This window comes from Pseudomonas sp. LBUM920 (assembly GCF_003852315.1).
Lineage (GTDB): Bacteria > Pseudomonadota > Gammaproteobacteria > Pseudomonadales > Pseudomonadaceae > Aquipseudomonas.
In genome coordinates this window covers 6,314,493-6,429,098 of record NZ_CP027762.1, presented here as the reverse complement: position 1 = coordinate 6,429,098, position 114,606 = coordinate 6,314,493, and the positions used below count along the sequence as shown (strand labels likewise).

At 61.1% G+C, this 114,606-nt stretch carries 97 protein-coding genes and 3 pseudogenes (2 of these 100 running past the window's edge); 49 read left to right on the top strand and 51 right to left on the bottom strand.

Going from position 1 to position 114,606, the window contains the following annotated elements; translation table 11 throughout:
• The 5 genes from C4J83_RS29950 to C4J83_RS29930 form a co-directional block, all read left to right on the top strand.
• Positions 1–493 carry the 3' portion of a LysR substrate-binding domain-containing protein gene (locus C4J83_RS29950; protein WP_106575908.1) on the top strand. It extends 431 nt beyond the left edge of the window, so only the last 493 of its 924 coding nucleotides appear in the window; its start codon lies off the left edge, out of view; its stop codon occupies positions 491–493.
• Between the two features lie 346 nt (positions 494–839).
• Positions 840–1,331 (top strand): 5-(carboxyamino)imidazole ribonucleotide mutase, encoded by a 492-nt coding sequence (gene purE, locus C4J83_RS29945; protein ID WP_003195648.1) that lies wholly within the window; start codon positions 840–842, stop codon positions 1,329–1,331.
• Positions 1,332–1,343: 12 nt separating this feature from the next.
• Complete coding sequence (locus C4J83_RS29940) at positions 1,344–2,429, top strand: 5-(carboxyamino)imidazole ribonucleotide synthase (RefSeq protein ID WP_106575907.1); 1,086 nt, start codon at positions 1,344–1,346, stop codon at positions 2,427–2,429.
• A gap of 106 nt (positions 2,430–2,535) precedes the next feature.
• Positions 2,536–2,781 carry a GlsB/YeaQ/YmgE family stress response membrane protein gene (locus C4J83_RS29935; RefSeq protein WP_010168336.1) on the top strand — a complete coding sequence of 82 codons (246 nt, stop codon included), beginning with the start codon at positions 2,536–2,538 and terminating at the stop codon, positions 2,779–2,781.
• Between the two features lie 77 nt (positions 2,782–2,858).
• Positions 2,859–3,395, top strand: coding sequence for a DUF3299 domain-containing protein (locus C4J83_RS29930; RefSeq protein ID WP_058415749.1), 537 nt, complete (start codon positions 2,859–2,861; stop codon positions 3,393–3,395).
• A 119-nt stretch (positions 3,396–3,514) separates the two neighbouring features.
• On the opposite strand, the gene C4J83_RS29925 is transcribed toward C4J83_RS29930, so the two are convergent.
• Together C4J83_RS29925 and C4J83_RS29920 are read right to left on the bottom strand one after the other, a co-directional pair.
• On the bottom strand, positions 3,515–4,414 hold the full coding sequence (locus tag C4J83_RS29925) for a D-hexose-6-phosphate mutarotase (protein ID WP_124418778.1): 900 nt from the start codon (positions 4,412–4,414) through the stop codon (positions 3,515–3,517).
• A 57-nt stretch (positions 4,415–4,471) separates the two neighbouring features.
• The gene (locus C4J83_RS29920; protein WP_003176975.1) at positions 4,472–4,876 is read right to left on the bottom strand and encodes an acyl-CoA thioesterase; all 405 of its coding nucleotides are present in this window, start codon (positions 4,874–4,876) and stop codon (positions 4,472–4,474) included.
• A gap of 454 nt (positions 4,877–5,330) precedes the next feature.
• Between C4J83_RS29920 and C4J83_RS29915 the strand changes: the two genes are divergently transcribed.
• The 7 genes from C4J83_RS29915 to C4J83_RS29885 all read left to right on the top strand — a co-directional run bounded on the left by C4J83_RS29915 (position 5,331) and on the right by C4J83_RS29885 (position 15,052).
• Positions 5,331–6,620 carry an MFS transporter gene (locus C4J83_RS29915; protein WP_106575904.1) on the top strand — a complete coding sequence of 430 codons (1,290 nt, stop codon included), beginning with the start codon at positions 5,331–5,333 and terminating at the stop codon, positions 6,618–6,620.
• A 263-nt stretch (positions 6,621–6,883) separates the two neighbouring features.
• Positions 6,884–7,870, top strand: a complete 987-nt coding sequence (locus tag C4J83_RS29910; protein ID WP_106575903.1) for a phosphate ABC transporter substrate-binding protein PstS — start codon at positions 6,884–6,886, stop codon at positions 7,868–7,870.
• Between the two features lie 484 nt (positions 7,871–8,354).
• Positions 8,355–10,388, top strand: coding sequence for an ABC transporter permease subunit (locus C4J83_RS29905; RefSeq protein ID WP_177416181.1), 2,034 nt, complete (start codon positions 8,355–8,357; stop codon positions 10,386–10,388).
• Between the two features lie 15 nt (positions 10,389–10,403).
• Positions 10,404–12,074 carry a phosphate ABC transporter permease PstA gene (gene pstA, locus C4J83_RS29900; RefSeq protein WP_106575901.1) on the top strand — a complete coding sequence of 557 codons (1,671 nt, stop codon included), beginning with the start codon at positions 10,404–10,406 and terminating at the stop codon, positions 12,072–12,074.
• Between the two features lie 206 nt (positions 12,075–12,280).
• Positions 12,281–13,114 (top strand): phosphate ABC transporter ATP-binding protein PstB, encoded by an 834-nt coding sequence (gene pstB / locus C4J83_RS29895; protein ID WP_056860879.1) that lies wholly within the window; start codon positions 12,281–12,283, stop codon positions 13,112–13,114.
• 111 nt (positions 13,115–13,225) lie between these two features.
• On the top strand, positions 13,226–13,987 hold the full coding sequence (gene phoU, locus C4J83_RS29890; RefSeq protein ID WP_053258703.1) for a phosphate signaling complex protein PhoU: 762 nt from the start codon (positions 13,226–13,228) through the stop codon (positions 13,985–13,987).
• Positions 13,988–14,155: 168 nt separating this feature from the next.
• Positions 14,156–15,052 (top strand): response regulator, encoded by an 897-nt coding sequence (locus tag C4J83_RS29885; RefSeq protein WP_106575900.1) that lies wholly within the window; start codon positions 14,156–14,158, stop codon positions 15,050–15,052.
• 179 nt (positions 15,053–15,231) lie between these two features.
• On the opposite strand, the gene C4J83_RS29880 is transcribed toward C4J83_RS29885, so the two are convergent.
• From C4J83_RS29880 to phoB, 3 genes are all read right to left on the bottom strand, one after another.
• A complete protein-coding gene (locus tag C4J83_RS29880; RefSeq protein ID WP_010207573.1) occupies positions 15,232–16,572 on the bottom strand; it encodes a hemolysin family protein in 1,341 nt (446 codons plus the stop codon).
• A gap of 269 nt (positions 16,573–16,841) precedes the next feature.
• Positions 16,842–18,128 (bottom strand): phosphate regulon sensor histidine kinase PhoR, encoded by a 1,287-nt coding sequence (phoR, locus tag C4J83_RS29875; RefSeq protein WP_218877075.1) that lies wholly within the window; start codon positions 18,126–18,128, stop codon positions 16,842–16,844.
• A gap of 134 nt (positions 18,129–18,262) precedes the next feature.
• Positions 18,263–18,952 carry a phosphate regulon transcriptional regulator PhoB gene (phoB, locus tag C4J83_RS29870; protein WP_003195617.1) on the bottom strand — a complete coding sequence of 230 codons (690 nt, stop codon included), beginning with the start codon at positions 18,950–18,952 and terminating at the stop codon, positions 18,263–18,265.
• 153 nt (positions 18,953–19,105) lie between these two features.
• Between phoB and C4J83_RS29865 the strand changes: the two genes are divergently transcribed.
• Positions 19,106–19,486: a COG4315 family predicted lipoprotein gene (locus C4J83_RS29865; protein WP_106575898.1), complete on the top strand. Its 381-nt coding sequence runs from the start codon at positions 19,106–19,108 to the stop codon at positions 19,484–19,486.
• A 233-nt stretch (positions 19,487–19,719) separates the two neighbouring features.
• Here the strand turns inward: C4J83_RS29865 and ubiA are convergent, their stop codons facing one another.
• Positions 19,720–20,610 (bottom strand): 4-hydroxybenzoate octaprenyltransferase, encoded by an 891-nt coding sequence (ubiA, locus tag C4J83_RS29860; RefSeq protein WP_119741106.1) that lies wholly within the window; start codon positions 20,608–20,610, stop codon positions 19,720–19,722.
• Complete coding sequence (locus tag C4J83_RS29855; protein ID WP_124418775.1) at positions 20,610–21,173, bottom strand: chorismate--pyruvate lyase family protein; 564 nt, start codon at positions 21,171–21,173, stop codon at positions 20,610–20,612. Before C4J83_RS29855 ends, ubiA begins: the two co-directional genes overlap by 1 nt.
• Before the next feature lie 195 nt (positions 21,174–21,368).
• Here C4J83_RS29855 and C4J83_RS29850 point away from each other — a divergent pair, with 195 nt between their 5' ends.
• The 3 genes from C4J83_RS29850 (at position 21,369) to C4J83_RS29840 (ending at position 23,188) form a co-directional block, all read left to right on the top strand.
• Complete coding sequence (locus C4J83_RS29850; RefSeq protein ID WP_003213373.1) at positions 21,369–21,536, top strand: rubredoxin; 168 nt, start codon at positions 21,369–21,371, stop codon at positions 21,534–21,536.
• 36 nt (positions 21,537–21,572) lie between these two features.
• A complete protein-coding gene (locus C4J83_RS29845) occupies positions 21,573–22,721 on the top strand; it encodes an NAD(P)/FAD-dependent oxidoreductase (RefSeq protein ID WP_106575895.1) in 1,149 nt (382 codons plus the stop codon).
• Positions 22,722–22,912: 191 nt separating this feature from the next.
• Positions 22,913–23,188 carry an HU family DNA-binding protein gene (locus C4J83_RS29840; RefSeq protein WP_003213368.1) on the top strand — a complete coding sequence of 92 codons (276 nt, stop codon included), beginning with the start codon at positions 22,913–22,915 and terminating at the stop codon, positions 23,186–23,188.
• Positions 23,189–23,269: 81 nt separating this feature from the next.
• Here C4J83_RS29840 and C4J83_RS29835 read toward each other — a convergent pair whose 3' ends face one another.
• From C4J83_RS29835 to tssA, 17 genes and pseudogenes are all read right to left on the bottom strand, one after another.
• Complete coding sequence (locus tag C4J83_RS29835) at positions 23,270–23,626, bottom strand: DUF7716 domain-containing protein (RefSeq protein WP_124418774.1); 357 nt, start codon at positions 23,624–23,626, stop codon at positions 23,270–23,272.
• A 394-nt stretch (positions 23,627–24,020) separates the two neighbouring features.
• Positions 24,021–25,066: pseudogene (locus tag C4J83_RS29830) on the bottom strand (RHS repeat domain-containing protein); the annotation flags it as partial.
• A gap of 55 nt (positions 25,067–25,121) precedes the next feature.
• On the bottom strand, positions 25,122–25,712 hold the full coding sequence (locus tag C4J83_RS29825; RefSeq protein WP_124418773.1) for a hypothetical protein: 591 nt from the start codon (positions 25,710–25,712) through the stop codon (positions 25,122–25,124).
• Positions 25,712–30,058 carry an RHS repeat-associated core domain-containing protein gene (locus C4J83_RS29820; protein ID WP_124418772.1) on the bottom strand — a complete coding sequence of 1,449 codons (4,347 nt, stop codon included), beginning with the start codon at positions 30,056–30,058 and terminating at the stop codon, positions 25,712–25,714. The genes C4J83_RS29825 and C4J83_RS29820 overlap by 1 nt, the downstream gene beginning before the upstream one ends.
• Positions 30,059–30,070: 12 nt before the next feature.
• Positions 30,071–30,211 (bottom strand): annotated as a pseudogene (locus tag C4J83_RS30885) (DUF1795 domain-containing protein); the annotation flags it as partial.
• Positions 30,212–30,250: 39 nt separating this feature from the next.
• Positions 30,251–30,850: a hypothetical protein gene (locus tag C4J83_RS29810; RefSeq protein WP_124418771.1), complete on the bottom strand. Its 600-nt coding sequence runs from the start codon at positions 30,848–30,850 to the stop codon at positions 30,251–30,253.
• Between the two features lie 18 nt (positions 30,851–30,868).
• A complete protein-coding gene (locus C4J83_RS29805) occupies positions 30,869–35,335 on the bottom strand; it encodes an RHS repeat-associated core domain-containing protein (RefSeq protein WP_124418770.1) in 4,467 nt (1,488 codons plus the stop codon).
• Between the two features lie 12 nt (positions 35,336–35,347).
• Positions 35,348–35,782 (bottom strand): DcrB-related protein, encoded by a 435-nt coding sequence (locus C4J83_RS29800; protein ID WP_124418769.1) that lies wholly within the window; start codon positions 35,780–35,782, stop codon positions 35,348–35,350.
• Positions 35,783–35,797: 15 nt separating this feature from the next.
• The gene (locus C4J83_RS29795) at positions 35,798–37,738 is read right to left on the bottom strand and encodes a type VI secretion system Vgr family protein (RefSeq protein ID WP_119737181.1); all 1,941 of its coding nucleotides are present in this window, start codon (positions 37,736–37,738) and stop codon (positions 35,798–35,800) included.
• A gap of 157 nt (positions 37,739–37,895) precedes the next feature.
• Positions 37,896–40,559 (bottom strand): type VI secretion system ATPase TssH, encoded by a 2,664-nt coding sequence (gene tssH / locus C4J83_RS29790; protein WP_124418768.1) that lies wholly within the window; start codon positions 40,557–40,559, stop codon positions 37,896–37,898.
• Positions 40,552–41,595: a type VI secretion system baseplate subunit TssG gene (gene tssG / locus C4J83_RS29785; RefSeq protein ID WP_124418767.1), complete on the bottom strand. Its 1,044-nt coding sequence runs from the start codon at positions 41,593–41,595 to the stop codon at positions 40,552–40,554. Before tssG ends, tssH begins: the two co-directional genes overlap by 8 nt.
• On the bottom strand, positions 41,559–43,418 hold the full coding sequence (tssF, locus tag C4J83_RS29780; RefSeq protein WP_124418766.1) for a type VI secretion system baseplate subunit TssF: 1,860 nt from the start codon (positions 43,416–43,418) through the stop codon (positions 41,559–41,561). The genes tssG and tssF overlap by 37 nt, the downstream gene beginning before the upstream one ends.
• Positions 43,415–43,930: a type VI secretion system baseplate subunit TssE gene (gene tssE / locus C4J83_RS29775; protein WP_005792513.1), complete on the bottom strand. Its 516-nt coding sequence runs from the start codon at positions 43,928–43,930 to the stop codon at positions 43,415–43,417. Before tssE ends, tssF begins: the two co-directional genes overlap by 4 nt.
• A 93-nt stretch (positions 43,931–44,023) precedes the next feature.
• Positions 44,024–44,512 carry an Hcp family type VI secretion system effector gene (locus C4J83_RS29770; protein ID WP_005792512.1) on the bottom strand — a complete coding sequence of 163 codons (489 nt, stop codon included), beginning with the start codon at positions 44,510–44,512 and terminating at the stop codon, positions 44,024–44,026.
• 169 nt (positions 44,513–44,681) lie between these two features.
• Positions 44,682–46,178, bottom strand: a complete 1,497-nt coding sequence (gene tssC, locus C4J83_RS29760) for a type VI secretion system contractile sheath large subunit (protein ID WP_119737190.1) — start codon at positions 46,176–46,178, stop codon at positions 44,682–44,684.
• A gap of 2 nt (positions 46,179–46,180) precedes the next feature.
• Positions 46,181–46,687, bottom strand: a complete 507-nt coding sequence (tssB, locus tag C4J83_RS29755; RefSeq protein ID WP_124418764.1) for a type VI secretion system contractile sheath small subunit — start codon at positions 46,685–46,687, stop codon at positions 46,181–46,183.
• 54 nt (positions 46,688–46,741) lie between these two features.
• Entirely contained in the window at positions 46,742–47,761 is a 1,020-nt protein-coding gene (gene tssA / locus C4J83_RS29750) for a type VI secretion system protein TssA (protein WP_106575883.1), read from the bottom strand.
• 404 nt (positions 47,762–48,165) lie between these two features.
• On the opposite strand from tssA, the gene tagH reads away from it, so the two are divergent.
• From tagH to C4J83_RS29685, 13 genes are all read left to right on the top strand, one after another.
• Positions 48,166–49,530 (top strand): type VI secretion system-associated FHA domain protein TagH, encoded by a 1,365-nt coding sequence (gene tagH / locus C4J83_RS29745; RefSeq protein ID WP_124418763.1) that lies wholly within the window; start codon positions 48,166–48,168, stop codon positions 49,528–49,530.
• Between the two features lie 56 nt (positions 49,531–49,586).
• Positions 49,587–50,096, top strand: coding sequence for a type VI secretion system lipoprotein TssJ (gene tssJ / locus C4J83_RS29740; RefSeq protein ID WP_106575881.1), 510 nt, complete (start codon positions 49,587–49,589; stop codon positions 50,094–50,096).
• A gap of 18 nt (positions 50,097–50,114) precedes the next feature.
• The gene (tssK, locus tag C4J83_RS29735) at positions 50,115–51,449 is read left to right on the top strand and encodes a type VI secretion system baseplate subunit TssK (protein ID WP_106575880.1); all 1,335 of its coding nucleotides are present in this window, start codon (positions 50,115–50,117) and stop codon (positions 51,447–51,449) included.
• Between the two features lie 6 nt (positions 51,450–51,455).
• Positions 51,456–52,745 carry a DotU family type VI secretion system protein gene (locus C4J83_RS29730; RefSeq protein ID WP_124418762.1) on the top strand — a complete coding sequence of 430 codons (1,290 nt, stop codon included), beginning with the start codon at positions 51,456–51,458 and terminating at the stop codon, positions 52,743–52,745.
• Entirely contained in the window at positions 52,742–56,242 is a 3,501-nt protein-coding gene (gene tssM, locus C4J83_RS29725) for a type VI secretion system membrane subunit TssM (RefSeq protein WP_124418761.1), read from the top strand. The genes C4J83_RS29730 and tssM overlap by 4 nt, the downstream gene beginning before the upstream one ends.
• Positions 56,239–56,892 (top strand): type VI secretion system-associated protein TagF, encoded by a 654-nt coding sequence (gene tagF, locus C4J83_RS29720; protein ID WP_106575877.1) that lies wholly within the window; start codon positions 56,239–56,241, stop codon positions 56,890–56,892. Before tssM ends, tagF begins: the two co-directional genes overlap by 4 nt.
• Positions 56,893–57,612, top strand: coding sequence for a PP2C family protein-serine/threonine phosphatase (locus tag C4J83_RS29715; RefSeq protein ID WP_106575876.1), 720 nt, complete (start codon positions 56,893–56,895; stop codon positions 57,610–57,612).
• Complete coding sequence (locus C4J83_RS29710) at positions 57,609–60,596, top strand: serine/threonine-protein kinase (RefSeq protein ID WP_124418760.1); 2,988 nt, start codon at positions 57,609–57,611, stop codon at positions 60,594–60,596. Before C4J83_RS29715 ends, C4J83_RS29710 begins: the two co-directional genes overlap by 4 nt.
• Positions 60,596–61,300: an ABC transporter ATP-binding protein gene (locus C4J83_RS29705; protein WP_106575874.1), complete on the top strand. Its 705-nt coding sequence runs from the start codon at positions 60,596–60,598 to the stop codon at positions 61,298–61,300. The genes C4J83_RS29710 and C4J83_RS29705 overlap by 1 nt, the downstream gene beginning before the upstream one ends.
• Positions 61,300–62,484 carry an ABC transporter permease family protein gene (locus tag C4J83_RS29700; RefSeq protein ID WP_119737202.1) on the top strand — a complete coding sequence of 395 codons (1,185 nt, stop codon included), beginning with the start codon at positions 61,300–61,302 and terminating at the stop codon, positions 62,482–62,484. Before C4J83_RS29705 ends, C4J83_RS29700 begins: the two co-directional genes overlap by 1 nt.
• Complete coding sequence (locus C4J83_RS29695) at positions 62,477–64,189, top strand: formylglycine-generating enzyme family protein (RefSeq protein ID WP_119737204.1); 1,713 nt, start codon at positions 62,477–62,479, stop codon at positions 64,187–64,189. The genes C4J83_RS29700 and C4J83_RS29695 overlap by 8 nt, the downstream gene beginning before the upstream one ends.
• An 84-nt stretch (positions 64,190–64,273) precedes the next feature.
• Positions 64,274–65,197 carry a type VI secretion system-associated lipoprotein TagQ gene (gene tagQ, locus C4J83_RS29690; protein ID WP_106575871.1) on the top strand — a complete coding sequence of 308 codons (924 nt, stop codon included), beginning with the start codon at positions 64,274–64,276 and terminating at the stop codon, positions 65,195–65,197.
• A gap of 124 nt (positions 65,198–65,321) precedes the next feature.
• Positions 65,322–65,702 (top strand): helicase, encoded by a 381-nt coding sequence (locus tag C4J83_RS29685; protein WP_119737206.1) that lies wholly within the window; start codon positions 65,322–65,324, stop codon positions 65,700–65,702.
• Between the two features lie 135 nt (positions 65,703–65,837).
• On the opposite strand, the gene C4J83_RS29680 is transcribed toward C4J83_RS29685, so the two are convergent.
• The 6 genes from C4J83_RS29680 to exbB all read right to left on the bottom strand — a co-directional run bounded on the left by C4J83_RS29680 (position 65,838) and on the right by exbB (position 72,725).
• Positions 65,838–67,238, bottom strand: a complete 1,401-nt coding sequence (locus tag C4J83_RS29680; protein WP_119737208.1) for an aminoacyl-tRNA deacylase and HDOD domain-containing protein — start codon at positions 67,236–67,238, stop codon at positions 65,838–65,840.
• 77 nt (positions 67,239–67,315) lie between these two features.
• Entirely contained in the window at positions 67,316–69,391 is a 2,076-nt protein-coding gene (gene recG / locus C4J83_RS29675) for an ATP-dependent DNA helicase RecG (RefSeq protein WP_119737210.1), read from the bottom strand.
• An 8-nt stretch (positions 69,392–69,399) separates the two neighbouring features.
• Entirely contained in the window at positions 69,400–70,320 is a 921-nt protein-coding gene (locus C4J83_RS29670) for a hydrogen peroxide-inducible genes activator (RefSeq protein WP_015886540.1), read from the bottom strand.
• Positions 70,321–70,566: 246 nt separating this feature from the next.
• A complete protein-coding gene (locus C4J83_RS29665) occupies positions 70,567–71,316 on the bottom strand; it encodes an energy transducer TonB family protein (protein ID WP_119737212.1) in 750 nt (249 codons plus the stop codon).
• The gene (exbD, locus tag C4J83_RS29660) at positions 71,313–71,738 is read right to left on the bottom strand and encodes a TonB system transport protein ExbD (protein WP_003195519.1); all 426 of its coding nucleotides are present in this window, start codon (positions 71,736–71,738) and stop codon (positions 71,313–71,315) included. The genes C4J83_RS29665 and exbD overlap by 4 nt, the downstream gene beginning before the upstream one ends.
• A 6-nt stretch (positions 71,739–71,744) precedes the next feature.
• Positions 71,745–72,725 (bottom strand): tonB-system energizer ExbB, encoded by a 981-nt coding sequence (exbB, locus tag C4J83_RS29655; protein ID WP_119737214.1) that lies wholly within the window; start codon positions 72,723–72,725, stop codon positions 71,745–71,747.
• Between the two features lie 189 nt (positions 72,726–72,914).
• Between exbB and C4J83_RS29650 the strand changes: the two genes are divergently transcribed.
• Positions 72,915–73,772 (top strand): SDR family oxidoreductase, encoded by an 858-nt coding sequence (locus C4J83_RS29650; RefSeq protein ID WP_124418759.1) that lies wholly within the window; start codon positions 72,915–72,917, stop codon positions 73,770–73,772.
• Between the two features lie 33 nt (positions 73,773–73,805).
• Here the strand turns inward: C4J83_RS29650 and C4J83_RS29645 are convergent, their stop codons facing one another.
• From C4J83_RS29645 to C4J83_RS29615, 7 genes are all read right to left on the bottom strand, one after another.
• A complete protein-coding gene (locus C4J83_RS29645; protein ID WP_124418758.1) occupies positions 73,806–74,543 on the bottom strand; it encodes a hypothetical protein in 738 nt (245 codons plus the stop codon).
• A 77-nt stretch (positions 74,544–74,620) separates the two neighbouring features.
• On the bottom strand, positions 74,621–75,364 hold the full coding sequence (locus C4J83_RS29640) for a hypothetical protein (protein ID WP_124418757.1): 744 nt from the start codon (positions 75,362–75,364) through the stop codon (positions 74,621–74,623).
• 56 nt (positions 75,365–75,420) lie between these two features.
• Positions 75,421–75,801 carry a RidA family protein gene (locus C4J83_RS29635; protein ID WP_003176922.1) on the bottom strand — a complete coding sequence of 127 codons (381 nt, stop codon included), beginning with the start codon at positions 75,799–75,801 and terminating at the stop codon, positions 75,421–75,423.
• A gap of 24 nt (positions 75,802–75,825) precedes the next feature.
• Positions 75,826–77,931, bottom strand: coding sequence for a bifunctional GTP diphosphokinase/guanosine-3',5'-bis pyrophosphate 3'-pyrophosphohydrolase (gene spoT / locus C4J83_RS29630; RefSeq protein ID WP_083356111.1), 2,106 nt, complete (start codon positions 77,929–77,931; stop codon positions 75,826–75,828).
• 60 nt (positions 77,932–77,991) lie between these two features.
• Complete coding sequence (gene rpoZ, locus C4J83_RS29625; RefSeq protein WP_003176920.1) at positions 77,992–78,255, bottom strand: DNA-directed RNA polymerase subunit omega; 264 nt, start codon at positions 78,253–78,255, stop codon at positions 77,992–77,994.
• Positions 78,256–78,422: 167 nt separating this feature from the next.
• Positions 78,423–79,043 carry a guanylate kinase gene (gene gmk / locus C4J83_RS29620; RefSeq protein ID WP_106575862.1) on the bottom strand — a complete coding sequence of 207 codons (621 nt, stop codon included), beginning with the start codon at positions 79,041–79,043 and terminating at the stop codon, positions 78,423–78,425.
• Between the two features lie 10 nt (positions 79,044–79,053).
• Complete coding sequence (locus C4J83_RS29615) at positions 79,054–79,917, bottom strand: YicC/YloC family endoribonuclease (RefSeq protein WP_124418756.1); 864 nt, start codon at positions 79,915–79,917, stop codon at positions 79,054–79,056.
• A gap of 217 nt (positions 79,918–80,134) precedes the next feature.
• Between C4J83_RS29615 and rph the strand changes: the two genes are divergently transcribed.
• Together rph and C4J83_RS29605 are read left to right on the top strand one after the other, a co-directional pair.
• Positions 80,135–80,857: a ribonuclease PH gene (gene rph, locus C4J83_RS29610; RefSeq protein ID WP_106575860.1), complete on the top strand. Its 723-nt coding sequence runs from the start codon at positions 80,135–80,137 to the stop codon at positions 80,855–80,857.
• Positions 80,858–80,879: 22 nt separating this feature from the next.
• Positions 80,880–81,248, top strand: a complete 369-nt coding sequence (locus C4J83_RS29605; RefSeq protein WP_124418755.1) for a DUF4870 domain-containing protein — start codon at positions 80,880–80,882, stop codon at positions 81,246–81,248.
• Positions 81,249–81,307: 59 nt separating this feature from the next.
• On the opposite strand, the gene crc is transcribed toward C4J83_RS29605, so the two are convergent.
• Entirely contained in the window at positions 81,308–82,087 is a 780-nt protein-coding gene (crc, locus tag C4J83_RS29600; protein WP_003195493.1) for a catabolite repression control protein Crc, read from the bottom strand.
• Between the two features lie 82 nt (positions 82,088–82,169).
• Here crc and pyrE point away from each other — a divergent pair, with 82 nt between their 5' ends.
• Complete coding sequence (pyrE, locus tag C4J83_RS29595; RefSeq protein ID WP_106575858.1) at positions 82,170–82,814, top strand: orotate phosphoribosyltransferase; 645 nt, start codon at positions 82,170–82,172, stop codon at positions 82,812–82,814.
• Positions 82,815–83,012: 198 nt separating this feature from the next.
• Here pyrE and argB read toward each other — a convergent pair whose 3' ends face one another.
• The 4 genes and pseudogenes from argB to coaBC all read right to left on the bottom strand — a co-directional run bounded on the left by argB (position 83,013) and on the right by coaBC (position 87,269).
• Positions 83,013–83,918 carry an acetylglutamate kinase gene (gene argB, locus C4J83_RS29590; protein WP_015886532.1) on the bottom strand — a complete coding sequence of 302 codons (906 nt, stop codon included), beginning with the start codon at positions 83,916–83,918 and terminating at the stop codon, positions 83,013–83,015.
• Between the two features lie 19 nt (positions 83,919–83,937).
• Positions 83,938–85,359 (bottom strand): annotated as a pseudogene (locus C4J83_RS29585) (phosphomannomutase/phosphoglucomutase); the annotation flags it as partial.
• A gap of 240 nt (positions 85,360–85,599) precedes the next feature.
• Positions 85,600–86,055: a dUTP diphosphatase gene (dut, locus tag C4J83_RS29575; protein ID WP_124418752.1), complete on the bottom strand. Its 456-nt coding sequence runs from the start codon at positions 86,053–86,055 to the stop codon at positions 85,600–85,602.
• A gap of 5 nt (positions 86,056–86,060) precedes the next feature.
• Entirely contained in the window at positions 86,061–87,269 is a 1,209-nt protein-coding gene (gene coaBC / locus C4J83_RS29570) for a bifunctional phosphopantothenoylcysteine decarboxylase/phosphopantothenate--cysteine ligase CoaBC (protein WP_010207499.1), read from the bottom strand.
• 143 nt (positions 87,270–87,412) lie between these two features.
• On the opposite strand from coaBC, the gene radC reads away from it, so the two are divergent.
• Positions 87,413–88,087: a RadC family protein gene (gene radC, locus C4J83_RS29565; RefSeq protein WP_119737230.1), complete on the top strand. Its 675-nt coding sequence runs from the start codon at positions 87,413–87,415 to the stop codon at positions 88,085–88,087.
• 27 nt (positions 88,088–88,114) lie between these two features.
• On the opposite strand, the gene C4J83_RS29560 is transcribed toward radC, so the two are convergent.
• Entirely contained in the window at positions 88,115–89,707 is a 1,593-nt protein-coding gene (locus C4J83_RS29560; protein ID WP_124418751.1) for an ABC transporter substrate-binding protein, read from the bottom strand.
• A gap of 458 nt (positions 89,708–90,165) precedes the next feature.
• Between C4J83_RS29560 and rpmB the strand changes: the two genes are divergently transcribed.
• Positions 90,166–90,399, top strand: coding sequence for a 50S ribosomal protein L28 (rpmB, locus tag C4J83_RS29555; RefSeq protein WP_003176907.1), 234 nt, complete (start codon positions 90,166–90,168; stop codon positions 90,397–90,399).
• 11 nt (positions 90,400–90,410) lie between these two features.
• Positions 90,411–90,566 (top strand): 50S ribosomal protein L33, encoded by a 156-nt coding sequence (gene rpmG, locus C4J83_RS29550; RefSeq protein WP_003176906.1) that lies wholly within the window; start codon positions 90,411–90,413, stop codon positions 90,564–90,566.
• Between the two features lie 71 nt (positions 90,567–90,637).
• Here the strand turns inward: rpmG and C4J83_RS29545 are convergent, their stop codons facing one another.
• Positions 90,638–91,000: a cupin domain-containing protein gene (locus C4J83_RS29545; protein ID WP_124418750.1), complete on the bottom strand. Its 363-nt coding sequence runs from the start codon at positions 90,998–91,000 to the stop codon at positions 90,638–90,640.
• Positions 91,001–91,230: 230 nt separating this feature from the next.
• Between C4J83_RS29545 and C4J83_RS29540 the strand changes: the two genes are divergently transcribed.
• Both C4J83_RS29540 and C4J83_RS29535 read left to right on the top strand, forming a co-directional pair.
• On the top strand, positions 91,231–92,724 hold the full coding sequence (locus C4J83_RS29540; protein ID WP_106575851.1) for an aldehyde dehydrogenase: 1,494 nt from the start codon (positions 91,231–91,233) through the stop codon (positions 92,722–92,724).
• A gap of 187 nt (positions 92,725–92,911) precedes the next feature.
• Positions 92,912–94,054 carry an MFS transporter gene (locus C4J83_RS29535; RefSeq protein ID WP_106575850.1) on the top strand — a complete coding sequence of 381 codons (1,143 nt, stop codon included), beginning with the start codon at positions 92,912–92,914 and terminating at the stop codon, positions 94,052–94,054.
• 112 nt (positions 94,055–94,166) lie between these two features.
• Here the strand turns inward: C4J83_RS29535 and C4J83_RS29525 are convergent, their stop codons facing one another.
• The gene (locus C4J83_RS29525; RefSeq protein ID WP_119737236.1) at positions 94,167–95,735 is read right to left on the bottom strand and encodes a phospholipase D family protein; all 1,569 of its coding nucleotides are present in this window, start codon (positions 95,733–95,735) and stop codon (positions 94,167–94,169) included.
• Positions 95,736–95,797: 62 nt separating this feature from the next.
• Positions 95,798–97,222, bottom strand: a complete 1,425-nt coding sequence (locus C4J83_RS29520) for an aminotransferase-like domain-containing protein (protein WP_124418749.1) — start codon at positions 97,220–97,222, stop codon at positions 95,798–95,800.
• A gap of 165 nt (positions 97,223–97,387) precedes the next feature.
• Between C4J83_RS29520 and C4J83_RS29515 the strand changes: the two genes are divergently transcribed.
• Positions 97,388–97,612: a DUF1127 domain-containing protein gene (locus C4J83_RS29515; RefSeq protein ID WP_124418748.1), complete on the top strand. Its 225-nt coding sequence runs from the start codon at positions 97,388–97,390 to the stop codon at positions 97,610–97,612.
• On the opposite strand, the gene C4J83_RS29510 is transcribed toward C4J83_RS29515, so the two are convergent.
• Complete coding sequence (locus C4J83_RS29510) at positions 97,613–98,905, bottom strand: NAD(P)/FAD-dependent oxidoreductase (RefSeq protein WP_124418747.1); 1,293 nt, start codon at positions 98,903–98,905, stop codon at positions 97,613–97,615.
• 115 nt (positions 98,906–99,020) lie between these two features.
• Here C4J83_RS29510 and C4J83_RS29505 point away from each other — a divergent pair, with 115 nt between their 5' ends.
• On the top strand, positions 99,021–99,374 hold the full coding sequence (locus tag C4J83_RS29505; RefSeq protein ID WP_003176897.1) for a YkgJ family cysteine cluster protein: 354 nt from the start codon (positions 99,021–99,023) through the stop codon (positions 99,372–99,374).
• 128 nt (positions 99,375–99,502) lie between these two features.
• Here C4J83_RS29505 and C4J83_RS29500 read toward each other — a convergent pair whose 3' ends face one another.
• Positions 99,503–99,991 carry an Lrp/AsnC ligand binding domain-containing protein gene (locus C4J83_RS29500; protein WP_003176896.1) on the bottom strand — a complete coding sequence of 163 codons (489 nt, stop codon included), beginning with the start codon at positions 99,989–99,991 and terminating at the stop codon, positions 99,503–99,505.
• Positions 99,992–100,147: 156 nt separating this feature from the next.
• Here C4J83_RS29500 and dadA point away from each other — a divergent pair, with 156 nt between their 5' ends.
• The 6 genes from dadA to C4J83_RS29470 all read left to right on the top strand — a co-directional run bounded on the left by dadA (position 100,148) and on the right by C4J83_RS29470 (position 106,248).
• The gene (gene dadA / locus C4J83_RS29495) at positions 100,148–101,449 is read left to right on the top strand and encodes a D-amino acid dehydrogenase (RefSeq protein ID WP_124418746.1); all 1,302 of its coding nucleotides are present in this window, start codon (positions 100,148–100,150) and stop codon (positions 101,447–101,449) included.
• Entirely contained in the window at positions 101,421–101,774 is a 354-nt protein-coding gene (locus C4J83_RS29490) for a RidA family protein (RefSeq protein WP_016970573.1), read from the top strand. The genes dadA and C4J83_RS29490 overlap by 29 nt, the downstream gene beginning before the upstream one ends.
• Before the next feature lie 80 nt (positions 101,775–101,854).
• Positions 101,855–102,928 (top strand): alanine racemase, encoded by a 1,074-nt coding sequence (alr, locus tag C4J83_RS29485; protein ID WP_119737240.1) that lies wholly within the window; start codon positions 101,855–101,857, stop codon positions 102,926–102,928.
• A 116-nt stretch (positions 102,929–103,044) separates the two neighbouring features.
• A complete protein-coding gene (locus C4J83_RS29480) occupies positions 103,045–103,593 on the top strand; it encodes a cupin domain-containing protein (protein WP_106575843.1) in 549 nt (182 codons plus the stop codon).
• Between the two features lie 182 nt (positions 103,594–103,775).
• Positions 103,776–104,192, top strand: a complete 417-nt coding sequence (locus tag C4J83_RS29475) for a c-type cytochrome (protein WP_099488297.1) — start codon at positions 103,776–103,778, stop codon at positions 104,190–104,192.
• A 133-nt stretch (positions 104,193–104,325) separates the two neighbouring features.
• Positions 104,326–106,248, top strand: coding sequence for an acetyl-CoA hydrolase/transferase C-terminal domain-containing protein (locus C4J83_RS29470; protein WP_124418745.1), 1,923 nt, complete (start codon positions 104,326–104,328; stop codon positions 106,246–106,248).
• 150 nt (positions 106,249–106,398) lie between these two features.
• Here the strand turns inward: C4J83_RS29470 and C4J83_RS29465 are convergent, their stop codons facing one another.
• Positions 106,399–106,971, bottom strand: a complete 573-nt coding sequence (locus C4J83_RS29465; RefSeq protein WP_094948722.1) for a xanthine phosphoribosyltransferase — start codon at positions 106,969–106,971, stop codon at positions 106,399–106,401.
• Between the two features lie 58 nt (positions 106,972–107,029).
• Positions 107,030–109,039, bottom strand: coding sequence for a DNA helicase Rep (rep, locus tag C4J83_RS29460; RefSeq protein ID WP_053258644.1), 2,010 nt, complete (start codon positions 109,037–109,039; stop codon positions 107,030–107,032).
• A 269-nt stretch (positions 109,040–109,308) separates the two neighbouring features.
• Between rep and C4J83_RS29455 the strand changes: the two genes are divergently transcribed.
• A complete protein-coding gene (locus C4J83_RS29455; RefSeq protein ID WP_106575841.1) occupies positions 109,309–110,973 on the top strand; it encodes a putative bifunctional diguanylate cyclase/phosphodiesterase in 1,665 nt (554 codons plus the stop codon).
• Positions 110,974–111,111: 138 nt separating this feature from the next.
• On the opposite strand, the gene C4J83_RS29450 is transcribed toward C4J83_RS29455, so the two are convergent.
• The gene (locus tag C4J83_RS29450; protein ID WP_124418744.1) at positions 111,112–112,515 is read right to left on the bottom strand and encodes a NorM family multidrug efflux MATE transporter; all 1,404 of its coding nucleotides are present in this window, start codon (positions 112,513–112,515) and stop codon (positions 111,112–111,114) included.
• A 137-nt stretch (positions 112,516–112,652) separates the two neighbouring features.
• Here C4J83_RS29450 and C4J83_RS29445 point away from each other — a divergent pair, with 137 nt between their 5' ends.
• Positions 112,653–113,573 carry a LysR substrate-binding domain-containing protein gene (locus tag C4J83_RS29445; RefSeq protein ID WP_124418743.1) on the top strand — a complete coding sequence of 307 codons (921 nt, stop codon included), beginning with the start codon at positions 112,653–112,655 and terminating at the stop codon, positions 113,571–113,573.
• A gap of 177 nt (positions 113,574–113,750) precedes the next feature.
• Positions 113,751–114,606: the 5' portion of a methyl-accepting chemotaxis protein gene (locus C4J83_RS29440; RefSeq protein WP_106575838.1), read on the top strand. Its footprint extends 1,121 nt past the window's final position; the window shows 856 of its 1,977 coding nt (coding positions 1–856); it begins with the start codon at positions 113,751–113,753; its stop codon lies off the right edge, out of view.

Sequence of the window (114,606 nt, the reverse complement as noted above, 5' to 3'; positions counted from 1 at the left end):
TTTGATGCTGGCGTTCTACGACCCGGACGCGGCCATGCAGATGGACCCGGAAATCTTCCCGTCGCTGCACCTGGGCAACACCGAAATGCTCCCGGTGTGTGCCGCCGATGCCGACGGCAAGCCGCTGTTCGACCTGGAAGGCGAGGGCAGTGTGCCGTTACTGGCCTACAGCGCCGGAGCGTTTCTGGGGCGCTCGGTAAACCTGCTGCTGCGCCAGCGCTCCCTGCGCTTTACCACCATCTACGAAACCGCCATGGCCGATAGCCTCAAAAGCATGGCGCTGGAAGGGCTGGGCATTGCCTGGGTGCCGCAACTGAGTGTGCGTGCCGAATTGGCGCGGGGCGAACTGGTGGTGTGTGGCGGGCCGCAATGGCATGTGCCGTTGGAGATCCGTTTGTATCGCTGCGCGTTGGTGCGCAAGGCCAACGTACGGTTGTTGTGGCGCAAGTTGGAAGGCGGGGCGGCGCAGTCCCCTCCAGTTGAACGCGGTTAGTGTGGGAGCTGGCTTGTCGGATCGCCGCACCGCTGCGATGCAGACGCCTCGGTACATCAGGCATATTCAGGTGATGCTATCGCAGGCAAGCCAGCTCCCACATTGATCCAGTTTCCATGGTTTATCGGCAGTGTTTTCGCTGACCTGAAAGTCAATAAAACCGCTGGTTTGCGCCACTGGACAGATGGTCATTCCAGGGGCTGTTTATCTGGATTATTACGGTATACTGCGCGGCCTTCGGCCGGTCCAACCGGCCAAATTTCGTACAACAAGCCACGCCGGATTTCCCGCGTGGCTTGTTGTTTTTTGACGCGCCTGCGGGCGCCCAGAGAGAAGAGGCACGACGATGAGTGCATTGGTTGGCGTGATCATGGGCTCCAAGTCCGATTGGTCCACCCTTAGCCACACCGCCGATATGCTGGAAAAACTCGGCATTCCGTATGAAGTGAAAGTGGTCTCTGCCCACCGCACGCCGGATTTGCTGTTCCAGTATGCCGATGAAGCAGAATCCCGTGGCATCGAGGTGATCATCGCCGGTGCCGGCGGTGCGGCGCACCTGCCAGGCATGTGTGCGGCCAAGACCCACCTGCCGGTGCTCGGTGTGCCGGTGCAGTCGTCGATGCTCTCGGGCGTGGATTCGCTGTTGTCCATCGTGCAGATGCCGGCCGGTATCCCGGTGGCCACCCTGGCGATCGGCAAGGCCGGCGCGATCAACGCCGCTTTGCTGTCTGCCAGCATCCTGGGCGCCAAGCACCCGCAGTTCCACGCGGTGCTGAAAAAATTCCGTGCTGAGCAGACAGACAGCGTGCTGGACAATCCAGACCCACGCATCGCCTGAGGTTATTGATTGATGAAAATCGGTGTAATCGGTGGCGGCCAATTGGGTCGCATGCTGGCCCTGGCGGGAACACCGCTGGGGATGAACTTCGCTTTCCTGGACCCGGCGCCGGACGCCTGCGCGGCGGCCCTCGGTGAACACCTGCGGGCTGACTACAGCGACGCGGATCACCTGCGCCAATTGGCCGATGAAGTCGACCTGGTGACCTTCGAATTCGAAAGCGTCCCAGCCGAAACCGTGGCCTTCCTGTCGCAGTTCGTACCGGTTTACCCGAGCGCCGAAGCCTTGCGCATCGCGCGTGATCGCTGGTTCGAAAAGAGCATGTTCAAGGACCTGGGCATTCCGACGCCGGCCTTCGCCGACATCCAGTCCCAGGCGGATCTGGACGCTGCCGTTGCCAGCATCGGCCTGCCGGCTGTGTTGAAAACCCGCACCCTGGGTTATGACGGCAAGGGCCAGAAAGTGCTGCGCACCGCCGCCGATGTGGTCGGCACCTTTGCCGAGCTGGGCAGCGTCGCCTGTCTGCTGGAAGGCTTCGTGCCCTTCACCGGTGAAGTCTCGCTGATCGCCGTGCGTGCCCGCGATGGCGAAACCCGCTTCTACCCGTTGGTGCACAACACCCACGACAGCGGCATCCTCAAGCTGTCCGTGGCCAGCACCGATCACCCGCTGCAGGCCCTGGCCGAAGACTATTCCAGCCGCGTGCTCAAGCAGCTGGATTATGTCGGTGTGATGGCGTTCGAGTTCTTTGAAGTCGACGGTGGCCTCAAGGCCAACGAAATCGCGCCGCGTGTGCACAACTCCGGGCACTGGACCACCGAAGGCGCCGAGTGCAGCCAGTTCGAAAACCACCTGCGCGCGGTGGCGGGCTTGCCGTTGGGCTCCACGGCCAAGGTCGGCGAAAGCGCCATGCTCAACTTCATCGGCGTTGTGCCGCCGGTTGAGCGCGTGATCGCGATCGATGATTGCCATCTGCATCACTACGGCAAGGCCTTCAAGGCCGGACGCAAGGTCGGCCACGCCAACCTGCGCTGCAAAGACCGTGCGACGCTGCAAGCCCAGATCCTCAAGGTCGAAGCGCTGATCGCCGAGCAATAACCCGAGGATCGGCGGGAACCATTGGTCACCGCCGTCTCTCTGATTGCAGGATGGCAAAGCCTGACTAGGCTTTGGCATGACTCACATTCAATCAGAGGGAAATGCCATGGGTATCATCGGAACCATCTTTATCGGCTTGATCGTCGGCCTGCTGGCGCGTTTCCTCAAGCCTGGCGACGACAGCATGGGCTGGATCATGACCATCCTGCTGGGTATCGCAGGTTCTCTGGTCGCCACCTACGGTGGTCAGGCCCTGGGCATCTACCAGGCAGGTCAAGGCGCAGGCTTTATCGGTGCGCTGATCGGCGCCATCGTGCTGCTGGTGATCTACGGCCTGCTGCGTAAAAAGTAATTAAGCGACAAAGCCCTCTGCGCTGCGCAGGCGCAGAGGGCTAGAATGCTCGCCACCTGTACTTGCCGAGCCTCACCATGCGCCGTCTTCTGTTGACTCTCCTCTTGCTGGGCTCTGGCCTGGCGCACGCTGGCGAACTGCCGGAAACCGACTGGCTCGACCTGATGCCGCTGTCGGACCAGAAAGCCCTCGAAGCCATGCCCGAGATCGACCACAACTCCCCCGAAGCCCAAGGCACGTTCACCGACAAAGGTGGCCTCAAGCAAAGCAAGGGCTTGCCGGCGGTGATGTATTCGACCAAGACCGTGGCCGCCATGAATGGCAAGAGTATCCGCATCGGCGGTTACCCGGTGCCGCTGGAAACCGACGCCAAGGGCCGCAGCACGCTGTTCTTCCTGGTGCCGTACCCAGGCGCCTGCATCCACGTGCCGCCGCCGCCGCCCAACCAGTTGGTGCTGGTGCGCTATCCCAAGGGGTTGAAGCTGGATGACATCTACACGCCGTTGTGGGTTACCGGCACGTTGAAAGTCGAGAAGGTTAATAACGATTTGGCGGATGCGGCGTACGCGCTGGACGCGGGCAAGGTGCGGGCGGTCAAAGAGTCCGATCTTTAATTTGCCGCAGAACCCAATGTGGGAGCGGGCTTGCTCGCGAATGCAGGGTGTCAGTCAGCGCATATGTGGCTGACACGCCGTATTCGCGAGCAAGCCTGCTCCCACATTTTTGATTGGGTTTACACGGCGAGAGGGGTGATGCTTACGCCAAGCGTATGGCTTTCACCGGGCGCCAATGCCACCACATCATCCAGCACATTCGCCGTCTCGATGCACAGCATGCCCTGCCAGCCATCATCGGCCATGTCGTCGAACGCCTTGGCGCGTTCGGTCCATGGGTTCCAGATCACGGTCGAGTTCGAGCCTTGGCTGGTGAGCTGGAGACGACGCTGCCAGTCTTTATCGACAATGCTCAACTGCGCCGGAGTATCCAGGTAGATGCGATCGGTCTCGGCGGTGAAGTGCAGCAGGCCGGATTGCTGTTTGTGGCTCCAGCCGTCGGCGGTGTCGATATAACCCAGCCCGTCCAGGCCTTCGACCTGCACATTGCGCACGTCGCTCACGGCGAAATAGGTGTGCAGCGCCTGGCTGAGGGTCACGGTGTCGGTGCCACGGTTGTGGCTGGTCAGGCGGATATGCAGTTGATCGTCCAGCAGCAGGCTCAGCTTCAGATCGACCTGATGCGGCCAGCCGGGGAAGCCGCCCGCGGGCACCGGCAATACCAGATCGACGCGCAATGCATCGCCTTCGAGTTCGGTTGCGGCCAATTCCCACAGTGCCGTGCGCACAAAGCCATGGGCCCCCGCGGGTTGGTCACTTTGGCGCATCGCCTTCACGCTTTGCGGGTTACGGTCGAATACGCCAAACCACGGCCAGCACACCGGCACGCCGGTACGAATGCCTTTGCCCTGTTTAAACACCGCCTCAGGGTTCGGCCAGATCACTGGCTGCTCGCCCTGGCGCTGGTAACTGAAGATGTGCGCGCCCTGTTGGGCCACCATCACTTCGGCGCCGTTGTGGCGGACGCGCCAGCAGTCCAGCTCGTCGATTTTCAAGGTTTCAACGTGGGGCGTAGGCATAGCAGTGCTCTCTCATGGCAGGCAATGGGGCAATTGACCGTCAAAACCCGGCGATGTTTAACGCGCGCGCGATGGCACCGAGCGGGTACGGCCGCTGCCGTCGATGGCGACAAACACAAATACCGCCTCGGTCACCTTGCGCCATTCGCTGGACAGCGGGTCGTCGCTCCACACCTCGACCATCATCTGGATCGAGCTGCGGCCGATTTCCAGAGCCTGGGTATAGAAGGACAATTGCGCGCCGACCGCCACCGGCACCAGGAACGCCATGCGATCGATCGCCACTGTGGCGACACGTCCGCCGGCCACTTTGCTGGCCATGGCGGTGCCGGCCAGGTCCATCTGCGCGACCAGCCAGCCGCCGAAGATGTCGCCAAAACCGTTGGTTTCACGCGGGAGTGCGGTGATTTGCAGGGCGAGATCGCCTTGCGGGATAGGATCTTCTTGTTCGAGTTCGATCATGCCGAGGGTGCCTCTGACCCGTGACGCTTCATGGGTATTTCAAGTGGATAGCCGTCTCTGGAAAAACGTTTCAGCACCAACATACACCGCTCGATGCGTTTCTCGTAAGGCGTACTAAAGGGAAACTCTGCCAAATCGGCTGGATGGCACCCAACGACGTTTTGGCACAGCAGCCCCTCAAGACAGCGGGTTTGGCGCTTGCACGGGCCGAGTATATCGAGACGCTGGCGCCGCGACGACCTCCCAGCGCTCATTTGGTCGGCAAATCCCGGCTGTAACGCGGCTTTTTCCTGCAACTGTGCTTCTGATGGCTAATAAAGGGAAGAAACGGGGAATAACGCGCGCCTGCGAAGTGTTATTCGGTGGACGCTGTGCTTTTTCAAACGATTTGCTATCTTGCCAGACCCGCCGCAAGTCCCGGGCTTGCCGTCATTACTATAAGAGAACCCTCCCCATGTCCTCCGTGCCCGCAAGCAGCGCGCAACCGTCGCGCCCGCTGACCCGCAACGACTACAAAACCCTGTCGCTGTCTGCCTTGGGCGGGGCGCTGGAATTTTACGACTTCATCATTTTCGTGTTTTTCGCCACCGTGGTCGGAAAACTGTTTTTCCCCCTTGATATGCCGGAATGGCTGCGCATGATGCAGACCTTCGGCATCTTCGCCGCCGGCTACCTGGCTCGTCCATTGGGCGGCATCATCATGGCGCACTTCGGTGACCTGTTGGGCCGCAAGAAGATGTTCACCTTGAGCATCTTCATGATGGCCGTGCCGACCTTGATCATGGGCCTGCTGCCGACCTACGCGCAGATCGGCCTGTGGGCGCCGCTTCTGCTGCTGTTGATGCGCGTCATCCAGGGCGCGGCCATCGGCGGCGAAGTACCGGGCGCCTGGGTGTTCGTCTCTGAACACGTACCGCCGCGCCACATCGGCTATGCCTGCGGCACCCTGACCAGCGGCCTCACCGCCGGCATCCTGTTGGGGTCGCTGGTGGCCACCGCCATCAACTCGCTCTACAGCCCGGAACAAGTGTCCGACTACGCCTGGCGTATCCCGTTCCTGCTGGGCGGCGTGTTTGGCCTGCTCTCGGTGTACCTGCGCCGGTGGCTGCATGAGACGCCGATCTTCGCCGAGATGCAGCAACGCAAAACCTTGGCCGCCGAGCTGCCATTGCGCGCGGTGTTGCGCGACCACCGTGGCGCCATCGTGCTGTCGATGCTGTTGACCTGGTTGCTGTCGGCCGGTGTTGTCGTGGTCATCCTGATGACCCCGACGGTGCTGCAAACCGTCTACCACTTCAGCCCGACCATCGCACTGCAAGCCAACAGCCTGGCCATCGTGACCCTGAGCCTGGGCTGCATCGCTTCCGGCGCCCTGGCTGATCGTTTTGGCGCTGGCCGTGTGCTGGTCATCGGTTGCCTGTTGTTGTTGGCAACATCGTGGACGCTGTACCACAGCCTGATCGATCACCCGAACTGGCTCTTTCCGCTGTACACCCTGACCGGCCTGTTTGTCGGGGTGATCGGCGTGGTGCCTTACGTGATGGTGAAAGCCTTCCCGCCAGTGGTGCGTTTCAGCGGGTTGTCGTTCTCCTACAACGTCGCCTACGCCGTGTTTGGTGGTTTGACGCCGCTGGCGGTGTCGCTGCTGATGAAGGAAAGCCCGATGGGCCCCGCCTACTATGTCGCCGTGCTGTGCGTAATGGGGATGCTGGTGGGTGGCTATCTGTGGAAGCGAGGGCGCTAGAACCTTGTGATGACGCTGTGGCGAGGGCACTCGCTCGCCACAGGGTTTACGGTTGGCCAACGATTACAGAGTATTTCTGAAACACCGCTTCATGCGCTTCAACCTCCTCGCAAGTCCCGGATTTACTGATCTTTCCCCTTCCTGTCAGGTTTTTCACAAATGCTGGCCTTTCATCTAATTGTCACATTGCGGACATAGAGTGTTCACACGGCCTACCGATACTTGGCCCCGATCCAACTATCCCTATCTGCTAGGAGCAAGGCATGAAACTGAAACGTTTGATGGCGGCAATGACTTTTGTCGCTGCTGGCGTTGCGACCGCTAACGCGGTAGCCGCTGGTGTTGACCCGGCAATTCCGGCTTACGCCAAGACCACCGGTGTATCGGGCAACCTGTCCAGCGTTGGTTCCGACACCCTGGCTAACCTGATGACCCTGTGGGCTGAGTCCTATAAAAAGGAATACCCGAACGTCAACATCCAGATTCAGGCTGCCGGCTCCGCCACTGCTCCTCCTGCGCTGACTGAAGGCACCTCCAACCTGGGCCCGATGAGCCGCAAGATGAAGGACACCGAACTGGCGGCCTTCGAGCAGAAGTACGGCTACAAGCCAACCGCGATCCCGGTGGCTGTGGATGCCCTGGCTGTGTTCGTGCACAAGGACAACCCGATCCAGCACCTGACCATGGAACAAGTCGACGCGATCTTCTCCTCGACGCGTCTGTGCGGTGCCAAAGCTGACGTTAAAACCTGGGGCGACCTGGGTGTGACCGGCGACCTGGCCAACAAGCCGGTGCAACTGTTCGGTCGTAACTCGGTATCCGGCACCTACGGCTACTTCAAAGAAGAAGCCCTGTGCAAAGGCGACTACAAGCCAAACGTGAACGAACAACCAGGTTCGGCGTCGGTTGTGCAGTCGATCAGCTCCTCGCTGAACGGCATCGGTTACTCGGGCATCGGTTACAAAACCGCCAGCGTGAAGACCGTGGCCCTGGCCAAGAAAGGCAGCACTGACTTCATCGAAGACAGCGAAGAAAACGCCCTGAACGGCAAATACCCGCTGTCACGCTTCCTCTACGTGTACGTCAACAAAGCCCCGAACAAGCCTCTGGCGCCGCTGGAAGCTGAGTTCGTGAAGCTGGTTCTGTCCAAACAGGGCCAGGAAGTTGTCGTCAAAGACGGCTACATCCCGCTGCCAGCCAAAGTGGCCGCCAAAGCCCTGGCTGACCTGGGTTTGAAAGAAGGCAACTAAGCCTGCGATACCTGGTGTAGATGCATGCTTTTTTGTGGAGCGGGCTTGCCCGCGATGCTGGCGACACGGTGTAGCGTTGAAACCGTATTGATGCCATCGCGGGCAAGCCCGCTCCCACATTAACCGTCTACACCCCTAATTTTTTAGTCCGCTGCCAGCTCTGCTCCGCGGCGGATTTCTTGCGTCACTGCATTGTCATCTTTCTGTCATGCAGGATCGCTAGGGTGTGCGCATGAATGATCTGGCCAATTCCACCATGACGACGACTTCTCCCCCCAAGCGCATTGATTTCAATACGCCTGAGCTGCAACGCAAGCGCCGCATTCGCGCGCTCAAAGATCGCCTGACCCGTTGGTACGTGTTGATCGGCGGCCTCGCCGTCCTCGGCGCCATCACCCTGATTTTCTTCTTTCTTGCCTACGTCGTCGCGCCACTGTTCCAGGGCGCCTCGCTGACCAAGGAAGATGCGCTGACGCCCGCCTGGATGCAGGACGCCGGCAAGCCGTTGATGATCTCCCTCGAAGAGCAGAACCAGGTCGCCATGCGGGTTTCCGACAAGGGCCAGGCGCTGTTCTTTGATGTGGACACCGGCGCCGAGCTCAAGCGTGTTGATTTACCGCTGCCCGCCGGTGCCAGTGTTGCGTCCATTGGTGAAGACCAGCCGGGCAGCCCGCTGGTGATCCTGGGTTTGTCGAATGGCCAGTCCCTGGTGTTCCGCCACACCTATAAGGTGTCTTACCCGGATGGCAAGAAAACCATCACCCCGGCGATTGAATACCCTTACGGCGAAACGCCGATCGTGCTCGACGAGCAGGGTCGCCCGCTGGAGCACGTCGCACTTAATGCCACCGATTCCTCGCTGGTCGTTGCCGGTTCCGCAGGTTCCTACTTGAACGTGCTGAGCCTGAGCCGCGAAGAAAACATGATGACTGGCGAAGTCACCAGCGAGCAGAAGCGTATCGAGCTGCCGCAAATGACCGAGCCGGTAAAGGCGATCTTCATCGACCCACGCCAGCAGTGGCTGTACGTGATCAACGGTCGTGCCCTTGCCGACGTCTTCAGCCTGCGCGAAAAGAGCCTCAATGGTCGCTACAAACTGCTCGAAGACGGTAATGCCGAGATCACCGCCAGCACTCAGCTGGTGGGCGGTATCTCGCTGATCGTGGGTAACTCCAAAGGCGGTCTGGCCCAGTGGTTCATGGCCCGTGACCCGGACGGCGAGCAACGCCTGAAGCAGATCCGTACCTTCCAGATGGGCACCGCGCCCATCGTGGAAATCACCGCTGAAGAACGTCGCAAAGGCTTCACCGCCCTCGACGCGTCCGGCAAGTTCGGCGTGTTCCACAGCACCGCGCACCGCACGCTGCTGGTCGACCCGGTGGTCGATGGCCACGGCGTATTCGGCCTGTCGCCACGCGCCAACCGCGTCATCGTCGAAGCGGGCGGCAAGCTGCAACCGCTGCTGCTGGACAACCCGCACCCGGAAGTGTCCTGGAGCGCGTTGTGGAGCAAGGTCTGGTACGAAAACTACGACGAGCCTAAATACGTCTGGCAATCGACCGCCGCCAACACCGACTTCGAACCCAAGATGAGCCTGGCGCCGCTGACCTTCGGTACCTTGAAGGCCGCGTTCTACGCCATGCTGCTGGCTGCACCGCTGGCCGTTGCTGCGGCGATCTACACCGCCTACTTCATGGCCCCGAGCCTGCGCCGCAAGGTCAAGCCGGTGATCGAACTGATGGAAGCGATGCCGACGGTGATCCTCGGCTTCTTCGCCGGCCTGTTCCTGGCGCCGTATGTCGAAGGGCACTTGCCGGGGATTTTCAGCCTGCTGATGTTGTTGCCGATTGGCATTCTGGTCGCCGGCTTCGTGTTCAGCCGCTTGCCTGAGTCGATCCGCCTGCGCGTTCCGGATGGCTGGGAAAGCGCGATTCTGATCCCGGTGATCCTGTTTGTGGGCTGGCTCTCGCTGTACATGAGCCCGTACCTGGAAACCTGGTTCTTCGGCGGCGACATGCGCATGTGGATCTCTCACGACCTGGGCATCACCTACGACCAGCGCAACGCTCTGGTGGTCGGCCTGGCCATGGGTTTCGCGGTGATCCCGAACATCTACTCCATCGCCGAAGACGCCGTGTTCAGCGTGCCGCGCGGCCTGACCCTGGGCTCCCTGGCCCTGGGCGCCACGCCATGGCAGACCATGACCCGCGTCGTCATCCTGACCGCCAGCCCGGGGATTTTCTCGGCGCTGATGATCGGCATGGGCCGTGCGGTCGGTGAAACCATGATCGTGTTGATGGCCACCGGTAACACGCCGGTGATGGAGATGAACCTGTTCGAAGGCCTGCGCACCCTGGCGGCTAACGTCGCGGTGGAAATGCCCGAGTCGGAAGTCGGCGGCAGCCACTACCGCGTGCTGTTCCTCTCGGCGCTGGTGCTGCTGTTGTTCACCTTCATCATGAACACCCTCGCCGAGCTGATTCGTCAGCGTCTGCGCAAGAAATACTCGTCGCTTTAAGAAAGGTAGAAGTCTGTGAAACAGAACTCCCTGAATGGATGGTTCAAGAGCGGCGCCCCCGGCGTCTGGATCAGCGGTGGCGCGGTGTCCATCGCGGTCATCATGACCATTGGTTTGCTGGCCGTGATTGCCGTGCGTGGCTTGGGCCACTTCTGGCCGGCTGACCTTATCCAGGCCAACTACAACGTGCCGGGCCAGGAAAACCATATCGTCATCGGCGAAGTGGTGCAGAAAGAAGAAGTGCCACGCGAGCGCCTGAAAAGTGCTGGTCTGCCGGTGCCCGACCAAGGCCCGGAATTCATGACCCGCGAGCTGATCAAGGTCGGCAACCGCGACCTGAACGGCAACGACTTCACCTGGATCGTCGGCGAGTGGCTCAAGGACCAGACCAAGCCGGCCAACCTGATGGCCATCGAACGCCGTGAATGGGGCAACTTCTACGGCACCCTGGTCAACGTCAAACAGGACGGCAAGGTCATCGCCGAAGGCGAGGCCGCGTGGCCGGAGCTGCAGGCCCGCGTTGACCGCGTGAACAAGCTGGCGGCGCAACTCAAGAGTCTGGAAAAAACCGACATCGGCGCGATCAATGCCGGGCTGGAGCGTATCCGCCTGCACGGTCGAAAGCTGGAGCTGGAAGGCAAGCTCGACGCTACCGCCCAAGCTGATATGGACTCGGACCGCGCAGAACTGAACAACCGCTACAAGGACATCGAAGCGCGCCTGGCGGACCTGCACACGCAGTTCAACCGCGACAGCCTGACGGCGCGCGACGCTAACGGCAAAGAAGTGGAAATCGGCATCGGCAAGGTGGTGCACGCCTACCAGCCGAACGCCATGGGCACGATGACCAAAATCGGCTTCTACTTCAGCAAGGTCTGGGAATTCCTCAGCGATGACCCACGGGAAGCCAACACCGAAGGCGGGATCTTCCCGGCGATTTTCGGCACCGTGATGATGACCCTGATCATGGCGATGATCGTGACGCCGTTCGGCGTACTGGCGGCGGTGTACCTGCGCGAATATGCCAAGCAGAACACCCTGACGCGGATTATCCGCATTGCGGTGAACAACCTGGCGGGCGTACCGGCCATCGTCTACGGCGTGTTCGGCCTGGGCTTCTTCGTGTATGTGCTGGGTGGCTCGGTTGACCGTCTGTTCTTCGCCGAAGCCCTGCCGGCACCCACGTTCGGTACGCCGGGCCTGCTGTGGGCCTCGCTGACCCTGGCGCTGCTGGCGGTGCCGGTAGTGATCGTGGCCACCGAAGAAGGCCTGGCGCGGATTCCCCGCACCGTGCGCGAGGGTTCGTTGGCACTGGGCGCGACCAAGGCAGAAACGCTGTGGAAGATCGTGCTGCCGATGGCCAGCCCGGCGATGATGACCGGCATGATTCTCGCCGTGGCCCGCGCCGCCGGTGAAGTGGCGCCGCTGATGCTGGTGGGTGTGGTGAAACTGGCGCCGTCGCTGCCGGTGGACGGCAACTACCCGTACCTGCACCTGGACCAGAAGATCATGCACCTGGGCTTCCATATCTATGACGTCGGCTTCCAGAGCCCCAACGTCGAAGCTGCGCGGCCGTTGGTCTACGCCACCGCCTTGCTGCTGGTGCTGGTGATCGCCACGCTCAACTTGTCGGCGGTGTGGATCCGTAACCACCTGCGCGAAAAATACAAGGCGCTGGACAGCTAATTGAAGTGAACGCGTACTAAATGTGGGAGCGGGCTTGCTCGCGAATGCGGTGTATCAGAAACACTTGGGCTGGCTGACAGACCGCATTCGCGAGCAAGCCCGCTCCCACACTGAACCGCGCCGGACACAGATTTGAGATAAACCGCCAGGCCCAATCATGGGGCCATCGGTTCAACGAAACGAATTGGTAGCACAGGGAGCATCCCATGCAACACGAAACCCACACCCACGGCATTAACATGTCGGCCCTGGGTCGCGACAAGCAGAGCCTGAGCCTGGCCCAGGAAACCGTGGCCATCGAAGTGCCGGGCCTGAGCCTGTACTACGGTGAGAAGCAGGCGCTGTTCGACGTCAGCATGAACATCCCCAAGCAGCGCGTGACCGCCTTCATCGGCCCGTCCGGCTGCGGCAAGTCGACGTTGCTGCGCACCTTCAACCGCATGAACGACCTGGTCGACGGTTGCCGTGTAGAAGGCGCGATCAACCTCTACGGCACCAACATCTACCGCAAGGGCGAGGACGTGGCCGAGCTGCGCCGCCGGGTGGGCATGGTGTTTCAGAAGCCCAACCCGTTTCCCAAGACCATCTACGAAAACGTGGTCTACGGCCTGCGCATTCAGGGCATCAACAAAAAACGCATCCTCGACGAGGCCGTTGAATGGGCGCTCAAAGGCGCGGCACTGTGGGATGAGGTCAAGGACCGCCTGCACGAGTCGGCCCTCGGTTTGTCCGGCGGCCAGCAGCAACGTCTGGTGATCGCCCGCACCATCGCCGTGGAGCCGGAAGTGCTGCTGCTTGACGAACCCTGCTCGGCACTCGACCCGATCTCCACATTGAAAGTCGAAGAGCTGATCTACGAACTGAAATCCAAGTTCACCATCGTCATCGTGACCCACAACATGCAACAGGCGGCGCGGGTTTCCGACTACACCGCGTTCATGTACATGGGCAAGCTGGTGGAATTTGGCGACACCGATACCCTGTTCACCAACCCGGCGAAGAAGCAGACCGAAGACTACATCACCGGTCGCTATGGCTAGCCCCAGCTGCACGCCGCACGTTTCAAGCGGCAAGTAAAAGCAGTTTGATCAACGACACACATCAGCTTGCAGCTTGTAGCCTGCGGCTTACAGCTTTTGCGGAGCAAACCCATGATTAGCAAAGAAGGCCTTACCCATCACATCTCCGCGCAGTTCAACGCCGAGCTTGAGGAGGTGCGCAGCCACCTCCTGGCGATGGGCGGGCTGGTGGAGAAGCAAGTCAACGACGCCGTCACCGCGCTGATCGAGGCCGACTCGGGCCTGGCCCAGCAAGTGCGTGAAATCGATGACCAGATCAACCAGATGGAACGCAACATCGACGAAGAATGCCTGCGCATTCTGGCGCGGCGCCAGCCGGCGGCGTCTGACCTGCGTTTGATCATCAGCATCTCCAAGTCGGTGATCGACCTGGAGCGCATCGGTGACGAAGCCACCAAGATCGCCCGTCGCGCCATCCAGTTGTGCGAAGAAGGCGAAGCGCCGCGCGGTTACGTGGAAGTGCGCCACATCGGCGACCAGGTGCGCAACATGGTGCGCGACGCCCTCGACGCTTTTGCCCGCTTCGACGCCGAGCTGGCATTGTCGGTAGCGCAGTACGACAAGACCATCGACCGCGAATACAAGACCGCACTGCGCGAGCTGGCGACCTACATGATGGAAGACCCGCGCTCTATCTCGCGGGTCTTGAACATCATCTGGGTGCTGCGTTCGCTGGAGCGTATCGGCGACCACGCGCGCAATATCTCGGAACTGGTGATTTACCTGGTACGCGGTACCGACGTGCGGCACATGGGCCTCAAGCGCATGAAAGCCGAAGTTGAAGGCACAGCCGATCAAATCCCTAATGTTCCGGGCGAATCTGACGATAAGTAAGGTTGCCCGAGAAATTAACGCCCGGCCTTTGGTCGGGCGTTTTCGTTTGCGGCATCTGAATTTTTTGCGCGGCAGGAACAATAAAGTCCTTCTGTGACCCGCGAGTTTTGGCAAAATGCCATCAGTCAGGCGTTTTGCGTGCCGAAGTTTTTATAGGATGAAGGGTCGATGAGTAAAGTCAGTGTATTGGTGGTGGACGATGCCTCGTTTATCCGCGACCTGGTGAAGAAGTGCCTGCGCAACTACTTTCCGGGGATCAAGATCGAAGATGCGGTGAACGGTAAAAAGGCGCAATCCATCCTGATGCGCGAGACCTTCGACCTGGTGCTGTGCGACTGGGAAATGCCCGAGATGTCAGGCCTGGAGTTGCTGACCTGGTGCCGCGAGCAGGCCCATCTCAAAGCCATGCCGTTCGTGATGGTGACCAGCCGTGGCGACAAGGAAAACGTGGTGCAGGCCATTCAGGCCGGCGTCTCCGGCTACGTCAGCAAGCCGTTCACCAACGAGCAATTGCTGAACAAGGTCAAGCAGGCCCTGCACAAGATCGGTCGCCTCGACGCGCTGATCGCCAGTGCGCCGACCAAAATGAATTCGGCTTTTGGCAACGACTCCCTGAGCGCCCTGACCGGCGGCAAGCCTGAAGCCGTGAAACCGGCGCCGGTGGCTGCGCCAAGCAAAGGCCTGCTCAACAGCCCGCCGGTGCAAACGCCAGCGGCATCGCCGGCCGGCGGCCGTGGCCAAGGCCAGCTGCGCCTGTCCAGCGGCACCCAGCAATGCGTGATCAAAGCGCTGAGCATCAAGGAAGCGCTGCTGGTGGTGCGCCGTGGTGAAGTCCTGCCGCAGGTACTGGAAAGCGCGGTGCTCGACCTTGAGCAAGGCGACAACGCCGAAGTGGCCCGCCTCAACGGCTACCTGCACGCCGTCGTCGCCTACGAGCCCAAGCCCGACAGCGACTGGCTGCAGCTGACCTTCCGGTTTATCGACCAGGACGCGCAGAAACTCGACTACATCTCCCGCCTGATCGCACGCGGCACGGCGCAGAAGCACTTTGTGCCGGGTGCGTGATGACAGCGCAGACGCTGTCGATAAACATCACACACTAAAGGTGGGAGCGGGCTTGCTCGCGAATGCGGACTCTCAGTCATTGAATGCATCGACTGAACCAGCGCTTTCGCGAGCAAGCCCGCTCCCACAGGTTGATTTTCATTGTTTGGCCGAAGGTGCACGGCCATCACCTTTGCAGATCAATCCAGCAACAGCACCTTGGCCAGCACGATCTTCGGCCCTTTCATCTTCTTGATGATGATTCGCAAGCCTTCAACCTCCAGCACTTCTTCCTCTTCCGGCACGCGTTTGAGGGTGTCGTAGATCAGCCCGGCGAGGGTTTCGGCTTCGATGTGGTCCAGGTCGACGCCCAGCAGGCGTTCCACCTTGAACAGCGGCGTGTCGCCACGCACCAGCAGTTTGCCCGGTTGGTAGGCGAGAATGCCGCGTTCGGCCTTGCGGTGTTCGTCCTGGATATCGCCGACCAGCACTTCCAGCACGTCTTCCATGGTCAGGTAGCCGATGATCTTGCCGTCGGCTTCCTCTACCAGAGCAAAGTGCGCGCCGCCTTTGCGGAACTGCTCCAGCAACTGCGACAACGGCATATGGCGCGATACGCGCTCCAGCGGGCGGGTCAGCTCGGCCAGGTTGAACGACTCGGGGATGTGGTCCAGAGCCGCCAGTTCCAGCAGCAAGTCCTTGATGTGCAGCAGGCCGACAAACTCGTTGCGCACCGCGTCATACACCGGGTAGCGGCTGAATTTGTGGCGGCGGAACAGCGCGAGGATTTCCTTGAGCGGGGCGTTGAAGTCGAGGGTGACCAGGTCTTCGCGAGAGTTGGCCCAGTCCACCACTTCCAGTTCGCCCATTTCCACGGCGGAGGCGAGTACACGCATGCCTTGGTCGCTCGGGTCCTGGCCACGGCTGGAGTGCAGGATCAGCTTGAGTTCTTCACGGCTGTAATGGTGCTCATGGTGCGGGCCAGGCTCGCCTTGGCCGGCAATACGCAAGATGGCGTTTGCGCTGGCGTTGAGCAGGTAAATCGCCGGGTACATCGCCCAGTAGAACAGGTACAACGGCACCGCGGTCCACAGCGACAGCAACTCGGGTTTGCGGATGGCCCAGGATTTAGGCGCCAATTCACCCACCACGATGTGCAGGTAGGAGATCACAAAGAAGGCGGCAAAGAACGACACGCCTTTGATCACTTCCGGCGACTCTACGCCCACCGCGCCCAGCAACGGCTCGAGGATATGCGCAAAAGCTGGCTCACCGACCCAGCCCAGGCCCAGGGAGGCCAGGGTGATACCCAGCTGGCAGGCCGACAGGTAGGCGTCGAGCTGGCTGTGCACGGTGCGCAGGATCTGCCCGCGCCAGCCGTTCTTGTGGGCGATGGCCTCGACCCGGGTGGCGCGCAGTTTGACCATGGCGAATTCCGCCGCAACGAAGAAACCGTTGAGCAGTACCAGGATCAGTGCAAAAAGAATCATGCCGAAGTCGGCGAAGAGTGTGGCGAGGGTGATACCAGGGGAAGGGTCCATGATGGGGTTTTGCAGGTTCCGTGTGTTCAATAAGGAGTGACAGAAGGGCCTGTAAGGCAGGCGCAAGTCGGCCAATGTAGCGGCTGACGGGGCGCTTGCCTAGTGCTCGCTGCCGGGCGGGGCAAGGAATGCGTTCCTGGAAACGATGCAAGTCCAGTATGGGAGCTGGCTTGCCTGCGATAGCGGACTGTCAGTTGGCGTATTTTCAGCTGACCCACCGCCATCGCAGGCAAGCCAGCTCCCACACTTAACCCAGCGTCGCTTTCGGGTTATTCATCTGTGCCGATCACCCGCGAACGCGTCACCTGCGTCGGCGGAAAGTGGCAGGTAAACGTGCTGCCATGCCCCAGCACACTGCTGATTTCCAGCCGTGCGCGATGGCGCAACAGCACATGCTTGACGATGGCCAGGCCCAGCCCGGTGCCGCCGGTGTTGGAGTTGCGGCTGGAGTCGACGCGGTAGAAGCGCTCGGTCAGGCGCGGCAAGTGTTTGGCGTCGATGCCGATGCCGGAGTCCTGCACGCTCAGGTGTGCGCCGTGTTCATCGGCCCACCAGCGAATGCGGATATTGCCCTTGTCCTGGGTGTACTTCACGGCGTTGAACACCAGGTTGGAAAACGCGCTGCGCAACTCGCCCTCGCTGCCTTTGAGCAGCACCAGCGGGTCGGCGTCCAGGCTGATCTGCTGCCCGCGCTCGCCGGATAGCGCCTGGGCGTCATTCTTGATGGTCTGCAACAGGCTCTGCACGGCGACGGGATGGTTGTCCGACGGGTAATCGGTGGCCTCAAGCTTGGCCAGCAACAGCAGGTCGTTGAGCAGGGTCTGCATGCGCGAGCCCTGTTGCTGCATTTGCTGCAGGGCGCGGCTCCAGCGCGGGTTGATCTCGTCGACGTTGTCCAGCAGCGTCTCCAGGTAGCCGCAGATCACCGTCAACGGCGTGCGCAGTTCGTGGGAGACGTTGGCGACGAAGTCTTTGCGCATCTGTTCCAGCTGGTGGATGCGGGTCACGTCGCGCACCAGCATCAGGTGCTCGTTGTTGCCGTAGCGCGTCAGGTACAGCTGGATGCGCACGCGGTCATTGGTGGGCGAGGGGATTTCCAGGGCTTCTTCGTAATTGTCCTGCTCGAAGTATTCCTTGAAGCGCGGGTGGCGCACCAGGTTGGTCACCGGCTGGCCGCTGTCCTGGGGCGTCTTGAGGCCCAGCAGGGTTTCGGCGGCGCGGTTCCACCATTCCAGGTTGCCGTCGCTGTCGAGCATGATCACCGCGTCCTTGAGCGCGGCGGTGGACTCCTGCACCCGGTCGATCACCGCCTGCAGGCGCCCGCGAACCCGTTGGTCACGACGTTGCAAGTGGTAGATGCTGTCGAACACCTCGCCCCACAGGCCGTAGCCGTCAGGCGGTGCTTCGTCGGGTTTGTGCTGGCGCAGCCATTCATGCAGGCGCAGCAGCTGTTTGAGGGTCCAGCCCAGGTACAGACCGATGCCGACGGCCAGGCTCCAGCCGTATTGGCCGCTGACCAGGCCGACCACCAGGCAGCCGGTGATCAATAACAGCATGTGGCGGATCAGGGTGCCATGCCAGTTCTGGTTCACAATCGGTCCTTCGGACAGTGAAAATTTTCAGGCTGCAAGCTTCAAGTCAGAGCGGATGGGCTTCAACTCCGCTTGTAGCTAACTGCTTTTAGCTGCTTTCAACCTTTGGTTGAAAACCGATAGCCGGTGCCGCGCACGGTTTGTACCAGATTCTCGTAGGCGTCGCCCAAGGCTTTGCGCAGGCGGCGGATGTGCACGTCGACGGTGCGCTCTTCCACATACACATTGCCGCCCCACACCTGGTCCAACAGTTGGCCACGGGTGTAGGCGCGTTCCTGATGGGTCATGAAAAATTGCAGCAGACGGTATTCGGTCGGGCCCATCTCGGCTGGCTTGCCATCGATGGTCACGCGGTGGCTGATCGGGTCCAGGATCAGGCCGTCGACTTCGATCGGCGCTTCGCCATCGGTAGGGCCAGCACGGCGCAGCACGGCCTTCAGGCGGGCAACCAGCTCGCGTGGGGAAAATGGCTTGGTGATGTAGTCATCGGCGCCAACTTCCAGGCCCTGAATCTTGTTGTCCTCTTCGCCTTTGGCCGTGAGCATGATGATCGGGATGTCCCCGGTCAGCTCGTCACGCTTGAGGCGGCGTGCCAGCTCGATGCCGGAAGTGCCGGGCAGCATCCAGTCCAGCAGGATCAGGTCCGGCTTGCGGTCGACGATAATGGCATGGGCCTGCTGGGAGTTCTCCGCCTCCAGGCAGTCATAGCCGGCCATTTCCAACGCAACGGCGATCATCTCGCGAATGGGCGCTTCGTCGTCAACGATCAGAATGCTCCTGCCAACCATGCCTAAATCCTCTTGTCATTTAACTGTCTTGCGCCGCATTAGATAACGGAATTATTGCAGTCGTGTGACAGTAATTTAGTCGCTTGGGCAATTCTCGGCACTCTGGACTACCCTTTGGGTCCGAATCCTGACAACCACAAAAGGAAGGTTCCGATGACTCACAGTACTTTTTCCTGGAAAGCCCTGCTGGTAACGGCCGCGTTGACGCTGCCGACACTGGCGTTTGCGGCGGAGCCGGCGATGACCAAAGACGGCATGCTGGTGGACCACAAGGGCATGACGCTCTACACCTTTGCCAAGGACTCGGGTGACAAGTCCATGTGCAACGACAAGTGCGCCACCAACTGGCCGCCGTTGATGGCCGAATCCACCGACAAGCCGATGGGCAAGTGGACCGTCATCACCCGTGATGATCAAAAAAGCCAATGGGCCTACAGCGGCAAGCCGCTTTACACCTTCGTGATGGACAAGAAGGCCGGTGACATGACCGGTGACGGCAAAATGGACGGTGCCTGGAAGGTCGCCAAGCCCTGACCACCTGACGGCCAGCGAGCTGGTTGTGGCGAGCAGGCCGGTTAAAGCAACGGGCTTGTTGTGGGCTGAGGGCCTGTCGTGGCGAGCGGGCTTGCCCCGCGTTGGGCTGCGAAGCAGCCCTGAAACCTGACGCCTCGGTCTTTGTGACAAAACACAGTGGCCCTGAGAGGGGCCGCTACGCGGACCAACGCGGGGCAAGCCCGCTCGCCACAACAAGCCCGCTCTCCACAGGGTCAACGAAACGCGTAATCCGCAACGATCCCGACAAAAATTGCCAAGCCGGCCCAGTGGTTGTGCAAAAACGCCTTGAAGCATTTCAGCCGGTCCTTGTCGCGGGTGTACCAGAACTCCCAGGCAAAGCAGCCTGCCGCCGCCAGCAACCCCAGGTGGAACCAGCCGCCCAACTCGAACCGCATACCCGCCAGCACCAGGCAGACCAGCGACAAACCTTGCAACATAAGGATGATCACGCGGTCGGCATCGCCGAACAGAATGGCAGTGGATTTCACGCCGATCTTCAAGTCGTCGTCGCGGTCGGTCATCGCGTAATACGTGTCATAGCCCACCGTCCACAACAGGTTGGCGATGTACAGCAGCCACGCCGTGGCAGGCAGGTGACCGGTCTCAGCGGTGAACGCCATCGGCATGCCCCACGAAAATGCCGCGCCCAGTACCACTTGCGGGTAATAGGTGTAGCGCTTCATGAACGGGTAGCTCGCCGCCAACGCCAGGCCGCCGAGTGACAGCAGGATGGTGGTGGCGTTGGTCAGCAACACCAGCAGGAAGCTGATGCCCATCAGCACCGCAAAAAACACCAGCGCTTCTTTGGAACTGATCTTGCCGCTCACCAGTGGGCGTTGTTCGGTGCGTTTCACGTGGCCGTCGACCTTGCGATCGGCCCAGTCATTGATCACACAGCCACCGGCGCGGGTCAGCACCACGCCGAGCACGAAAATCACGATATTGAGCAGGGACGGCGAGCCCTTGCCGGCAATCCACAGCGCCCACAGCGTCGGCCACAACAGCAGGTAAATGCCGATGGGCTTGTCCATGCGGGTCAACTGAATGAAATCCCAGGCCCTGGGGTTCAGGTGGTTCAGGGACTTGAGCAGACGTTGATACATCAGTAGTTCTCCGCACGGTCATGCAACGCCTGCCAGAAGCCCGGCAGGAAAATTTCCGCCACCAGCACGCTCAGCGACCCGCGATCAAAGCGCGAGCGGCGTCCCCACAACCCGTCGGCCTGATCCGCAGTCGGCAGCCATTGCCGTGGGTAGTGGCACACCTCGATGGCCTGGCGGGTGAAGGCGTGGTCGCAAAACAGCAACTCGCCCAGCGAACGGCTGCCCAGTTCGTCCATGTGCAGCCCGTCGCCTTGCAAGGCACTGCGCGCCGCCACGCTGCGCGCGAACACCCACGGCTGACCATGGCCGCGCAGATACACCTCGCGCACCCAACCGACAGTGGCCGGGGCCAGGTTCAGCGCCGCGCATTCATCGTCGCGCAGCGCTTGCCAACCTTCGAACAGCGGCGTCACGCTGAAGCCATCGTCGGACAGCCCCGTCAGCCGGCGCGTCAGCGAGCCTTCGTCGAACAGCCAGTCAAGGGTCAAGGGCGCTGGCAGTGGGCTCAGAAGGCTCTGGGTCAGCCATTGGCAAGCATCGGGAGGGGCGATTGAGTGCGGCACGGTGAGTCAGTATTGGCAGCAAAAGAGGCGGCGAGCTTACCATGGCATCCTGAGCTTTTGCCGGGCTGAACCGGCCGTTTGCGCCGAACATGCTTGCATCTGCCGGCTCCGATCAGTACAAAACGCCCTGAGCCGCACGGCAACGTTGGTCTATCGACCGTCGGCCAAGATGCCTGGACCCTGAGGAAGCAAGTAATGAAGAAGTGGCAATGTGTAGTCTGCGGCCTGATCTATGACGAAAAAGACGGCTGGCCGGATGACGGTATCGCACCGGGCACCCTGTGGCAGGACGTTCCGGAAGACTGGCTGTGCCCGGACTGCGGCGTGGGCAAAATGGATTTCGAAATGATCGAAATCGGTTAATCGTCGATTTTTGAAACGTACTTCAAGGAGAAAGGAATGAACGCACCTGTCGTGATCATCGGCACAGGATTGGCCGGTTACAACGTGGCCCGGGAGTTTCGCAAGCTCGATAGCGAGACCCCGTTGCTGCTGATCACCGCAGATGACGGGCGCTCCTACTCCAAGCCCATGCTCTCCACCGGCTTTGGCAAGAACAAGGAAGCCGACGGCCTGAGCATGGCCGAACCGGGCGCCATGGCCGAGCAACTCAAGGCCGAAGTGCGCACCCACACCCGCATCAGCGGCATCGACCCGGGCCACAAACGCCTGTGGATCGGCGAGGAAGCGGTGATCTACCGCGACCTGATCCTGGCCTGGGGCGCAGAAACCGTGCGTGTCCCGGTCGAAGGCGACGCGGCTGAGCTGATTTTCCCCATCAACGACCTCGAAGATTACGCACGCTTTCGTGCCGCCGCCGCCGGCAAACGCCGGGTGCTGCTGCTCGGCGCCGGGCTGATCGGCTGTGAGTTCGCCAACGACCTGATCCTTGGCGGCTACGAAATCGACCTGGTGGCGCCGTGCGAGCAGGTCATGCCGACCCTGCTGCACCCGGCGGCAGCCGCTGCCGTGCAGGCCGGGCTGGAAGGCCTTGGCGCGCGTTTCCACCTGGGCCCTGTGCTCAACCGCCTGCAGCGCACGGCTGATGGCCTGGAAGCGCACCTGTCCGACGGTGAAGTGATTCACTGCGACCTGGTGGTTTCGGCCATCGGCCTGCGCCCAAGGGTGGACCTGGCCGCCGCCGCCGGCCTGCAAATCAACCGTGGAATCATGGTCGACCGCCACCTCAAGACTTCCCACGCCAACATCTACGCGTTGGGCGACTGCGCCGAGGTCGATGGCCTGAACCTGCTCTATGTGATGCCGCTGATGAGCTGCGCCCGCGCCCTGGCCCAGACCCTGGCCGGCAACGCCACGGCCGTGAGCTACGGGCCGATGCCGATCACCGTGAAAACCCCGATCTGCCCACTGGTGGTTTCGCCACCGCCACGCGGCACCGAAGGCGTGTGGAGCGTCGAAGGGCAGGGCGCCGACATCAAGGCCTTGTGCCGCGACGCCAGCGGCCGCCTGCTCGGCTACGCGCTGACCGGCAGCGCCGTGATGGAAAAACTGGCCTTGAACAAAGAACTTCCGCCGTTACTGGCGTAAATACCGGTCGTTCTGTCGGAATCAGCACGTTCTTACCTCTATAAAGGTCGCCACGAGACTGGCGGAGCGTGCGAGGGCATGCCATCCTCACTCCCGTCTGCCGCAGAGTAGAGCCTGCGGCGCCTTGGGCGCTGCTCCACAAGAGAGCAGCACGGACATAACAACAAAAAACCGTCAAAGAGGCTTCACTTATGCGTAAACCAGAACTCGCAGCCGCCATCGCTGAAAAAGCGGATCTCACCAAAGAACAGGCCAACCGCGTACTCAACGCCGTTCTCGAAGAAATCACCGGCGCCCTGCACCGCAAGGACAGCGTCACACTGGTTGGATTCGGCACCTTCCTGCAACGCCACCGCGGCGCCCGCACCGGCAAAAACCCGCAAACCGGTGAGCCGGTGAAGATCAAGGCCAGCAACACCGTTGCGTTCAAGCCGGGCAAGTCGCTCAAAGACAGCGTCAACCCGTAAGAGCGGTACCGTCTGAAGGGAGGCGGGTTGGAAAAAAATGGGCACGCCGACTGGGTCGGGTGCCCATTTTTTGGATAGGAATCAGGCTTCCATGAAGTCGTCGTATTCCCGATAGTGATTGATTGCTCGGATCAAAATATCACTATCTGGCGCCTTAACCTTCTTTTGAATAACTTCGAATATGGCTTGAAGCGTTTGCACATCCAGCCAGGTTTCGACGTTTTCTTTTTCCAAGGACTTGGGGATAAGCTCGCCGGCAGAATTCTCGACTGTTTTATCGTCTTCCTCGAGATCGTCAATTTCGTCCTCGGAAATGAGGTAGAAAATTGCTTTCTCTGGTTCTTCTTCCCATTTATCCAGGTTGGTATAGACCCAGTCGTTATCGGTATGGGAGTTGACGGTGCTGAACAGGTTGGTGATGCCTTGCATCTTTTTCATCAGTAACTCCTCATTTTCTACAAGATGACCCGCCACCCCAGGTTTTTCTGCCGCCTACTCGTTTTCCGTTACGGCCTTTCGGGTGGTAGTCGCCGTGACGGTTTTTGTGGTCTTCGTGACTGACCAGCTGCAAATTGCCACCTACTACAGGGTGGTGATGCCAGGTCGAGCCCTTCATTGCTGTTGTTCTGAACTTGCCATTTTTCTTCGGCGCAACCCATTTTGAGATGCCTGGGTGTTTTGCTTCGACACTTGCTTGCAATGCGGGATCGTTCTTCATCGCGTAATGCAGTTGTCTGTTGGATTCGGCGAAATGTACAGAGTCCTTTGAGCGCCAGATTTCTTTGTTGATGTGGGCTTCGTACGATACGTCATAGACCCCTGGATTTGAGCTGGCCCATCCCCAAGGGTCGATCCATGAGACCGGGTTCGGCCCATATTGATAGAAGTTATGACCCCCGGCTAGCCCGATGGGATCCGGCGTCGTAAACCGCCCCACATCCGGATCATAAAACCTGAACGTATTGAAATGCAGCCCCGTCTCCCGGTCCAGATACTGTCCCTGAAACCGTAGATTTTGTTCCTCGATGTAATAAGGTTCGCGCGCCTCTTCCAGCGTGTTGCCCCAGACCCGATAAGTCGCTTGCCAGACGCTGTGTCCGTCAGCTTCGGTCAGTTGCTCCGGCAACCCGTTCAGGTCGTTGTGGTAGTAACGAATTTTCTGCAGTGGGCCGTCACCGTCGACGCGGGCCAACGGTTGATAGCCGCCGTCGTCTTCATACACATAAAGACTGGTTTGACTGTGCTTGTGCTCCTGCAACAACCGCAGCCCATCCCACGTGAACCGGGTTTCCCCCAACGGATACCCATCGCTGCCATGCTCGGTTTTTTCAACCCGTCGCCCCAGCGGGTCGTAGACCATCCTGACCACGCTGCCGCTTTCATTACGCACTTCAACCAACCGGCTTTCTGCGTCATACACAAACCGCTGCACGCCGCGTTTGGCGCTGCGTTTTTCGATCATCCGTCCAAACGCATCGTAGCGATAACGCTTGTCCTGATAGGTCAGCAGCTTGTTATGCACCACTAACCCGGCGCCCGTCTGCGGGCCGTCGATCAGGTTGTCGGCGGGGTCGTATTCGAACTGCTTTTGCGTCGCCGCAGGCATCAGCGATGGCTGGCTGTTAAGGCGGCGTTGACGTGAGCGCAGGCGGCCGCTGCGGTCGCGTTCGAAATCGCTGATCACCTGGCCGTCGAGGTTGATCTGGTGCAGGTGGCCGCTGCCGTAGTACAGGCGCTTGAGCCAGCGCCCGTCCGGCAGTTGGGTCTGGATCAGGTTTTCGAGTTCGTCGTAGTGATGTTGCAGCTTGCCGCCGGCACTCGCTCGGCGAGCAACTGACCGTGGACGTCGTAGGCGAAGCGCAGGGCTTGGGAATTGCCAAAGGGTAGGGATTTATTTGATTGTAAATTTAAATGTTTCCCACTTAACTGCTCATCAGCAAGCTTGGGTGATGGTATGGAAGGTCTTTTTATCTTCATCAAAAAAAAGGTAAGCCTGTGCGCTGTCGTGGCTCAATTCGCTAATGTCGAGCTGCCCCACGAAAACCATCGGCTTTCCGCTTTCTATTGGCCATTCGGGGCTTTGAAGCCATTTTGGCTGTGTTTTCAAACACCGAAAATCAGTTTTTATTTTTTCCTTCAACCACGACTGCAAATCTTTCGGACTCAGATTTTTTTGCTCTTCGATTAGGTTCGATAGATAGTCGGATGATAGGGACAGCCACTTTGGTTGAACTTTTAGCGTCAGGTTAAATAGATTTTCGTACTTTTTTTCCACCGTGTGAGTAATGCCATGCTTGCTCAGAACACCTGACAGAAGCGTTTGAACATTGTAAATGCACTCAAAATTTCGAAAGTCCTGACTGATTGCATAGGTATAGAGATCAGGTTCACTGACGTACGCTGGCAAGTTTTTCTCATCTTTCAGCAACGCTTCGACAGTTGCATCTGCGTAGACTTTTTCTTCGAATTCCTTGGGTGAAATAGAGCCTTCGACGAATTTTTTAATGATGTCTATAGCGGTCATTACTTGCTTCCTAACTGTCTGAATTCATCCAGTGCTGCGTGCTGCTCGCGAGTGACCTCACGCAGGTTTCGAGGATTGTTCACATCCCTACCACCGTTTCTTTGAGGGTTGTGGTGATGCAATTCCATTGAGTTGCCGTTGGCGTCCAGGGGTGCCGAACCACGCTTCATACGGCTCATGTTAGACGGACTGAATTCGCCAGATGTTTTTGAAGCTTCATAGCGGTTTTTCCAATACCGATTTCTTACCACATCCCAAGCCGGAGCTTTGCCGTTAGGCAACGGTTTGTCTATGGCTTGGCCGCGTTTCCAGCGTTTGAACTGAACGCAACTCCAACCCCAAGGATCGATCCAGCCGACGGGATTTGGGCTGTATTGATAGAGGTTCAGTCCTCCCGCCAACCCAATCGGATCCGGCGTCGTAAACCGCCCCACATCCGGATCATAAAACCTGAACGTATTGAAATGCAGCCCCGTCTCCCGGTCCAGATACTGGCCCTGAAACCGTAGATTTTGTTCCTCAATGTAATAAGGCTCGCGCGCCTCTTCCAGCGTGTTGCCCCAGACCCGATAAGTCGCTTGCCAGACGCTGTGTCCGTCAGCTTCGGTCAGTTGCTCCGGCAACCCGTTCAGGTCGTTGTGGTAGTAACGAATCTTCTGCAACGGCCCGGCACCGTCGACGCGAGCCAACGGTTGATAGCCGCCGTCGTCTTCATACACATAAAGACTGGTTTGACTGTGCTTGTGCTCCTGCAACAACCGCAGCCCATCCCACGTGAACCGGGTTTCCCCCAACGGATACCCATCGCTGCCATGCTCGGTTTTTTCAACCCGTCGCCCCAGCGGGTCGTAGACCATCCTGACCACGCTGCCGCTTTCATTACGCACTTCAACCAACCGGCTTTCTGCGTCATACACAAACCGCTGCACGCCGCGTTTGGCGCTGCGTTTTTCGATCATCCGTCCAAACGCATCGTAGCGATAACGCTTGTCCTGATAGGTCAGCAGCTTGTTATGCACCACTAACCCGGCGCCCGTCTGCGGGCCGTCGAGCAGGTTGGCGGCGGCGTCGTAGGCGAAGGTTTCGCGCTGGCCGTGCAGGTTGTCCTGGCTGGCGATGATGCGGCCGGTGGCGTCGTAGTGAAGCAGTTGGCGGTGTTGTGCCGCGGGTTGCTGGTCGAGTTTGCCGATCAGGTTGTCGGCGGGGTCGTACTCGAACTGCTTTTGCACCGCTGCGGGCATCAGCGATGGCTGGCTGTTAAGGCGGCGTTGGCGTGAGCGCAGGCGGCCGCTGCGGTCGTATTCGCTGCGGGTGCTGAGCTGGCCTTGGGTGCGCAGCACTTCGCGGTGCAGGCGGTCGCGTTCGAAATCGCTGATCACCTGGCCGTCGAGGTTGATCTGGTGCAGGTGGCCGCTGCCGTAGTACAGGCGATTGAGCCAGCGCCCGTCCGGCAGTTGGGTCTGGATCAGGTTGCCGAGTTCGTCGTAGTGATGTTGCAGCTTGCCGCCGGCACTTTGTTCGGCAAGCAACTGGCCGACAGCATCGTAGGCGAAACCCAACGCCTGGGCATTGCCTTGCAGATCAGTGAAGGTGACCGCCGTGAGCTGATCCACCGCATCGTAGCTGTACTCAGTGCGGCCATCGTCGGTGGTCTTGGCGACCAGTCGGCCGACCGCATCACGCTCCAGCCGATGAACGATGGGCGCTGGCGGCGTTTCGGGGACCACCGCCAAGCCATTGCCATATGGCGCCGGAACGGCAGTCACCGCTGTGATGTTGTCCAGCCGGTCGTAGTCGTAGCGCTTGGCGCTGCCGTCGAGGTCTTGCTGTTCAGCCAGCCGATCGCCGGCATCCCACGCAAACCGATAGCTTTCACCGTTCTCATTGACCAACGCTTGCAGCCGCCCGTAGCTGTCGTAGCCGAACTGCACCTGGCGACCATGGGCGTCGGTGCGCTGGCGCACCTGGCCACGCCGGTTATGTTGATAGAGCGTGGTGTGCCCGGCGGGATCGGTATAGCCCACCAACTGCCCGCTGGCATCGCGCTGGAAATGTTCGGTGCGGCCGTCCGGCAGTTGGCTGCTGAGCAATCGGCCCTGGGCGTCGTAGCTGAATTGGGTACGTTCACCGAGGGCATCGGTGATGAACTGCAAATAACCGCGCTCGTCGTAGCTGAAGCGCGTTGGGTAGCCCGAGCAATCAATATGCTCGACCAGTTGCCCGAACGGGTTCCAGCGCAGTTGTTTGCTTTTGCCGGTGGCGTCGATGATTTCCACGACCTGGCCGTGGGCGTCATAACGATAGCGGGTGATGTAACCCAGCGGATCGGTCTCGGCGATGCAGTTGCCGCGCGGGTCATAGCGATACTGCCAACTGTTGTCGGCGGCGTCGGTCTCCACCAGCGGTAACGCCCAGTGCTCCAGCCATAAGGTGGAGTCGCTGCGCCCGAGCGGGTCGGTTTCGCCAATCAGGTTGCCACTCTCATCGTAGCTGTACTCATAGCGGCCGCCTTGCGGGTCGGTGGCGCTGAGTAACTGGCGTTCGTCGTTCCATTCGAACAGCCAGGTCTGGCCGAGTTTGTCGCTGTATTGAATGATCTGGTACTGAGTGTTCCAGTGCCGAGTGCTGACGCGTTGCAAACCGTCGGTGATGCGGGTCAGGCCCGCCTGCAAGTCGTAGTCGAACTGGTAGGCGTCGCCCTCATCGGTCCAGTGCCGGACCACACGCCATTCCAGGCCTTCAATCAACGCCCACTCATAGAAGCAGCGCAACCCGGTGGGCAATTGATGCTCAACCATGCGCCGCCCGGCATCGTAGGCGAAGCGTCGCTGCACCTGGCCGGTTGCGTCGCGCACCTGTGCCAGATTGCCCTCGGCGTCATAGCCGTAGCTCACGAGCACTTCGCGACGTTGATCCGGGTAGAGGCGCTCAATATGAGCCACATGACCCTGATCACGGATCAGCTCAACCTGAACCAGATCGAACGTATCGCGCAGTCGCAACAGGCGCCCGGCGGCGTCATAGTCGAGATAAATGCGGTTGTCGTTACGGTCACCCACCTGGCTCAGGCGCAGTCGCGACGGGTTTGCCGGTGTCGGCTCGAACAAGCGGTACACGCCGTCGTCGCTTTCGATCAGCAATTGCCCGTTGAGGTGTCGCCGCACCGCAAGCCCTTCACCGGCGCTGAACACCGCGCCGCCCAACGGAATCGAACCCATGTCGATGGGCCGGCCCTGCTCGTCGGTATACACGAGCGTTTCGCCGCCCTCGGGATGCGGCTGAATGTCGACGCACACCTCGAAGGCCACACTCCAACCGGCACCGAACAGGCTGCCTTGGCGTTCGTCGCGGCTGTTGTAAAAGCGCTGCCAGCCGATCGGCAAGATGCCAGGCAGCACGAAATCCAGTTCCTCGACATCGCCGAGTATCTTCGCGCCCGTCGCAGCATGCACCGGGTTCGACGAGCCCATCGCGGCGTTGGCCGCAGCTCCCATCGCACTGCTGATTGCCATCGAGGTCGCGCCGCTGACCAACATGCACGGCAACTTGCTGAAGAACTTGCCCTTGCTGCCCTTGAGCATCAACAACGCCGTGACCGCCAGGCCGACACCCGGGGTCTTGCCGCTGCGAATTTCACGCACCACCACCGAACCGCCGCCGATGGCCACGTTGGATGAGATCAAGCCGGACGACACCACCGTCGCATCGCAGGTGCTGCGATCACCACTGCGCACGGCGGGTTGGCCGTTGATCGTGACCTTTTCCGAACCTTCGGCAAGAAACTGCGGCGGCATTGGCGGGTGCTTCATGCACACGACCAGGTCCAGCGGCTTCGGCACAGCGCCCGGTGCGGGCGTCGCGACGGTGGGGCGCCACATCTGCGAGAAGAAACCTTCGGCCATGTCCAGGTAGCTGGGTTCTGGTTCAGGCTTGGACGCTTCCAGCTCGGTGCCGGCCGGTGTGACATGGGAGCTGATCGCCCCGGCCGCGCGGGCGGCAGGCAGGTTATTGGTGAGGGTATCGGTGGAACCGGTGAGAATGTTCGCCTGCACCGAGGGCGGAAACAGGGCGTTGCTAAAGGCATCGCATATCTTGGTCAGGCCTTTGTCCGCGCCACTCTTGCTCATGGCAAGGCCGACAATCGTGCCCACTACCGCGCCCAGCACGAAGCAGCCGAGGCCGCCGGTGGCCACAGTAATGCTGGTGGCTGCCACCACGGCAGCGGTCGCCACCGCAGTGATCGCGATATTGGCCGCCACTTCCAACACACCACCGAGGATGTCCGCCATCATCGAGGTGTGGGACAGCGCATCGCCCATTCGGGCCGCCCATAACGCGTCAGACATGCAGGCCGCTCATCAAGAAATAGCGTCGAACGACAGCGAATTTTTTATCAATGCCCAGTGCGCCGCCTCGGCATCCCCAAGCGTGTCAGCCTTCACATAACTCAAGGCGAGCATCTTGCGTGTGCCCGGCAGCACTGGAACACCCTGGTATTGCCCAGCTGGACTTATCAGCGCCATAGCCTTGGGCAACCCTTAGCCATAGAAGTAATCAAAAAAGCGTTCGAAATTTTCCGTTCCGAGCAAAGGGCTGACCTCCTCAATCAACCGCTCTCTAAAGGCCGTCGATAGCGTATCGTCATCGTTATAGATACCAAAAATATCGTACTCGCCATGGACGATCTCAATCAGTTTGGCAAACGCCAAAAAGAAATCGGCCAGTGTATCGGCGATCTTGAAAGGGTCGACCGCGTCGTAGCTCGCCCACACGGGTGTACCAATGGTGCTCGTGATTGCAATGATGGGTTTACCGCCACCCATATCATCCATAAGCACTAAGTAATCATCGAGCCAGTCCTCGTTGATTTCTGTTTTGTTCGAATCGCCCATCCATTTATAGCCAACCTGGGCATCTTCTATCTTGCTCAAATCGAAGAAGCAGATTGGCGTGGTACCGGTTTCAATCTCCACGTCGACCGGTTCGCAATTATCGTAGAAATAGTCAGTCTCGGCAGAGTGGGCCAGTGTCTTTGGCCATTTGGCGTTTGCCTGTCGGTTGGTTTCAAAGCTGCCCTCAAGATCAAATTTCTTGTGGACCCGGCGCAGTTCATTGAATGAATTATCTAGTGCGCTCATGTCTTCTCCAGCAGAAAATTATTTACCACAGCCCGGCTTTCCGGGAGTGTTAACACGGTCGATCAATCGTCCCTTGCTTGCCCTGGTATAGCTCTTACGGTGTCCTTGAGGGCTATTCATATGCTCGTCTACACCACTGGGGTGTTTGGCGTTCTGCAAGAATACGATGTTCCTCGGGTCACCTTTCCACGCCGGGCCCAATGCACCATTGCCCTTGACGCTATTGATATGGTGTCCGGTATACCCTGCTTTTGACATCTTAGAATTGAGTTGAGCATTGTTCGTGGTGTTCTTGATCATTTCGCGTTCGGGGGCTGTCCAATTTCTTGATCCGCCACCACGTGCTACCAACTCTCGTTCCTGCCCCCATGCCCGGTTGATCGCCGTTGCACGATCACCGGCTTCCGGTGTGATAGATGCCTTGGGTTTGTAACGCATCAAGTCTTCCGGACTTAATCCGTAAGGGTCGATCCAGGTCTGTGGATTGGTTGAGTACAGGTAAAGGTTTAGCCCCCCTGCGAGCCCGATGGGATCGGGAGTAGTGAAGCGGCCGATATCCGGGTCATAGAAGCGGAATATGTTGTGATGCAGGCCGGTTTCTCTGTCCAGGTACTGGCCTTGGAACCTCAGGTTTTGTTCTTCGATATAGTAGGGTTCACGTGTTTCCTGAACTGTATTTCCCCAAATCTGATAGCTGGCATGCCAGACGGTCTGACCTTCTGCTTCCGAGAGCAGCTCGGGCAGGCCATTGAGGTCATTGTGGTAATAGCGGACTTTCTGCTGGGCGCCGCTACCATCAACGCGTGCCAGCGGTTCGTGGCCTTCGTCCTTGTAGATGTAAAGGCTGGTCTGGGCATGCTTGTGTTCCTGGAGCAAGCGCAGTCCGTCCCAGGTGAAGCGGGTCTCGCTCAACAAATAGCCATTCCCATCGTGGGTGGCCTTGGCTGTTCGTCTTCCTAAGGGGTCATAGGTCATCCTGACGACTGACCGCTGCCCGCCGTGCTCGTTGTGCACTTCAATCAAGCGATGTTCGGCGTCATAGGTGAAGCGCTGGACACCACGATTGGCGCTGCGTTTTTCGATCATTCGACCGAAACCGTCGTAACGATAACGTTTGTCCTGAAACGTCAGGAGTTTGTTGTGCTGCACCAGCCCCGCCCCAGGTCGCGGGCCGTCGAGAAGGTTCGCGGCTGCATCGTAGGAACAGGTTTCGCGCTGGCCCACGAGATTGTCTTGGCTGGCGACTACCCGGTCGGTGGCGTCGTAGTGCAGCAGTTGTCTGCGCTGGCCGCTAGACTGTTGCTCAAGTTTGCCAATTAGATTATCGGCGGGGTCGTACTCGAACTGCTTCTGTACCGCTGCAGGAAGTACTGATCCCCGAGTGATCTGGCCTCGCTCACGAGCGCGCAAGCGCCCACAGCGGTCATAATAGTGACGAGTGCTGAGGTGGCCCTGGGTACGTAGTACTTCGCGGTGCAGGCGGTCGCGCTCGAAGTCGCTGATGACCTGCCCGTCGAGGTTGATCTGATGGAGGTGCCCACTGCCGTAGTGCAGCCGATTGAGCCAGCGTCCGTCAGGCAAGTGAGTTTGGCTCAGGTTTCCAAGTTCGTCGTAATGATGCTGAAGTACTCCTGCGGCGCTCCTCTCTTCGATCAGTTGACCAACCGTGTCGTAGCCGAAGTTGATCGTTTGGTGCTCACCGGCATTGTCGGTAAACGTGATGGCCTTGAGTTGGTCCAGCGAGTCGTAGGTGTATTCCGTTCGTCCATCATCGGTGACCTTTGCCACCAGACGCCCTGACGCGTCGCGCTCAAAGCAATGCACGATAGGTGCTTCGGGCGTTATTGAGACCAGTGCCATCCCGCTACCGTGAGGTGCTGGAATAGCTTCCATCCGTGTGATGTTGTTCAGTGCGTCATAGTGATAGCGGCGCACGCTACCATCCAAGTCTTGCTGTTCAGCTACGCGGTCGTTGGCATCCCAGGCGATGCGATATCGCTCACCGTTTTCGTTGGTCAGGGTTTGAAGGCGGCCATAGCTGTCGTAGGCAAAGTTAACTTGGCGCCCGTGCGCATCGAGGCGTTGGCAAACCTGCCCCTGGCGATTCCGTTGATAGTACGTAGAGTGCCCGGCGAAGTCGGTATGGGCGATCAATTGACCGCTGCCATCGCGTTGGAAATGTTCAACGCGGCCGTCAGGCAGCTCGGTACTCAGCACCAGGCCCCGCACATCGCAAACAAAGGTCGTTCGTTCACCCAGTGCATCGGTGATGGCTTGCAAATAGCCTCTTTCGTCGTAATTGAAACGAGTCGGGTAACCGGAGCAGTCAATATGCTCAATGAGCTGGCCGAAGGGGTTCCAACGCAGCTTTTTACTTTTTCCGGCCGCATCGATGATCTCCACCAATTGCCCGCAATTGTCATAACGATATTGCGTGACGTGGCCCTGAGGGTCCGTCTCAGCGATGCAGTTACCTCGTTGGTCGTAGCGCCACTGCCAGGAGTTTCCCTCACTGTCAGTGCCTGATACCGGCAACGCCCAATGTTCCAGCCAGGTTGTGGACTCGTTGCGCCCCAGTGGATCGAGGCTGCCAGTCAAGTTACCGGTATCGTCATAACTGAGTTCGTAGCGCCCACCTTGGGGATCCGTTGCACCGATGAACTGGCGTTCTTCGTTCCAATCGAAAAGCCAGGTCTGATCGAGCGCATCGGTGAACTGGATAATTTGAAACTGACGATTCCATTTGCGCGTACTGACCCGGCCAAGGCCGTCGGTGATACGGGTAGTTCCCGACTTCAGGTCATAGTCGAAGCGATAGAGGTCGCCATCCTCTGTCCAATGCTGGACAACCCGCCACTCCAAGTCGTCTATGCAGGCCCATTGGTAAAAACAGCGTAGGCCAGCGGGCAATTGATGCTCAATCATCCGTCGCCCGGTGTCGTAGGCAAAGCGGCGCTGGACCTGGCCGCTCGCATCACGGACTTCAGCCAAATCCGTGCTGGTAGTGTAGGAATAATTAACCAACACCTCGCGTCGTTGATCGCTATAGAGGCGTTCGACTTGGCTCAGGCGGCCCAGGTGATAGCTCAGCTCGATACGAACTTGGTCCAGCGTGTCACGAAGGTGTTTCAGTCGACCGCTATTGTCATAGTCCAGGTAAATACGGTTGTCGTTGCGGTCGCCCAGTTGCGCCAGCCGCAGCCGTGCAGGCGCCTGCGGGGTGGGTTCGAACAAGCGATACACACCATCGGCGCTTTCAATCAGCAATTGACCATTGCTATTCCTTCGTACGGCAAGCCCCTCACCTGTGCTGAATACTGCACTTCCAAGAGCAATTGAGCCCATGTCGATGCGGCGTCCCTGCTCATCAATGTAGAGCAATCGGTCGCCACCATCCGGATGCTCAAGAACCTGCACGCTGATTTCGTAGGCAACGCTCCAGCCTGCGCCAAACAAACCGTCTCGTCGCTCGTCGCGACTGTTGTAGACGCGCTGCCACTCAATGGGCAGTGTTCCCGGCAAGACAAAGTCCAGTTCATCTTCGGCGCCGAGAACTTTGGCGCCTGTTGCCGCATGAACAGGATTGGGTGAGCCAATGGCGGCATTGGCCACGGCGTTGACTGCCTGGCTGACTGCATAGGAACTCACGCCACCAAGCAACATGCAGGGTAGGTTGCTGAGAAACTTGCCTTTGCTACCTTTAAGCATCATTAGCGCGGTAACAGCCAGACCGACACCTGGCGTCTTACCACTGCGAATTTCACGCACAACGACTGAACCGCCGCCGATGGTCACGTCTGGCGATATAAGACCGGACGATACGACGGTCGCATCGCATGTACTGCGGTCGCCGCTACGTACGGCGGGTTGGCTATTGACCGTAACCTTTTCTGAGCCCTCGGCGAGGAGCTGCGGTGGCATCGGCGGATGCTTCATGCAGGTCACCAGGTCCAGCGGTTTTGGTACAGCACCGGGTGCAGGGGTTGCGACCGTGGGGCGCCACATCTGCGAGAAAAAACCCTTGGCCATATCCAGATAGCTCGGATCTTCGGGGTTCTCCTGAGCGGCTGGCGGTTGCTCACTTTCCGTGCCCGAGGGGGAGACATGGGACGGCACCGCTCCAGCCGCTCTGGCAGCGGGTGTCGAATTGATCAACGTATCGGTAGAACCGCTAAGTATCGTGGCCATGACCATGGGGGGAAACAGCGCGTTAGCGATGCCCTCACACATGTTACTCAGACCTTTGTCAGCCCCTGTCTTGCTCATGGCAAGGCCAACCACCACACCAACCACTGCGCCAAGTAGGCAGGCACCCAGGCCTCCCGTCGCGACGGTGATACCGGTAGCGGCCACCACGGCAGCGGTCGCCACCGCAGTGATCGCGATATTGGCCGCCACTTCCAACACACCACCGAGGATGTCCGCCATCATCGAGGTGTGGGAAAGCGCATCGCCCATTCGGGCCGCCCATAACGCGTCAGACATGCAGGCCGCTCATCAAGAAATAGCGTCGAACGACAGCGAATTTTTTATCAATGCCCAATGCGCCGCTTCCGCATCACCAAGCGTGTCAGCCTTCACATAACTCAAGGCGAGCATCTTGCGCGTACCCGGCAGCACCAGCGCCAACTGGTACTGGAACACCTTGTCATTGCCCTTGTTGAACTGGCTGCGCAGCTCAATGCCTTCCACCTCTTGGGCTGCACCCAAACGCACGGAAACGCTCGGCTGGCAGCGCAGGTCCTGAACCTGTTTTTCAAGGCGCTTGAGCTGGTCATCGAAGTTGCTGTGCAGGGTCTCGCCTTCGGCGAGAAAGCTGCGGCTGATGATCAATGAAGTGCCCAGTTCGGGAAACTTGAGGATATTGATCGACGCGTCCTGCAGCTCGCCGGCAGGCAGTTGGAACTGGAATTCGTTGATTCGGTACGTCATGGCAAACGGGTCTCGTCAGGAGCTTTTAGGCGCGGGGAAGACGGCTTCAATATTGGCGTCGATGCTTTTTTTGATGCCCTGGCCATCGGGCGTGGCGCCGGGGCCGTGGTCGTTATTCAGATGCAGTACGCCGCCGGTGTTGAACTCGGCATCGCCGCTGGCATAAAAGCTGATATTCACGCCGGTGAGGTTGATCTGCCCACTGGCGTTCAGCTCCAGGATGCTTTTGCCGCAGACCAGGCGCAGGTTTTCACCCACTTCGATGATGTAGCTCTGGCTGATGCTGTCGGTCTTCCTCTGACCGACCAAGAGGACGTCCTGCTGCTTGACGATGCGCGTACGGTTATTCCCGATGGTCACCGTCTCGTTATGCCCGATGCTCTTGTTGCGGTCATGCCCCACCGAGTGGCTTTCATCCACCTCCACCACGATGTCCTGATTGCGCTCGGCATGGATATACAACTGCTCCAGACCCTTCTTGTCCTCCATGCGGATTTCATTGAAGTTGGCCGGCGTGCCGCCCTTGCTCGAACGGCTTTTCATGCCGCTCTGTGTGGCGTTTTCCGGCAGGTCGTAAGGCACCGTCTGCTCGGCGTTGTACACCCGGCCGGTGATGATCGGCCGGTCCGGGTCTCCTTCCAGAAAGCTCACGATCACTTCCTGGCCGATCCGCGGGATCTGCATCGAGCCCCAGTTTTTACCGGCCCAGGATTGCGATACACGAATCCAGCACGAGCTGTTTTCGTTGGATTGGTCGTGGCGGTCCCAGTAGAAGTGCACCTTTACGCGGCCGTATTGGTCGGTCCAGATTTCTTCGCCTTTGGGGCCGACCACCAAGGCGGTCTGCGGGCCTTTGACGATGGGTCTGTGGGTGTTTGCCAGCGGTCGGAAGCTTTGCTGGGCGTCGATGCACGTCAGGCTGCTTTCGAATTGCGCCGAACCCGAGCCGCCGCCGCTTTCCAGGCTTTCCTGAACGATGTAATAGCGACAGCCGACAATCAGGTATTCGCGGTTCTGGTCCTGGCGGCTGAAACCGGTGAGGCTGAACAAATGGCCTGAACCGAGGCCACGCGCATTGCCGCTGAACTCGATCTGTTCATGCAGGGTTTGCAAGGCTTCGATGCGAGTGCGCGCATAGTGCTCGCCGTCTTCGCTTTGCACATAGGTGCCGGGGTAGTCGTACAGCGGATAGTCGCCGGCAGTGTGCGGGCGCGGCATCGCCGAGCGCACGTCGATGCTGGCGCTGGGGCGCTGGAAGTCATAGTCGTTAAGCTCCAGTGAGCCCGGTTGCACTTCGTGCGCCAGGTGCCAGTTGTGCATGTGGTCGCGTTCGCGCTGCTGCTCGTCCTTGGGGTAATACGGAATCGACGCGTAGCCCGGCACCGTGGTGTGGGCGCCATAGGCGTCGGCCAGCACCAGCACATGGCGGTCCGGCTCATGGCGGAAGAAGTAGTAGATGCCTTCCTGTTCCATCAAGCGGCTGACGAAATCGAAGCTGGTCTCGCGGTACTGCACGCAGTATTCCCACTCGCGGTACGGGCGGCTCAGGGCGTCTTCGAAGTCGGAAAAACCCAAGTCGCGAAACACCTGCTTGATGATCTGCGGGATGCTCTGGTTCTGGAAAATCCGGCAATCCGAGGTGCGGCTCAGCAGCCAGAACCACGGGCGCAGCGTCACCTGATAACTGGCGAACTGGCCTTGGTCGATGTTCTGACTGCACCGTGCGACGATGCCGTGGAAGTGCCGCTCGCCACCGTCTGCCAGTTGCAGGCCGACGCTCATCGGCTTGCCCAGCAACTGGTTGAGGTCGATATTGGCGTCCAGCGAGGTCAGTTGCAGCTCATAGTTGAACAGCCGCCCCAGCTCTTCGCCGCCGCCCATTTCATTGAGCAGCAGCACATCCGGCCCGAGAGGGCTGGTGACTTTGGCCAGGCGTGAGGCTTGGTTGAATAGCATCGGTTAACCCGTAAATTGCCTAGTAACTGAAGAAATCAGCTCTAAATGTGGGAGGGGGCTTGCCCCCGATAGCAGTGTGTCAGTTGATGCATGCAGTGACTGATTCACCGCCATCGGGGGCAAGCCCCCTCCCACATTTGGACTGCATCTCGTCAGATCAATCGGCGTCGCTGAAGTCGTAGTGCAATTCATTATCCCGGGTGCTGATACGCACACCCGCCAGCGCCTTGCCTTCGAGCATGCGCGTGAGGAATTCTCGGCTCATGTCCGGCAGCAGGCTGTTGGTCAGGAGGGTGTCGATCATGCGCCCGCCGCTTTCGGTTTCGGTGCAGCGCGAGACGATCAAATCGACCACCGCGTCGTCGTAGTCGAAGGCTACTTTGTGCGTCGTCTCCACACGCTTTTTGATGCGGTTGAGTTGCAGGCGGGTAATAGCCTTTAGCATCTCGTCGCTCAGCGGGTAGTAAGGAATCGTCACCAAACGGCCGAGCAGCGCCGGCGGGAAAATTTCCAGCAATGGCTGGCGCAACGCCTTGGCGATTTCTTCCGGCTCGGGAATATTCGCCGGGTCTTTGCACACCTGAGAAATCAACTCGGTGCCGGCGTTGGTCGTCAGCAGGATCAGGGTGTTCTTGAAGTCGATCACGCGGCCTTCGCCATCTTCCATCACGCCCTTGTCGAACACCTGGAAGAAGATCTCGTGCACGTCCGGGTGGGCTTTTTCCACCTCGTCCAGCAGCACCACACTGTAGGGTTTGCGCCGCACCGCTTCGGTCAGCACGCCGCCTTCGCCGTAGCCGATATAGCCCGGTGGCGCGCCCTTGAGGGTCGACACGGTGTGGGCTTCCTGGAACTCGCTCATGTTGATGGTGATGACGTTCTGCTCACCGCCGTACATGGCTTCAGCCAGCGCCAGCGCGGTTTCGGTCTTGCCCACACCCGAGGTGCCGGCGAGCATGAACACGCCAATCGGCTTGCTCGGGTTGTCGAGACCGGCGCGAGAGGTCTGGATGCGCTTGGCGATCATCTGCAGGGCGTGGTCCTGGCCGATGATGCGTTTTTTCAGGTGCTGGTCGAGGTTAAGCACCGTCTCCAGTTCGTTGCGCGCCATGCGGCCCACCGGGATGCCGGTCCAGTCGGCGACCACCGAGGCCACCGCCTGGTAATCCACGGTCGGCAGGATCAGCGGGGTTTCGCCTTGCAGGACGGTGAGGCGTTGTTGCAGGTCCACCAGCTGTGCGCGCAACTCATCGTTGCCGCTGTCCACAACACCGGCTTTCTCGCGCAGGGTTGCACGGGTGGCGAGCAGCTCATCGACCAGGGTTTTCTCTTCGGCCCAGCGGCTTTCCAACGTCGCGAGGCGTTCACGTTCAGCGCTCAGCAAGGCTTCGCTGTTGCTCTGGCGTGCCCCGATGGCGATGCCGATGGCATGCTCGCGGGCGATGATTTGCAGCTCGGTTTCCAGCGCTTCGATGCGACGGCGGCTGTCGTCGACTTCGGCCGGCACGGCATGCAGGCTGATGGCGACGCGAGCGCAGGCGGTGTCCAGCAGGCTCACGGATTTATCCGGCAGCTGGCGCGCCGGAATGTAGCGGTGCGACAGCTTCACCGAAGCTTCCAGGGCTTCATCGAGGATCTGCACCTGGTGGTGTTTTTCCATGGTCGAGGCCACGCCGCGCATCATCAGCAGCGCCTTGTCTTCCGACGGCTCGGCCACTTGCACGACCTGGAAGCGGCGAGTCAGCGCCGGGTCCTTCTCGATGTGTTTTTTGTACTCAGCCCACGTCGTCGCGGCCACGGTACGCAAGGTGCCGCGGGCGAGGGCGGGCTTGAGCAGGTTGGCGGCGTCACCGGTCCCGGCAGCGCCACCGGCACCCACCAGCGTGTGGGCTTCGTCAATGAACAGGATGATCGGCTTGGGCGAGGCCTGGACGTCTTCGATGACCTGGCGCAGGCGCTGTTCGAACTCGCCTTTCATGCTGGCGCCGGCTTGCAGCAGGCCCACGTCGAGGCTGCGCAGCTCCACGTCCTTGAGCGCGGGCGGCACGTCACCGGCGACGATGCGCAGGGCGAAGCCTTCGACCACGGCGGTCTTGCCCACACCGGCCTCGCCAGTGAGGATCGGGTTGTTCTGGCGCCGACGCATGAGGATATCCACCAGTTGGCGGATCTCTTCATCACGCCCGACGATAGGGTCGAGCTTGCCGCTGCGGGCCTGTTCGGTCAGGTCCACGGTAAAGCGCTTGAGCGCCTCCTGCTTGCCCATCGCGCTCGGTGCCATGGCGCCGCTGGCTTCGCCGGGTACAGCGCCGGCATTGAAGCCGTCGCTGGCACTCAATGCATTTTCGGGCGAGTCGCCGACGTATTCGTCGAAGCGTTCGCTCAGTGCTTCAGCTTTGATTTTGTCGAACTCGGACGACAAGCCCAGCAGTGCATGGCGCAGGCTTGGGGTTTTCAAAATGCCGAGCACCAGGTAACCGGTGCGCACCTGGCTTTCGCCGAACATCAGGCTGCCGTAGACCCAACCGCGTTCCACCGCTTCTTCCACATGGGACGACAGGTCGGTGATCGACGTCGAGCCGCGTGGCAGGCGGTCCAGTGCTTCGGTCAGGTCACGGGCCAGGCGGGCGGGCTCGACGTTGAACTGGCGAATGATACGGTGCAGGTCCGAGTCCTGCAGTTGCAGCAACTGGTGAAACCAGTGGGCCAGTTCCACGTACGGGTTGCCCCGCAGTTTGCAGAACACAGTGGCGGCTTCGATGGCCTTGTAGGCCACGCTGTTGAGTTTGCCGAACAGTGCGGCGCGACTGATTTCACCCATGCTCTGGATTCCTTGAGGTGGTGGCGTGGTCGGCGTAATGCCGAGCCAGGATTAGGTCGTTGGCGTCATGCTCGGGTCGGCCGAGCCAGGTGTTGAAGCCCAGGCGGAACTGGCCATTGAGCTGCAGCGCCGGTACTTCGGGTTGTTGCAAAATCAGGTTCAGGTCCCAGTCCAGTTCATGGCCCAGGTACTCGGCCACCCACGCCACCAGCTCGTTGAACGGCTGGCTGCCGGGCAGCATGCCCATGTAGTCATCCAGCGTGAGCGGGCCGAGGCGGATGCGGAATTTATGCTGGCGGTCCCACACGTGGCTGCCCAGGCAAAAATCCACGCCCAACTGGTTGGCGCTGACGCTGACGCGGCTGCGCTCGGGCAATTCCAGCCATTGGCCGACGTATTCTTCGATCTCCACCGGCAGGCCGAAATACTCGCTCAGAATCGCCTTAAGCCCATCCGGGTAGCGGGTTTGCGCTGACAGGTGGCCGCTGTAATGCAGCTTCGCCGTGTCGGGAATCAACCCCTGATTCAGCAGGCTCGGCATTCCTCGGCCGCTCAGCGCCGCCAGGCGTGCCGACCAGTAATCGTCATCCGGGCGGTCGTGGCTGACCGTTGGCCGCGCCTCAGCCCAGGCCCGGTAAAACAGGCTGAGCAGGCGATGGTGGAACACGTCCAAAAACTGCTTGCTGGTGCTGTCGGCGTTGTTGCGCTGGCGCTCGCGCACATACTCGGTGATGTGCAGCGGCAACGGGCCGTTGGGGCCGCCGAGGCCGAAGAAGAACTGCTCAAGCCGCGCTGGTTTGCCCTCGCCACCGGGATCCACCGAGGCCAAAGTGGCCGGGGCGAAGGTGCAATCGGCCTGTTGCCCTAGGCGCAACGGGTCATCCGCCAGGCGCAGGGAGTGGCCCAGGCGCGGCAGCTGCGGCGATTCGCACTCGATACGCCGCAGCGCCTGGAAGAAATCGTATTCCCAGGGCTCCTGATGCATCGCATCCAGTGTGTTCACAGGGTCGGACGCCGCCCGGGCTTGGCTTTCCATCGCATGATCTCGCCGCGTTCGGTGGTACGGATCACCGTCTCGGTAAAACTGTTGATCGACACGTAGCGTGCCAGGAAGCGCTCCAGCACCGCACCGAGCAGAAACACGCCGGTGCCGCGAAACGCGTTTTCATCGAATTCCAGGGTAATTTCCAACCCACGGCCAAACACGATCGGGCCAGGCATCGGCAAGCGCCGGGTCACGGCTTTGCTGCTGACTTCGCGCAGGCCTTCGATTTGCAGTTGCAGCGCCGCGTCGTTGCTGTCGCCATACAGGCGCAGCAGTTCACGCAAAGCGCCGGCGCCCTGGCCCTGTTCGCTCAGCGACAGGTAGTTGAGCGACAACTGGCTGATCAGGCGCCAGGCCTTGGCGTCATGCGCGTGGCTGGCGCGTGGGCGGCTCGGGCCGGCGACGCAGCGCACCGACAACACGGGTGCGCTGTCGGCCAAAGTAAAGTCGGTCTTGCCGTTGCCCACGCTCATGAACAACGGCAGATCGCGGTTGGTGCACAGCGCGGTCACGCCGAGTTGGCGCAAGTCGTGGCGGTAGGGCGCTTGCTGGCTGTCGACCAGGCTGACAAAGGTTTCGCTGCCCACGTAGGTAGAGCGCGGGCCGTTGCGGCGCTGGTCGCTGGACAACACGCGCGGCTCGCGGCGCAGCGTGTAGTAAGCCTGATCGCGCCCATAACGTGACGGGTCGCGCACCGCATAGAACGGCAGGAACGGCTGCTCCGGCCCGGTGCCGTGGCCGGTGATGCCGCTCAGCGAGTGAATCTCGAAATCCATTGGCCGCGTGCGGTCGGCAATCACGTGGTGTTCGTTAACGCGGTCAGACAAATGAATACGGTCCACGCGTTTGGGGAACAGGTTGATCGCCGGCGTGCAGAACGGCATGAACTGCGCCGGGCCGACACTGCCTTCCAGGCTCGGCTCGTGGCGGTCGAACAGCACGATCAATTCCAGCTCCTGGCCGTCGCAGCGTTTGACCGCGCGGCTCAGTTCGGCGAATTCGACGAACAGGAAGCGGTGGGGCAGGGCGAAGTATTCCTGCAACAGGCGATAGCCCTGGAATGCGCGGGCCACCACCGGCATGGCCGCATCGGCGTCGTCAAAGCCGCGCGAACGCAACGCGTCGTGCGGCAGGCGTTCGACCCAATCACCGCCGGGTTTGCGCGCAAACACCGCGCAGGCGTTGCCCAGCAATTGTTCGTAGAGGCGAAACGGCTGCTCGTCGGCGCCGCTGAGGTACAGCGGCAGGTTGTCGAGGTCGAGGCTGTTGAACGGCAATTCGGCGCCGGTGCGCAGGGTCAGGCGCAAACCGGCCTTGGCCTTCGGCTCGCTGGCGGCCAGGCGGCCGAGCACGGCGGCAGGGTTGCCGAAGTACTCGGCGCCGCTGACCTGCAACGGCCACAGCGTCACCGGGTGCGCGGTGCGGTACTCGCAGCAGGTCTGGGTCTCGCGGCCCAGCGCGGCACGCAACACGGTGTCGCGCGGCAACGGGAAACCGCTGGCCAGCGAGCCTTCATCCGGGTCGGTCTGCAATTGCACCACGGTCATCGACGGCGTCGGCGCCAGGTAGTGCGGGTAGGCGATTTCCAGCAGGTTGTGGGTGAAGGTCGGGTACTCGGCGTCGAGCTTGAGTTGCACGCGGGCGGTGAGGTAGGCAAAACCTTCGAGCAGGCGTTCGACGTACGGGTCGGCGCAGTCCATACCGGACAGGGTCAGCCGACTGGCGATCTTCGGGTATTCCTTGGCGAACTCGGCGGCGCTTTCGCGCACGTGGTGCAGTTCCTGGTTGTACAGCTCCAGCAGGCGCGGGTTCATGGGCGCCTCCGCTGGTCGGCGTTCACCACGCGCACATGGCCGGATTCCAGGTCGAGGTCGGTTTGCAGCAGCAAGCGCAGTGGCACCGGTTGCGCCCACAGGTCGCCTTCGATCTCGAAGCTCAGCGCGTTGTGGTTCATTTCGCCGTGGCCGACACGGGCTTTGACGCGCAGGGTGTGGCGCAAAATACGCGGTTCAAAGGTGGCGATGGCCTGGTAGATCAGGGCTTCCAGGGCTTTGATATCGACACTGGAAACGCTGTTGCCCGCCAGTGCCGGCAAGCCGTAATTGACCACCGACGTACCGGCCGGGGTGTGCAGCGTGGCATCGGCGTCCAGCAACGACGTGGTGTTGAGCAGCCACGCCAGGTCGCGCAGCACCGAGGCTTTCAATTGGGTCAGGGAGAGCACGCGTTTGTCGGCGCTTTCCTTGGGATTGGTTGGGTCGTCGTCGGTCAACCGGTCCAGCAGGGACGGTTGCAGACGGTCGCGGGAAGCGATTTCAGTTACCACCAAAGCAGCTCCACGGACGGGTTGTGAGAGGGACGGTTTCTGCGAGGGGCCGATGCCTGGGGCCGTGGCGGCGAGCCACGGCCACCGGGTTTATCAGCGCTTGGTGTTGGAACGGATGTTCCAGCCAAACTTGATCGCGCCGCCGTCTTTGGTGCCGTCGGCTTTCTGCGGCTGGTAGTCGACCATCACTTGGGCGAAGTTCAGGGTGACGTTTTCGGTCAGGCGATCATCGGTGCCCGAGCCGCCGGTGCTCAGGGACGTGACCAGCACTTCTTCCAGGTTGATCACCATGTACTCGACCTGGCTTTCGCCACCGGCCTTGCGCACAGTCAGCTTGACCTTGTCGATGTGCTTGCCGCTGGCGCAGTGCATCATCAGGTTTGGCGAAGCCTTGTCGACGTACTTGGTCAGCGACAGGTCCTGGATATTCACCTTGCCCGCACCGCCGCCACCGCCAACGTGCATGTTGCCGGACTGAGCCATGCCCCAGCTCCAGTTCAGCACGTCGATTTCGTCCTTGTGGGCCTTGTCCATGGACTCGCCCTTGATGTCGCCGATCTTGATGAAAATATCAACAGCCATGTTTTCTCCCTGTGTGGACTCAGCCACGATATTTGTTTAGGCCCAATGGGCAGTGCTTTCTGTGGGAGCTGGCTTGCCTGCGATTGCATCAACGCGGTCTGACTGGCAGACCGTGTCGCCTGCATCGCGGGCAAGCCCGGCTCCCACAGAAGAGCCGGTTCATTCGTGGTTACGCGCTTTTCGCCGAAGGCAGCTTCGATACCAGACGCAACGACACGGTCAGCCCTTCAAGCTGATAGTGCGGGCGCAGGTAGAATTTGGAGTTGTAGTAACCCGGGTTGCCTTCGACGTCCTCCACGATCACTTCGGCGGCAGCCAATGGGTGCTGGGCCTTGGTGGTTTCGGTGGAGTGCGCCGGGTCGCCGTCGACGTAGTTGAGGATCCAGTCCTGCAACCAGCGCTGCATCTCGTCCTTCTCTTTGAAGGAACCGATCTTGTCGCGCACGATGCACTTCAAGTAGTGCGCGAAACGGCAGGTGGCGAACAGGTACGGCAGGCGCGCGGCCAGGTTGGCGTTGGCGGTGGCGTCCGGGTCGTCGTATTCAGCCGGTTTCTGCAACGACTGGGCACCGATGAAGGCGGCAAAGTCGGTGTTTTTCTTGTGCAGCAGCGGCATGAAACCGTTCTTCGCCAGTTCCGCTTCACGGCGGTCGCTGATAGCGATTTCGGTCGGGCACTTCATGTCCACGCCACCGTCATCGGTCGGGAACGTGTGGGCCGGCAGGTTTTCCACTTCACCGCCGGACTCTACGCCACGGATGCGCGAGCACCAGCCGTAGTGTTTGAACGAGCGGTTGATGTTCACCGCCATCGCGTAGGCGGCGTTGGCCCAGGTGTACTTGGAGCTGTCGGCGCCGTCGGTGTTTTCTTCGAAGGCGAAGGCTTCCACCGGATCGGTCTTGGCGCCATACGGCAGGCGCGCCAGGAAGCGCGGCATGGTCAGGCCGATGTAGCGCGAATCTTCCGATTCACGCAGCGAGCGCCAGCCGGCGTATTCCGGCGTGGTGAAGATTTTGGTCAGGTCGCGCGGGTTCGACAGTTCCTGCCACGAGCCCATGCCCATCACGGTCGGCGACGCCGCAGCGATGAACGGGGAGTGCATGGCGGCGCAGACTTTCGACAGCTCGCCCAGCAGCTCCACGTCGGGTGGCGACTGGTCGAAGTAGTAGTCGCCGACCAGGCAGCCGTACGGTTCGCCGCCAAACTGGCCGTATTCTTCTTCGTACATCTTCTTGAAGATCGGGCTCTGGTCCCACGCGGTGCCCTTGAATTTCTTCAGGGTCTTGTGCAGGTCCGGCTTGGAGATGTTGAGCACGCGAATCTTCAGTTGCTCGTCGCTCTCGGTGTTGTTGACCAGGTAGTGCAGGCCACGCCAGGCGCTTTCCAGCTGTTGGAAATCCGGGTGATGGATGATCTGGTTGACCTGAGCGGTGAGCTTGGCGTCGATGGCGGCGATGATCGACTCAATCGACTTGATCGCGTCATTGGACACCAGGTCCGTCTGTGCCAAGGCCTGTTCGGCCAGGGTGCGCACAGCGGTTTCCACGGCTTCGCGGGCACGCTCGGTCTTGGGTTTGAATTCTTGCAGCAGCAGGTTGGCGAACTCGCTGGCTTCTTCGGTGGCACCCAGGATCTGGGAGCCTTCGCGGGCGGTATTGTCAGTCATGATTACTGGTCCCCTGCAGGCTTAGGCGCGCTGGCAAGTGCCTGAAGCAGTGCCGGGTCCTTGATCGCCTTCATGATGATTTCTTCAGCGCCAGTCTTGCCGTCCATGTAGGTCAGCAGGTTGGCCAGCTGGGTGCGGGCTTCGAGCAGTTGCTTGAGCGAATCGACCTTGCGGGCCACGGCGGCCGGGCTGAAGTCGTCCATGTTTTCGAAAGTGATGTCCAGGCTCAGGTTGCCTTCGCCGGTCAGCTCGTTCGGTACGTGGAACGCTACGCGTGGCTGCATGGCCTTGAGGCGCGAGTCGAAGTTGTCGACGTCCACCTCAAGGAACTTGCGGTCGGCCACGGGTGCGAGCGGTTCGGCAGGCTTGCCGGCGAGGTCGGCCATCACACCCATCACGAAGGGCAGCTGGACCTTTTTCTCGGCGCCGTAAAGCTCGACGTCGTACTCGATCTGCACTCGAGGCGCACGGTTGCGCGCGATGAATTTCTGAGAACTTTGCTTCGCCACGTTGCTGCTCCTGGTCGCTTGAGCGACGGTGTTGTTACTGCACAGCCGGGCGGCTTACTCGCCGTCCGGGCCGCGCAGGTTTTCAAATTGGGACATGCCGTCGGGAATCAGATTGCGCACGATGGCCGCGAAGTCGGCGTGCACCAGATTCTTCGCCCGGTTCAACAGCACCGGCAGCGGGCTCGAAGGCTCGTGACGGGTGTAGTACGCAAGGATCTTGTCGAGGCTGCGCAGCACGTCATCGCGGCTGGCGATGTCGCCAGTGGGGCGCGGTGCGGCGGGGGCAGCGGCGAAATCGACCGAGGGGGCATTGTCGTCACTGACGGCCTCGGGTTCGCTGCTGGTATCGCTGTTCGGTACGAATTGGTTGAGGACTTGCAGCGCCTGCTTGAGCGGTTGCTTCAACAGGCTGAGGTCCACGCCCTGGGCCGAACCGACCTGGTCGCTGACCTGTTGTTCGATGGCTTCGCAGGCGGCGCGCGCGGCGCTCAAGGCATCGCGCGTGGCTTGCAGTTGTTCGGGATCGCTGTCCAGAAATGCCGCGTTGAGTTGCTGGGCACCGAGCTGTTCATCGGGGAAGCTCATCAGGCCGCTGGCGTTCAGCGCGGCACGCAGGCTCACCGGCCCGAACGTGCGCGAGCGCGTGAGGATGCTTTCGCGCAGCAGACGAATGGTTGCGTCGCTGGTCAGGCCGGATAAGGCATTGATGCGTACGGTGGGGTCGTTATCGTCGTCGGCATCCAGGCGCGGGTGCAGGTCGGCCCAGTACTCGCGCAGCAGCGCGTTGATCAGCGTGAGGACTTCGGCCAGCCCGGCCACACCCTGAAGAGCGAGGGAGCTTTGCAACAGAAAGTGGGTGATGCGCAGGTCTTTGCTGCGCTGCAACAAGTCGAGGCTTTGCTGCTGGATGCTGCGCCATTCCGGTGGCTCCGCGGGCAGGATAGAGTCGCCCATGCTGCGCTCGGGTTGGCCCTTGGCGTCACGCTCCAGTTGGAGAAATTGCGCGTCATATTCCATGTCTTCGCCACATGGCGAAGTCGCGGAAACGGCGGCGAGCAGCAACGGCACATCCACTTGATTCGATCTCCCTATCAGCCCGTTAGATGCCGGGCAATGCATGCATTAGTTGCGCGATGAACTGTGCATGTTTTCTTGGTCATACAGTCAGAGTGCCACTACCGTGCCATCACTGATGTTCAAGAAGTTGTGCATTTTTGGTGTAGTAGTTACGCCTTGTCAAGGTAAGCTATTCGCCCTCTGTGACAGATGTGCGGTGCTTAACACCCTGCCCGACTGGCGGGTCGAACGGCGCACCGGGACAGGATTTTTGTCATAGAGGCCAGTTAAGATCAGCGATCATGCTGGTAAAAGCATATTTTTACGGTCGTTAACGCGACTGGCGGTATCTCTCGGGAAGTCTGGCTCCTTCAGGTAGACCCTTGGATAGACCGCGCGCGATGTATCAGCAAGGAGGCAAGATGTCGCTGTGTTTGACTATCACTAGTTATCACAAGATCACCCCTGGGCAATGCCCTGAAAAGTCCATGAATCAGGGCGTGATGGCTATTGGCCGCAGTTCTGATAATGACTGGGTATTGCCTGATCCAGAGCGCCTTGTCTCCTCGCAACACTGCGTTATTCAATACAAAGATGGCCGTTACTATTTAACCGATAACAGCACCAACGGCGTTGAATTGGTTAACGCCGGTATTCGTATGCGCCGAGGGAACAGCGAACCGTTGCAAGACGGTGAACTGATCCGCATCGGCGACTACGAAATCCAGACGCGTATCGACTTCAACGTGCAAACCATCGATAGCCAGCCGTTTGCCGGCGACTCGCCAAACAGCTTCGAGGCGTTGATGGGCGCGGTGGTGAACGCGCCCGCGCCGACGCCGGTGATCGCGCCGCAGTTTCATGGCGCCTCGTCGATGGACACGCTACCGGACCTGTTCGATTTCCTCGCCCCGACCGCCGTGCCACCACCGACCGTGGCTGACCACGTGCCGTCCGAGCAACACGACTTTCGCCCGCCGACCCCCGTTGCCGTGCCGGTGGTTGAGAAGCCGGCGGTGTCTGGTTCGGTGATTCCCGAAGACTGGGACGTGTTTGGCGACACACCCATGCCTGTGGCCAGTACCCCGACGCCCGTTGCACCGCCACCCGCGCCGTCGGTCATCCAGTCGCCACCCGCGCCGCCAGTCATCCAGTCGGCGCCCGTGGTCGAGCCCGCGCTCCCCGTGGCGGACAGCCAACAGCCCGACCTGTTGCAAGCCTTCCTGCGCGGCGCCGGCCTCGACCAGCTGCGCCTGGACAAGGCTGACGCCTGCGCGCAGATGGAGAGCATCGGGCGCAGCTACCGGTTGATGGTCGAAGGCCTGATCGACGTATTGCGCGCCCGCGCCAGCCTCAAGGGCGAGTTCCGTATGCAGCAGACGATGATCCGGCCCGCCGAAAACAATCCGTTGAAGTTCGCGCCCAATGCCGACGAAGCCTTACTGCTGCTGCTTCGGCATGGAAACCAAGCGTTCATGGCGCCGGATATCGCTGTGCGCGACAGTTTCGACGACCTGCGCGCCCATCAATTGGCGGTGATGGCCGGTGTAGAAGCAGCCATCAAGCACTTGCTCGCGCGCTTTGAACCGGCGCAACTCGAAGAGCGCATGGGCAAGCCCGGCGGGCTGTCGAGCATTTTCAACGGCTCGCGCCAGGCCCAGTACTGGCAGCAGTTCACCGAGCTTTACAGCAATATTTCGCGCGAAGCCCAGGAAGATTTCCAGGACCTGTTCGGTCGCGAATTCAGCCGAGCCTACGAAGAACACAGCGCACGACAGCGTCGCTAAACCGCAACGCAGTAATGGATAAAACGGATAGCTAAGTACGTCATTGAGGACGCAGGATGATTCCCAGGTTTTTACTCGCAGCCGCCACGGCGCTGCTGCTGACGGCGTGTGCCAAGGATGCCGCCAAGCCCGAGGCGGCCACTGAAGCCGAAGCGGACACCGCCGCCATCGAACTGCATTTTCACGCCATTGCCGGGCTCAACCCCGGCGCCAACGGCCAGGCCGCGCCGGTTCGCGTACGCATTTTTGAACTGAAAAACGCCGCCACCTTCAGTCGCTCCGATTACTTCGCGCTGGCTGATCGCGCGCAATCCACGCTCGGCCTCGATCTGCTGGACCAGGACGAAGTGATGGTGCAACCCGGCCAGCAACTGAGTATTCAGCGCAACCTCGACCCGTCCACGCGCCAGATCGGCCTGCTGGTGGGCTATCGCGAGTTGGACCGCGCGCAATGGCGCACGGTGCTTACCGTCCCGGCACGCCAATACACCGAATACCAGATCAGCCTCGATGTGCGTGCCGTACGCGCCGACGTCGTGGTTCCCCCATCCAGCCCTGCCCAATAAGAAGCAAACGGAGCTCCCATGTCCTGGAACAATCGCGTGGTCTGGTCGGAAGGCATGTTCATCGGAACGCAGCACTTCCAGCAGCATGACCGTTACCTGGAAAACTTGATTGACGCCCGCAGCCGCCCGTTGTCCGCCGGTGCCTGGGGTTTCTCCGAATTGCTCATCGACCAGGGCCTGCTGGCCCAGGGCAAGCTGGCGATTGTGTCGGCACGTGGCCTGTTGCCGGATGGCACGCCGTTCAATATTCCCCAGGATGACCTGGCGCCGAGCCCTTTGAATATCGACGACAACCTGCGCGATGGCCTGGTGTACCTGGCCTTGCCGCTCAAGCGTGCAGGCGCGCGTGACACCGTCGATGACGGCGAAGACCTCGGCGCTGCGCGTTACGTCAGCCAGGTGCGCGAAGTGCGAGATGACAACGCCCCGTTCGAAAACCGCGCGCCCGTGGCCGTGGGTTCCCGTGCGTTGCGCCTGCTGACTGCGCAGGATGGCATCAGCGACTACGCCGCCATCGGCCTGGTGCGCATCAAGGAAAAACGCGCCGACCGCGCGCTGGTGCTGGATGACACCTACATCCCGCCCGTGCTGGACGTGGCCGCAAGCAAACCGCTGACGGCCTTTCGCAGCGAATTGCTGGGCCTGCTGCACCAGCGCGGCGAAGCCCTGGCCGGCCGCGTGGTCGCCTCGGGCGCCGGTGGCGCGTCAGAGATTGCGGACTTCATGCTGCTGCAACTGGTCAACCGCGCGCAGCCGCTGCTCCAGCATTTCAGCCAGTTGAGCCCGCTGCACCCGGAGCGTTTTTTCAGCGAACTGGTGAGCCTGGCCGGTGAGTTTTCCACCTTCTCGACGTCGGGCCGTCGCCCCCAGGAATACCCGCAATACCAGCACGACGACCTGGCCCTGAGCTTCACTCCGGTGATGGCAGCGTTGCGTGAGGCGCTGTCGATGCTGATCGACAGCAAAGCCACACCGATCCCGATTGTGGAAAAAGCCTACGGCATCCACGTGGCGATGCTCGCCGACAAAACCCTGCTCGACAGCGCCAGTTTCATCCTCGTGGTGCGCGCCGATGTGCCCGGCGAAACCTTGCGCGCGCGTTTCGGCCAGCAGAGCAAAGTCGGCTCGGTGGAGCACATCCGCGACATGGTCAACCTGCAACTGCCGGGCATCGGCCTGCTGCCGCTGCCGGTGGCGCCACGCCAGATTCCGTACCACGCAGGCAGTACCTATTACGAGCTGGACCGTGGCAGCGAGCACTGGCAACAACTGAATAACTCCGGCGGCTTTGCCTTCCACATCGCCGGGCAATTCCCGGGTTTGAACCTGGCCTTCTGGGCGATCCGAGGATAATCCGCGATGCATCCCAATGATGATGACCGCACCCAGTTCATGCCGCGCCCGGGTGGCCGTGCGCCGGAACCTGCGCGTGCAGAGCCGGCGCCGCTGTCGATGCCGGCCGCGCCGATCCTGACCGGCAAAAGCCAGGGCCTCAACCCGCTGGAAAGCGCCGCCGGCCCACTGTTGGCGCTGTTGACGCGCCTGCGCAACACCATCGCGCACCCGGCACCGGCCAGCCTGCGTGCGCAGTTGCTGGCTTACCTGCGCCAGTTCGAACAGCGCGCCGAAGCCGCTGGCGTGGCGCGCAACGAAGTGCTGCTGGCACGTTACGCGCTGTGCACCGCACTCGATGAAGCGGTATTGAGCACGCCGTGGGGCAGCGCCAGCGACTGGGGCAAGCAGAGCCTGTTGATCACGGTGCACAACGAAGCCTGGGGCGGCGAAAAGGTCTTCCAGTTGCTCGACCACTGCCTGCAAAGCCCGCGCGAGCGCCTGTACCTGCTGGAGCTGTTGTACCTGTGCATGTGCCTGGGTTTCGAGGGCCGTTACCGCGTAATGAACGACGGTCGCAGCCAGCTCGAAGCCTTGCGTGAACGCACCGCCGCCGCCATTCGCAGTGCGCGTGGCGAGCACGAGCGCGAGCTGTCGCCGCACTGGCGCGGCGTGACCGTGGCGCGTGATCGCCTGGCGCAATTCATGCCGCCGTGGATCGCGGTGGCCATCGGCCTGGCGCTGCTGCTGGCGTTGCTGTTCGGCTTGCGCATGAAACTGGCGTCGGATGCCGAGCCGGTGTTCAAGAATATTCATGCGCTGGGCGAGATCCCGGTACAGGCCATCGACCGTCCGGTGGCGCAGCCCAAAGTCATCGAGCGGCCACGCCTGGCCGGTTTCCTGGCGGAAGACATCAAGGCTGGCCGCGTGGCGGTGGAAGACAAGGTCGACCGCTCCGTGGTGACGATCCGGGGCGATGAGTTGTTCGCCTCGGCCAGCTCCAGCATCGTCGATGACTATCAGCCGCTGATGCTGCGCATTGCCGATGCCATCCGCAAGGTCAAGGGGCAGGTGCGCGTCACCGGGCACAGCGATAACCGCCCGATTGCCACGCTGCGCTTCCCGTCCAACTGGGCGCTGTCCGAAGCCCGCGCCAAGTCGGTGCTGGAGATCCTGGCAGCCAAGACCGGCCAGGCGGATCGCTTCAGCGCCGAAGGCAGAAGTGACACCGAGCCTGTGGCGACCAACGCCACCGCAGAAGGCCGTGCCCGCAATCGTCGGGTTGAAATCACCGTATTGGCGGAGGGCGTCGAGTGAAGGCGTTTTTCAGTTTCATGATTCGCTGGGTGATTCCCGTGCTGGGCCTGATCGCCCTGAGCCTGATCATCTGGTTTGTGGGGCCGCTGCTCGATGTGCTGGTGCCGGAAGGGCGGCGCTGGGCGCTGATCATTCTGGTGTTTGCGGTGTGGATCGCGTATCGCGTGTTCCGCATTATCCAGGCCCGCCGCCAGGCCGCCGAAGTGATGCGCAGCCTGGCCGCGGAAACCCCGGTCGACCCCAACAGTGTCGCCACCGCCGAAGAACTCACTACGCTGCGCCAGCGCATGGACGAGGCCCTGGCGCTGCTGAAAAAGGCCAAGCTCGGTGGCGATGAACGCCGCAACCTCTACGAGCTGCCGTGGTACGTGATCATCGGCCCACCGGGGTCGGGCAAGACCACGGCGCTGGTCAATTCCGGTCTGCATTTTCCACTGGCTGCGCAATTGGGCGCGGGTGCGGTGCGGGGCGTCGGTGGCACGCGCAACTGCGATTGGTGGTTTACCGACCAAGCCGTTTTGCTCGACACCGCGGGCCGCTACACCACCCAGGACAGCAACTCGACGGTGGACAAGGCGGCGTGGCTGGGCTTTCTCGACCTGCTGAAAAAGCAGCGCTCGCGCCGCCCGATTGATGGTGCGTTTATCGCCATCAGCCTCTCGGATTTGCTGCTTGGCACAGACGCCGAACGGGCCGCCCATGCGGCGGCGATTCGCTTGCGTATTCAGGAGCTGTACACCCAGTTGGGCGTGCGTTTCCCGATTTACCTGATGCTGACCAAGCTCGACCTGGTGCCGGGCTTCATGGAGTTCTTTGACAACCTGAGCAAGGAAGAACGCGCTCAGGTGTGGGGCATGACCTTTACGCTCGATGACGGCAAGCACAGCGACAGCCCATTGGCGACGCTGCAAAGCGAGTTCGCCGGCCTTGAGCAGCGCCTCAACGAACGGTTGGTGGAGCGCCTGCAACAGGAGCGCGACCCGGCGCGGCGCGACTTGATCTACGGCTTCCCGCAGCAGTTCGGCGCGTTGAAAGATTGCCTGCAAAGCTTTCTCGAAGGCGTGTTCAAACCCAATGCCTTTGAAGAGCGCGTACTGCTGCGCGGCGTGTACTTCACCAGCGGCACCCAGGAAGGCAGCCCGATTGATCGCCTGATCGGTGCCATGGCCCAAAGCATGAACCTGGACCGCCAGCACCTGGCGCGCCAGAGCGGCACCGGGCGCAGTTACTTCATCGAAAAACTCTTCACCGCCGTGGCCTTCGCCGAGCGCGGCCTGGTGGGCGTGAACCCCAAGGTCGAGCGTCGGCGCAAGTGGATCGCACGCGGCGTGCTGGCAGCCACCGTCGCTTTGGTGGTGGTGGTCAGTGGTTTGTGGTGGGTGAGTTATCGCGCCAACCAGGCGTATATCGCCCAGGTGGATCAGAAGGTCGCGCCGTTGGGCCAGGCCGTACAGAACCTCAGCCCGGCGCAACGCGAAGTGCTCGCCGTGCTGCCGTTGCTCAATGCGGTGAAGAGCCTCGCGGGTGATTCGCCAAGCTGGTCCGAAGGGCTGGGCCTGTACCAGGGCGACATGCTTGAAGCCGAATCCGCCAGCGTTTACCGCAAGCTGTTGATCGCCGTGTTTGCGCCTCGCCTGGTGACGCGCATCGAAGAGCAACTGCACGGTGGCGGCAATTCCGATTTCCTGTACGAAGGCCTCAAGGCCTACCTGATGCTCGCCGACGCCGAGCACTACGACCCGGACTTCATCAAGGCCTGGATCGCTCTCGATTGGGACCGCAACCTGCCGCGCGACCTGCCGGCCGATCAGCGTCAGGCGCTGACCGGGCACTTGCAGGCGTTGTTCGAGCGCCACCCGCCAAACGCGCGCCTGGACCCACGGCTGATCGACGACCTGCGTCGTCAGCTGCAACAACTGCCGGTGGCCCAGCGCGTCTATGACCGGGTCAAGCGCCAGAAGCTGCCCGACGGCATCCCGGACTTTCGCATCAACGAAGCCGCTGGCCGCGATGCTGCGCTGGTGTTCAGCCGCAAAAGTGGCAAGCCGCTGGGTGAGCCGCTGAGTGGGTTCTTCACCGCCAAGGGGTATCGCCAGGCGTTCTTGCTGAGCAGCCTGAACCAGACCGGCACCCTCGCCGAAGAGCAATGGGTGCTGGGCCGTGAACAGGCCGACCAGCAGAACGTGGTCAGCCTCGCTGCGGACGTGCGCCGCTTGTACTTCCAGGACTACCAGCGCCAATGGGACGCCTTGCTCGCCGACATCGACTTTGTGCCGATCACCAGCGTGGCCCAGGCGGCCGATGTACTGCGGGTGATTTCCGGCCCGACCTCGCCGCTGAAAAAACTGCTGGTGGCCGTGTCCAAGGAAACCGATCTGCAAGCCGAAGAGCGCCAATTGGCCGCTAAAGGCGTGCCGGTGGAAGGCGGCGTCGACAAACTCAAGGAGCGCCTCGGCAGCCTGCTCGGCCAGGAACAACCGACCGCCAACGCGCCGGCTGCTGCGGATGACCCGGTCACCGCGCACTTCGCCGAACTCAACAGCATCGTCAGCAAGAATGAAGGCGAACCGGCTGCCATCGATGGCCTGCTCGCAGACATGAACGCGCTGTACGTGCAGGTCAGTGCCATGGTCGGCGCCAGTGGCGACGCCTTGCTTGGCGAGGCCAAGAACCAGGCGGCGGCTGCGGCCACGCGGGTCAGCCTGAATGCCGAACGCCAGCCGCCGCTGGTACAGGGCATGGTCAAGTCGGTGGTCAATTCCACCACCAACAGCATGATGGGCGGCGTGCGTAACCAACTGAACGCGGCGTGGGTCAGCGAAGTGGTCAACGTCTACCGCCAGTCGCTGGCCGGGCGTTATCCGATGTCGCCGGGCAGCGCTCGCGACGCCACGCTGGATGACTTCGGTCAGTTCTTCGGGGTGGGCGGGGTGATGGACAACTATTTCCGCAAGTACCTGCAGCCTTACGTGGACACCTCCGCGCAGACCTGGCGCTGGCAACCGGGCGCCGCGCAGAAGCTCGGGATTGCGCCAGGCGTGTTGCAGACGTTCCAGCGTGCGGCAGCGATCCGTGATGCGTTTTTCCGCGCCGGTGGTACGCAGCCCATTGTGCGTTTCGAACTCAAACCGGTGTCGATGGACCCGACCATCACCCAGTTCCTGCTTGATCTGGACGGCCAGCAATTGAGCTACGATCACGGCCCAAGCCGCCCGGTCGCCATGCAATGGCCGAACCCCGGCAGCATCGGCGTGGTGCGTATTTCGATCATGCCGCCATCGGCCAGCGGCCGTTCGGGCGTCACCCTGGACGGCCCGTGGGCCTGGTTCCGCTTGCTGGAACAGTCGGACCTCACCGCCGGCAATTCGCCGGACCGTTTCAACCTGCGCCTGCGGGTCGACGGCGCGAGCATCGCCTACGAGTTGCGCGCCAACAGCGCCTTCAACCCGTTCAAGAGCCGCGTACTCAGTGGCTTCAGCCTGCCGGAGCGGTTATGACGACGCTGGGTTTCTACGGCAAGTTGGCCAGCCGCGGTGACTTTGTCAGCCGCGCCTTGCCCCAGAGTTTTATCGGCCCTTGGGACAGCTGGCTGGCGGCAGGTTTGCTCGCCAGCCAGAACAGCCTGGGTGGCGACTGGCTCAATGTGTACCTCGTCAGCCCGTTGTGGCGCTTTGTGCTGGCGCCGGGTGTGTGCGGGCCGGACGCTGCGGCGGGTGTGGTCATGCCCAGCATTGACCGTGTCGGCCGGTATTTTCCGTTGGCGGTGGTGGCGTTGCTCGATCACGACACCAACCCCGCATCGCTGGTGGGCGGGCCGGACACCTGGTTTGAGCAGGCCGAAGAGCTGCTGCTCAGCACACTGGATGCCGGCGCGACCTTTGAAGGCTTCAACGATGGCGTCGACAAACTCGGCATCCCGGCCAGTGAGCAACGCGCCGTGGACAGCCGCTTTGCCGGGCTGCAACGCGTTGCCGCCACCGTGCCCCACAGCCGCATGACCGCGCTCGCCGAACAGGCCTGCGAGGGCGCGAGCCTGTGGTGGGGGCGTGGCTCGCAGGTGATTTCCCCAGGTTTATTGCGGTGTCAGGGTTTGCCTGCCGCCGGCGATTTTGCGCAGTTTTTGCTCGGACAAGAAGGTGTGGTGTAGATGGGGGCGACGTTCAAATCCGCGAGCAAAAGCCATGTGGGCATGGTCCGTCAGGTCAATGAAGACGCCTGCCTGGACTTGCCGGAAAACCGTCTGTGGGTGGTGGCCGACGGGATGGGCGGGCATGCGGCGGGCGACTACGTCAGTAGCCTGATCGTCGACAGCCTGCGCGCTGTGCCGGTGGGGCGTTCCCTCGACGAATATTCGGCGGCCCTGCGCAATGACCTGATCCGCATCAACGCAACCGTGCGCGAAGAAACCGCCAACCGTGGCGTGACCATGATGGGCAGCACCGTGGTGGTCCTGGCCGCACGCGGCTTGCGTGGTGTGTGTTTGTGGGCCGGCGACAGCCGCCTGTACCGCCTGCGCGACGGCGTGTTGGAAGGCATTTCCCGCGACCACAGCTACGTGCAGGACCTGCAAGACAGCGGCTTGCTCAGTGAAGCCGATGCCCGTGTGCACCCTCGCGCCAATATCGTCACCCGCGCGATTGGCGTGGAGGCGCAGTTGGAGGTGGCGGTGGTCGACCTGCTGATCGCTCCCGGTGACAGCTACCTGCTGTGCAGCGACGGCCTGAACAAGACCGTCGAGGATCATGAAATCCGCGAAGTGCTGGGCCACGACGCGCCGGATGAAATCGTGCGCAGCCTGGTGCACCTGGGCCTCAACCGGGGCGCGCCGGACAACATCACCGCCATTGTCGTGAAGGTTTCGCCATGAACATCGTGATTCCGGGTTATGACATCGAAGGCGAGATCGGCGAAGGCGCCATGGCCAGCGTGTACCTGGCGACCCAGCGTTCGCTGGAGCGCAAGGTGGCGTTAAAAGTGATGGCGGCGGCGCTGGCGGCGGACCCGAGTTTTTGCGAGCGTTTCCTGCGCGAGGGCAAGACCCTGGCGCGCCTGTCGCACCCGCACACGGTGACCATCCATGACATCGGCAACGTCGGTGAGCTGTATTACATGGCCATGGAATACCTGCCCAACGGCACGCTCAAAGAGCGCATTGCCGCCGGCCTGACACCGGAGCAGGGCGTGACGTTGATCCGCCAGATCGCCTCGGCGCTGGGCTATGCGCATGCCCAGGGCCTGGTCCACCGTGACGTCAAGCCGGCGAACATTCTGTTCCGCGCTGACGGCACCGCCGTGCTGTCGGACTTCGGCATCGCCAAGTCTCTGGATGACCGTACCCAGTTCACTCAAGCCGGGTTTGCCGTGGGCACGCCGAGCTACATGAGCCCGGAGCAGGCGCGGGGCCAGGAGATTGATGGCCGCGCTGACCTCTACGCACTCGGCGTGGTGCTCTATGAAATCCTCGTCGGCGAGTTGCCTTACACCGGCACCGATGCACTGTCCACGGCGCTGGCGCACCTGACCGAACCGCTGCCGGAACTGCCGGTGCACCACGGCCGTTATCAGGAGGTGCTGCGCAAGCTGTTGGCCAAGGACCCGGCGGAGCGTTTCCCCGACGCGGCGGCGTTGCTGCGCGCGCTGGACCAACTGCCGGCGGACTCGCCGGAAGCCACGCTGGTGCGGCCGCTGCCGATTCCGCTGAGCTTCGACCTGGCGGGCATGACGCCGGTGTCTATCGACATTCCGACCGACAAACCCCAGCCGCAGCCAGTGCGCCAACCGGTGGTGACGCCGACCCAACACAGCAATGTGTCCGAGCAGCGTCGCGGGCCGGTATTGGCCTTGGCTGCAGTCGCCGTGGCTGTCGCCCTTGCCATCGGTGGCGCGAGCTACTGGTGGTTGAGCCGCGGCGATACACCCGCGGCGCCGCCCGCTGCGGTGGTGCCGAAAACGCCCGCGCCTCCTGAAGCAAAAACGGTTGTGGCCGATGCGGACGGCGGTCAGCGTCCCTTGCTGATGGCGGGCAAGAAGACCCTGTTCCAGCGTGTGCTGAGCAAGCCGGGCGCCAAGCTGTCCCACGATGCCGGCGGCGCCTCCGACGAGGGGCTGCCGGCGTTTTCCGTGCTCTACGTTTACCAGCGCAAAGACGTCGATGGCAGCCCGTGGCTGCGTGTCGGTGCCGCCACCGATGGGCGCAGCGACGGCTGGTTGCCGGCCGCCCAGGTCAGCGACTGGAAACAAAGCCTGGTGCTCAAATTCACCGAGCGCTCTGGCCGGGCGCCAGTGATGTTCCTGCGCCAATCCAGCGAAGTGGAAAAACTGCTGGCCGATCCTGCGGCCGCCAAAGGCGTTCTGGCCAAGGCGCAGAAGAACAGCGAAGACAATCAACAGGTGTTGGCGCTGGAGCCGACGGCCAGTGCGGTGCCGCAGGACCAGTTCTACCTGCTGCCGATTTTCGACTCCAAAGAGAGCTTCGACGAAAACGGCCAGCCGGTGCAGTTGCTCAATGTGGCCTCTATCGACCCCGGCAGCAGCGCGGCTGCCAAGCCGGCCGCCCGAGCGATCAACACCAACGCCGACGCCTTCCGCACCGCCGTGGTGCTGGTGGTGGACACCACGGTGTCGATGCAGCCTTACATCGACCAGGTCCGCGACGTGGTGCACGAGCTGCAAACCCGCATCGCCGAGCGTGGTGAGCTGGACAGCGTCAGCTTCGGCCTGGTGGGTTTTCGCAACAGCATCAAGAAAACCCCTGGGCTTGAGTACGTCGCCAAGACGCTGATCAGCCTCGACCAGGGCCGCGACCCAGAGCGCTTCCTCGACATGGCGCGGCAGGTCAAAGCCTCTACCGTGTCCAGCCACTCGTTCAACGAAGACGCGTTTGCCGGGGTGATGCAGGCCGTGGATGGCATGGACTGGTCCGGCTACGGTGGGCGCATCATCCTGCTGGTCACCGACGCCGGCGCACTGCGCAAGAACGACCCGTTTGCCGCCACCCAGATGAACGAAGCCGAGGTGCGCCAGGCCGCGCTGGGCAAGCAAATCAAGATCTACGCCCTGCACCTGCGCACCGACGCCGGCAAGAAAACCCATGCCGGTGCCGAAACCCAGTACCGCGTGCTCACCGCTGACGCCAACCCGCAGATCGGCGACCTCTACACGCCGGTGCCAGGGGGGGATGTGCGCAAGCTGGGTGAGCGTGTCGATGAGATCGGCAGTGTGTTCGCCAACCTCGTGCACCAGGTGCGCAGCAACACGCCGCAGCCGGTGCCGCTGCTGAGTGCCGCGCCGACCTTGGCCGACAAGTCCGCGGCCGTCGGCTACGCCATGCACATGGATTTCCTCGGCCGCAAAACCGCGAGCCAGGCGCCGCAACTGGTCAGCGCCTGGACCGCCGACCGCGACCTGACCAACCCGGCGCTGCCGGCGTTCCAGGTGTGCGTGATGCTGACCAAATTGCAGCTCAACGACCTGCAGCAGTCGCTGAAACTGATCGTCGATGCGGCGCGCAAGACCCAGACCTCGCCCAAGGATTTTTTCCAGGAAATCGCCAGCGCCTCGGCCTACATGAGCCGCGACCCGCAGGCCCTGCGCAAGGGCGGCAACCTGGCCGAAGGCGGCATCCTCGGCGAATACCTGGAAGGCCTGCCGTACCGCAGCAAGTCGCTGAACATGACCCAGGACTTGTGGTTGTCGTTGAGCGTGGCCGAGCAGGAAGACTTTATCGACGAGCTGGATTCGAAAATCCGCCTCTACGAAACCTTTCACAATGATGTGGCCAACTGGGTCCGTTTCGGCGATGCCGAGCCGGGCGATGCGTTGTACCGCGTGCCCTTGTCGACGCTGCCGTGATGCTGAACTTGAGCGCAGTGCACAAAAGCCGCGGCGTTGGCAGCCAGCGCTACAGCCTGGTGATTCCGGCGCTGGCGCTGCGCGCGGGTGAGCAGTTGGCAATCGTCGGGCCGAGCGGCTGTGGCAAAAGCACCTTGCTCGATCTGCTGGCGCTGGTGTTGGCGCCGGATCAGGTTGGCAGGTTTGAATTTGATCAGGTCGATGTCGGCGCTCTGTGGCGTGCCGATCAGCAGTCGACGTTGGCCGCGTTGCGCAGCACGCACTTGGGCTACGTGCTGCAAACCGGCGGCCTGCTGGGCTTTCTCGATGTGCGCAGCAATATCGCCTTGTCCCGCCAACTGCTGGGGCTCAAGGACGACGGCAGCGTCGCGCGTCTGGCCGAACAGTTGGAGATCAGCGATCAGTTGGGCAAAAAACCGACTGCGCTGTCGGTGGGCCAACGCCAACGCGTGAGCTGCGCCCGTGCACTGGCCCACGCGCCGCAACTGGTGCTGGCGGATGAGCCGACGGCGTCGCTTGACCCGCTGAACGCCGAACGCGTGATGCAGGCGCTGCTGGCCCAGGCCCGCGAACATCGCGCAGCCTGCGTGATCGCCACCCATGACGAGCCGCTGGCCCGCGCCAGTGGTTTGCAGGTGCGGCGCATCAGTTGCCGCCGTGACACCGACGGCGGCGTCACGGCCACCCTCGGGGAGGCGTGCTGATGCGCATCGGTCTGGTGGCGTCCCTGGCCTGGCAGGATTACCGCAACGACGCCTGGCTGTCGGCCTGTTCGGTGCTGGCATTGGTGGCCGTGATCGCGCCGTTGCTGGTGTTATTCGGCCTGAAATTTGGACTGGTTAGCAGTTTGACCGAACGCCTGGAGACCGACCCCGCAACCCGTGAAATTATTCCGTTGGGCGGCGGTCGATTCAACGCAGCGTTTATCGAGCAACTTGCCCAGCGTGGTGATGTGGCCTTTGCCGTGCCGCGTACCCGCCAGATTGCGGCGACCGCGCAGGTGGGCACGCTGACCCTGGAAATGCTGCCGACTGCAGCGGGTGACCCGCTGCTCGTGGGGTTGCCGATGCCTCGGGGCCTGGACCAGATCGTGCTGAGCCACACCGCCGCGGAAAAACTCGCGGCGCGGCCTGGCGATTGGCTGGAGACCAGCTTTGCGCGGCAGGTAGCAGGGCGCGTCGAAGCCCAACGTACGCGGTTGCAGGTGCTGGCGGTGCTGCCGCTGGAAGCGTTTGCGCGGGACGGTTTGTTTGCCGATTTGCGCCTGCTGGAAGCGGCGGAAGATTACCGCGACGGCCGCGCGGTGCCGGCGTTGAGTTGGGACGGTGACGCGGTCGGCGCGACTGAGCAGCGGGTTTATCCGGCGTTTCGTCTGTATGCCCGCCACCTCGCCGATGTGGAGCGGTTGCGGGTGTTTTTCGCCGGGCAGAACCTGTTGGTGTCGACCCAGGCGAACGCCATTGCCCAGGTGCAGTCGTTGAGTCGCAACCTGTCGATCGTGTTCTGGATCATTGCCGGGTTGGCCTTGGCGGGCGCATTTGCGGCGATCTTCGCCGGCGTGTTGGCCGCCGTGGCGCGCAAGCGTCGGGAATTGTCGGTGTTGCGCCTGCTGGGGTTTTCCACTGCCGGGCTGTTGCTGTTTGTGGTGGTGCAGGCGCTGTACAGCGCAGGGTTTGCCGCCGTGCTCAGTGCCGGGTTGTATGGCCTGGCCGAGGCGGGTTTGAATAAATTATTCGTGCAGGTGCCGGGCGAATACGCCAGTCACCTGTTGGCGCCTCATTACGGCCTGGCCCTGGCTGCAGTCCTCGGCGTCAGCGCTGTGGCGGCGGCCTGTGGCGGTTGGCGAGTGGCGCGTATCCAGGCTTCTGAAGGAATCAGAGATGTATAAGTTACTGGGCGCCGCCATGGCGCTGAGCTTGGCTTCAATGGCGTGGGCGGATGAGGCGAGCGACAAACTCGACAACCCCAAACCGTTGCCCGATGACGTGAGCCTGCCGCTGCCATGCGAAGGCAACATGGTGTTCCGCTACGCCTATGTGCTGGCCCAGGGCACCCTGGATGACCGCGAGATCAGCCTCGGTTACCCCTTTGCCGAGGGTGAGGCGGGTTATCAGCAGTCGTTTATTTCCGGCTACCGGCGCGACTTCATCAACGGCCAGTTCACGCTCAAGGATTTGCCCAAGGACTGGAACGCGGTCATTGCGCCCTTGATGCCGAAGACCGACGCCAAAACCCCGCTCAAGCCGATGCTGTACTTCATCGGCAAGTACGAAGTCACCGCACGCCAGTATGCCCAAGTGATGTCCCAGGCACAGTCGCTGGCCAGTGGTGAGCCGGCGCCAGCGTGCGATGCGCCTACCGGCATGGCTGCACGCTTGCCCAAGGTGAAACTCTCGCGCTTTGAAGCCGAGCGCTTCTCGGCGGTGTACAGCGCCTGGTTGATGAAGTACCACCGCGACGTGCTGCCGGTCAGTGGTCGTGGGTCTTCGGCCGAAGACGGTGGCCTCGGTTTTGTGCGCTTGCCCACCGAAGTGGAATGGGAATTCGCCGCGCGTGGTGGCCAGGCAGTGAGCCGGCAGGACCTCGAGGGGCGGCTGTTTCCGCGGCGTGTCGAAGGCAGTGAAAGCGACGGGCCGCTGGGTGATTACGCGGTGTTCAACCAAGTCGCCGGCGGTACAGGCCAGGCGGCACGCCTGATGCCCATCGGCACGAAATTGCCCAACCCGATCGGCATGTTCGATGTGATTGGCAATGCGGCGGAAATGGTCCAGGAGTCGTTCCAACTGGTGCACGCCGGGCGCCGCCAGGGCACCTACGGCGGCTTTGTGGTCAAGGGCGGCAACTATCTGGAAGGCGAGGGCACGCTGTTCACGGGCATGCGCCGCGAGTACCCGCTGTTTGCCGCCGACGGCACCGAGCAGAGCAACGAGACCACCGGTTTTCGCGTGGCGATAGGTGCGTTGTCTGCGCCGCGTTCGCGCTACAAGGAGCTGTTCGCGCAGTGGCAGAAAGAAGGCCGCCTGGCCTCGCTGACCGACGCCATCGACGACGCCCAGGACCCGACCAAGCGCCTGGACAGCATCATCGCCGCCAGCGTCGATCCCAAGCTGCAAGCCGAACTGGGCCTGGTCAACGAAGAACTCAAGCGCAACGTTTCGCTGATCGCCCAGCAACGCGAAGAGGCGGCGGGCAACCTGATTCAATCGGCCGCGCTGGTGGCCGAGACCATCAGCAACTACAACATCCGCCTGATGAACTTGCAGAAGAGTCGCCAGCAGGCTCTGGACAACAAGGACGCGGCGAGTGCGCAGCTGTTTGCCACGGCCATCGACAATGGCCGCAGCGCGCTCGACGGCGCGGTGGCGATCTACATCGATAACCTGGCCACCGGCACGCGCTACACCGACGCGGTGATCCAGGCGCAGTTTCAACGAATCAAGGAAGAGTTGGATCGCAAGCCAGTGCTCGGCAAGAGCCTGGTGACGCGCGCGACACTGTTCGTTCGCCATGTCGGCAACTACCGCAAACAACAGCGGGCCGACCCGGCAACGATTTTGAAGGAATTGCTCGCAGCGAGCGGTCAGCGGTCTTGATCGCTGGTTGTATGGCGAGCTTGGAAGGGACTCAGGCGGCGGTGGGCCGTGCTGGGCAAGTCAAACTTAACAGAGAACACTCCTATGCTTTTTTCCCGTAAGGCGGTTTCCAAGCGTCACTTGCTGCTGATCGCGGCTGGTTTCAGCACCGTGTTGACTGGCTGCGCCACGTCGCCGGCGTCCAAGGTCGCGTCGAGCACCAAGGTCGAGTACTACCCCAACTGCTACGAGCCAGTGCAGCACCTGCGCGCGACCGACTCGGACATGACCAAGTCGGTTGTCACCGGTGCGGCCATCGGCGCTGCCGGCGGTGCTCTGCTGGGCGCGCTGACCGGCGACTCCGACAAGCGCGGCCGTAACGCTGCCATCGGCGCCGCGGGCGGCGCCCTGGCGGGTGGCGCGGCGGGTTACTACACCGAGCGTCAGAAGCAGATCAGCGATGACAACCAGCGCATTGCGTCCTACGCGGCTGACGTCAACAAAAGCGCCTCCGACATCGACCGCAGCACCGCATACGCCAAGGCGTCCCAGCAGTGCTACCAGAGCGCATTCACCAAGCTGGTGGCTGACCGTAAAGCCAAGACCGTCAACGACACCGAAGGCCGCAAGCGCCTGGCGGAAATCGTTTCCGGCCTCAAGGAGTCCAATGACCTGATTGTCGCGGTCAACGGCAAAGCCAGCGAAGACCTGAACAACTACACCCAGGCGTACGAGCAAGACCTGCAACAAGTGGGTGTGCAGCGTGCCGACGTCGTGACCGTGGCCACCGCTGATACCACGCCGGTGGTGACGCCGGCCAAAGGCAAAAAAGCCGTCAAGCCGGCGAAAAAAGCAGCGCTGCCGACCGTGCCGAAAGAAGCGGTCGCCACCGAAAAAACCATCCAGACCGCGCAGACCAAGCAAGCTGAAAGCAAGCAGGTCGCCAGCGCTGGCAAGGCGCAGATTGAAGGCACTTGCCGCGATCCAAACCTGGCCGACTGGGCGCCGGTGCCTTGCCCTAACGTTTAAGTAACATGTTGCTATAAGCGTTAAACGCCAGCCGATCTCCCGCTAAAGCGCGAGATCGGTGGCGTTCCTCCAACAAATCGTTACACTGCTGCGGCCACTTAATAATGATACCGAGGCCGTGTGCATGAAATTTCGTCTTCTGCTGTGGGTGCTTGGCCTGATGATGGGCAAGGCCAGCCGCACCAATCCTGCTTTCCAGCAACAGCTGGGTGACAAAGACCTGGCGTTCCAGTTGCAGACCCTCGACGGCAAGGTTGCCCGTCATTTCATCGTCAAAGACCAGCGCATCACCAGCCGCTCAGGGGTTCACCCGCAACCTGCGTTTGCTATCGCCTTCAAAGATGCCGCCTACGGCTTCGCCACGATGCAGGCGAAGAACAAGCAACTGGCGTTCATGACAGGGATTCAGGACAAGTCGATCCAGATCAAGGGCAACCCGGCGCTGGTGATCTGGTTCCAGGGGCTGACCAAGTATTTGAAGCCGAAGAAAAAGAAGAAGGCCTGAAGGGTTTCTTCAGGGGTACCGAGTTGAATTCATCGCAGGCAAGCCAGCTCCCACAGTTGACTGCATTCCAGGGTTGGAACTCGGTCAACTGTGGGAGCTGGCTTGCCTGCGATAGCGGTTTATCAGGCGACAGCGTCAGCCCTGGCTGAACTGGGATGCCAGTTCACGCAACAGCACCTCGGCATCCAGTACTTTGCCGACCACTTCCTCGGCCTTGTCACGGCTCAAGCCCAAACGCTCAAGCAGTGCATCCGGAATCGCCTCATCCGGCCCGGAGCCAATGCCACGGCTGCGCAACAAGCGCACCGCCAGGCACACCAGGTTCGGGTATTCGGCATATTGCCCATCGTAGGTCGGGTCGTGCTGGAAGCGCAGGGCGGTGGACAGTTCGTCCGGCATGTCCCAGTAGCGCATCAGCCAGGCACCGATCTGCTCGCGGCTGATGCCCAGCAAGTGTTGCTCGACATAGCTGTGGCACAGGTGCGGGTTGACCTCCAAGTGACGGCAGATCAGCGAGAAGTGCGGCGGAAACACGTGGGCCAGCAGCAGATAACCGAAGTTATGCAGCAGGCCGGCGAGGTAGGTCAGGCCGGCTTCCGGGCGCTGGGCGCGTGGCATGGCGCGGGTCAGGCCTTCGATCACGGCGGCGGTGTAGATCGACTGGTGCCAGTACGGCGTGGACTGATGCGGGTGGTCTTTGGGCAGGCTCAAGGTTTTACCCAGGGCCAGGCCCAACGCCAGGTTGATCACCAGATCAAAGCCCAGTACGCGCACGATGGCGTCTTCAACTGAACGAATTTTGCCTGGCGAGGCGTAGTACGGCGACGCGGCCCAGCTCACCACTTGGGCGGCCAGGGCGGGGTCGGTTTCCACTACGCCAGTGATGTCATCGATGGTGGCGTTGGGGTCGACGCGCAGCTTGATGATCTTTTGCGCGGTATCGGCCAGCGGTGGAATTTCGATGGTCGCTTCCAGGCGTTGCTGGATGCGGCGGGCGGTGAACGCCTGCATCGCCTGGGTGATTTCCTCGCGGTCATCATTGGGGCGGTCGAGGTTCGGGCGAATGTTGCTCAACGGCTCGCCGAACTGCCCGGCGCTGGCTTTGGTGAGCATGGTCTTGAAGTCGCTGCTGGCAATTTCCAGCAGCAGCCCGGCTTCGCCTGAATGCACCAGCAGGCTCGGTTCGCTCAGCAGGCTGCCTTCGTACAGGCAGGGCGAACTGGTCAGGGCCGGCAGGCCTGGCAGCAGGCTCAACTCGTGCTTGGCTAACATGCGCTCGATGCGATCCGGCGATACTGCGGTAAGGCGGCGGCCGGTGAGTTCGGCGAGTCGGTTGAGGTCAAGCAATTGGCTCTGCGGGAACAGCACCATGAGGGCGCCAACGGCATCTTCCAGCAAGACCGCCTGGACCTTTTGCGCGGGATTCAGGCCAGCCTGTTCGGCGACTTCCGTATAAGGAATGGCGAGCTTTGCGAGCAGAGCCCGAATGACCGGCGGGGCGGTCAGTGGGGCTGTGGCGAGGGCTACTTCTGACATGGCCTGATCCAATTTCTTACAGTCACCGAAGTATAACCAGCTTGATACAACTGTTGGTTGGATAAGTGAGTCAGGCGTCACACTTGGCCGTATTGCTGCCCATGCCGTAGCCAGCGATCGAGCAACGGGCTGACGTGATCCGGCCAGCGCTCGAGCAGCGCTTGCGCCGCATCACGCACGGCCGGCAGCAGGTCAGCGTCGCGCATCAGGTCGGCGACCTTGAATTGCAGCAGGCCAGTCTGGCGGGTGCCGAGCATTTCACCGGGGCCGCGCAGCTCGAGGTCTTTTTCGGCGATGACAAAGCCGTCGTTGGTTTCGCGCATGATGCCCAGGCGCTGACGACCGATCTGCGACAACGGTGGATGGTAGAGCAGCACGCAATGGCTGGCGGCGCTGCCCCGGCCGACGCGACCACGTAATTGGTGCAATTGGGCCAGGCCCAGGCGCTCGGGGTTTTCGATGATCATCAAGCTGGCATTGGGCACGTCCACACCCACTTCGATCACCGTGGTGGCCACCAGCAATTGGAGGTTGCCCGCTTTGAACTCGGCCATCACCGCAGCTTTTTCCGCAGGCTTCATGCGGCCGTGGATCAGCCCGACCTTGAGTTCGCCCAAGGCACTGGTGAGGTCTTCATAGGTGGTTTCGGCGGCCTGGCACGTCAGCTCCTCGGACTCTTCGATCAGCGTGCACACCCAGTACGCCTGACGGCCTTCGGCGCAGGCACCGCGCACGCGCTCGATCACTTCCACGCGGCGGGTGTCGGTGACCAGCACGGTGTTGACCGGGGTACGGCCGGGCGGCAGTTCGTCGAGGATCGAGGTGTCGAGGTCGGCGTAGGCGCTCATGGCCAGGGTGCGTGGGATCGGTGTTGCGGTCATGATCAACTGGTGCGGGCTCATGCGCCCGCCCACGCCTTTCTGGCGCAGGGCCAGGCGCTGCTGCACGCCGAAGCGGTGCTGTTCGTCGATGATCACCAGCGCGAGGTTCTTGAATTTCACTTCGTCCTGGAACAGCGCATGGGTACCCACCACCATCGGTGCGCCATTGGCGATCTGTTCCAGCGCCGCCGCGCGCACCTTGCCCTTGAGTTTGCCGGCCAGCCACGCCACTTCCAGGCCCAGTGGTTCGAGCCAGCGCTTGAAGGTGATGAAGTGCTGCTCGGCGAGAATCTCGGTGGGCGCCATCAGCGCCACTTGGTAACCGGCTTCCAGTGCCTGCAAGGCGGCGAGGGCGGCGACCACGGTCTTGCCAGCGCCCACGTCACCCTGAATCAGGCGCAGCATTGGTTCCTTCTGGCTGAGGTCGTAGGCGATTTCATTGCCAACCCGTTGCTGGGCCCCGGTTGGCGCGAAGCCCAGGTTCGCCAGGTATTGCGCAGGCAGGCGCGTGGCCTTGGGCATTGCGGGCGCGCGCAGGGAGCGCATGCTTTCGCGCAGGCGCTGCTGGGACAACTGGTGGGTCAGCAGCTCTTCAAAGGCCAGGCGATGTTGCGCCCAGTGATGACCCAGGGCCAGTTCGTCGACATCGGCATCGGCGGGCGGGTGGTGCAGATAGCGGATGGCATCGTCCAGCGGCGCCAGTTGGTAGTCACGGGCCAGTTCCACCGGCAGCCAGTCGGGCAGGCTTTTGGGGCCGAGCATCGTCAGGGTCTGCATGCACAGTTGGCGCAGGCGCTGTTGGGTCAGGCCTTCGGTCAGCGGGTAGATCGGCGTGAGGGTGGTATCCACCGGCGGCGGCTCGTCGCCGGTAATGGCGCGGTATTCGGGGTGGTAGATTTCCAGGCCCGACGCGCCAGGCCGTGCCTCGCCGTAGCAGCGCACGCGGGTGCCGCGCTTGAGGCCTTCCTTCTGGGCGTTGCTGAAATGGTAGAAGCGCAGGCTGAGGCCACCGGTGCCGTCCTGCAGGCGTACGACCAGACTGCGGCGCTTGCCCATCACCACATCCGCGCCACTGACGGTGCCTTCGACCACCGCGTCCTGTCCTGGGCGCAAATGGCCGATGGGCACGACGCGCGTGCGGTCCTGATAGCGCAGGGGCAAGTGGAACAGCACGTCCTGGAGGTTCTCCAGGCCGACCTTGGCCAACTTCTCGGCCATGGCTTCACCAACACCCTTGAGTGCGGTGACCGACACGTGCGACAGCTCAGTCATACCCTTGCTTAGCTCGCAGCAGGCGGCTTGGCCACCGAGCACAAACGGATCGAGTCGGCGAGGATCTCAATGGCTTTCGGGCGTGGGAAGCTGGCGCGCCAGGCGATCGCCACGGTCCGGAATGGCACCGGCGGCGTGAGCGGGCGCACTTCGATTACGCCGGGGGCGTAGTGATGACTGTCCACTGCCGACAGCGGCAAGATCGAAATACCCAGGCCGGACGCGACCATATGGCGGATGGTTTCCAGCGAGCTGGATTCCACGGTGGTGTGCTTGGCGCCGTCGTTGCCCTTGGTCAGGGTCGGGCAGGCTTCGAGTACCTGGTCGCGGAAGCAGTGGCCTTCGCCGAGCAGCAACAGGCTCTTGTCGTTGAGCAGGCCGGCGTCGATGGTGTCTTTTTGCGTCCACGGGTGGGAGGCCGGCATCAACACGTAGAACGGCTCGTCGTAGAGCGGCAAGGTCAACACGTCCGCTTCGTTGAACGGCAGGGCGATGATGATCGCGTCCAGTTCACCGTTGCGCAGTTTGTCGCGCAGCACGTGGGTGAAGTTTTCTTCGATATACAGCGGCATCTGCGGCGCGACGCGGTGCAGTTGCGGAATCAAATGCGGGAACAGGTACGGGCCAACGGTGTAGATGGCGCCGACTTTGAGCGGTGCAGTCAGCTGGTTCTTGCCGGCCTGGGCCAGCTCGCGAATGCTTTGGGCTTGTTCCAGCACCTTTTGGGCCTGGGCGACAATGCCTTCGCCCACTGGCGTGAGGCGCACGGCGCTCTTGCTGCGCTCGAAAATCAGCACACCGAGTTCGTCTTCAAGCTTTTTCACGCCCACCGACAGCGTCGGCTGGCTGACATGGCAACGCTCGGCCGCGTGGCCGAAGTGCTGCTCTTGGGCGAGGGTCACGATGTAGCGTAATTCTGTAAGAGTCATAGCGGGCGTCCATGAGGTTGCGAGCCAAGCATACCGGCTGCAATCGATAGACGCACGTTATCAGAACTTTGCTGGGGATTGAGCGGGGAGTGGCTCGGATTTAACTGAAAAATGGATTTTTAGCTTCAACAAACAAAATGTGGGAGCGCACTGGCTCGCGAATGCGCGGTGTCAGTGAAGAATGTATCGACTGACACTGCGCTTTCGCGAGCAAGCTCGCTCCCGCATTGGCCTGCTTGGCAATCCTTAGCGGCGACGCTTCTCGATGTTGTAAACAAACGGCGCGACGATCTCGACGCTGCCGCCTTTCAACATGTCGGCCGGCGGCTTGGGCAATGGCTGGGCACGACGAATCATGTCCAGGGTCGCGCGGTCCAGGTCGGCGTTGCCGGAGCGGCCCACCAACTCGTAGGACAGCACATTGCCTTCGGCATCGACCACGAAGCGCAGGCGGTTAAGCCCCTCTTTGCCACGCTGTTGAGCGCCTGGCGGGTACTTCTTGTACTTCTGCAAGTGCGCCAGCAGGGTGCCTTCCCAGGACGCTTTCGCTGCTACCTGGGCTGGCGACGGGCCGGGCACGGGTTGAGCGGATTTTTCCGCCGGCGTATTCGTCGGTGGGGTTTCGCTCGGCGGCTCTTCGGAAGGTTTCTCCTTGGGCGGCTCGGGCTTTTTCTCCACTGGCTTGGGCGGCTGGGGTTTGGGCTTGGGCTTGACCGGCTTGGGCACCTGGATCGTTGGCTTGGGCGCCTCGGCCAGTTTCGGCAAAGGCAGCTCTTCCACCGGCGCCGGCGGCTGTGGCGGCGTGACCACCTTGGGCGGCGCGGGAGGCGGTGGTGCCGGCATCGGCGCCAGGTCGATGACCATGGCGGCCGGTGGCAGCGTCACCGGATGCGGCGCGGACCATTGAAGCGCGATGATGATCGCGACGGCATGCACGCCCAGCACGACGGCGAGGCTGGTGCCATAACGCGTCAGTTTGTGGCGCGTCGTGATCATTTCTTGGCTGCCGTCTCAAGTCCGACCAGGCCTACCTTGAGGTAGCCGGCTGCCCGCAGGGCATCCATCACGCTCATCAGGTCGCCGTAGTCCACGCCTTTGTCGGCCTGGAAGAAGATCGTCGTGTCTTTCTTGCCTTGGGTCTTGGCGTCGAGCACCGGGCCCAGGGTTTCAGCTTTGACTTCTTCTTCGCCCAGGAACAGGCGTTGGTCCGCCTTGACGCTGAGGAAGATCGGCTTCTCTGGACGCGGCGCAGGCTTGGCGCTGGAGGCCGGCAGATCGACCTTGATGTCCACGGTGGCCAACGGTGCCGCCACCATGAAGATGATCAGCAGCACCAGCATCACGTCAATAAACGGGGTGACGTTGATTTCGTGGTTCTCGACGAGTTCATCGTCGCCTTGATTCAAATGCAGGCCCATGGCCGATTACCCCACTTTCACCATGTGCGGTTGCGAGCTGCGCTCGGTAGGGGCGTGATCGAGGTCGCGGCTGACCAGCAGCAGGACTTCTGCCGATGCGTCCGATACCTGAGCCTTGTAGCCGGCAATGGAACGGGCGAAGACGTTGTAGATCACCACCGCAGGAATCGCGGCAACCAGGCCCAGTGCGGTTGCCAGAAGGGCTTCGGCGATGCCTGGGGCAACGACGGCGAGGTTGGTGGTTTGGGTTTTGGCGATGCCGATGAAGCTGTTCATGATGCCCCACACGGTACCGAACAGACCCACGAACGGCGCGGTGGAACCGATAGTGGCGAGCACGCCGGTGCCGCTGCTCATGTTACGACCGCAGGCCGCCACCAGGCGCTCGAGGCGGAAGCTGACGCGTTCCTTGATGCCTTCTTTTTCGCGGGTGTTGACCGACAAGCGCATTTCTTCGAGCGCGTCGTGGACCAGCAGGTTGGCCAGGGTGCCCTTCTTGGTAGCGGTGTCGCTGGCTTCCTTGAGGGTGGTGGCTTTTTTCAGGTGGACGATTTCAGTGCGCAGGCGACGCTTGGCGCCCAGCAGCTCGAAGCCCTTGGCGATCCAGATGGTCCAGGTAATGATCGAGGCGATGGCCAGGCCGATCATGACGGCTTTTACCACCACGTCAGCGTTCTGGTACATGCCCCACGGGGACAGGTCATGGGCCATGCCCAGGCTGTTGTCTTCTTCCAGGACAACACCGGAGTCGTCGGCAGGCGCAGGGGCTGCAGCCTGGGCCGGGTCGGTGGCCACAGGTGCTGCGGCAGGGGCTGGCGGCGTGGCTGCGTTCTGTTGGGCCGCGGCCGGAGTGGCTGGGGCGGTCGCGTCAGCGAAAGCGGCGGTCGGTGCCAGCAGAACGCTGAACAGCAGCGCAGCAATCGCACGCCAGGCGCGAGATGGGCTGAGAGGCTTGGTTGGCGAAGCGGGGTTTGTATTACGTGTCATGCTGGCCGGACCTAAGAGAAAAAAATGAGTGATCGTCCTGCCAGACCCTGATGGGTCGAGGACAAATGGGCGGTTATTATTGCAAGTAATTCTTGTTAACAAAAGTAATACAGTTACTTAATTTGTCGTTTTGCTGGCCGCTGGTCATCTTCGGCGGCTAATCTGCGCCTTTAAGAATGGAGTTTTGTGATGTCTGCGCCTTCTGTTGTGATTGCCGGTTGCGGCGATGTGGGTAGTCGGCTGGCTAGCCAATTGCTGGCCTCGGAATGGGAGGTTCATGGCCTGCGACGTGATATTTCACGCCTGCCAGAGGGTGTCATCGGCATCGCAGGTGACCTGTTCAAAAAGGATTGCCCTGACACTTGGCCGATCGGCGCAGTGGATTATCTGGTGTATTGCTCCGCGGCGACCGACCACGATGAGGCCGGCTATCGTGCGGCGTACGTGCAAGGGCTGCAGCATGTGTTGGAGTGGCTGAACGACTACGGCCAGGAGCCCAAGCATTTGCTGTTTGTGTCGAGCAGCAGTGTGTACGGCCAGCAGAAAGGTGAGTGGGTCGACGAAACGTCCGACACTCAAGCGAAAGGGTATTCCGGCCAGGTAATGCTGGAAGCTGAGCAAGTGGCGCTCAATAGCGGTATTCCGGCGAGCATCGTGCGGTTGACCGGTATCTATGGGCCCGGCCGTGAATGGCTGCTGACCCAAGTGCGCCAAGGCTATCGCGTGGCGGTTGATCCCCCTTTATATGGCAACCGGATTCACGCGGATGACGCTGCCGGATTGCTGGCCTTCCTGCTGCGGCATGTGGAGCAGGGCGGTTCGCTGGACAGCATTTACATCGGCGTTGACGATGCGCCCGCGCCCTTGGCAGAAGTGGTGGGTTGGTTGCGCGACTACCTGGGCGTGACCGAATGGGCTGACGACGCCAGTGTGCGCCGCGCTGGCAGCAAGCAATGCAGCAATGCCCGAGCCAAGGCGTTGGGCTGGGTGCCGACCTACCCGACTTATCGCGAAGGGTACGCGGCGATCCTTGAAGGTAAGTGCTAGATGTGAAGAAGGAGCCGTGAGGCTCCTTTTTTGTTACTGCTTTTCCAGCAGCCATTGGCGTGGCCCAGGGCTGAGCTGGGGGATTTCATCTGGCTGGGAAAGGTTGATCGCCTGCAGAATTTCCAACTGTTTGCCGTAGCGCACGAAAATCCAGCCATCGCCGACCGCTCCTTTGCCCAGATAGACGACGTCATTGCCGGCACCTTGAGTGGCGCAATCGCCTCCCAGGCACAGTTCATAGCGGTCATTGTTGCCCAGGCCGGACAGGCTGCCATCGGCGCTGAACTTCACAAGGTTGCCTGTGCCTTGGCCTTCAATTATTTTCCACTGACCGCCCATGTAGGCTGAGTTCAGGGCTTGCCTGAACGCCGTGCCCCACTTGGCACCTGCGGCAGCGGGTTGAATGGGGCGGCTAAACGTTTGCCCTGCGTAAATCTTGCCGGTCTGTTGGACCAGTTGCTCGCCGTTCAATTGCAATTCGTCGCTGCCATGGCCGTTGTAATCCACCGACCAAATGCCAGGCGCCTTCTGCAGCAGTTGGCCTTCACCCTCCTCGAACGCAGTGCTGAATTGCGCTTTGCCGGTACGGGTGTCGATGTTCCATTCCAGGTTCATGCCGTTGGCGTCCAGGGCTTTAAGCAGCGGCCGCCCCTGGGCGGCGGTATCGATAGCGGCCTGGTTGATCCATAGCCCGCTGATGTCCGCGGTTTGCTGCTGCAGGTGTGTGCAGCCGCCCAGCAGGATCAAGCTGATGAGGAGTAGCGTGTGCATGGAGTGGTCCGTCTGCTGGTGAAAAAACCATGGCGCAGACTAAAGAAAAAGGAGCCGGTAGGCTTCTTTGTTCTGTATCACTGTTTTTCCAACAACCACTGCCGTGGCCCCGGCGTAAACGAAGGCACTTCATCCGCCTGCGCAGTGTTCACGGCCTGGAAGATTTCCAGCTGCTTGCCTTTGCGCGCGAAGATCCACGGGTTGCCCTGGCCGTTGAGTTGCAGCCAGATACTGTCGTAGCCGCCGCTCATTGAGGCGCAGTCACCCGCCAGGCACAGCGAGTACCGATCGACACCGGGCAAACCGGCGACTTTGCCGTCGGCCTGGAACTGCACCGTGGCGCCGTCGCCGTTCCCGTCGGTGATCTTCCAGTCGCCACCCATATAGGCGGCATACAGGGCGCGCTCGAAGTTGGCGCCCAGTGGCGCGCCTTCGGGAGCTGGGTCGTTGGCACGGGCGAACAGCTGCTCAGGCTCGTTGTCGTTGGCCACTTGCAGCAGTTGTTTGCCTTTGCGCTTGAGTTCGGTGGCGGAGCTGCCGTAGAAATCGACGCTCCAGGCGCCGGGTTTCTCACTGAGCAGCTTACCTTCGGCGACTTCAAAACCGTTGTAGTAACGCGCCTGCGAAGCCTTGGTGTTGACCTCCCATTCGAGGTTCGGACCATAGGTTTGCAGCGCTTCACGCAAAGGGCCGCCCTTGGCTGCCGCGTTGATGGCGGCCTGGTTGATCCAGGTGCCGCTCACATCCAGGTCGGCGGGGTTGCTGGCGCAGCCGCCGAGCAACAAGGCGAGCAACGAAGAGGCTACAAGCGCTTTGCGCATCACGAAATCCTTCTGAAACGAAGTCGGCGCAGCCTGTGGAGGCTGCGCCGGGTGTTTTACTCGATGACCAGAATCGCGTCCATCTCGACCTGTGCGCCCTTTGGCAGGGCGGCAACGCCGATAGCGGCGCGGGCCGGGTACGGCTGTTCGAAGTACTTGCCCATGATCTCGTTGACCTTGGCGAAGTGGCTCAGGTCAGTGAGGAAGATGTTCAGCTTGACGATGTCTTTGAACGAACCGCCAGCGGCTTCGGCCACCGACTTGAGGTTTTCGAAGACCTGGACGGTTTGTGCTTCAAAGCCTTCAACCAGCTCCATGGTCTTTGGGTCCAGTGGAATCTGGCCGGACATGTAGACGGTGTTGCCCGCCTTGATCGCCTGGGAGTAAGTGCCGATGGCGGCAGGGGCTTTGTCGCTGGTGATAACAGTCTTGGTCATGAGTGACTCCTTGTAAGAGATCGGCTATGCGCGCATGCGGGTGATGCGAATCACCCCGGTCAGGGCGCGCAGTTTCTTGATCACGCGGGCCAGGTGCACGCGGTCGTGCACGCTGACCACCAGCTGGACCACGCTGATGCGGCCATCGCGCTCATCCATGCTGATTTTCTCGATATTGCCGTCGGCCGCGTTGACGCTGCTGGCCAGCAGGGCGATCAGGCCGCGCTGGTGCTCCAGCTCAACGCGCAACTCGACGTTGAATTCGCCGGTGACGTCCTTGGCCCACGAGAGCTGGATGCATTTCTCGGGGTTGTGACGGATTTCAGTGATGTTGCGGCAGTTGTCCAAGTGCACGACCATGCCTTTACCAGCCGACAAGTGGCCGACAATCGGGTCGCCCGGGATCGGCGTGCAACATTTGGCGTAGCTGAGCACCAGGCCTTCCGTGCCGCGAATCGCCAGCGGGCCTTCGGGGCTTGGCAGCTGTTCGCCTTCGCCGAGCAGGCGACGGGCGACCACATACGCCATGCGGTTGCCCAGGCCGATGTCTTCCAGCAGGTCTTCGATGGTTTCCTGACGATACTCGTGGAGCATCGCTTGCACGCGCTCGGCCGGGATCTTCTCCAGGGCGCTGTCGAAACCATTGAGCACCTTGTTCAGCAGGCGTTCGCCGAGGCTGATGGATTCGGAGCGGCGTTGCAATTTGAGCGCGTGGCGAATGTGTGTGCGCGCTTTACCGGTGACCACGAAGTTGAGCCAGGCCGGGTTCGGGCGCGCGCCGGGTGCGCTGACGATCTCGACCGTGGAGCCGCTTTGCAGCGGCTCGGACAGCGGCGCGAGGCGTCGATTGATCCGGCAGGCAATACAGCTGTTGCCCACGTCGGTGTGTACCGCGTAGGCAAAGTCGACCGCTGTGGAGCCTTTGGGCAGCTCCATGATCCGGCCTTTGGGCGTGAAGACGTAGACCTCGTCCGGGAACAGGTCGATCTTCACACTTTCGATAAATTCCAGGGAATTGCCGGCCCGTTGCTGCATTTCCAGCACGCCTTTGACCCACTGGCGGGCGCGGGCATGCGTGCCTTTAGGCTGTTCGTCGCCGCTGGACTTGTACAGCCAATGCGCGGCGATGCCGTTGTTGGCCATCTCTTCCATTTCACGGGTACGGATCTGGATCTCGATCGGCACCCCGTGCATACCAAACAATGTGGTGTGCAGCGACTGATAGCCGTTGGCCTTGGGAATCGCGATGTAATCCTTGAAGCGGCCTGGCAGGGGTTTGTACAAATTATGTACAGCACCCAGCACGCGGTAGCAGGTATCGACCTTGTCGACGATGATCCGGAACGCGTACACGTCCATGATCTCGTTGAAGGCCCGACGCTTGCCGCGCATTTTTTTGTAGATGCCGTAGATGTGTTTCTGCCGGCCGCTGACTTCGCCTTCAATTTCGTCGATCGCCAGGCAATGGCTCAGCGACTCTTCGATCTTGTTGACGATTTCCTTGCGGTTGCCCCGGGCGCGCTTGACGGCCTGATAAATGCGCGCGGAACGCATCGGGTGCATGGCCTTGAAGCCGAGGTCTTCGAATTCGATACGAATGGCATGCATGCCCAGCCGGTTGGCGATGGGCGCATAGATTTCCAGGGTTTCCTTGGCGATGCGCCGGCGTTTTTCGCCGGACAGCACTTCCAGCGTGCGCATGTTGTGCAGCCGGTCGGCCAGCTTCACCAGGATTACCCGAATGTCTCGGGCCATGGCCATGGCCATCTTCTGGAAGTTTTCCGCCTGGGCTTCGGCCTTGGTTTCGAAGTTCATCTGGGTCAGTTTGCTGACCCCATCGACCAGTTCGGCCACGGTCTCGCCAAATTGCGCACTGAGCGCTTCCTTGGCGATGCCGGTGTCTTCGATCACGTCATGCAGCATCGCAGCCATCAGGCTCTGATGGTCCATGTGCATGTCGGCAAGAATATTGGCCACGGCAAGAGGATGCGTGACATACGCCTCACCACTGCGGCGGCGTTGGCCGTCGTGGGCTTGTTCGGCGTAGAAATACGCTCGGCGGACCAGGTTGACCTGGTCTGGGCCGAGGTAGGTCGATAAGCGATCGGCGAGGGCGTCTATGCTCGGCAAAGTATTAACTCCTGCCGTTGGCTGTGACCCCGCGCCGTGCTACGTCGACCAGGCATAGGCTTAGACGGCCTCGTTGGACTCGTCCTCGAACGCTGCAAACAGCGGTTCGTCTTCAACGATTTCGGCGTTGGCGATGAACTCGTAGCTCATCAGGCCTTCAGCGATTTCACGCAGGGCTACAACGGTAGGCTTGTCGTTTTCCCACTGGACCAGGGGCTCTTTGCCGCCAGTGGCCAGTTGACGGGCACGCTTGGTAGAGAGCATGACCAGCTCAAAGCGGTTATCCACGTGTTCTAGGCAGTCTTCAACGGTTACGCGGGCCATGGTATTCCTCGGAGCGAATGCAAGATGCGCGCTGCCCGGTTGGGCGAGCGGACTGAACAGTTTAAAAAATCACCAGCGTTTAGGGAAGCGCTGATTTTTCCCGCGGCCTCGCAAAACGGCTACAAGTGCCAATGTAAAGCCCTTGCAGCGGTTTTGGGAAGAGCCAATCAGCCAAGCAGTTCGGCGAGTAATTTGCCGAAACGCTGCTGTTGGCGTTTTTGCTGGAGCTGATTGGCGCGGAAAATCGCCTTCAAATCGTCCAGGGCGCTGGCGAAATCGTCATTGATGATCAGGTAGTCGTAGTCGACGTAGTGGCTCATTTCGCTGACGGCTTCACGCATGCGGCCTTCGATGATCTCGTCACTGTCCTGGCCACGGTTGGTCAGGCGCTGGTGCAAGGCTTCGAGCGACGGCGGCAGGATAAAGATCGAACGCGCCTTCGGCATCAGTTGGCGCACTTGCTCGGCACCCTGCCAGTCGATTTCCAGGATCAGGTCGTGGCCTTCGTCCAGGGTCTGCTGCAGGTGGCTTTGCGAGGTGCCGTAGAGGTTGCCGAACACTTCGGCACGCTCCAGGAAGTCGCCGTGCTCGATCATCTTGACGAACTCGGTGCGCTCGACGAAGTGGTAGTGCACGCCGTTCACTTCACCCGGACGCATGGCGCGGGTGGTGTGCGAGACCGAGATGCGGATCTGCTCGTCAGCGTCGGTCAAGGCCTTGACCAGGCTGCTCTTGCCCGCGCCCGAAGGGGCGGAAATGATGTAAAGGGTGCCGGTGCTGTGGGTCATGGAAGTTGCCTTACTCAATATTCTGTACTTGTTCGCGCATCTGCTCGATCAACACTTTGAGGTTGACCGCAGCTTGGGTGCTGCGCGGATCAAACGCTTTGGAGCCCAGTGTATTGGCTTCGCGGTTGAGTTCCTGCATCAGGAAGTCCAGGCGCCGACCAGCGGCACCGGCAGACTTGAGCACGCGGCGCACCTCGAGGATGTGGGTGCTCAGGCGGTCGAGCTCTTCGGCCACGTCACTTTTCTGCGCCAGCAGCACCATTTCCTGTTCCAGGCGCGTCGGGTCGAGGTCGGCCTTCATGTCGGTGAAACGGTCCAGAACCTTCTGGCGCTGGGTGGCGAGCATCTGCGGCACCAACTCGCGCAGGGTGACCACGTCTTCCTCGATCGCGCTCAGGCGCTCGCTGATCAGGCGCGCCAGTTCGGCGCCCTCACGCTCGCGGCCGGCTTTGAGCTCCTTCAAACCCTGATTGAACAGGGCGAGGGCTTCGGCATTGAGGGCCTGCGGGTCGGTTGCGTCGGCCACCAGTACGCCGGGCCAGGCCAGCACTTCCAGCGGGTTCAGCGCGGCGGGTTGCTTGATCAGGCCGGCGATGGTTTCAGCGGCAGCGACCAGTTGCGCGGCGCGCTCGCGATCCACCTGCAACGGCTTGCCGGTGGTTTCCTCGGTAAAGCGCAGGGTGCATTCCAGCTTGCCGCGGGAGATCCCCTGGCGCAGCGCTTCACGGACCGCGCCTTCGAGGTCGCGAAACGATTCCGGCAGGCGCAGGTGCGGCTCCAGGTAACGGCTGTTGACCGAGCGCAGTTCCCAGCTCAGGGTGCCTTGGGCACCGGCTTTTTCGACGCGGGCGAAGGCGGTCATGCTGTGCACCATGGAGGTACCTCGCGATGCAGTCCCGCAAATACGGGCTGATGGGTAAATTGAAGCCGACAGGCTGCGAAGGCGCAGGATTGTAGCGCAGTGAGGCGAACGCGCCCAAACAATGGGCGCCAGGCCAGCCATTCGTAACCGAATTTTTTAGAAGTGCCCCGAATCGGCTGGCGGCTCTATAATGCTCGGCAGTTTTTCGTCCTCCGTACAGGTATCCCCTATGAAACGTCCAAGTGGTCGCGCTGCCGATCAGCTCCGCTCGATCCGCATCACCCGCAACTACACCAAACACGCCGAGGGATCTGTACTGGTCGAGTTTGGCGATACCAAGGTGATCTGCACCGTCAGCGTCGAAAACGGCGTGCCGCGCTTCCTCAAGGGCCAGGGCCAGGGTTGGTTGACCGCCGAGTACGGCATGCTGCCGCGCGCCACCGGCGAGCGTAACCAGCGTGAAGCCAGCCGTGGCAAGCAAGGCGGCCGCACCCTCGAAATCCAGCGCCTGATCGGCCGTTCGCTGCGCGCAGCCCTGGACATGTCCAAGCTGGGCGACGTGACCCTGTACGTCGATTGCGACGTGATCCAGGCCGACGGCGGCACCCGCACTGCCTCCATCACCGGCGCCATGGTGGCCTTGGTTGATGCGCTGAAAGTGATCAAGAAGCGTGGCGGCCTGAAAGCCGGCGACCCGCTCAAGCAGATGATCGCTGCCGTATCGGTGGGCATGTACCAGGGCGAGCCAGTGCTGGATCTCGACTATCTGGAAGACTCGGCTGCCGAGACTGACCTGAACGTGGTAATGACCAGCAGCGGTGGTTTCATCGAAGTGCAGGGCACCGCCGAAGGCGCGCCATTCCAGCCGGCCGACCTGAACGCCATGCTGGCCCTGGCCCAGAAAGGCATGACCGAAATCTTCGAACTGCAGAACGCCGCACTGGCTGACTGAAACGGCCGCAAGGAGCAACGCCATGAGTGACCACCAACTGCCTGTACCCACGCCTCCTTACGAAGTGCGTCAGGGAGCAATGTTGTGTCACCTCTCGGCGTTCCTGGGGTTTGTGTTTCCCTTCGGCAGTGTCGTCGGGCCGCTGATCCTGTGGCAGATGAAGAAGGAAGTGGACCCGTTCATTGATGATCAGGGCAAGGAGGCCTTGAACTTCCAGATCACCGTGGCCATTGCCTGGCTGGTTTGCATCGTGCTGGCGTTTGCGGTGATTGGTTTTTTCCTGATGACTGCCCTGGCGATCGCCACGGTGGTGCTGACGATCATCGGCGCAATCAAAGCCAGCAAGGGGATTGCCTATCGCTATCCCTTTACCTGGCGATTGGTCAAATAATGAGCGCCCACAAAAAAACCGACAGCGATGTCGGTTTTTTTTGTGCCTGGAAAAAGACCTTAGATGGTCAATGTCCAGTCGTAGTCCACGATCAGCGGCGCGTGCTGCGAGAAGCGTGGCTGACGCGGCAGGCGTGCGCTGCGAACAAAGCGGCGAAGCCCCGGGGTCAGCAGCTGGTAGTCGAAACGCCAGCCCAGGTTAAGCATCTCGGCCTGTTCGTTATCCGGCCACCAGCTGTACTGGTCGCCTTCGCGGCTGACTTCGCGCAGGGCGTCAACATAGCCCATGTTGCCGACAATCTCGTCCATCCAGGCACGTTCCGGCGCCAGGAAGCCCGGGGATTGTTGGCTGTCGCGCCAGTTCTTGATATCCAGCTTCTGTTGCGCCACGTACAGCGAGCCACAGTAAATGTACTCGCGACGTTTGCGTCGCTGTTTATCCAGATAACGGGCGAAATCGTCCATTAGCTTGAACTTCTGGTTCAAGTCTTCATCGCCGTTCTGCCCCGAAGGGAGCAGCAAGGTCGCGATGCTGACCTTGTCGAAATCGGCCTGCAGGTAGCGCCCGTAGCGGTCGGCTGTCTCGAAGCCGAGGCCGCTGATGACCGCCTTGGGTTGCAACCGCGAGTACAAAGCCACGCCACCTTGGGTGGGCACTTCGGCATCGCAGGCATAAAGGAAGTAGCCATCCAGTTGGAAGGCTGGGTCGTCCAGTTCAAAGGCGGAGGCGCGGGTGTCCTGCAGGCAGATGACGTCGGCATTCTGTGCTTGCAGCCAACTGAGCAAACCACGCTCGACTGCAGCCTGAATACCATTGACGTTCACACTGATGATCCGCATAAATGGCCCCAAAAATCGCGTGCGTGTATGATACACGCCGTCTACCTAATTAGCTAAATCCGTGGTATCTGAGGCTTTTTTCATGCAGGCGTATCAACGCGATTTCATTCGTTTTGCCATCGATCGCGGCGTTTTGCGCTTCGGTGAGTTCACTTTGAAGTCCGGGCGCACCAGCCCGTACTTCTTCAATGCAGGCCTGTTCAACTCGGGTTCGGCCCTGGCTCAGCTGGGTCGTTTTTACGCGGCAGCCATCGTTGAAAGCGGCATTTCCTTCGACGTTTTGTTTGGCCCAGCCTACAAGGGCATCCCGCTGGCGGCCGCGACTGCCGTGGCGTTGGCTGAACATCACGGGCTGGATCTGCCGTGGTGCTTCAACCGCAAAGAGGCCAAGGCACATGGCGAAGGCGGTAGCCTGGTTGGGGCTCCGCTCAAGGGCGACGTGCTGATCATCGATGACGTGATCACCGCCGGTACCGCCATCCGTGAGGTGATGCAGATCATCGCATCCCAAGATGGCGCCAAGGCCGCCGGCGTGCTGATCGCGCTGAATCGTCAGGAGCGCGGCAACGGTGAGTTGTCGGCAATTCAGGAAGTGGAACGTGATTTCGGCATTCCGGTGGTGAGCATTGTGTCGCTGAACCAGGTGTTGCAGTTCCTGGAAGACGATCCGCAGCTCAAGCAGCACTTGCCGGCGGTGCGTGCGTACCGCGAGCAGTTCGGCGTCTGAGGCGATCCAAAGGCGTCGCAAACCCCTTGTGGGAGCGGGCTTGCTCGCGAATGCAGTCGGTCATTCAGCAGATGTATTGACTGACGCTCCGCATTCGCGAGCAAGCCCGCTCCCACATTGGATTGCATTCCACCTTGAAGACCTCATAAAAAAGGCCCCGCTCAATGTGATTGAGCGGGGCCTTTTGTTTTCTGAAGCTTAAGGACGCTTGCGATTACTGATCAGCGTGCCCACACCGGTATCGGTGAAGATTTCCAGCAGAATTGCATTAGGCACGCGGCCATCCAGAATCAGCGAGCTACCCACGCCGCCTTGTACGGCTTCCAGCGCGCAACGGATCTTCGGCAGCATGCCGCCGTAGATGGTGCCGTCGGCGATCAGCTCGTCCACCTGCTGGGTGGTCAAACCCGTCAGCACCTTGCCTTCCTTGTCCATCAGGCCGGCAATGTTGGTCAGCAGCATCAGCTTTTCAGCCTTCAGCGCTTCGGCCACTTTACCGGCTACCAGGTCGGCGTTGATGTTGTAGGACTCACCGTTGGCGCCCACGCCGATAGGCGCGATCACCGGAATGAAGTCACCCTTGACCAGCAGGTTCAGCAGGTCGGTGTTGATGCCGATCACTTCACCGACCTGGCCGATGTCGATGATTTCCGGCTGGGTCATCTCTGGCGTCTGACGGGTAACTGTCAGTTTTTTCGCGCGGATCAGCTCCGCGTCCTTGCCGGTCAGGCCGATGGCGCTGCCACCATGTCGGTTGATCAGGTTGACGATGTCTTTGTTGACTTGGCCACCAAGGACCATCTCCACCACGTCCATGGTCTGCGCGTCTGTGACGCGCATGCCATCAATGAAGTGACTCTCGATCGACAAGCGCTTGAGCAGGTCGCCGATTTGCGGGCCGCCACCGTGCACCACCACCGGGTTGATCCCGACAGCTTTCATCAACACGATGTCGCGGGCAAAGCCGGTTTTCAGCTCGTCGCTTTCCATGGCATTGCCGCCGTACTTGATCACCAGCGTCTTGCCGACGTAGCGTCGAATGTAAGGCAACGCTTCGGACAGGACCTTGGCAGTATTGGCAGCGGCTTCGCGTTCGAGGGTCATTCAGGGCTCCGGTAAAAAATCAGAACGGTAATTGGAGATCAGGGGCAACACGTTTCAACTGGGCGTGGAACACGTCCTTGATGCGCTGCAACTCAGCCTCGGTATCCGCCTCGAAACGCAGGACCAGCACCGGTGTGGTGTTGGACGCACGAACCAGGCCCCAGCCTTTGGCGTAATCGACGCGCACACCATCAATGGTGGTCAGGTTGGCGCCTTCGCCCCATTGCGCATCGTGCAGTGCGTCAATGATGCTGAATTTGCTCTCCTCGGTCACATGGATATTGATCTCTGGCGTAGAAATATCATTCGGGAAGGTCTGAAACAGCTCCTGCGCCGTGGATTTTTCCTTGCTGAGGATCTCCAGCAGACGGGCGGCGCTGTAAATGCCGTCGTCGAACCCGAACCAGCGCTCTTTGAAGAACACGTGGCCGCTCATTTCGCCGGCCAACAGCGCGCCGGTTTCCTTCATTTTCTTTTTGATCAACGAGTGGCCGGTCTTCCACATTAGTGGGCGACCGCCGTATTCCTTGATCAGCGGGGTGAGGCGGCGGGTGCACTTCACGTCGAAGATGATTTCGGCGTTGGGGTTACGGGCCACCACGTCGCGGGCAAACAACATCAGCAGGCGGTCGGCGAACACGTTCTCGCCGGTGTTGGTCACCACGCCGACGCGGTCGCCGTCACCGTCGAACGCCAGGCCCACGTCGGCGCCGGTTTCCTTGACCTTGGCGATCAGGTCCACCAGGTTTTCAGGCTTGCCCGGGTCCGGGTGGTGGTTAGGGAAGTTGCCGTCGACGTCGCAGAACAACGGGATCACTTCGCAGTTCAGGGCTTCGAGCAGTTGCGGGGCAATCACGCCGGCCGCGCCGTTGCCGCAGTCCACCACTACTTTCAGGCGGCGGGCGAGTTTGACGTCGCCAGTGATCTGGTCAGAGTAGCGTTGAAGAATATCGACTTTGGTGATGCTGCCGGTGCCGGTGGTCAGATCGTTGGTCTTCAGGCGCTCGTGCAGCGCCTGAATCTGTTCGTTGGCGAGGGTGTCACCGGCGATGACGATCTTGAAGCCGTTGTAGTCCGACGGATTATGGCTGCCGGTGAGCATAACGCCGGACTTGCCAGCCTGTACGTTGGCTGCGTAGTACAACGCAGGGGTCGGCACCAGGCCCACATCGCTGACGTGGCAGCCGCTGTCGGCCAGGCCCTGGATCAGTTGTTCCACCAGCTCCGGGCCGGACAAGCGGCCATCGCGGCCTACCGATACATTGGGTTCGCCCTGGGCCAGGCTTTGGGAGCCGATGGCACGGCCGATCCAATAGGCGGTTTCGGCGGTCAGGGTCTTGGGCACGACGCCACGGATGTCATAGGCGCGAAAGATGCTGTCGGGAAATGTCGGGGCTACTCGGGCTGCGGTACTCATCGCGGGGGGAAACTCCATCTGAAGGGGGCAAAGCTGGCCTTAAAGTGGCTGACCGGCAGGCTCAAACTGAAGGGTATGACGGCGTTTTCGGCAGAGAGTTCGTGGTGCAAAAGTGCCATCGGAGCTGGCACTACGTGCTTATAGCTGCGTAATGCATTGATTTCAATGATGAAATCTCGCTGATTAATTCCGCGCATTCTTCGTCCTGAAAAGCCTTGCGGTGGCATCGGGCCGGACAAAAGCGTCCGGCCTGATTCAGCTTAGTCAGTGGCTGCCGGAATGCCCAAAACCGCCTGCGCCGCGTTGAGTCTCATCGAACTCCTGAATCAGTTCGAAGTGCGCTTGCACCACCGGCACCAGCACCAGTTGCGCGATACGCTCGCCAACAGCAATGTTGAAGGCGGTCTGGCCGCGGTTCCAGCACGACACCATTAGCTCGCCCTGGTAGTCGGAGTCGATCAGGCCGACCAGGTTGCCCAGCACGATGCCGTGTTTGTGGCCCAGGCCGGAGCGCGGCAGGATCAGTGCCGCCAGGCCCGGATCGCCAACGTAAATCGACAGGCCGGTAGGGATCAGGAGGGTCTGGCCCGGTTCAAGAACGGTGTCTTGCTTGAGCATGGCGCGCAGGTCCAACCCGGCGGAGCCTGGGGTGGCGTAGGTCGGCAGTGGGAATTCGTTGCCGATGCGTGGGTCGAGAATCTTGGCTTGCAAAGCGTGCATGTCAATTAAACCTGGTTCAGCCGTTGGGCGATAAATGAGATCAGTTGGCGGGCAATTTTGCCTTTGCTGGTCTGGGCGAAAACGGTGGCGTGCAACTCGCGGTCGATCACGCTGATGGCATTTTCCTCGCTGTTGAAGCCGATGCTGGGGTTGGCGACATCATTGGCAACGATCAGATCGAGGTTTTTGTCTTTCAATTTGCGTGCCGCGTAGTCCAGCAGGTGCTCGGTTTCGGCGGCAAAGCCGACGCTGAAAGGGCGGTCCGCACGCGTGGCGATGGTTGCCAGGATGTCGGGGTTGCGCACCATTTGCAGGAGCAGGCCGTCGCCGCTTGTAGGGTCTTTCTTAAGCTTTTGCGGGGCTACGACTTCCGGGCGGTAGTCTGCAACCGCTGCCGAGGCGATAAACAGGTCGCAGGGAATGGCTGCCTCGCAAGCCGCCAGCATGTCCCGGGCGCTGACTACGTCGATTCGCGTGACCCGATCAGGCGTCGGCAAATGCACCGGGCCGGTGATCAAGGTGACACGTGCGCCTGCCTCGACCGCCGCTTCGGCCAATGCAAAGCCCATTTTCCCTGAGCTATGGTTGGTGATGTAGCGCACCGGGTCGATGTTTTCCTGAGTCGGGCCGGCGGTGATCAGCACGTGTTTGCCGGTAAGGGCCAGGTGCTGGAAACACTCGGCGGCGCAAAGCGCCAGGTCGGTGGCTTCGAGCATGCGGCCCATGCCGACGTCGCCGCAGGCCTGGCTGCCGGACGCCGGGCCGAACACCTTGAGGCCTCGGCTTTGCAGGAGCTGGGTGTTGGCCTGGGTCGCCGGGTCGCGCCACATGGCCTGGTTCATGGCCGGGGCGATGGCGACGGTGGCGTCAGTGGCCAGCACCAGCGTGGTCAGCAGGTCATCGGCGATGCCTTGGGCCAGGCGGGCGATCAAGTCGGCGGTTGCCGGGGCGATCAGTACCAGATCGGCCCATTTGGCCAGCTCGATATGGCCCATCGCGGCTTCGGCCGCCGGGTCCAGCAGGTCCAGATGAACCGGGTGGCCGGACAAAGCTTGCATGGTGAGCGGGGTGATGAACTCGCTGCCGCCGCGGGTCATGACTACGCGCACTTCGGCGCCCTGGTCCAGGAGCCTGCGAACCAGCTCTGCGCTCTTGTAGGCGGCAATGCCGCCGCCGACGCCGAGAACGATGCGTTTCCGATACAGACGCTGCATTGGTTTGCCTTTCCAGTTCAGTGATGCCAGTTCAATGACGCCTGCGATGCCCCCTCCCCAGGAGAAATCGCACGCAAAAAAGAGGGCTTAAGATAACACAGCGTCCGCCGGGCAACAGCGGCGCACATGCACACGGAGGTGGGATGAGTATTCGCGATTGGCCTGTGGCGGAACGTCCGCGGGAGAAACTTTTGGAATGGGGCGCGGCAACGCTGTCGGATGCCGAACTGCTGGCAATCTTCCTGCGCACCGGGGTGTCGGGCAGAAGCGCGGTCGACCTGGCGCGCCATTTACTGGCGCAATTTGGCGGCCTTCGCCCGCTGTTGGAGGCCAACCAGACGCTGTTCAGCCAGCATTTGGGGTTAGGGCCGGCAAAGTTTGCCCAGTTGCAGGCTGTGCTGGAGATGTCCCGACGGCACATGGCCGAACGCCTGCGCGCGGACTCGGTGCTGGAAAGCCCGCTGGCAGTGCGTGACTACCTCAAGGCGCTGCTGCGTCATGAGCCTCACGAGATCTTTGGCTGCCTGTTTCTCGACTCCAAGCACCGCGTTCTGGGCTTTGAGGCGCTGTCTCAAGGCACCATCGACACTGCCATTGTTTACCCGCGGCAAGTGGTCAAGCGTGCGTTGGCGTACAACGCGGCAGCGTTGATTCTGTGTCACAACCATCCTTCCGGGAGTGTCGAGCCGAGTGCGGCTGATCGAAAATTGACCAAGTTGCTGCAAAAGGCGTTGGAGGTGGTGGATGTGCGGGTGCTGGATCACATCATCGTCGGTGATGGTGATCCGTTGTCGATGGCGGAATACGGGTGGATGTAGCCCCGCCCGCAAGGGCGGGGCAGGTCATCAGGGCTTGACGCTGACTTTCGAGAAGTCCTGGCGCCCGAACGGGCTCACCTGATAGCCCTCGACATTCTTGCGTGTCAGGGCAAACGCGGTCGGATGCGCCAGCGGCAGCCACAACGCCTGCTGCTGGATCTGCGCCTGGGCCTGTTGATACAACTTGGTGCGTACGCCTTGCTCGCTGGTGGTCTTGCCAGCGCTGATCAGTTTGTCCAGCGCGGGGTCGCAGTAGCGGGCAAAGTTGGTGCCGGATTTCACCGCCGCGCAAGAGAACTGCGGGGTGAGGAAGTTATCCGGGTCGCCGTTATCGCCGGCCCAGCCCATGAACAGCAGGTCATGTTCACCAGCCTTGGCGCGGCGAATCAGTTCGCCCCATTCGATCACGCGTATCTCTGCCTGGATGCCGATCTTGGCCAGGTCTGCCTGCAACAGTTGTGCACCCAAGTTAGGGTTGGGGTTCAGCAAGCTGCCGGTTGGTCGTGTCCAAATGGTGGTCTTGAAACCGTCCTTGAGCCCCGCGCGGTCGAGCAGCGTCCTGGCCTTGGCGATGTCCTGTGGATAACCCGGCAGGTCTTTGGCATAGCTCCAGGTATTGGGTGGATAAATGCCATTGGCCGCCTCGGCGGTGCCTTCAAACACGGCCTTGAGGTAGCTGTTCTTGTCGAACGCCAGATTGATTGCCTGGCGCACTTCCGGCTTGTCCAGCGGCGGATGCTGGCTGTTGATGGCTACGAATGCAGTCATGAAGGCGGCGGTTTTCTCCACCTTCAATGCCGGGTCTTTTTCGGCCTCGCCCACATCCAGCGGCTTGGGCGAGAGGGCGATCTGGCATTCGTCGCGATGCAATTTCTGCAGGCGCACGTTGGCGTCCGGGGTAATGGCGAACAGCAAGTTATCCACAGCCGGTTTGCCGGCGAAATAGTCCGGGTTGGCTTTGTAGCGAACCACGGCATCTTTCTGGAACCGGACGAAAACAAACGGGCCGGTGCCGATAGGTTGGCTATTAAGCTTCTCCGGAGTGCCGGCCTTGAGCAGCTTGTCGGCGTATTCGGCCGGGTAGATTGAGGCAAAGCCCATGCTCAACGCGGCGAGGAAGGTCGAGTCGGCATGATCGAGCGTGAAGCGCACGGTCAGCGGGTCGAGGGCGTCGATCTTCTTGACCAGCGTCGGCAACTGTAGCGACTGGGCATGTGGGAAGCCGCTTTGGGCGATCTTGTGCCATGGGTTGGCCGGGTCGAGCATGCGCTCGAAACTGAAGCGCACATCTTCGGCGGTGAGGGTGCGGCTTGGGGTGAAGTATTCGGTGCGGTGGAATTTCACATCCGGGTGCAGCTTGAAGGTGTACGTCAGGCCATCTGGCGAAACGTCCCAACTGTCTGCGAGGCTCGGCACCAGCTTGCCGCTGGCGGCGTCGTAGTCCACGAGGCGGTTCATCAGGACGTCGGCCGAGGCATTTGTAGTGGTGAGCGAGTTGTATTGCACCACATCGAACCCTTCAGGGCTGGCTTCGGTACACACGCTTAAACTGGTAGCAGCCAGGGCCGCCGGCGCAATAAATAGAGGGGCTAGCAATAGCGGTAGGGCAGCGAGGCGCATGTTCGGTTTCCTTTGCAGATCGAAGGCCCATCTGCGAGTGCAGTCTGGAAAAAGACTACCGTAGTGGTCTGATTGATAAATGACTAGTCCATTTTTGCCTGTGCTTTTGGCGCAAATGCTGTTTTGATGGCGCCTCAGCGCGTTTCGCCTAGCACTTCATCGTGCGTGCGAGCGCTGTAAATCATTCTGTGCGACGAGCGGTCGGCTGTTACAGCGGCCACTCCTGGCAACGGTTCAGGCGTCTGTCGCCAAGATTTACGCCGGTAAAAACACACGGGCTGTTGTTGCACCTTGGTCTTTCTGGTATAAAGCAGCGCTCTTTTCTAGGGGCCCGGTTCCTTCACTGTAGGTGTAGCCGGTAAGACCCTTAAAGAAACGCGGCGCCTGGCGCCAAATGACTGAGAGATTAAGCGGCCAACCCATGCCGGGTTGGGCATGTGGTTTTAGAGGGCTGAGGCATGTCGAGAGTCTGTCAAGTTACCGGTAAGGGTCCGGTGACTGGGAATAACATTTCCCACGCAAATAACAAAACCCGTCGTCGTTTCCTGCCGAACCTGCAGCATCACCGCTTCTGGGTTGAAGAAGAGAAACGTTTTGTTCGCCTGCGTGTATCTGCCAAAGGCATGCGTATCATCGACAAGCGCGGCATCACTGTCGTGCTGGCCGAAATCCGCGCCGCTGGCAAGATCTAAGGAGCTTTATCATGCGTGAATTGATTCGAATGATCTCTAGCGCCGGTACTGGTCACTTCTACACTACCGACAAGAACAAGCGTACTACCCCGGACAAGCTCGAAAAGAAAATGTTCGACCCGCGCGTTCGCAAGCACGTGATCTACAAAGAAGGCAAAATCAAGTAATTGATTTTCTTCCTTGTGAAAAAAAGCCCGTCTCTCACGAGTCGGGCTTTTTTTTGCCTGTGATTTGCTTATCAGGCTTTCTGTTCAAACACCACGTAGATCTTGCGGCACGGTTCCAGCACTTCCCAGGTGCCGCTGAAACCCGCGGGGATCACGAAGCGGTCGCCCGCACGCAAGGTCTTGGCGTTACCGTCGGCATCGCGCAGCACCGAAACGCCCTGCACGATCTCGCAGTATTCATGCTCGGTGTAGTTGACCTTCCATTGCCCGACTTCACCTTCCCAGACCCCGGCGTTCATCTGGCCGCACGGGCTGTTGTAGTGGTTGTAGAGGGTTTGCTCGGGATCGCCCTTGAGGACTTTTTCGGCAGCCGGCCGGTAGCGTTCGGGGGCGGTATTGGCTTGGCTGAAGTCGACGATGTCCTGGATGCTCATGTGCGTGTCCCGTCTGGCCTGCGGTTGGAGAGTCCAAAGTCTATGTTTATTAAAATGAACATCGCAAGGGCGTTTACCGGCGTTGTGTCAAATATATTGAAACACCCCCAGCCGCTGGTTTAGGGTGGCAGCTGCCTTGAGCCGAACAGCAGGCTGGCCGGGCAAGAATTCTTTGAGGCTGCCGGGGGACATCACCTGGCCCTTGTATTCAATAAGAGGAGGACACTCGCATGACCACCCTGACCCGTGCCGACTGGGAACAACGCGCCAAGGATCTGAAGATCGAAGGCCGCGCCTACATCAATGGCGAATACACCGCCGCTGTTTCCGGTGACACGTTCGAATGCATCAGCCCGGTCGATGGCCGCCTGCTGGCAACTGTCGCCAGCTGCGACGTCGCCGACGCCCAGCGCGCTGTAGAAAATGCCCGCGCCACCTTTAATTCCGGGGTCTGGTCACGTCTGGCACCGGCCAAGCGCAAGTCCGCCATGATCCGTTTCGCCGCGCTGCTCAAGGCCAATGCCGAAGAGCTGGCCCTGCTCGAAACCCTGGACATGGGCAAGCCGATCAGCGACTCCCTGGGCATTGACGTGCCTGGCGCAGCCAACGCGCTGAGCTGGAGCGGCGAGGCCATCGACAAGATCTACGACGAAGTCGCCGCCACTCCGCACGATCAATTGGGCCTGGTGACCCGCGAGCCGGTCGGCGTTGTCGGCGCGATCGTACCGTGGAACTTCCCGCTGATGATGGCCTGCTGGAAACTCGGCCCGGCGCTGTCTACCGGTAACTCGGTGATCCTCAAACCGTCCGAAAAATCCCCGCTGACCGCCATCCGCATCGCGGCCCTGGCCGTTGAAGCCGGTATTCCAAAAGGCGTGTTCAACGTGCTGCCGGGCTACGGCCACACCGTGGGCAATGCCCTGGCGCTGCACATGGACGTCGACACCCTGGTGTTCACCGGTTCCACCAAAATCGCCAAGCAGCTGTTGATTCGCTCCGGCGAGTCCAACATGAAGCGCGTGTGGCTGGAAGCGGGCGGCAAGAGCCCGAACATCGTGTTCGCCGATGCGCCGGACCTGCAAGCGGCGGCCGAATCCGCCGCTGGCGCCATCGCCTTCAACCAGGGCGAAGTCTGCACCGCCGGTTCGCGTCTGCTGGTGGAGCGCTCCATCAAGGATAAATTCCTGCCGCTGGTGATCGAGGCCCTCAAAGGCTGGAAGCCAGGCAACCCGCTGGACCCGGCGACCAACGTCGGTGCGCTGGTGGACACCCAGCAGATGAACACCGTGCTGTCGTACATCGAAGCTGGCCACGCCGACGGCGCCAAGCTGGTTGCGGGCGGCAAGCGCACCCTGGAAGAAACCGGTGGCACTTACGTTGAACCGACCATTTTCGACGGCGTGACCAACGCCATGAAGATTGCCCAGGAAGAAATCTTTGGCCCGGTTCTGTCGGTGATCACCTTCGACAGCGCCGAAGAAGCCATCGCCATCGCCAACGACACCCAATACGGCCTGGCCGCAGCGGTGTGGACGGCGGATATCTCCAAGGCGCACCTGACGGCCAAGGCCTTGCGCGCCGGTAGTGTGTGGGTCAACCAGTACGATGGCGGTGACATGACCGCGCCGTTTGGTGGCTTCAAGCAGTCCGGTAACGGTCGCGACAAGTCGCTGCACGCGTTCGACAAGTACACCGAACTGAAGGCAACCTGGATCAAGCTGTAACCCTGTAGGAAACACCGCAGGCCAAATGTGGGAGCTGGCTTTTGTGGGAGCTGGCTTGCCTGCGATAGCATCACCGAGGTGTGACTGACACACCAAGGTGCTTGCATCGCAGGCAAGCCCGGCTCCCACATAGGCTCGCTCCTGCAGTTCGTTTGAAACCCTGAAAATTATCCACAGGAGCGTGGACATGCGTTGGGCGACTTACTTCGCCGTCCTGGCCTCGGTACTCAGCGTCGGTCTGGCCCTCGGGGTCAGCATGCCGCTGGTGTCCCTGCGCCTTGAAGGCTGGGGCTACGGCAGTTTCGCTATCGGCGTAATGGCGGCCATGCCGGCCTTCGGCGTACTGCTGGGCGCCAAGGTCTCCAGCCGCATGGCTTCATGGCTGGGCACCGCCAACCTGATGCGCCTGTGCCTGTGGGCCGGTGCGGTGTCCATCGGCCTGCTGGCAATCCTGCCCAGCTATCCGGTCTGGCTGGTGCTGCGGCTGATGATCGGGGTGATCCTGACCATCGTGTTTATCCTTGGTGAAAGCTGGATCAACCAGTTGGTGGTGGAGCAGTGGCGGGGCCGCTTGGTGGCGCTGTATGGCTGCAGTTACGCCTTGAGCCAATTGTCGGGGCCGCTACTGCTGGGTGTGATTGGCACCGACCATGATTACGGCTTCTGGGTGGGCGTAGGCCTGCTGATGGTCGCGCCACTGCTGTTGCTGGGGCGCTCCGGCGCGCCGACGGCTGAATCCTTCAGTGTCACCTTTGGCGACTTATGGCGCTTTTGCTTGAGCCTGCCGGCGATTGCCTGGGCGGTGGCTTTATTCGCGGCGTTCGAAGCGATGATTCTGACGCTGCTGCCGGTGTATTGCCTGCAACAGGGTTTTACGGCCGAGGTCGCCTTGGCCATGGTCAGCACGGTGGTGGTGGGTGATGCGCTGTTGCAATTGCCTATCGGCGCATTGGCTGACTACCTGCCGCGTCGCACGCTGTTCTTGAGCTGTGCGGTGCTGTTGCTGATCTCGAGCCTGGCGATTCCACTGCTGATGCACACCCCGCTCATCTGGCCGGTGTGGGTGGTCTTCGGCGCCAGTGCCGGCGGGTTGTTCACCTTGTCGCTGATCCTGATCGGCGAGCGTTACCGCGACGATGCGCTGGTGCGCGCGAATGCTCACGTGGCGCAGTTGTGGGGCATCGGTTGCTTGATAGGGCCATTGGTGGCCGGGGCGGGCAGCCAGTGGATCAGCGGGCATGCGTTGCCGTTGCTGATGGCCGCCGGCGCGTTGGGGCTGGTGGTACTGTTGTTGCGTCAGGGTGCATTTGGCGTCGCACAGCCCGCCTGATTTGAAACGGGAGCGGGCTTGCTCGCGAATACGGTGTGTCAGTTAACGGCAATATTGACTGATCCACCGCATTCGCGAGCAAGCCCGCTCCCACACTGGATCTTCATAGTTCCTACAGCATCCGCTCCAGACCGACTGAAGTGGCAAACCAGGCATTAAACCTGCGCCACCAATTGCCGGGTTCCTCGGTCAGCGTATGCAGTTGGCCGTTATCCTCAGTGACCCATACCACCTGGCCATCCTGCAATTTCGCCTGGTAGCTCAACGCCGGCGCCATACCTTGCAGCGCCAGGTTGCGCACGTGTTCCGCCAGCTCGGGGCTGTCCACCAGCACGCCGACTTCGGTGTTCCACAGCACCGAGCGCGGGTCAAAATTGAACGAGCCGATAAACGACTTTTCCCGATCAAAGATCATCGCCTTGCTGTGCAGGCTGGAATCCGAGCCGTGCAACGAGCCCCGGCGAAACAGGTGCGGGCCGCTGCCTGCACTGGGGTCGCCGGGCTGGCGGCGCAACTCGTAGAGTTTTACGCCGTGCTCCAGCAGTGCCTTGCGGTATGGCGCATAGCCGCCATGCACCGCCGGTACATCGGTGGCTTCGAGCGAATTGGTCAGCAAGCTTACTGACACCCCTGCGTCGGCTCGGCCGGTCAGGTACACGAGCCCAGGCTGGCCGGGGACGAAATACGCCGAAATCATGATCAGCTCATGGTTGACGCCTTCAAGCTCCGGCGCCAGTTGGGTGGTGAGCAGCAACTGCGGGTCCGGGTCGGCCTTGGCCAGCACCTTGCTCGGCGCATCCCACAGTGCCTGGTTCCAGGCCCAGATCAACTCGCGGCGCCAGATGTCCATGCGGGGTTGGGTCTGGTAGGTGCGCAAGCGGTTGTACAGCGCATGGTTTTGCTGGCGGGACTCGGCGAGCGAATCTTGCAGGCGCACGCGGGCGGCGGCCAGGTCACGTTTGGAGGGGCTGTTGGAGACGAAGTCATCAATCGGTTTGCTCAGTGCGCTGTTCCAGTACTGATCAAAACTGTGCCCGAGTTGCTCGGCCACCGGGCCCACGCTGAGCATATCGATATCGGTGAAATTCAAGTTGGGCTCGGCGTCGAAATACTCGTCGCCCAGGTTGCGCCCGCCGACGATGGCGACACTGTTGTCCGCCAGCCACAACTTGTTGTGCATGCGCCGATGTTGCAGCGACAAGTTGAACAGTCGCCCCATGGCCCGAGTGACGCCGGTGCTGCGGCCCAGGTGCAGCGGGTTGAACAGGCGAATTTCGATCTGCGGGTGGGCGGCGAGGGTGGCGATGACCTGGTCGAGACCGTCGCTGGTGGTGTCATCCAGCAGGATGCGCACGCGCACGCCGCGGTCGGCCGCCTTGAGCAATTCGTCCACAAGCATGCGCGTGCTGATGCCGTCATGGACGATGTAGTACTGCAGGTCGAGGCTGCTCTGGGCGTTGCGGATCAGTTCGGCGCGGGCCATGAAGGCTTCACTGCTGTTGGGCAGCAAACGAAAACCCGAGCGGCCTTGATGCGGCGCCGCTTGCGCCTGGATCGAACGGCCGAATGAGGATTGCGCGGCGGGCAGGGCGTCGCTGGGGATGCGCGGCGTGTCGACTGTTGCGCAGCCGCCCAGCGCCAGGGCGCCCAGCAGGAAAAACGGTAAAAGCCGTTGGATCATCAAGGGCGCTGCTTCCAGGTCAGGGCGATTGTGGGCATATGACGGCTAATTCCGGCGAAAGGTCAGTCTGGCGTCTCGGCGAGCATCTTGATCGCGGCGGCGCCGACTTTGCGTACTGCGTCTTCAATTTGCGGGGTCGGTTTGGCAGCGTAGTTCATGCGCAGGCAGTTCCGGTATTTGCCGGAAGCGGAAAAGATACTGCCTACCGCCACCTGTACGCCTTGCTCCACTAACACGCGGTTGAGCTTGAGCGTGTCGAAGCCTTCCGGCAGCTCGACCCACAACATGAAGCTGCCTTGAGGTCGGCTGGCTCGTGTGCCGGCCGGGAAATAGCGGCTGACCCAGTCGAGTATCAGGTCGCGATTGCGCTGGTATTGAGTGCGCATCCGCCGCAAATGCGGTTCGAAATGGCCATTTTTCAGGAACTCCGCAATCGCGATCTGTGGTTGGGTCGCGGTGGAACCGGTGCTGATGTATTTCATGTGCAGCACCCGCTCCAGGTAGCGACCGGGCGCTACCCAGCCAATGCGCAAACCGGGCGCCAGGGTTTTCGAGAACGAGCTGCACAGCAGCACGCGGCCGTCTTCATCGAAGGATTTGATCGTGCGCGGGCGAGGGTAGCTGTAGGCCAATTCGCCATACACATCGTCTTCAATGATCGCCACGTCAAAGCGCTGGGCCAGGGTCAGCAACGCACGTTTGCGTGCCTCCGGCATGATGTAGCCCAAGGGGTTGTTGCAGTTTGGCGTTAGCTGGATGACCTTGATCGGCCACTGTTCCAGCGCCAGTTCCAGCGCTTCAAGGCTGATGCCGGTGATTGGGTCCGTGGGGATTTCCAGGGCCTTCATGCCCAGGCCTTTCAGGGTCTGCATGGCACCGTGAAAGCTTGGCGAGTCCACCGCGACGATATCGCCCGGCTCACAGATCGCGTGGATGCTGGCGGACAGCGCCTCATGGCAACCGGTGGTGATCACAATGTCTTCGGCCGTCAGCTGGCAGCCGGAATCCAATGACAGGCGTGCAATTTGCTCACGCAATTCCATACAGCCGAGGATGTTGTCGTAATACAGCCCCGGCAGATCCTGGCGGCGACTCACACGCGCCAGGCTGCGCAGCAAGGGTTTCAGGGTCGGCGACAATACATCCGGCATGCCTCGGCCCATCTGTATGACATCTTTGCGTGGCACCGCGCGAATCAGTTCCAGCACCTGGTCCCACTGTGAAATTTCCACCGGCCGCTGGGCCGGGCGGCCTACCTCGGGCAGCGCCGGCAGCTCGCGCCCAACCGGTACGAAGTAGCCGGACTTGGGTTTTGGCATCGCCAGGCCGTTGTCTTCCAGCAACCGGTAGGCCTGTTGCACGGTGCTCAGGCTAACCCCATGTTCAACGCTCAACGCGCGAACAGACGGCAAGCGATCGCCGGGACGATAGAAGCCCTGTTCGATGCGAGTGCCCAGTAATTCGGCAAGGTTGACGTAGAGGGTCATGGCGGTCGCTCCCGAGGACCAGTACAGATAGGCGGAAAATACAGGATTCAGGCGGTCATGGGCAGTATCTGTATGGAATTAATAAAGGTGTGTTGAATCTGTCATGGTTTTGCCGTTGCGCTCAGGCTAGTCACTCATGGCAACAAGCAACTGAGGGGCAGCAAAATGAGCGGCATGAGCGATGTGCGTCTGATGTTACACAGTCAGGAATTGCAGGCAGGGCAAGAGCGCGCGACGGCGCCGCGGGAGATCAGCAGCTGGCGTTTGTTCTGGCACCGCCGCCACACGCGCAAAGCCTTGCTGCACCTGACTCGCGAGCAACTGCGCGACGTCGGGCTGACCGCCGAACAAGCGCGCCAGGAAGGCCTGAAGCCGTTCTGGCGTGATTGATCAGACCAGCTCTTTGAGGCGGTGCCAGAGCATCCCCAGCGCCAGCAACGGCGAGCGCAAGTGTCGGCCGCCGGGGAAGGTGATGTGCGGTACTTGGGCGAACAGATCGAAACGGCCCTGCTGCTGGCCACTGATCGCCTCGGCCAGCAGCTTACCCGCCAGGTGCGTGGCATTCAGGCCGTGCCCCGAGTAGGCCTGGGCGTAATACACGTTGGGTTGATCCGCCAACCGGCCGATCTGCGGCAACCGGTTGGCGCCAATGCCGATCATGCCGCCCCACTGGTAGTCGATCTTCACGTCGGCCAGTTGGGGGAACACTTTGAGCATTTTTGGGCGCATATAGGCGCCGATGTCTTGCGGATCACGTCCGGAATAGTGACAGGCGCCGCCGAACAACAGGCGGCGGTCGGCGGACAGCCGGAAGTAATCCACCGTTACCCGTTGATCACAGACGGCCATGTTCTGGGGCAGCAGGCGGGCAGCTTGGGCTTCGCTCAACGGCTCGGTGGCGATGATGTAGCTGCCAGCGGGCAGCACTTTGCCGCTCAGGTAGGGGTTGAGGCCATTGAGGTAGGCGTTGCACGCCAACACCAGGGTCTTGGCGCGCACATTGCCAAGGGCGGTGTGCACGTTCACTTCAGGGCCGTAGTCGATGCGTGTCACTTCGGACTGCTCGAACAGCTTCACGCCCAGCTTCTGCGCGGCGGCGGCTTCGCCGAGGGCCAGATTCAGCGGGTGCAAATGGCCGGAGCCCATGTCGATCATGCCGCCCACGTAGCGGTCGGAACCGATCACGCTGCTCATCTCGTTGGCTTGCAGCAGGCGTACTTCATGGCGATAGCCGAGGCTGCGCAGTTCTTCGGCGTCTTCGGCCAGGTCGTGCAGGTGCTGAGGTTTGTTCGCCAGGTCGCAGTAACCCCAGGTCAGGTCGCAGGGGATCTGATAGCGCTCGACGCGCTCGCGCACGATCTCCACGGCTTCCAGGCCCATCAACTTCATCTGGCGCACGCCGTCGGTGCCGATCACGTTGGCAAACTGGTCCAGGCCATGGCCGACGCCGCGAATCAGCTGGCCGCCGTTACGACCACTGGCGCCCCAGCCAATCCTGCGCGCCTCCAGCAGCACCACGCTGTAACCGCGTTCGGCCAGTTCCAGGGCGGTGTTGAGCCCGGAGTAACCGCCGCCAATTACGCACACATCGGCGCTGACTTCGCCCGTCAACGCCGGGTAACCGGGTTGTGGGACGCTGCTGGCGGCGTAGTAGGAAGCGGTGTGCCGGGCGCTGGCGGTCATGGGGAGCATCCCTGTTTGGAAAATTTGACGCAGGATACAGCGGTCGGACGAAGCTGTCTGCGCAGGGCGTTTTGCGTCAGAATCCACGCCTATTCGCCGTCCGGTATGTGTTTCGATGAGTTGCAACAGTCAGAAAATCAGCGCGCTGCGCAGGCAGATTCCTTCGTTCGAGTGTGTTCCGGGTTGCCACGACTGCTGTGGGCCGGTGACGACCTCGCCCGAGGAAATGTCGCGCCTGCCACGCAAGACCGCAGCCGAGCAGGACGCTGCCATGGACGAGCTGAACTGCGTGCACCTTGGGCCCAATGGCTGCACGGTGTACGACGAACGCCCGCTGATCTGCCGGTTGTTTGGTACCACCAAGACCTTGCCGTGCCCCAATGGGCGGGGGCCGGTGGAGTTGATTCATCCGCGGGTTGAGAAGCAAATTCACGAATACATGGCCAGCACCCGGCAAGTCTTGGTCTAGCGAATGTGCTCACTCCAAATGTGGGAGCGGGCTTGCTTGCGAATGCAGCGGGTCAGTGAAAAATGCGCGGGCTGATACACCAAATTCGCGAGCAAGCCTGCTCCCACAATTGACCGCTTTGTGGCAGTTCAATCCGGGATCGGCAGGTTCAAGCTCTCCTTCACCTCTTCCATCACGATATAGCTCTTTGATTCGCGCACATGGGGCAACTTGAGCAAGATGTCGCCGAGCAATTTGCGGTACGAGGCCATCTCGGAAATCCGTGCCTTCACCAGGTAGTCGAAGTCTCCCGACACCAAATGGCATTCCAGCACATGGGGCAGTTTGAGCACGGCGCGGCGGAATTCTTCAAAGGTGTCGCCGGACTTGTAATCGAGGCTGATCTCGACAAATACCAGCAAACTGCCCTTCAAATGCTGGGGATTGAGCCGTGCGTTGTAGCCCATGATGATGCCTTCGCGTTCCAGTCGGCGTACGCGCTCGGTGCACGGCGTGGTCGACAGCCCAACTTTTTCTCCCAGCTCCGTGAACGAAATGCGCCCGTCGGTTTGCAGGATGCGCAGGATATTGCGGTCGATCTTGTCCAGCTCCCGCTTGGTCTGGGTGTTGGTACGCATAGGGGATACGCCTCTGTCAAAAGGGTTTTTGCCGAGAATTGTCGCCAAATATAGGCATTTATATAGTGAAATGCACTGGCAATTGCTTTTTATACTGCGCTCATCATTGCTCGAATAACACACGTCAGCGGCCAAGCCCGCGATGAGGATATAAAAATGCGCGTTCTGGTCTTGGGTAGCGGCGTCATTGGTGTGACCAGTGCGTACTATTTGGCGCGGGCCGGCTTTGAAGTCGTCGTGGTCGACCGTCAGCCAGCCGCTGCCATGGAAACCAGTTTCGCCAACGCCGGCCAGGTGTCGCCTGGTTATGCCTCACCCTGGGCCGCCCCAGGCGTTCCGCTCAAGGCGATCAAGTGGCTGCTGCAGCGCCACGCGCCGCTGGCGATCAAGGCCACCGCCGATATCGACCAATACCTGTGGATGGCGCAGATGCTGCGCAACTGCACCGCCAGCCGCTATGCAGTGAACAAAGAGCGCATGGTGCGCCTGTCCGAGTACAGCCGCGACTGCCTCGACGAACTGCGTGCTGAAACCGGCATTGCCTACGAAGGCCGCAGCCTCGGCACGACGCAATTGTTCCGCACCCAGGCGCAACTGGACGGCGCGGCCAAAGACATCGCCGTGCTCAAAGAGTCTGGCGTACCGTTCGAGCTGCTCGACCGCGCCGGTATCGCCCGCGTCGAGCCGGCCCTGGCCAGCGTCACGGATATTCTTGCTGGCGCGCTGCGCCTGCCGAACGATCAGACGGGCGACTGCCAGATGTTCACCACGCGCTTGGTCGACATGTGCAAGCAGCTGGGCGTTGAGTTCCGCTTCGAGCAGGACATCCAGCGCCTCGACTCCGCAGGCGACCGCATCAATGGCGTGTGGATCGACGGCAAGCTGGAAACCGCGGACCGTTATGTACTGGCCCTCGGCAGCTACTCGCCGAAACTGCTCAAACCGCTGGGGATCAAGGCACCGGTGTACCCGCTTAAGGGTTACTCGCTGACCGTGCCGATCACCAACCCGGCGATGGCACCGACTTCGACCATTCTGGACGAGACCTACAAAGTTGCGATCACCCGTTTCGACAATCGCATCCGCGTCGGCGGTATGGCTGAAATCGCCGGTTTTGACCTGTCGCTGAACCCGCGCCGGCGTGAAACCCTGGAGATGATCGTCAACGACCTTTATCCTCAGGGCGGCGATTTGACCGAAGCCACGTTCTGGACCGGCCTGCGCCCGACCACGCCCGACGGCACGCCGATTGTCGGCGCCACGCCTTTCAAGAATCTGTTCCTCAATACCGGGCACGGCACACTTGGCTGGACCATGGCCTGTGGCTCTGGTCGTTTGCTGGCCGACCTGATGGCGAAGAAAACCCCGCAGATCAGCGCCGAAGGCCTCGATATTTCCCGCTACGGCAACCACCAGGAGTCCGCAAAACATGTCAATCCAGCGCCAGCTCACCAATGAGCGCATGAGCCAGATCGTTGTTCACAGCGGTACCGTGTATCTGGCAGGGCAAGTCGGCGACGACATGAGTGCCGGGATTGAAAAGCAGACCCGTGAGACCCTGGCCAATATCGAGCGTTTGCTGGACTTGGCCGGCACCGACAAATCCAAGCTGCTGTCGGTGACGATCTACTTGAAAGACATCGACGCCGATTTCGCCGGCATGAACGCGGTGTGGGACAAGTGGCTGCCTAAAGGCGTCGCCCCGGCCCGCGCCACGGTTGAAGCCAAGCTGTGCGAACCGGAAATCCTGGTAGAGCTGTCCGTCGTGGCCGCGCTGCCTTAAACAACGATCCCTCTCCCGGTGCCGACGCTGTTGGTCGGTGCCGGTTTTTTCTTCACTCTGCCGCCTAGAAGCCTGCCGCCATGCGTCCTGCCCGTGCCCTGATCGACCTCCAAGCCCTGCGCCACAATTACCAACTGGCCCGTGAAGTCACGGGGGCCAAGGCCCTCGCCGTGGTCAAGGCCGATGCCTATGGCCATGGCGCCGTGCGCGTGGCCCAGGCGCTGGAAGCCGAGGCCGACGGGTTTGCCGTGGCCTGCATCGAAGAGGCACTGGAGCTGCGGGCCGCCGGGATTCGCGCGCCGGTATTGCTGCTGGAAGGCTTTTTTGAAGCTGACGAACTGCCGCTGATTATCGAGCACGATATGTGGTGCGTGGTGCATTCGCTGTGGCAGTTGGACGCGATTGAGCAGGCCCGGTTGAGCAAGCCGCTGACCATCTGGCTCAAATTGGATTCGGGCATGCATCGTGTCGGCCTGCATCCCAAGGATTACCACGAGGCTTATCAGCGCCTGCTGGCCAGCGGTAAAGTGGCGAAAATCGTATTGATGAGCCACTTCGCCCGTGCCGACGAGCTCGACTGTGTACGCAGCAATGAACAAGTGGCGGTGTTTGAAGCGGCGCGCCAAGGTTTGTCGGCCGAAGTCAGCCTGCGTAACTCGCCTTCCGTGATGGGCTGGCCGAACGTGTCCAGCGACTGGGTGCGCCCAGGCATCATGCTCTACGGCGCCACGCCGTTTGGTGAAGACCAGGCCATCGCCGCGCGCTTGCAGCCGGTGATGACGCTGGAATCCAAGGTCATCTGCGTGCGCGAACTGCCGGCCGGCGAGCCGGTGGGCTACGGCGCCAAGTTCATCACACCCAAACCGATGCGGATCGGCGTGGTCGCCATGGGCTATGCCGATGGCTATCCACGTCACGCGCCAACTGGCACACCGGTGTTGGTGGCGGGCCAGCGCAGCCAGTTGCTGGGCCGCGTATCCATGGACATGCTGTGTGTCGACCTCACCGACGTGCCGCAGGCCGGGCTCGGTTCCACCGTGGAGCTGTGGGGCAAAACTATTCTCGCCAGCGACGTTGCGACTGCTGCCGAGACCATTCCCTATCAGATCTTCTGCAACCTGCGCCGCGTGCCAAGGCTCTATTGCGGGGCCTAAGCGCTGCCTACGAGTGAAGCCGGCCGGGATTTAGGCCCAAGTGTTGTAAATACTGAACGCTGTCGCCATGATAACGCTCAATTACAACAAAGCCTGAATCCTAGGAGGCTCCTGCATTGGACGTCGGCGAACGACTGCAATCCATCCGTAAACTGAAGGGTCTTTCCCAGCGCGAGCTCGCCAAGCGCGCGGGTGTCACCAACAGCACCATTTCGATGATCGAAAAAAACAGTGTCAGCCCCTCGATCAGCTCCTTGCGCAAGGTGCTGGGCGGCATTCCCATGTCGATGGTCGAATTCTTTTCCGAGGAGATCCTCCAGGAAAAACCGACCCAGGTCGTCTATAAAGCCAATGAGCTGATCGACATATCGGACGGCGCCGTCACTATGAAACTCGTGGGCCGCGCACACCCGAGCCGGGCGATTGCGTTTCTGAACGAGATTTACCCGCCGGGCGCCGACACTGGCGAAGAAATGCTCACCCACGAAGGCGAGGAAACCGGGATTCTAGTGGAAGGTCGCCTGGAATTGGTGGTCGGTCTTGAAACTTTTGTGCTCGAAGCCGGCGATAGCTACTACTTTGAAAGCACCAAGCCGCATCGTTTTCGCAACCCGTTCGATGTGCCGGCGCGACTAATCAGCGCAGCCACACCCGCGAACTTTTGACACAAGAGGCGTGCTGCCAGCGTTGCAGACACACCCGTAGCTGTATTCCGCAGGGCTGAATCTCCCTTTATTTAATAGGGTTGTTTCGGCCGGACGGGCTAACCGTTATACTTTCGCCGCCTGCGAAACCGTGGCCGCAGGCGTGAATAGCCACCATTGAGGGTGAACGCGTGAACCTAATTATGAAAATGCTGGCTGCACCAGCAACCGTACTGGCCCTATGGGCTGTCAGCGCTCAAGCTGCGACCAATGATGAAATTGCCAAGCGCCTGGAGCCTGTCGGCCAAGTCTGTGTTCAGGGCCAGGAATGCAAAGGCATGGAAGTGGCGGTGGCAGCCGGTGGCGGCGGCGGTGCAAAAACACCGGATGACGTGATCGCCAAGCACTGCAACGCCTGCCACGGCACCGGCCTGTTGGGCGCACCGAAAATTGGTGACACCGCGGCGTGGAAAGACCGTGCCGACCACCAAGGCGGCCTCGATGGCCTGCTGGCCAAGGCGATTACCGGCCTGAACGCCATGCCGCCCAAAGGCACCTGTGCCGATTGCTCGGATGCCGAGCTTAAAGGTGCGATCGAGAAGATGTCGGGTTTGAAGTAAACCGATCTTCGCCAAAAAAGCCGCTGCCCAGCGGCTTTTTTGTGCCTGGGATTTGTACTTCGAGACTGTTCATTGCAGCAAAGACCCGGCAAGCTCGGTCCAACCCCTAATCATGGAATGTCAGGAGGGTCGGATGGTGCAGTTGTGTTCAATCGAGCAAGCAGTTGACGACGTATTGGCGCGCTTGCCCGCGCATATCCACATGGGCATGCCGCTGGGCCTGGGCAAGCCCAACCTGTTCGTCAATGCGCTGTACCGGCGTATCGCCAAGTTGCCGGAGCGCGCGCTGACAATCTACACCGCGCTGGCCCTGGGTCGTCCGACCTTGGGCGATGGTTTGCAGAAGCGCTTTCTCGAGCCCTTCATCGAACGCGTCTTTGGCGACTACCCCGAGCTGGATTTTCTTGCCGACCTGCAAAAGGACAGTCTGCCCGCGAACATCCGCGTGCAGCAGTTCTTCATGCAGCCCGGCAGCCTGCTCCACAGCGCATCGGCGCAACAGGATTACGTCAGCAGCAATTACAGTCACGCGGCGCGCGACATCAACGCCGCCGGCCTGAATCTGGTGGCGCAACTGGTGGCCAGCAGCACTGAGCATCCGGATCGCCTGAGCTTGAGCTGCAACCCCGACATCACACTCGACCTGCTGCCGATGATCGAGAAGCGTCGCGATGCTGGCGAAACTATCCTGATCGTTGGCCAAGTGCATTCCGATCTGCCCTACATGCCGGGCGATGCTGAACTGGGCATGGACGCGTTCGATTACCTGATTGACGCAAAGGACAGCACCACACTGTTTTCCACGCCGAACATGCCGGTGGGTTTTCAGGACCACTTTATCGGCCTGCATGCCAGCACCCTGGTGCGCGATGGCGGCACGTTGCAGATCGGTATCGGCTCCATGGGCGACGCGCTGACCGCCGCCTTACTGGCGCGCCAGGCGGATAACGAGGCCTATCGACTGCTGCTCACCGACCTTGATGTGTATCAGTGGGCGCCCCTGATCAGCCGCGAAGGCGGTGTGTCGCCCTTTGCCCGTGGCCTGTATGGCTGCAGCGAAATGTTCGTCAACGGCCTGCTGGTACTGGCTGACGCCGGCATTATCCGGCGCAAGGTTTACCCGGATGTGGCGACCCAGGCGCAAGCCAATGCCGGCATGCTGGATGACGCGGCGCAACCTGACGGCGTGTCGATCCATGGCGGTTTCTTCCTCGGGCCGCGCAGTTTTTACCAGCGCTTGCAGGAAATGACTCACGGCAAGCGTCTCGAATTCAACATGACTCGCATCAGCTACATCAATGAGCTGTATGGCCAGGAAGAGCTCAAGCGCCTGCAACGCCTGGACGCGCGGTTTATCAACAGCGCAATCATGGTGACCTTGCTCGGCGCAGGTGTGGCCGATCAGCTGGAAGATGGCCGCGTGCTCAGCGGCGTCGGCGGGCAGTACAACTTTGTTGCCCAGGGCCATGCATTGGAAGGCGCACGTTCGATCCTGATCCTGCGCAGCTGGCGCGAGTCGGCCGGGGAGGTCAGTTCCAATATCGTCTGGGAGTACGGCCACTGCACCATTCCTCGGCACCTGCGCGATATCGTCATCACCGAGTACGGGATTGCCGATTTGCGTGGGCAGACAGATGCCAAGGTGATCGAGGCGCTGCTGAAAATCACCGACTCGCGCTTTCAAAACGACTTGATCGAACAGGCGCAAAAGGCCGGCAAGCTGCCCAAGGATTTCGAGCTGGACCCACGCTTTGCCGACAATACGCCGGAGCGGCTCAAGGGTATTCAGGCGCGGCATCACCGGCTGTTTCCGGAGTATCCGCTGGGCACTGACTTCACGGATGAGGAGAAGGATCTGCTGCGCGCGCTGAATTGGCTCAAGAGCAAATTCAAGCTGACCGAGATTCTGGAGTTGGGCAAGGCGGCACTGGATGCACCGGAGCCGGAGGCGTTTCCCAAGCATCTGGAGCGGATGCGATTGGATCAGCCGGAGGGGTTGAAAGAGGATCTGTACCAGCGTTTGCTGCTCGCCGGTCTACAGGCCACCGCACACTAAAAACCACCTCGAAACCAACTGTGGGAGGGGGCTTGGCCCCGATCGCGGTGTATCAGTCACCCAATGTGTTGGCTGACCCACTGCTATCGGGGGCAAGCCCCCTCCCACATTTTGAGTTGCGCCCACCCCAAATATTTGGGGTGTTATCGATTACTCGATGAAAGTAACCACACCACCGGCCAACGACTTCACCCGCGCCAGCGACTCAACCCGATAACCCTGCGCATCCAGCTCGGCACGGCCACCCTGGAACGACTTCTCGATCACAATCCCCAGGCCTGCGACGGTCGCGCCGGCTTGTTTGATGATCGAGATCAGCGCCTGGGACGCCTTGCCGTTGGCCAGGAAGTCATCGATCACCAGCACGCGGTCGCTGCTGGTCAGGTGGCGCGGCGAGATCGCCACAGTGCTTTCGACCTTCTTGGTGAACGAGTACACCGTTGCCGACAGCAGGTTCTCGGTCAGCGTCAGGGACTGCTGCTTACGCGCGAAAATCACCGGTACGCCCAGGTTCAGGCCGGTCATGATCGCCGGCGCAATGCCCGAGGCCTCGATGGTGACGATCTTGGTGATGCCCGAGTCCTTGAAGCGCTCGGCGAATTCGTCGCCGATCAGTTTCATCAGCGCCGGGTCGATCTGGTGGTTCAGAAAGGCGTCGACCTTGAGTACCTGATCGGAAAGCACGATGCCTTCTTCGCGAATTTTCTTGTGCAGTGCTTCCACGGAAAGCTTCCTCTAATGGCGCGGTGTGCGCCGAAAGTAGATTAAAAAGTAGTCGATTCTAGCGCTTTAACATCGCGCGTATATCCGCCAAGGCGGTATTGCCGCGAACGGCCTTCACCTCGGTCGGGGTGTCGTCATTGCCTTCCCAGGCCAGATCGTCCGGCGGTAGCTCGTCGAGGAACCGGCTGGGGGCACAGTCGATGATTTCGCCGTATTGCTTACGCTTGGCGGCGAAGGTGAAGGCCAGCGTCTGACGCGCGCGGGTAATGCCCACGTAGGCCAGGCGCCGTTCTTCTTCGATCGTGTCGGCTTCGATGCTGGAGCGGTGCGGGAGGATTTCCTCTTCCATGCCCATGATGAACACGTAGGGGAATTCCAGGCCCTTGGAGGCATGCAAGGTCATCATCTGCACGCCTTCGGCGCCGTCTTCCTCTTCCTGCTGGCGCTCGAGCATGTCGCGCAGCACCAGCTTGCCGATGGCGTCTTCGACGGTCATTTCGCCGTCTTCGTCTTTTTCCAGGGTGTTTTTCAGCGCTTCGATCAAGAACCAGACGTTGCCCATGCGGTAATCCGCGGCTTTGTCGCTGGAACTGTTGGTGCGCAGCCAGTTTTCATAGTCGATGTCCATGACCATGCTGCGCAGCGCGCTGATCGGGTCTTCGCCGGCGCACTGCTCGCGCACCTTGTCCATGAAGCGCTTGAAGCGCGACAGGCGGTCAGTGAAGCGTGTGTCCAGGTGCTCGCCCAGGCCGATTTCGTCGGTGGCGGCGTACATCGAGATTTTGCGTTCCGTGGCGTAGTTGCCGAGCTTTTCCAGCGTAGTCGAACCGATTTCCCGGCGTGGGACGTTGATCACGCGCAGGAAGGCGTTATCGTCGTCCGGGTTCACGATCAGGCGGAAGTAAGCCATCAGGTCTTTCACTTCCTGACGTCCGAAAAAGCTGTTGCCCCCCGACAGGCGATACGGCACCTGGTGGTGCTGCAATTTCAGTTCGATCAGCTTGGCCTGGTAGTTGCCGCGGTACAGGATCGCAAAGTCGCTGTAGGGGCGGTCGGTGCGCAAGTGCAGGCTGAGGATTTCGACGGCCACGCGCTCGGCTTCGGCGTCTTCATTGCGGCAGCGGATCACGCGGATTTCGTCGCCGTGGCCCATCTCGCTCCACAGTTGTTTTTCAAACTCGTGGGGGTTGTTGGAGATGAGCACGTTGGCGCAACGCAGGATACGGCTGGTGGAGCGGTAGTTCTGCTCCAGCATCACCACTTTCAGGGACGGATAGTCGTCCTTGAGCAGCATCAGGTTTTCCGGGCGCGCACCGCGCCAGGCATAGATCGACTGGTCGTCGTCGCCCACCACGGTGAACTGGTTGCGCGTGCCGATCAGCATTTTTACCAGCAAGTACTGGCTGGCGTTGGTGTCCTGGTACTCGTCCACCAGCAGGTAGCGGACCTTGTTCTGCCATTTTTCGAGGATGTCGGCGTGTTCCTCGAACAGCTTTACCGGCAGCAGGATCAGGTCGTCAAAGTCCACCGCGTTGAATGCCTTGAGCGTGCGCTGGTAGTGGGTGTAGACGATGGCGGCGGTCTGTTCCTTGGGGTTGCGTGCGTTTTCCAGGGCCTGGGGCGGCAGGATCAGGTCGTTTTTCCAGGCGCCGATCATGTTCTTGATCTCATCCACGCCGTCGTCGCCTGCGTATTCCTTTTGCATGATGTCGGTCATCAGCGACTTCACATCGGTTTCGTCGAAAATCGAGAAACCGGGCTTGTAGCCCAGCCGCGCATGCTCCTTGCGGATGATGTTCAGGCCCAGGTTGTGGAAGGTACACACGGTGAGACCACGGCCTTCGCCGCCCTTGAGCAGCGTGCCGACACGCTCTTTCATTTCGCGCGCCGCCTTGTTGGTAAAGGTCATGGCGACGATGTACTGGGCGCGGATGCCACAGTTCTGGATCAGGTGCGCGATCTTGCGGGTAATCACGCTGGTCTTGCCGGAGCCTGCGCCGGCGAGCACCAATAGAGGGCCGCCGACGTAGTTCACGGCTTCTTGCTGCCGGGGATTGAGTCGGGACATACAGAATTCAGGGAGTCGTTGTTCAAAAGGGCGGGCATTTTAACAGGCTCGCAGGATTCTGCTCTCACAGAACGACAGTGTGACGTACCACTCGATCTAAATTTGCCGGTTTTGATACTTTGCCGCAGGATGTGGGGGCCTTCTGTCCTTGAAGATCGGGACGAATGCTTACAGCCAGCGTATTTGATAACCCTTATCATTGGTGATTATCAGGCCGCGCGTCATAATGCCCGCCGCCAACGAAATTTTGCAGAGTCTAGGGAGCTAGCTTGTCTACGCCTGTCGAACCCTTGCGTTTGCTGCTACTGGCCGATGAGCCAGCGTGGGCAGCGTTGTTGCGCGAGTGCCTGGCGCCGATGGGCGATGGGGCTGTGCTGATCAGTGCGCCCAACTGGGACTCGGTGAGTCGTCTGTTCGATGACGACCACACGGCCGTGTTATTGACCACGCCCAGCCTGCAACCCGGCCCTGGCCGCTGCAACCTGCCGTGCGTATTGCTGCTGGAGCAGGAACCGCTGGTTTCCCCGCTGGGTGTCAGCGATTGGTTGATCCGTGAGGTGTTGGATGCCGATACATTGCGCCGCTGCCTGCGCCATGTCCGCGAGCGCGGCGTGCTGGAGACCACCTTGCAGCGTCTGGCCGAACAGGACCCGCTCACCGGGATCGCCAATCGCCAGGGTTTCCAGACCCTGCTGGCGGCGCGGCTGGTTGAAAACGAAGGCCGCGGCCTGGCGCTCGGCCATCTTGACCTCGATAACTTTCGCCATGCCAACGACGCTCTAGGCCACCAGGCCGGCGACCGGTTGATCCTGCAAGTGGTTTCGCGCCTCAAGAGCCAGCTCGAAGCCGGGGACCAGTTGGCGCGCCTGGGCAGCGATGAGTTCGCCCTGCTGATCGATACGCGCCGCGCGCCCCAGCGTGCCGAATGGATGGCCGAACGCATCACCGAAGCCATGGCCGAACCCTATTGGGTGGATGGCGAAAGCCTGTTGATCGGCTGCAGCCTGGGCGTGGCGCATGCCCGCGCGCGTGCTGGCGCCGACCCACTGATGTGGCACGCGCACATCGCCATGCAGCAAGCCAAAAGTACGCAAGGCTGCACCTTTCATATCTTCAACGAACGCATCAACCGCAACGCGCGCAGCCTGGCCGACCTGGAAAGTGAACTGCGCCGCGCATTGCGTCGCGACGAGCTGGAACTGCACTACCAGCCGCGCCTGGACCTGGACGACGGGCATATTGTCGGCCTGGAAGCCTTGGTGCGCTGGCGCCATGGCGAACGCGGTCTGTTGCCACCCAGCGAGTTCGTGCCACTGGCCGAACAGAGCGGCCTGATTGTGCCGCTGGGCTACTGGGTGATCTCCCGTGCCCTGCGCGACATGCAAGACCTGCGCGAACGAGGCCTGCCGCCGCTGCACATGGCGGTCAACCTGTCGTTTCGCCAGTTCCAGGACAGCCAACTGCTCTCGACCCTCAGCCGGCTGATTGCCGAGCGCGGCGTGGAAGCGCAGTGGCTGGAGTTCGAATTGACCGAAACCGCCGTAATGCGCCGCAGTGACTTGGTCAAACAAACCATGGACGCCCTCGGCCGCCTGGGCGTGCGGTTTTCCCTGGATGACTTTGGCACCGGATTTTCATCGTTCGTGCACCTCAACAGCCTGCCGATTGCCCTGTTGAAGATCGACAAGAGCTTTGTCGGCGGCATGGAAGAGCGCGAAGAGAATCGCAAGCTGGTGCACGCCATGATCAACCTGGCGCACAACCTCAACCTGGAAGTGGTGGCTGAAGGCGTGGAAACGCCCGAGCAGTTGGCGCTGTTGCGCTTGTTCGGTTGCGACCAGGCGCAGGGTTATTTGATCAGCAAGCCGTTGCCGTTGCCGGAATTGGTGGAGTATTTGACGTTTGGCAAGAGCCAGCAGGCTTTGCTGGGTTGAAGTGCGAACCCAATCAACTGTAGGAGCTGGCTTGTGTGGGAGCTGGCTTGCCTGCGATGCAGACACCTCGGTGTGTCAGGCATAACCAGGTGATGCCATCGCAGGCAAGCCAGCTCCCACATTGAACGAGTACAGTCTCTAGTCGGGTTGCATGGCTTGAAACTCAGCACGAATTTCCGGCTCCCGCCTAATCATCCGCTTCATCTTCGCCTCAAACGCCCAGGTCAAACTGACGGCCGCACACGCCAGCCCAAGCGCCAAGCCCCACCACACACCGGTCGGCCCCCAGCCGAGGATGAACGCCATCAACCACGCCGCCGGCGCGCCGATCAGCCAGTAGCAACCCAAGCCCACCAGAAAGGTCGTCTTGGCGTCCTTCAACCCACGAATGCAGCCCATGGCGATGGTCTGCACACCGTCGAACAATTCGAACCAGGCCGCCACGGCCAGCAGGCTGACGGCCAGGACGATTACGTCATGGAAAGCCGGGTCGTTATGGTCGAGGAACAGCCCGATAAGCGCATCGGAAAACAGCCACAGCACTGCGGCAAATCCCAACATCACTGCCGCACCGAATCCGATGCCGACACGCCCGGCCATGCGCGCCTGCAGCAACTGTCCGGCGCCGTAATGCTGGCCGATGCGCATGGTGATCGCGTATGACATTCCCGCCGGCACCATGAACGCTACCGAGACGATTTGCAGGGCAATCTGATGCGCCGCCAGTTGCGTACTGCCCATGGTGCCCATGCACAGCGCCGCGAAGGCAAACAAGCCGACCTCCACCGCATAGGTGCCGCCAATCGGCAGGCCCAGGCGCCACAGCTCGCGCAGATATAGGGTGTTGAGGCGCAGCAGGCCTGAACTCAGCGGGTAGGCGGCGTAAGCCCGGTTACTGCGGATATACCACATCAGCGCCAAAGCCATGCTGTTAGCGACAATCGCGGTGACCAGGCCAATACCCATCAATCCCAGTTTCGGCAGGCCGAACATGCCTTCTATCAAGGCGTGGTTGAGGAAGTAGTTGAGCACCGTGCCGCCCAGGCTGATCACCATCACCGGCGTGGCTTTGCCGATAGCGCTGGTAAAGCCGCGCAAGGCCATGAAGCTCAGGTAGCCGGGCAGAGCGAACGGCAGGATGGTCAGAAATTGCCCCGCCGCGTGCACGTTGGTTTCGGTCTGGCCAAACATCAGCAATACGGGCTTGAGGTTCCACAGCAGCAAGCCGGCCACCAATGCCATCAGCCAGGCGAGCCACAGCCCGGCCTGGGTCAGGCGGGTGGCGCCTTCGATGTCGCCCGCGCCTTGGCGAATGGCCACAAGCGTGCCGACTGCAGCAATCACGCCGATGCAGAAAATCGCCACGAACGAATAGCTCGCTGCGCCCAGGCCGCCACCGGCGAGGGCTTCGGGGCTCAGGCGGGCCATCATCAGGGTGTCGGTCAGCACCATCAACATGTGCGCCAACTGTGAGGCAATCAACGGCCCCGACAGCCGCAGAATGGCCCAGAGTTCAGTACGCACCGGATGCTGCATGATCATCACGCTCAAAAAGTCAGAGGGTTAGGGAAGGGTGGATTCTCGGCGCTCCTGAGGCATTACACAAAAGGATAAAAGCGATCGTTCGCATGATTAAAACTCATGGTAGGGTTTGGTCTTGCTCTGTCGGAAGTTTCCCTATGCCACGTCGTCTCCCTCCGTTGTACGCCTTGCGCGCATTTGAGGCCGCTTCACGGCACAACTCCTTTACCCGCGCGGCAGAGGAGCTGTCGATCACGCAAAGTGCCGTCAGCCGGCATATCCGCACACTCGAAGAGCATTTTGCCTGCCGCCTGTTCCAGCGCAGCGGCCGCAACCTGCAGCTCACCGAAGCGGCGCGCTTGCTGCTGCCCGGCGTGCGCGAGGGTTTTGCTGCGCTGGAGCGGGCCTGCCACACCCTGAATGCCGAAGACGACATCCTGCGCATGAAAGCGCCGTCGACCCTGACCATGCGCTGGTTGCTGGCGCGGCTCAGCCGCTTCCGGGCGTTGCAGCCGGGCAACGAGGTGCAACTGACCAGTGCGTGGATGAGCGTGGACGAAGTGGACTTCAACCAGGAGCCGTTCGACTGCGCGGTGTTGCTGAGTTATGGGCATTTTCCGGCGGACTGGGAAGCCAGTTACCTGTTCCCCGAACTGCTGATCCCCGTGGGCGCCCCCAACCTGCTGGCAGACGGGCCGTGGGACGTAACGCGTCTAGCGTGCGCTGAGCTGCTGCACCCCACGCCCGACCGCCGCGACTGGCGCAATTGGCTGCAGCGCATGGGGCTTGCATCTCAGGTCTCGCTCAAGGGCGGGCAGGTGTTCGACACGCTTGAGCTGGGCATGATCGCCGCAGCACGGGGTTACGGGGTGTCGATGGGCGATTTGCTGATGGTCGCCGAAGACGTGGCCCAGGGAAGATTGAGCCTGCCGTGGCCGACCGCCGTGGCCAGTGGCGAAAATTACTACCTGGTGTGGCCGAAAACCCGCCCTGGTGGCGAGCGTTTAAGGCGCCTGGCGGAATTCCTTCAAGGTGAGGTCAAGGCCATGGAGTTGCCCCAAGTCGAGCGCCTTGACTGAAGCGTTACCGGCCTTTTGTGCAATCGTTTGCGCGATACCCCTGTGAATCGCTCAAGTATTCCCCGCGCCCGCCGAATAAGGTGTGTTGGAACTACCGTGCACCAACGTTTCCCACTAGATAATTTGCCGAGTAGCGCTATGAGATCAGGATGATCCTGGCCTCGGCCAGGAGCTGTCATGTCTCAACCTCGCGCTCGGATTGCCTCCCAGTTAGGCCTCGCATTAGCCGTGATACTGGCTGTCGTCATCAGCGGCAGTACGGTTTTCGCCTTGCGGTCGCTCGACTCCGCCAACCTCGACACCCGCGAGGAACACCTGGCCAGCGAAGCGCGTTTGCTCGCCGACCAACTCAATACCTTCCACAGCACCTTGCGCGAAAGTACCCAGCGTTTGAGCGGGCTGTTTGAAAAGCGCTTCGGTGCGGGGTTGAGTGTGCGCGGCGAGCAGCAGGTCGCAGTGGCGGGTGTGCAAACCCCGAGCCTGTTCCTGGGCAACGACCTGTTGAACAACGATTTCGATGAGGTCGATGAATTCAAGGACACCTCCGGCGGCGTGGCCACCGTGTTTGTGCGCAGCGGCGAAGACTTTGTCCGCATCAGCACCTCCCTGACCAAACAAGACGGCAGCCGCGCCATCGGTACGGCGCTGGACCACCAGCATCCGGCGTATCAACGCCTGCTTGCCGGGCAAAGTTACGTCGGCCGCGCCGTGCTGTTCGACCGCTCCTACATGACCCAATACACACCGGTGCGCGATGCCGGCGGCAAAGTGATTGCGGTGCTGTTTGTCGGTTTCGACTACACCGATGCCCAGAACGCCCAGTTTGAAAACCTCAAGCGCTTCCGTATCGGCCAGACGGGTTCCCTTGCGCTGCTGGACGAACAGAAGCACTGGCTGGTGCCACCGGCCGGCGTGCAGGCACTGGACCAGGCGGTACCGGTGATGCTCGACCTGGCCAAAAAGCCGGGCGAGGGGCGCTTCTGGAGCGACAAAAACGAAGATTTCTACAGCGTCTCGGTGCCGTTTGAAGGCG

What these genes read in the sequence shown, in the direction of transcription:
- C4J83_RS29525 (WP_119737236.1), bottom strand. Translation starts at nt 95,735, where the DNA reads ATGATCCAACGGCTTTTACCGTTTTTCCTGCTGGGCGCCCTGGCGCTG.
- C4J83_RS29685 (WP_119737206.1), top strand. Translation starts at nt 65,322, where the DNA reads ATGAAATTTCGTCTTCTGCTGTGGGTGCTTGGCCTGATGATGGGCAAG.
- C4J83_RS29540 (WP_106575851.1), top strand. Translation starts at nt 91,231, where the DNA reads ATGACCACCCTGACCCGTGCCGACTGGGAACAACGCGCCAAGGATCTG.
- C4J83_RS29700 (WP_119737202.1), top strand. Translation starts at nt 61,300, where the DNA reads ATGCGCATCGGTCTGGTGGCGTCCCTGGCCTGGCAGGATTACCGCAAC.
- C4J83_RS29535 (WP_106575850.1), top strand. Translation starts at nt 92,912, where the DNA reads ATGCGTTGGGCGACTTACTTCGCCGTCCTGGCCTCGGTACTCAGCGTC.
- C4J83_RS29670 (WP_015886540.1), bottom strand. Translation starts at nt 70,320, where the DNA reads ATGACTCTTACAGAATTACGCTACATCGTGACCCTCGCCCAAGAGCAG.
- exbB (WP_119737214.1), bottom strand. Translation starts at nt 72,725, where the DNA reads ATGACACGTAATACAAACCCCGCTTCGCCAACCAAGCCTCTCAGCCCA.
- C4J83_RS29640 (WP_124418757.1), bottom strand. Translation starts at nt 75,364, where the DNA reads ATGCGCAAAGCGCTTGTAGCCTCTTCGTTGCTCGCCTTGTTGCTCGGC.
- C4J83_RS29850 (WP_003213373.1), top strand. Translation starts at nt 21,369, where the DNA reads ATGAAGAAGTGGCAATGTGTAGTCTGCGGCCTGATCTATGACGAAAAA.
- purE (WP_003195648.1), top strand. Translation starts at nt 840, where the DNA reads ATGAGTGCATTGGTTGGCGTGATCATGGGCTCCAAGTCCGATTGGTCC.
- C4J83_RS29810 (WP_124418771.1), bottom strand. Translation starts at nt 30,850, where the DNA reads ATGAGCGCACTAGATAATTCATTCAATGAACTGCGCCGGGTCCACAAG.
- C4J83_RS29490 (WP_016970573.1), top strand. Translation starts at nt 101,421, where the DNA reads ATGTCAATCCAGCGCCAGCTCACCAATGAGCGCATGAGCCAGATCGTT.
- C4J83_RS29505 (WP_003176897.1), top strand. Translation starts at nt 99,021, where the DNA reads ATGAGTTGCAACAGTCAGAAAATCAGCGCGCTGCGCAGGCAGATTCCT.
- C4J83_RS29520 (WP_124418749.1), bottom strand. Translation starts at nt 97,222, where the DNA reads ATGACCCTCTACGTCAACCTTGCCGAATTACTGGGCACTCGCATCGAA.
- C4J83_RS29730 (WP_124418762.1), top strand. Translation starts at nt 51,456, where the DNA reads ATGCATCCCAATGATGATGACCGCACCCAGTTCATGCCGCGCCCGGGT.
- recG (WP_119737210.1), bottom strand. Translation starts at nt 69,391, where the DNA reads ATGACTGAGCTGTCGCACGTGTCGGTCACCGCACTCAAGGGTGTTGGT.
- C4J83_RS29820 (WP_124418772.1), bottom strand. Translation starts at nt 30,058, where the DNA reads ATGTCTGACGCGTTATGGGCGGCCCGAATGGGCGATGCGCTGTCCCAC.
- tssH (WP_124418768.1), bottom strand. Translation starts at nt 40,559, where the DNA reads ATGGGTGAAATCAGTCGCGCCGCACTGTTCGGCAAACTCAACAGCGTG.
- C4J83_RS29845 (WP_106575895.1), top strand. Translation starts at nt 21,573, where the DNA reads ATGAACGCACCTGTCGTGATCATCGGCACAGGATTGGCCGGTTACAAC.
- C4J83_RS29715 (WP_106575876.1), top strand. Translation starts at nt 56,893, where the DNA reads ATGGGGGCGACGTTCAAATCCGCGAGCAAAAGCCATGTGGGCATGGTC.
- phoR (WP_218877075.1), bottom strand. Translation starts at nt 18,128, where the DNA reads ATGCTGTTATTGATCACCGGCTGCCTGGTGGTCGGCCTGGTCAGCGGC.
- C4J83_RS29470 (WP_124418745.1), top strand. Translation starts at nt 104,326, where the DNA reads ATGGTGCAGTTGTGTTCAATCGAGCAAGCAGTTGACGACGTATTGGCG.
- C4J83_RS29940 (WP_106575907.1), top strand. Translation starts at nt 1,344, where the DNA reads ATGAAAATCGGTGTAATCGGTGGCGGCCAATTGGGTCGCATGCTGGCC.
- C4J83_RS29930 (WP_058415749.1), top strand. Translation starts at nt 2,859, where the DNA reads ATGCGCCGTCTTCTGTTGACTCTCCTCTTGCTGGGCTCTGGCCTGGCG.
- exbD (WP_003195519.1), bottom strand. Translation starts at nt 71,738, where the DNA reads ATGGGCCTGCATTTGAATCAAGGCGACGATGAACTCGTCGAGAACCAC.
- C4J83_RS29925 (WP_124418778.1), bottom strand. Translation starts at nt 4,414, where the DNA reads ATGCCTACGCCCCACGTTGAAACCTTGAAAATCGACGAGCTGGACTGC.
- C4J83_RS29865 (WP_106575898.1), top strand. Translation starts at nt 19,106, where the DNA reads ATGACTCACAGTACTTTTTCCTGGAAAGCCCTGCTGGTAACGGCCGCG.
- C4J83_RS29795 (WP_119737181.1), bottom strand. Translation starts at nt 37,738, where the DNA reads ATGCTATTCAACCAAGCCTCACGCCTGGCCAAAGTCACCAGCCCTCTC.
- tssC (WP_119737190.1), bottom strand. Translation starts at nt 46,178, where the DNA reads ATGACTGACAATACCGCCCGCGAAGGCTCCCAGATCCTGGGTGCCACC.
- rph (WP_106575860.1), top strand. Translation starts at nt 80,135, where the DNA reads ATGAAACGTCCAAGTGGTCGCGCTGCCGATCAGCTCCGCTCGATCCGC.
- C4J83_RS29710 (WP_124418760.1), top strand. Translation starts at nt 57,609, where the DNA reads ATGAACATCGTGATTCCGGGTTATGACATCGAAGGCGAGATCGGCGAA.
- C4J83_RS29545 (WP_124418750.1), bottom strand. Translation starts at nt 91,000, where the DNA reads ATGAGCATCCAGGACATCGTCGACTTCAGCCAAGCCAATACCGCCCCC.
- phoU (WP_053258703.1), top strand. Translation starts at nt 13,226, where the DNA reads ATGATTAGCAAAGAAGGCCTTACCCATCACATCTCCGCGCAGTTCAAC.
- C4J83_RS29905 (WP_177416181.1), top strand. Translation starts at nt 8,355, where the DNA reads ATGCAGGACGCCGGCAAGCCGTTGATGATCTCCCTCGAAGAGCAGAAC.
- C4J83_RS29650 (WP_124418759.1), top strand. Translation starts at nt 72,915, where the DNA reads ATGTCTGCGCCTTCTGTTGTGATTGCCGGTTGCGGCGATGTGGGTAGT.
- C4J83_RS29885 (WP_106575900.1), top strand. Translation starts at nt 14,156, where the DNA reads ATGAGTAAAGTCAGTGTATTGGTGGTGGACGATGCCTCGTTTATCCGC.
- C4J83_RS29445 (WP_124418743.1), top strand. Translation starts at nt 112,653, where the DNA reads ATGCCACGTCGTCTCCCTCCGTTGTACGCCTTGCGCGCATTTGAGGCC.
- C4J83_RS29515 (WP_124418748.1), top strand. Translation starts at nt 97,388, where the DNA reads ATGAGCGGCATGAGCGATGTGCGTCTGATGTTACACAGTCAGGAATTG.
- argB (WP_015886532.1), bottom strand. Translation starts at nt 83,918, where the DNA reads ATGACCCTCGAACGCGAAGCCGCTGCCAATACTGCCAAGGTCCTGTCC.
- C4J83_RS29920 (WP_003176975.1), bottom strand. Translation starts at nt 4,876, where the DNA reads ATGATCGAACTCGAACAAGAAGATCCTATCCCGCAAGGCGATCTCGCC.
- rep (WP_053258644.1), bottom strand. Translation starts at nt 109,039, where the DNA reads ATGTCCCGACTCAATCCCCGGCAGCAAGAAGCCGTGAACTACGTCGGC.
- C4J83_RS29635 (WP_003176922.1), bottom strand. Translation starts at nt 75,801, where the DNA reads ATGACCAAGACTGTTATCACCAGCGACAAAGCCCCTGCCGCCATCGGC.
- tagQ (WP_106575871.1), top strand. Translation starts at nt 64,274, where the DNA reads ATGCTTTTTTCCCGTAAGGCGGTTTCCAAGCGTCACTTGCTGCTGATC.
- rpmB (WP_003176907.1), top strand. Translation starts at nt 90,166, where the DNA reads ATGTCGAGAGTCTGTCAAGTTACCGGTAAGGGTCCGGTGACTGGGAAT.
- crc (WP_003195493.1), bottom strand. Translation starts at nt 82,087, where the DNA reads ATGCGGATCATCAGTGTGAACGTCAATGGTATTCAGGCTGCAGTCGAG.
- C4J83_RS29560 (WP_124418751.1), bottom strand. Translation starts at nt 89,707, where the DNA reads ATGCGCCTCGCTGCCCTACCGCTATTGCTAGCCCCTCTATTTATTGCG.
- tagH (WP_124418763.1), top strand. Translation starts at nt 48,166, where the DNA reads ATGTCGCTGTGTTTGACTATCACTAGTTATCACAAGATCACCCCTGGG.
- C4J83_RS29915 (WP_106575904.1), top strand. Translation starts at nt 5,331, where the DNA reads ATGTCCTCCGTGCCCGCAAGCAGCGCGCAACCGTCGCGCCCGCTGACC.
- tssF (WP_124418766.1), bottom strand. Translation starts at nt 43,418, where the DNA reads ATGAACCCGCGCCTGCTGGAGCTGTACAACCAGGAACTGCACCACGTG.
- tssJ (WP_106575881.1), top strand. Translation starts at nt 49,587, where the DNA reads ATGATTCCCAGGTTTTTACTCGCAGCCGCCACGGCGCTGCTGCTGACG.
- C4J83_RS29880 (WP_010207573.1), bottom strand. Translation starts at nt 16,572, where the DNA reads ATGGACCCTTCCCCTGGTATCACCCTCGCCACACTCTTCGCCGACTTC.
- tagF (WP_106575877.1), top strand. Translation starts at nt 56,239, where the DNA reads ATGACGACGCTGGGTTTCTACGGCAAGTTGGCCAGCCGCGGTGACTTT.
- radC (WP_119737230.1), top strand. Translation starts at nt 87,413, where the DNA reads ATGAGTATTCGCGATTGGCCTGTGGCGGAACGTCCGCGGGAGAAACTT.
- C4J83_RS29835 (WP_124418774.1), bottom strand. Translation starts at nt 23,626, where the DNA reads ATGAAAAAGATGCAAGGCATCACCAACCTGTTCAGCACCGTCAACTCC.
- C4J83_RS29840 (WP_003213368.1), top strand. Translation starts at nt 22,913, where the DNA reads ATGCGTAAACCAGAACTCGCAGCCGCCATCGCTGAAAAAGCGGATCTC.
- C4J83_RS29645 (WP_124418758.1), bottom strand. Translation starts at nt 74,543, where the DNA reads ATGCACACGCTACTCCTCATCAGCTTGATCCTGCTGGGCGGCTGCACA.
- ubiA (WP_119741106.1), bottom strand. Translation starts at nt 20,610, where the DNA reads ATGTATCAACGTCTGCTCAAGTCCCTGAACCACCTGAACCCCAGGGCC.
- C4J83_RS29500 (WP_003176896.1), bottom strand. Translation starts at nt 99,991, where the DNA reads ATGCGTACCAACACCCAGACCAAGCGGGAGCTGGACAAGATCGACCGC.
- tssK (WP_106575880.1), top strand. Translation starts at nt 50,115, where the DNA reads ATGTCCTGGAACAATCGCGTGGTCTGGTCGGAAGGCATGTTCATCGGA.
- C4J83_RS29475 (WP_099488297.1), top strand. Translation starts at nt 103,776, where the DNA reads ATGAAAATGCTGGCTGCACCAGCAACCGTACTGGCCCTATGGGCTGTC.
- C4J83_RS29705 (WP_106575874.1), top strand. Translation starts at nt 60,596, where the DNA reads ATGCTGAACTTGAGCGCAGTGCACAAAAGCCGCGGCGTTGGCAGCCAG.
- rpmG (WP_003176906.1), top strand. Translation starts at nt 90,411, where the DNA reads ATGCGTGAATTGATTCGAATGATCTCTAGCGCCGGTACTGGTCACTTC.
- tssG (WP_124418767.1), bottom strand. Translation starts at nt 41,595, where the DNA reads ATGGAAAGCCAAGCCCGGGCGGCGTCCGACCCTGTGAACACACTGGAT.
- C4J83_RS29910 (WP_106575903.1), top strand. Translation starts at nt 6,884, where the DNA reads ATGAAACTGAAACGTTTGATGGCGGCAATGACTTTTGTCGCTGCTGGC.
- alr (WP_119737240.1), top strand. Translation starts at nt 101,855, where the DNA reads ATGCGTCCTGCCCGTGCCCTGATCGACCTCCAAGCCCTGCGCCACAAT.
- C4J83_RS29665 (WP_119737212.1), bottom strand. Translation starts at nt 71,316, where the DNA reads ATGATCACGACGCGCCACAAACTGACGCGTTATGGCACCAGCCTCGCC.
- C4J83_RS29935 (WP_010168336.1), top strand. Translation starts at nt 2,536, where the DNA reads ATGGGTATCATCGGAACCATCTTTATCGGCTTGATCGTCGGCCTGCTG.
- dadA (WP_124418746.1), top strand. Translation starts at nt 100,148, where the DNA reads ATGCGCGTTCTGGTCTTGGGTAGCGGCGTCATTGGTGTGACCAGTGCG.
- C4J83_RS29800 (WP_124418769.1), bottom strand. Translation starts at nt 35,782, where the DNA reads ATGACGTACCGAATCAACGAATTCCAGTTCCAACTGCCTGCCGGCGAG.
- rpoZ (WP_003176920.1), bottom strand. Translation starts at nt 78,255, where the DNA reads ATGGCCCGCGTAACCGTTGAAGACTGCCTAGAACACGTGGATAACCGC.
- C4J83_RS29680 (WP_119737208.1), bottom strand. Translation starts at nt 67,238, where the DNA reads ATGTCAGAAGTAGCCCTCGCCACAGCCCCACTGACCGCCCCGCCGGTC.
- dut (WP_124418752.1), bottom strand. Translation starts at nt 86,055, where the DNA reads ATGCACGCTTTGCAAGCCAAGATTCTCGACCCACGCATCGGCAACGAA.
- C4J83_RS29805 (WP_124418770.1), bottom strand. Translation starts at nt 35,335, where the DNA reads ATGTCTGACGCGTTATGGGCGGCCCGAATGGGCGATGCGCTTTCCCAC.
- pyrE (WP_106575858.1), top strand. Translation starts at nt 82,170, where the DNA reads ATGCAGGCGTATCAACGCGATTTCATTCGTTTTGCCATCGATCGCGGC.
- C4J83_RS29695 (WP_119737204.1), top strand. Translation starts at nt 62,477, where the DNA reads ATGTATAAGTTACTGGGCGCCGCCATGGCGCTGAGCTTGGCTTCAATG.
- C4J83_RS29450 (WP_124418744.1), bottom strand. Translation starts at nt 112,515, where the DNA reads ATGATCATGCAGCATCCGGTGCGTACTGAACTCTGGGCCATTCTGCGG.
- C4J83_RS29770 (WP_005792512.1), bottom strand. Translation starts at nt 44,512, where the DNA reads ATGGCTGTTGATATTTTCATCAAGATCGGCGACATCAAGGGCGAGTCC.
- C4J83_RS29605 (WP_124418755.1), top strand. Translation starts at nt 80,880, where the DNA reads ATGAGTGACCACCAACTGCCTGTACCCACGCCTCCTTACGAAGTGCGT.
- C4J83_RS29510 (WP_124418747.1), bottom strand. Translation starts at nt 98,905, where the DNA reads ATGACCGCCAGCGCCCGGCACACCGCTTCCTACTACGCCGCCAGCAGC.
- phoB (WP_003195617.1), bottom strand. Translation starts at nt 18,952, where the DNA reads ATGGTTGGCAGGAGCATTCTGATCGTTGACGACGAAGCGCCCATTCGC.
- gmk (WP_106575862.1), bottom strand. Translation starts at nt 79,043, where the DNA reads ATGACCCACAGCACCGGCACCCTTTACATCATTTCCGCCCCTTCGGGC.
- C4J83_RS29825 (WP_124418773.1), bottom strand. Translation starts at nt 25,712, where the DNA reads ATGACCGCTATAGACATCATTAAAAAATTCGTCGAAGGCTCTATTTCA.
- coaBC (WP_010207499.1), bottom strand. Translation starts at nt 87,269, where the DNA reads ATGCAGCGTCTGTATCGGAAACGCATCGTTCTCGGCGTCGGCGGCGGC.
- pstB (WP_056860879.1), top strand. Translation starts at nt 12,281, where the DNA reads ATGCAACACGAAACCCACACCCACGGCATTAACATGTCGGCCCTGGGT.
- C4J83_RS29615 (WP_124418756.1), bottom strand. Translation starts at nt 79,917, where the DNA reads ATGGTGCACAGCATGACCGCCTTCGCCCGCGTCGAAAAAGCCGGTGCC.